Below are 112228 nucleotides of genomic sequence, written 5' to 3' on the forward strand. Positions count from 1 at the left end.
TCGGGGACGCCTCGCGTGTGCTCACGCAGGACGTCCTCAAGCGGCTGGCCGTCCTGGACGCGGACGCCTACGGCGCCTGGTCGTTCATCGACCTCAAGCGCGTCCTGGACGGCACCGGAGCCGAGCCCTACAAGTCGGACGGCCGCATGGTCGTCGGCGCCGAACGCGTCTCACGCGCCCTCACCAACCGCGACACGGAAGGTTCCGCTTCCGCCGCCGAGTGACAGGGAGCCGACCCCCGGCGGGCCAGGGAGGCAGGGAGAACTCCCTGACCCCCTCCCTGGCCCGCCTCCCTGACCCTGACCTGCACAAATGATCGTCAGGGAGGCAGGGAGGCATCCCAGGTCAGATCCCTGAAACCCCCCTCCACAGCCCACCTGCCAGGGGGTGTCCCTGCCTCCCTGGCCCACCACCGGAAGGGATTCCGCATGTACCCCGACCACACCCACCAGCCGCCCGCACAGCGGGCCGTGACCATCCACCAGCCGACCCCCATCGCGCCCGTGGTCGCAGTTCCGGCGCAGCTCGTTCCCGTCCAGCCGGGCACCGTCCCGGCGGTCGCGTCCGTCGTACTGCCCGACGGCCGCGTCGTCACCGGCTACGCCATCGAGCCCGCCAAGCCCGAACCCATCGCGTCCCCGCCGGCCGTCTCCCGGACGGCCGTGAACGTCGCCCTCGGGGGCGTCGGGTTCCTCGCCGTGTGCGGCGGCCTGCTGCTCCTCACCACATTCATCACCGCCCTCACCGCACTGATCACCCAGCTCATCACCCTGGCCGCCGTCATCTTCGGCGGCTGGATCGCCGTACAGATCTTCAGCGCGAGCAGCCACAAAGGCGGGACCACGATCAACATCCGCAAAGCCGTCTTCAAGCGCAACAAGTTCGGGTGAGCTACGCGCTCGGCTCTGGATGCTCGGCCCAGTACTTGTTCAGTGCGGCCCACCAAGTCGGACGCTCCTCGATCAGATGGACCATCGCCGGAGAGGTACACCGCAGAGACAAAGCGAAGTCGCGCCACCCCGCGTAGAACTTGATGTCGGGATTCAGTTCGGTGATCACGATTCCGTAGTCCACCACGTCGGCGAGCATGCCCGCGATAGCGAGAACACGAACCCGCCGATCCTCGTCATCGGGAAGCGAAGCGCCGCCGTAGAAGTGACCGTACAACCACGGCTCCGCAGCAAAGAAACTCTCGATGTGGTGCAGCCGTTCCATCCCGTTGTACATCGCGGATACACCGGCCACGACGTTGTTGATCGACGTCTGCCGCGTCAATTCCCGTGTCTGCCAACTCGACACGAGCAATGACGCAACCACACCGATCGATGCGATCACCCCAAAGATCTCGCCCACCAGACCCCCCGAAAAATTACCGGTGCTCTACCCCCACGAGTGATCCATTAACGGTGTGCCTCTGGCGCGCCGCTCCACGCGGAAGCCCTGGTACTACTCCAACCACTTCCGCACCTAACTACGCCAAGGGCGGCCCCCGTCTCGGCAAAAGTCCGGGGCCGCCCTTGTCCAGCCAGCATCCATCTCAGGAACTGGAGACATTCAGCATGACCGACCACACCAGTATTCCGCGAGTGCCCGACGGCACCGAGCGGGTGACCATGGTCCGCACCGAACCCCGCCCCGACGGCAGCACCGTCCTGGTCCTGCTCACCCCCGGACCGCCGATGGTCCTGATCGAACACCGCATGCGCCTCGACAAGTACCTCACCCGCGCCCTGCTGCACACCCTCGCCCGCGACCTGGACGGCATCCCGGACCCCGGACCCACCCCCGAGACCGCCGCCCTGTGGCTCGCGTTGGACACCGGCGACCGGGAAGCGTTCGAAGCCGCCATGGACAGCTACAGCACTCGCATCCTCAGCCTGTGGACGGATGGGGGTGCAGCCGAATGACGCGCCCTCGCCCCTTCCGGGTCCTGGACGCCTACTCCTGCATCGGCGGCGGCACCGAGGGCTACCGCCGAGCGTTCGGCCCCGACTGCCACATCACCGGCGTCGACATCGAAGCCCAACCCGACTACCGGGGCGACGACTTCCACCAGGGCGACGCCATCACCTTCATCCTCGCCCACGGCCACGAGTTCGACTTCATCCACGGCTCGCCGCCCTGTCAGGGCGAGGGCGCCCCGACCAAGGGCACCAATGCCGCCCGCAACAAGGCGATCGGCCGCACCTACCCCCGACTCATCGCACCCACCCGCGCCGCCCTGGACGCCACGGGACGGCCGTACGTGATGGAGAACGTGGCCGGCTCCGAGGTCCGCAAGGACATCCGGCTGTGCGGGGAACAGTTCGGACTCGGGGTGCTCATGCACCGCTACTTCGAACTCGGAGCCTGGACGGCCGCGCAGCCTGCCCATCCCAAGCACCGTGGCTACGTGCGCGGTTGGCGCCACGGCGAGTACCGCGAGGGCCCCTACGTCGCCGCCTACGGCGAGGGCGGCGGCAAAGCCACCGTGGACGAGATCCGCACCGCCAAGGGCATCGACTGGTCCACCGACCACCTCCGCCTGAGGGAAGCCCTCCCGCCCGCCTACACCGAATGGATCGGTACCGCGTTCCTCGCCACCGCCGCGCTGGACGGGAGGGCCGCCGCGTGAGCACCCACCTGCACACCGCCCTCGCCCTGGCCGCGCGCGGTGTGCCGCCGCTGCCCCTGCGGGCGGGGAAAGTGCCGTTCGGGAACTGCCCGGCATGCGCGAAGAACGCGTGCGGCGGACGGCAGAACATGAAAACCCCAGGCCCCTGCCACTGCCCCGCACCCTGTCACGCGTGGGCCGCCGCGACCACCGACCCGACCGTCATCAACTCCCCCCAATGGGCCACCGCATGGCGGCAAGCTGCCGCAGTCGGCTACCACCCCGGCGGCGCCGGCCTCACCGTCGTCGACCTGGACAACACGGCGGCCGTCGCATGGGCCCGTACGACCCTGCCCGCAACCCGCACAGTGCGGACGACACGGGGTGAGCACTGGCTCTACCAAGGCGCCATGCCGTCGTCGAACGCAGTCCGGCCGTGCGTCGACATCAAGTCGATTGCTCAGTACGCCCGTTGGCTCGGTCCCGGGACCGGCCGTATGGCCGTTCTCCCGGCGGCCGTGCGCGCGCTGCTGGTGAAGGAAGATGCCACCCCCGCCCCGGGGGAGGTGGTCTCTTCTCTTCCCTCCCGCGCCACGTGGGGCCGGTCGGTGGCCACCGGGTGCCGCCACACCGAGCGCTACGTCCGCACCGGCCTGGAACGCGGCCTCGCCCTCGTACGGGCCCGTACCGAATCCGGTGCCGGATCACAGGCGTTCGGCGTCGCACGGTTCCTCGCCGCGCAGCACACCGCCTGTCCCGGACCGTGCGGACTCGCGGCGATCGGCGAAGAGATCGTGACCGCCGCCGTGTTGGTGGGTGTTCCGGAGACCTACGCCCGCCGCGCGGTCGCCAACGGCCTGGAGACGGCTGCGGAGCACGCGGCATGAACAAAGCACCCCGAACCCCCACCAACACCCCTCAGGGCGCCGTACAGGGCCTGTCACGGCCGTCCGTGGGCGCACCGGAGGGCGTCGCCGTAGGCGTCCCCATTGCCGTTCTCTCGAACGTGCCGCGTGGCGACGGCCGTTACCCGATCGCGTGGCTGCACATCTGCACGCCGCACCGCGCGACACCGACCGCCACCTCCACATGCGAGTGCGGCCGGAACCGCCGGGCATTCGGCGGCGCCCGCGTGCTCGCCCTGATCGACGACCACACCACCCACCGCGACCACTGCCCGCTCCGCACCACCCTGGAAGGGAGGCAAGCGGCATGAGCGACCACCCCGCCCCCGAGACCGAGGAACTGCCCGCGCCGTCCCACCCCATGGCCGTTGCCCGCCGTGTGCTGCCCGACTGGCAGACCGAGGGCGGACAGCTCGTCTACCGGCGCTGGCGCGCTTCCTGGATGCGCTGGAACGGCACCTGCTGGCGCGAGATCGACGAAGCCCAGGTACGCAAGGCCATGTACGAGCGGCTGGAGTACGCCGTCTTCCGCGTGCCCGCCAAGGACGGCGAGACCGAGGAACGCGACTGGGCACCGACCAAACAGAAGATCAGCAACCTGTTGGACGCCCTCGGCTCCATCACCCTCCTGCCGACCGACACCGACGCGCCCGCCTGGATCGACGACGCCGGCGGCACGAGCGAGCCGAACGAGGGGCCGATCGTGGCGTGTGAAAACGGTCTGCTCAGGATCCGCGACCGAGCCCTGCTGCCGCACACCCCGGGCTTTTTCAACATCGTGTCCGTCCCGTTCGCCTACGACCCCACCGCGACGGCCCCGGAATGGGAACACTTCCTGTCCGAGGTCTGGCCCGACGACCCCGCCTCCATCACCGCACTACAGGAGTGGTTCGGCTACGTCCTGTCCGGCCGCACCGACCTACAGAAGATCCTGCTCATCGTCGGCCCGTCCCGATCAGGCAAAGGCACCATCGCGCGGGTGCTGAAAGCCCTGGTCGGCAAGGAGAACCTTGCCGGACCGACCCTGGCCGGGCTGAGCACGAACTTCGGTCTGGCCACGCTGATCGGCAAGTCACTGGCGATCATCTCCGACGCCCGCCTGTCCGGCAACGACAGCAGCCAGGTGGTAGAACGCCTGCTGACCATCTCGGGTGAGGACACCCTCGACGTCGACCGCAAGTTCCGCGTGCAGTGGACCGGCAAACTGCCCTCCCGGCTGATGATCCTGTCCAACGAACTGCCACACTTCGGCGACTCCTCCGGGGTCATCGCCAACCGGTTCGTCCTGCTCAACACGCGTCTGTCGTGGCTGGGCAGGGAAGACCCCACGCTCACCGACCGCCTGTTGGCCGAGATGCCAGGCATCTTCAACTGGGCACTGGAAGGGCTCGCCCGCCTCCAGCGCACCCGCCGGATCACGGAACCCGCCTCCAGCCGCGACGCGGTCACCACCATGCGCGACACCGCCTCACCCACCAGCGCGTTCGTCCGTGAACGCTGCACCACCGGCCCCACATCCACCGTGCCCGTAGACGCACTGTGGAACGTCTGGCGCGAGTGGGCCGAAGACAACGGCGTACGCCACGGCACGAAACAGATCTTCGGCCGCAACCTGCTCTCGGTGATCCCGCAACTCGCCCTCACACGCCCCCGAGAGGGTGACACCCGGGTCCGCACCTACACCGGAATCACTGTGCGCACCTCCCCGGACGCACCCGAGTAGGGCAGCGCTGACATTCCGCCGGGTCGCGGACCAACGCGGACCACCCTGCCTGACCTGCGCGTTCACCAGCCCTGGAAACGCGACCATCGCGGACCACGCTCCCACCGGTGGTCCGCGATGGTCCGCACACCAGGCACTACAAAACCGCAGGTCAACAGGGGTGGTCCGCGATGGTCCGCGACCCACGACATTGTGCCGCCAACCACACCCCGCCCCGCCCTCTCCTCGCCCCAAGGAGATTCCTGAATGAGCACCCCCACCCGCCGGCGCCGCGCGCCGAAAGACGAACTGCTGCCCCTGAGTGACGTCCTGGTGGAACTCGGCATCAGCCGCCCGACCTGGTACCGGTGGCGTGATCGCGGTTTCGGGCCGGAAGCGCGCCGTACGCAGTCAGGCCGCATATGTGTGCGCCGAAGTGCCCTGGACGCATTCAAAGACGAAATGGAAATTGCGTGACCGAGTGGAGCTACACCGTCAAGATCTGGGCCATCCGGAAGCGCGACTACCGAAAGCCCTACCAACTCCGCTGGTTCGTGGGCACGAGTTCCCACTCGGAATCGTTCCTCACGTCTGGCCTTGCGAAAAGCCGAGAAGCCCAACTCATCACCGCAGCCAACGCAGGTGAGCCGTTCGACATGGAAAGCGGGCTCCCCAAGTCGCTGGTCGTCAAGGAACGGGACATCTCCTGGTACGAGCACGCCCGCAACTACATCGAGATGAAGTGGGACGACGCCCCGGGCTCCACACGGCGGACCCTGGCCGAAGCCATGGCGACCGTGACACCCGCACTGGTCAAGGACACCAAGGGCATGCCCGACGCGCAAGCCGTCCGTACCGCCCTCTATAGCTGGGCATTCAACAAGAACCGCTGGGAGAAGGAGACACCGGCTGACGTGGCCCAAGTGCTGGACTGGTTCGAGCGCAAGTCGTTGCCCACGTCCGCGCTCGCCGAACGCCTGCTCGTACGGGCCACCCTGAAAGCCCTGTCCAAGAAGCTGGACGGCAAAACGGCAGCACCCGGAACGATCCAGCGGAAGCGCGCCATCTTCTACAACTCCCTTGAATACGCGGTGGACGCCGAACTCCTCACCGAGAACCCCCTCACCCGTATCAAGTGGAAAGCCCCGGAGCAGGTGGGAGAGGAGGTGGACCCCGCCTGTGTACCGAATCCGGGGCAGGCCTCGAAACTCTTGGCCGCCGTACGGGAACAGAGTCCCCGTGGGCGGCGCCTGGTGGGGTTCTTCGGCTGCATGTACTACGCGGCTGCGCGCCCGGCGGAAGTCATCGGGCTACGCCTCTCCGACTGCGATCTGCCGCGCCGTGGGTGGGGCATGCTCCGGCTCAGGGAGACGCGCCCCCGATCGGGCTCAGCGTGGACGGACAGCGGCGAGCCACACGAGCGGCGGGGACTGAAGCACCGGCCGCGAAAGGCGGTGCGGCCGGTCCCGATCCCGCCCGAACTGGTGGCCATGCTGCGCTGGCACGCCACGGCCTACGGCACCGCTCCCGATGGCCGGCTGTTCCAGACGCAGCGCGGTGGACTGATCCAGGACACCGGTTACGGCGAAGTCTGGGCAGAGGCTCGGTCGCGGGCCCTGACTCCTGCCGAGTACGACTCGACATTGGCCAAGCGTCCTTATGATCTTCGCCACACGGCGGTGTCCACGTGGCTCAGCTCCGGGGTGGAACCGCAGCTCGTGGCCAAGCGCGCCGGCCACAGCGTCGCCGTGCTGCTCCGCGTGTACGCCAAGTTCCTCAGCGACGGAGATGACGCCGCGAACGCCAAGATCTCCGAACGCTTGGGGCGCCATGGCTGAGGGACCCACGGCCGCCGTCCGCGCCCCGTCCGCGAAATCCGAGAGAGAACGTTCGAACACGAGACAGAGCGAGACAGTGCACTGATCTCACGGGCGCATGACAAAGGGCCCGTGACCTGCGATGAAAGCAGGTCACGGGCCCTTTGTTTAACCTGTGGCGGCGCCAGGGTTCGAACCTGGGTAGGCTGAGCCGGCAGATTTACAGTCTGCTCCCTTTGGCCGCTCGGGCACACCGCCAGGGTTTGCTGCCCTTTCGAACCGCTTTTCGGCGGTGCTCCTTGGCAACGACGTAAACGATACCCGATGGGTAGGGGTGCTTCGCCACCCGATTGAGCGGCGCTCGGGGTGGAGGGGGTGGCTACCCTTATGCGGATGCGGCCCGGGACGTACGCCGGGCTCGGCTGCTGTCCCCACGCATGCCGATACGCACCCCACGGATTCCGACAAGCACCCCATACAAGGAGCCACAGGACATGGCCGACTCCAGTTTCGACATCGTCTCGAAGGTCGAGCGGCAGGAGGTCGACAACGCCCTCAACCAGACCGCCAAGGAGATCTCCCAGCGCTACGACTTCAAGGGCGTGGGCGCCTCGATCGCGTGGTCCGGCGAGAAGATCCTCATGGAGGCGAACTCCGAGGAACGGGTCAAGGCGGTCCTCGATGTGTTCGAGACCAAGCTGATCAAGCGCGGCATCTCGCTGAAGTGCCTGGACGCGGGTGAGCCCCAGCTCTCCGGCAAGGAGTACAAGCTCTTCTCCTCGATCGAGGAAGGCATCTCCCAGGAGAACGCCAAGAAGGTCGCGAAGATCATCCGCGACGAGGGCCCGAAGGGCGTGAAGGCCCAGGTCCAGGGGGAAGAGCTGCGCGTCAGTTCGAAGAACCGCGACGACCTTCAGGCCATCATCGCCCTCCTCAAGGGCAAGGACTTCGACTTCGCGCTGCAGTTCGTGAACTACCGGTAGTCCACGAGGGGGCGAAGAGGGGTGGGCGCCCTGCGGCGCTCACCCCTCCCTTCTGCCTGCTGCGGACTGCGGCCGCGGACCAGGTACGCCCTCAGTCGCGCGAGTTGCCGAACAGAATGCGGTACGCGATCAGCAGCACCAGTGCGCCGCCGATCGCCGCCGCCCACGTGGTGCCGTCGTAGAACTGTTTACTGATGGGGTGGTCGAGAAAGCGCGCGGAGATCCAGCCACCGAGGAACGCGCCCGCGACGCCGATGACCGTCGTGCCGATGAAACCGCCCGGGTCGCGCCCCGGCAGCAGGAACTTGGCGATGGCCCCGGCCAACAGCCCCAGGATGATCCAGCCGATGATGCTCATGTCCTGAACCTGCCCCTCTGTGCTGTGCTCGAACTGTCCCGGCGCTGTGACTTGCGACTTTGCCGATCTCGTCGTGTCTGTGCGCTCGGGTTGGTGCGTTGTTCGCGTTGTGTCGCTGTATTCGACGTCAACGCGGTGCCTGGTGGTTGCACCGGTCAGTAGGGTGCGGCGCATGACACAGCCCGGCGCGGTATCGCCCCCTGAACTGCGCCGCACCCTTGGCGTCGGGGACGCCGTGATCATTGGGCTCGGTTCGATGGTCGGGGCCGGTGTCTTCGCGGCCCTGGGACCCGCGGCACGCGCGGCCGGGTCCGGGCTGCTGCTCGGGCTCGCCACGGCGGCCGTGGTCGCCTACTGCAACGCCATGTCGTCCGCCCGGCTGGCCGCCCTCTATCCCGCCTCCGGCGGCACCTACGTGTACGGGCGTGAGCGGCTCGGCGCGTTCTGGGGCTATCTCGCGGGCTGGTCGTTCGTCGTCGGGAAAACGGCCTCCTGTGCGGCGATGGCGCTCACCGTGGGCACGTACGTCTGGCCGGATCAGGCGCACGTGGTGGCGGTCGTGGCCGTGGTGGTGCTGACCGCGGTGAACTACGGCGGTGTCCAGAAGACCGCCTGGCTGACGCGGGCGATCGTGGCGGTGGTCCTCGCTGTCCTCGCTTCCGTGGTGGTGGTGAGCATGACCTCAGATGCCGCCGATGCCGGCCGGCTGGAGGTCGGGGCATCCGGGGGTGTGGGCGGAGTGCTTCAGGCGGCCGGGCTGCTGTTCTTCGCGTTCGCCGGGTACGCCCGGATCGCGACTCTCGGCGAAGAGGTACGGGATCCCGCGCGCACCATCCCGCGTGCGATCCCGACGGCACTGGGCATCGCGCTGGTGGTGTACGCGGCGGTGTCGGTGGCTGTCCTTGCCGTGCTGGGGTCGGGCGGGCTCGGGCACGCGACCGCCCCACTGGCCGACGCGGTACGGGCGGCGGGCGTGCCGGGGCTGGTGCCTGTCGTCCGGGCCGGTGCCGCCGTGGCCGCGCTCGGCTCGCTGCTCGCCCTGATCCTGGGCGTCTCACGGACGACGCTGGCCATGGCCCGTGACCGTCATCTGCCCGGCGCCCTGGCCGCCGTGCATCCGCGCTTCCAGGTACCGCACCGGGCCGAGTCGGCCGTGGGCGCGGTGGTCGCGGTGCTGGCCGCGACGGTGGACGTACGGGGCGCTATCGGGTTCTCCTCCTTCGGGGTTCTGGCTTACTACGCGGTGGCCAACGCCTCCGCCTGGACACTGAGTTCGGCTCCGGCGTCACGAGTGGTGCCGGTGGTGGGGTTCCTCGGCTGTGTGACGCTGGCGTTCGCGCTTCCGGGAGTGTCGGTGGTCGTGGGCGCGGGTGTGCTGGGCCTGGGGGCGGTCGCGTACGGCGTACGACGCTGGTGGTCGGCTTCGCGGGCGTCGGCCGGACCTCACCCCTGACAGAAATCGCGTCGGCTAGGGGGCCTGGACCGGCGGCGTCGCTGTCGCCGTGTGTGTGCGGAATTCGGGCCAGAGCTCCAGGTCCTTGGCTTCGCTGGACTCCTCGTACCAGCCCGAGCCGTCGAGCCAGGTGGCCAGCCACTCCGCGAGGCCCGGGGCGTCGGTGTACCACGCGTGGTCGGCGTCGTCGGCGTTCGGCTCGAAGAGCAGGACGGCGCCTTCCGGTGCACGGCAGTCCACGCACGCGTACATCCCGCAGCCCCAGTGGGATATCGGCAGGATGCCCTCGGGCCAGAACCAGCCCGGGTCCTTGCGGGCTTCAGCGCGGTTGGCGAGGTATTGGGCGACGACGGGTGGCTCACCGGCGGACGAACTGTCGAGCAGGGGCAACAGGCCGTAGGACGGGCCGAATCCGCCGTCTCCTATCCGGAGGTAGAGCTCGGCGAGGAGCGGCGGCAGAGGGAAGCCGAGGGCGGTCTCGGCGCGGTCGAGCGTGGCCGCGTCCACGGGTGCGGGCAGTGAAGGCCAGCCCCACGGCCGGGTGTTGCGCGCCGCGAAGGCCACCCGTGTCAGCAACTGCTCGATCTCGGTCATGGATTCATCATGCAGGCCGCCACTGACAATCGCGGCGGCCTGTGGACAACCGGCGGGCGGCGCGCTACCAGCGCGAGCTGAACGGCTGGTCCGTCGGCACGATTTCGCGGCCCAGCGGCAGCAGCGAGACGGGGATGAGCTTGAAGTTGGCGATGCCGAACGGGATGCCGATGATCGTGATGCAGAGCAGCACGCCGGTGACGACGTGGGCCAGGGCGAGCCACCAGCCCGCGAGGACCAGCCACAGGACGTTGCCGATGCAGGAGGGAGCGCCCGCGTCGCGCCGCTCGACCGTGGTACGGCCGAAGGGCCACAGGGCGTACGCACCGATCCGGAAGGCCGCAATACCAAACGGAATTCCGATAATCGTGATGCAAAGCAGCGCACCGGCCGCCAGATATGCGAGGAACAGCCAGAAGCCGCTCAGGACGAGCCAAATGACGTTGAGGATTGTCTTCACTGGTGGCGACCTGCCATCTTTTCGAGCCGGGCAATGCGCTCCGCCATCGGCGGGTGCGTAGAGAACATCTTGGAGAGTCCCTGGCCTGGGCGGAAGGGGTTCGCGATCATCATGTGGCTCGCGGTCTCGATACGTCGCTCGGGGGGCAGCGGGAGCTGCTTCGTGCCCGCTTCCAGTTTGCGCAGGGCGCTCGCGAGGGCCAGTGGGTCGCCGGTGAGCTGGGCGCCCGACGCGTCGGCCTCGTACTCCCTGGAGCGGCTGATGGCGAGCTGGATGACAGTGGCCGCGAGCGGGCCCAGGATCATGATCATCAACATCCCGAGAATGCCGGGCCCGTCGTCGTCGTTCGAGCGGCCGATCGGGATCAGCCAGGCGAAGTTGACCAGGAACATGATCACGGAGGCCAGGGCGCCGGCGACCGACGAGATGAGGATGTCTCGGTTGTAGACATGGCTCAGCTCATGGCCGATGACGCCACGCAGCTCGCGCTCGTCCAGGATGCGCAGGATGCCTTCGGTACAGCACACCGCCGCGTTGCGCGGGTTGCGGCCCGTGGCGAACGCGTTCGGCGCTTCTGTGGGCGAGATGTACAGGCGCGGCATGGGCTGGCGGGACTGGGTGGAGAGGTCGCGGACCATGCGGTACAGGGCCGGAGCCTCGAATTCGCTCACCGGGCGGGCGCGCATCGCGCGTAGAGCCAGTTTGTCGCTGTTCCAGTACGCGTACGCGTTGGTGCCGATCGCGACGAAGAGTGCGATCACCAGGCCTGTACGGCCGAAGATGCTGCCGAAGCCGATGATGAGTGCGGACAGTCCCCCGAGGAGCAGGGCTGTCCTGAGCCCGTTGTGCCGGCGGTGCACGGTACGCCCTCCTAGTGGTGCGGCAGGGGAACCCTGATGTCAGGTCCAGTGGACCCTTCCGTACTGGTCAACGCCAGGCGGGGATTCGCAGTTCCCTTGCGCGCTCGGAGGCGCGCGTGAGCCGTCCGGGTGAGGTCCACGCGCGCGTGCGGGCGTCGGTGGTCAGAAGAGGCCGGTGCCGGCGAAGCGCAGTACCAGCTGGGGTGCGCCGGAGAGGGCGATGCCGAGGACGGCGGTCAGGGCGATCGCGGCCGTGAGGGGGGCCGGGGCACGGTGGCGTTCCTCGGCATTCTCGGGAGTGCGGAAGAGCAGGGCCGTCCACTGGAGGTAGTAGAAGAGGGCGATCACGACGTTGACGGCCATGATCACGGCCAGCCAGCCGAGTCCGGCGTCGACGGCCGCGGAGAAGACGGTGACCTTCGCGAAGAGGCCGATGATGCCTGGCGGCAGTCCGGCGAGGCACAGCAGGAAGAAGCCCAGGACGAGCGCTGCCAGGGGGCGGGTGGCGTACAGGCCCCGGTAGTCGCTGACGCGGTTCAGGGGCTTCGTACGGGCCACCAGGGCCGCCACCGCGAAGGCGCCCAGGTTCACGGCGGCGTACATGAGGGCGTACGCGACGGTGGAGCCGATCGACTTCTGGGCGTCGTCGGAGTACGCGGCGGCGGCGATCGGTACCAGGAGGTAGCCGGCCTGGCCGACGGAGGACCAGGCGAGCAGGCGTACCGCGCTGTACGCGCGCGTGGTCTGCTGGCGCAGGGCGCCGACGTTGCCGACGGTCATGGTGAGCGCGGCCAGGGCTGCCAGTGCAGGGCCCCAGACGTTGGCGTACGACGGGAAGGCGACGACGGTGACGAGGATCAGGCCGGAGAAGCCGACGGCCTTGCCGACGACCGACAGATAGGCGGCGATCGGCAGGGGCGCCCCCACGTAGGTGTCGGGTACCCAGAAGTGGAAGGGCACGGCGGCCGTCTTGAAGGCGAAGCCGATGAGGGTGAGGACGACGCCTGCCTGGGCGAGGGTGTGGAGCTGTGGGTCGACGTGCTGGATCCGGTCGGCGATCTCGGTGAGGTAGAGGGTGCCCGTGGACGCGTACACGAAGCTGATGCCCATGAGGCTGACCGCGGTCGCCGTCACGGAGGACAGGAAGAACTTCAGGGCCGCTTCGGAGGACTTCCGGTCGCCGTGCCGGATCCCGACAAGGGCGAAGGCGGGCAGGGAGGCGACCTCCAGGGCGACGATCAGGGTCGCGAGGTCGCGGGAGGCGGGCAGCATGGCCGCTCCGGCGGCGGAGGACAGCAGCAGGAACCAGTACTCCCCTTCGGGGAGTCCTCGGTCGGCGTCCTTGAGGGCGGTGACCGAGAGGAGGGCGGCGAGCAGCGCGCCGCCGAGCACCAGGAACTGGATGACGAGGGTGAAGCGGTCGGCCGTGTAGCTGCAGACGTCCGTGCTGCCGGTGAGGCAGAAGGTGGAGCGGTCGCCGTCCAGGAGGGGCAGCAGGAGAAGGGCCGACGCGGTGAGGCCGGCGACCGAGATCCAGCCGAGGACAGCCTTCTTGTTGTCGCCGATGAACAGGTCGGCGACCAGCACGGCGAGCCCCACGAGGGCCGCGACGGTGGGCGGCGCGATGGCGAGCCAGTCGACGGACTGGACGACGGACTGAGCCGCGAACTGGACCGGGGAGCTCATCGGGGGCCTCCTGAGAGGAGCTGCTGCACGGCCGGGTCGGTCAGGCCGAGGAGGGCCTTCGGCCAGAGTCCGGCGACGACGGTGAGGGCGACGAGCGGGCTCCAGGCCGCGAGTTCGTACGTCTGTACGTCGGCGAGCTGGGGGGCGTCCGGCTGCGGGGCGGCGCCCATGCAGACGCGGCGTACGACGATGAGCATGTACGCGGCGGTGAGCAGGGTGCCGAGGGCGGCGATCGCCGTGTAGGTGAGGAAGGCGGGGCGACTGAGGTCGTCGGCGGGGTCGAACGCGCCGAACAGGGCCAGCATCTCGCCCCAGAACCCGGCGAGGCCGGGCAGTCCGAGCGAGGCGACGGCGGCGAAGGCCACGAGGCCGCCGAGGCGCGGGGCCCGGCCGTAGAGGGCGGCGCCGGTGCGGTCGGCGAGGGTGTCGAGGTCGGTGGTGCCCGTGCGGTCCTTCAGCGCTCCGACCAGGAAGAAGAGGAGGCCGGTGATGAGGCCGTGGGCGATGTTGGCGAAGAGCGCGCCGTTCACGCCGGTCGGGGTCATGGTCGAGATGCCGAGCAGGACGAAGCCCATGTGGCCGACCGAGGAGTAGGCGATGAGCCGCTTGAGGTCGCCCTTCGCACCCCGCCGGGCAAGGGCCAGGCAGGCCAGGGAACCGTAGATGATCCCGACGACGGCGAACGCGGCGAGGTAGGGCGCGAACGCCCGGAATCCGTCGGGTGTGACCGGCAGCAGGATGCGCACGAACCCGTACGTGCCCATCTTGAGCAGGACGCCCGCCAGCAGGACCGAACCGACGGTCGGGGCGGCGGTGTGGGCGTCCGGCAGCCAGCTGTGCAGCGGCCACATCGGCGTCTTGACCGCGAGCCCGATCCCGATCGCCAAAGCGGCGGTGACCTGCACGGATGTGCTCAGTCCTGAGCCGTTGTCAGTGGTGAGTGCCATGATGTCGAACGTGCCCGCTTTGATCCCGATCTGGAGCAGGCCCAGCAGCATGACCACGGATCCGAGCAGGGTGAAGAGGATGAACTTCCAGGCGGCACGAGTCCGTTGCTCACCGCCCCAGCGGGCGATGAGGAAGTACATCGGGATGAGCACCATCTCGAACGCGAGGAAGAACAGCAGCAGGTCGAGGACGGCGAAGGTCGCGAGGGTGCCGGACTCCAGGACGAGGAGGAGTGCGACGAAGGCCTTCGGGGAGGGGCCGGCGGGCAGCTTGAAGCAGGAGTAGAGCGCGCAGAGAAAGGTCAGGAGCGCGCTCAGGACCAGAAGGGGGAGGGAAATGCCGTCGACGCCGAGGTGGATCCGCACGTCGAGTGCGGGGATCCAGCTGATGTCGGTCGTGGCCTGCATCTTCGACGGATGGTCGTGGTCGAAGCCGAGCGCCAGGGCGATCGCGGCGATGAGCACCGCGCCGGTGACGGTCACGCCGTGCCGCAGCACGGCCTGCTCGGGCGACTTCCCCTTCAGCCCGGGCGGGGCCGGCAGAAGAGCGGCGACGGCGCCGATCAGCGGGCCCACGACGAGGAATGCCAGAAGGAACTGCATCACTGACTCGTTGATATCGATCACGCCTGCTCACGCTCCCGTGGCGACGAGGAGGACGGCGACCACCAGGACGACGGTGCCGGCGAGCAGCGCGCTCACATAGGTCTGGACGTTGCCGGTCTGGGCGCGTCGTACGGCGGTACCCAGCAGGTGGGGCACAGCGCTCGCACCGCGTACGTAGGTGTCGACGACCTCTCGGTCGAGGAAGCGGACGAGGGTGGCGGCGGCCTGGACCGGGCGGACGAACAGCACCGTGTACAGGGCGTCCAGGTTGAAGCCGACGGCCGCGTGGCGGTGCAGCGGGCCGAGCAGAAGTCGTCCGGGGTCCGCCGGGTCGGGTGCGGTGGCCATGTCTCCGTAGGCGAGGGTGTGGGTGGCGATGGCCTCGGCCTCTACGGAACCGCCGTCCGCGTCCGGGTGGGCCGCGACCGCGCCCAGGGGGACGCGGGCCGCCAGGGCGGTGATCTGGCGCCAGGCTCCATAGGTGACGAGGCCGCCGACGAGGGCCATTCCGGTGCCGAGGACGGAGGTGGTGAGTGTCGGGGTCAGGTCGTGGCCGTCGAACCAGTCGGGCAGCCTGCCGTAGGCGAGCCCGCCGAGGGCGAGGGAGGGGATCGCGAGCACCCAGAGCACCGCGGTCATCGCGACGGGCTGTCTGCCGTGGTCGGGGGCCTCGACGCCTCGGCCGCGGAAGGCGAGCAGCCACAGGCGGGTCGCGTAGGCGGCGGTGAGCAGGGCCGAGACCAGACCGGCGACGAGGACGATCCAGCCGACGGCACCGGGGATGCCCTCGGCATGGCCGGTGGTGGCGTGTTCGGCGGCGCCGAGGACGGACTCCTTGGAGAAGAAGCCGCTGAAGGGCGGGATCGCGGCGAGTGCGAGGAGCGCCACGGTCATCGTCCAGTAGGCGTCGGGGATGCGGGCGCGCAGGTTGCCCATGCGGGACATGGCGGCCAGCGAGTTGGTGCCGGAGGCGTGGATGATCACGCCCGCCGCGAGGAAGAGCAGCGCCTTGAAGGCGCCGTGGGTGAGGAGGTGGAAGACGGCGGCACCGCGGTCGCCGACGGCGAGGGCACCGGTCATGTAGCCGAGCTGGCCGATCGTCGAGTAGGCGAGGACGCGCTTGATGTCGTCCTGGGCGAGGGCGGCGAGGGCGGAGCCGGCCATCGTGACGGCGGCCATGACGGCGAGGACGACCAATGCGGCCGAGGAGGCCGCGAAGACCGGGAGGAGCCTGGCGATGAAGTAGACACCGGCGGCGACCATCGTCGCGGCGTGGATCAGCGCGGAGACGGGAGTGGGGCCCGCCATCGCGTCGGGGAGCCAGGTGTGCAGCGGGAACTGCGCCGACTTGCCCGCCACGCCGGCCAGGAGCAGCAGGGCGACCAGTGTCGGGTGGTCGAGTCCGCCGCTCGCAACGGTGCCGAGGATCTTCGTGATCCGGAAGGACCCGGCGTCGGTGGCGAGCGCGAACAGGCCGATCAGGAAGGGGACATCACCGAGTTTGGTGACGAGGAAGGCCTTGAGGGAGGCGGCGCGGGCTTCCGGGGTCTCCCAGTAGTGGCCGACCAGGAAGTAGGAGCAGATGCCCATGATCTCCCAGCCGACCAGCAGCATCATCAGGTCGCCGGAGTAGACGACGAGCAGCATCGCGGAGGTGAAGAGGGAGACGAGAGCGGCGTACGAGGGGTAGCGCGGGTCGTCGCGCAGATAGGCCGTCGAGTAGATCTGCACGCAGGTCGCGACCAGGGTGACCAGCACGGCGACGAGGGCGGCGAAGCCGTCGATGTGCAGGGCGAGTTCGACGGGGACCGAGCCGGTGGGTGTGAGCTCGGTGGCGGCGTCGACGGCCCGGTCGCCACCCTGGCGTACGGCGACGACCACGGCGAGGGCGAGCGCCGTGAGCGGCGGCAGTACGGCGAGGGGGCGTACGAAGCCGGGGGCCGTGCGGCCCAGGAGCAGGCCGGCGGCGGCGCCCAGGAACGGGAGGAGGGGGACGAGGACGGCGAGGGTGGTCGTGGTCACGCGGTGGCCTCAGCCTTCTCGTCTTCCGTGGCGTCCGTGACGGTGCCTTCGTCGGGGCCGTGCGGCTCGGCGGTGTCGCGGAGTTTGTCGATGTCCGCGGTGCCGCGGTTGCGGTGGACGGCGAGGACGATCGCCAGGCCGATGCCGATCTCGGCGGCGGCGATGGCGATGGTGAACAGGGTGAGGGCCTGGCCGGAGTGCGGGGTCTCGCGGGTGGTCCTGCTGAGCCAGACGTCGAAGGCGACGAGGTTGAGGTTGACGGCGTTGAGCATCAGCTCGACGGACATCAGGACCAGGATCGCGTTGCGGCGGGCGAGGACGCCGTAGATGCCGGTGCAGAAGAGGAGGGCGGAGAGTACGGCGGGATAGGCGAGGTGCATCAGAGGGCACCTTCCTGATCGGCCGGGCTGGTTCGCTCGATCGGGTGATTCCGGGAATCCAGGACAGAGGGGGAACTACCGGTCGCGGCTCGGGAGTTCAGAGGGGGAGAGCTCGACTCCGCCTTCGTCTTGCGGGACAGGACGATCGCCCCGACCAGGGCCGCGAGGAGAAGGACGGAGAGTGCCTCGAAGGGGAGGACCCAGTTCTGGAAGAGGCTCGCGCCGGTGACGGCGGTGGAGCCCGCGGCGGCGCCGTCCAGGTCGATCCAGGTCGCGCGGAAGGCGTCGACGACGACCCAGACCAGGGCGGCGGCGGAGGCGAGGGCCACGCCGAGGGCAGGCCACCGGTTGCCGGAGTCGGCGTCCGGGGAGCGGCCGATGGGGGCCCTGGTGAGCATCAGGCCGAAGAGGAGGAGGACGACGACGGAACCGACGTAGATGAGGACCTGTACCCAGGCGATGAACTCGGCCGTGAGGAGGAGGTATTCGACGGCGAGGCCGCCGAGGGTCAGCACCAGCCACAGGGCGGCGTGCACCAGTTGCCGGGTGGTGACGGTGACGAGCGCGGCGCCGAAGGTGACGAGGCCGACGAGGAGGAAGGCGATCTCGACGCCGGTCGGGGAGAGGAAGCCGTGGGTTGCGGCAGCGAGGGTCACGACGTGCCCTCCTGCGGCTCGGTGGGCACGGTGGGCTCGTTCGGCTCGGCCTGGGTGGCCTGCGCGGTGGCCAGCTTCTCCGCCGTTTTGCGGGCGGTGGCGATTTCCTTCGGTTCCTCGGCGGCGGGGTCGAGGGCGGGCGGGGCCGGAACCGTCCACATCCACTCGCGGAGCTTGTCGCGTTCGTGGGTGAGTTCGTGGATGTCGGTCTCGGCGTACTCGAACTCCGGGGACCAGAAGAGCGCGTCGAAGGGGCACACCTCGATGCAGATACCGCAGTACATGCAGAGGGAGAAGTCGATGGCGAAGCGGTCGAGGACGTTGCGGCTGCGCTCGCGGCCACCGGGGGCGGCGGCCGGAACCGTCTCCTTGTGGGAGTCGATGTAGATGCACCAGTCCGGGCACTCACGGGCGCACAGCATGCAGACCGTGCAGTTCTCCTCGAAGAGGCCGATGACTCCGCGGGTGCGGGGTGGGAGGTCGGGCTGGGCGTCCGGGTACTGCGCGGTGACGGTCTTCTTCGTCATCGTGCGGAGGGTGACGGCCAGGCCCTTGGCCAGGCCGATGCCGGGGATGCGGGACCTGGCGGGCGGGAGAGGCTCAGCCACGGTCACGAGATCACCACCTTCACGATGCCGGTGAGGGCGATCTGGGCGAGGGAGAGGGGGACGAGGAGGGTCCAGGCGAGCTTCTGGAGCTGGTCCTCGCGCAGCCGGGGGTAGGTGACGCGCAGCCAGATCACGACGAAGGCCAGCACCGCCGACTTCAGGAGGGTCCAGACCCAGCCCAGGCCGTCGGCGGCCCAGGGGCCGTGCCAGCCACCCAGGAAGAGGACGGTGGTCAGACCGCACAGGACGACGATCCCGGCGTACTCGGCGAGGAGGAAGAGGGCGAAGCGGAGGCCGGTGTACTCGGTGTAGGCGCCGAAGATGATCTCCGAGTCGGCCACCGGCATGTCGAAGGGGGGCCGTTGGAGTTCGGCGAGGCCGGCCACGAAGAAGACGATCGCGCCGACGAGCTGCCAGGGCAGCCACCACCACTCGAAGGCGTCGAGGATGCCGGGGAGCGACACCGTTCCCGCCGCCATGGCGACCGAGGCGGCGGTGAGGAGCATCGGGAGTTCGTAGGCGAGGAGTTGGGCGGCGGTGCGCAGGCCGCCCAGGAGGGAGAACTTGTTGGCCGACGCCCAGCCGGCCATGAGCGAGCCGAGGACGCCGACGCCCATGACGGCGAGGACGAAGAAGATGCCCGCGTCGACGACCTCGCCGACGGCGCCCTCGCCCGGGCCGATCGGGATGGCGAGGAGGACGATGAGGTACGGGAGGAGGGCCACCGCGGGGGCGAGCTGGAAGATACGGCGGTCGGCTCCGGCCGGGACGATGTCTTCCTTCTGCGCGAACTTCACGCCGTCCGCGACGAGTTGGGCCCAGCCGTGGAAGCCGCCGGCGTACATCGGGCCGAGGCGGCCCTGCATATGGGCCATCACCTTGTGCTCGGCCTGACCGACGATCAGAGGAAAGGTGAGGAAGACGACGAAGACGATCAGGAGTCGCAGGGCGACGTCGAGCGCGTCGTTCACTGCGAGCCTCCTGGCAGGTTGTCGGGCGCGGGGTTGTCGGGGGTGGTGTCCTCAGGGGCGGGGGGATCGGTCGGCTCAGGGGTCTTCGGGGTGGGTTCGTCGAAGGCCGGGCGGGCGTGGTGCCAGGGGGCGTCCGCCGTGGGTGGTGGCTCGGAGGGCTCGGTCGCCGGTGTCTGCGGCTGCTGCTGGGATGCCGAGCCCTGGCTCGCGCTGCGCGCTCGGCGGGGTGCGGCCGTCGGGGTCGGCGGGGTCGACGCGGCCTCCGTGGGGGTGCCCTCCGGTGCCGGGGTCTCGCTTGCCGGGGTCTCGCTTGCCGGAGGCTGGCTTGCCGAGCCGTCCGATGCCGTGCGGGTGCGGCGTACCGGGCGGTCGGCGGTGGTCGCGCGGCCGGCGGTGGCGCGGGCCGGGCGGGACGGGGCCGGGGGCAACTGGCCCTTCAGCGGGCCCCATTCGTTGGGGTCGGGGACGCCGGGCGGGAGCATCTGGCGGCGCTTGGGGCCACCGTGCTCCGACTCCCCCGGTTCCTTCGCGCCCGGCCAGGCCTTGGCGACCCGGGCCGCCAGCACGAAGTCCTTGCGGAGGGGGTGGCCCTCGAAGGTCTCCGGGAGGAGGAGGTGGTCCAGTCCCGGGTGGCCCTCGAAACGTACGCCGAACATCTCGTGCGTCTCGCGCTCGTGCCAGGCGGCGCCCGCGTAGACGTTCACCAGGGAGGGCAGTACGGCGGACTCGTGCGGGACCGTCGTCCGTACGAGGAGGCGGCGGACCGGGGAGAGGGCGACCACGTGGGCGGCGACTCGGAAGCCCGTGCCCGGTTCGTCGACCGCGCTGAGCCAGTCGAAGTAGGCGCACGAGAGTCGGTCGCGTGCTGTCTCCAGGGCCGCGGTCCAGGACGCCGGGGGTACGTCGACGGTCAGGACGTCGTACGACTCCTCGGCCGTGGCCTCCGTACCGAAGAGGTCCTCGGTGGGGGCGGGCAGCCAGCCGGTTGCCGCCGTCATGTTGCCTCTCCCGGGGTCGGCGGCTGTACCAGGGGGCTCTGGAGCGCGGCCGTCGAGGGGCGCGTCGCCGGTCCGGACGCGTACCGCTCGCCCAGGGACTCCCGGGCGATCTTCTCCTGGAGCTTGAGGATGCCCTGGAGCAGCGCCTCGGGCCGGGGCGGGCAGCCGGGGACGTAGACATCGACCGGGATGATCTGGTCGACGCCCTTCGTCACGGAGTAGGAGTCCCAGTACGGGCCGCCGCAGTTGCTGCACGCGCCGAAGGAGATGACGTACTTCGGCTCGGGCATCTGTTCGTACAGGCGCCGTACCGCCGGGGCCATCTTGTCCGTGACCGTGCCCGAGACCACCATCAGGTCGGCCTGGCGGGGCCCCGGGGCGAAGGGGATCACGCCGAGGCGGATGAAGTCGTGGCGGGCCATGGACGCGGCGATGAACTCGATCGCGCAGCAGGCGAGGCCGAAGTTGAAGACCCAGAGCGAGTAGCGGCGGCCCCAGTTCAGGACCACCTTCATCGGCTCGGGGGCCAGGCGGGCGAGGGCGCCCAGCCGCTTGGGCTCCGGCAGCAGTACGGGCACGGGCAATGGCGCAGGTGATGGCACGGGTACAGGCGCCGGCGAGTTCGCTTCTGGCGTCACGTCCACGTCAGGACGCCCTTCTTGTATGCGTAGAGCAGGCCCACGGCCAGGAAGCCGAGGAAGACGAACATCTCGACGAGGGTGGCCGCGCCGTAGCCGGGAGCCGCGAAGACGGTCGCCCAGGGGAACAGGAAGATCGAGTCGACGGCGAAGATTACGTAGAGGAAGGCGTAGACGTAGTAGCGGACCTGGGTGTGGGCCCAGCCCTCGCCGACGGGGTCGACACCGCACTCGTACGTCAGGAGCTTCTCGGGGGTCGGGACCACGGGGCGCAGCAGGCGCCCGGCCCCGAAGGCGACCGCGACGAAGAGCACGCCGACGGCGACGAGCAGTCCGACGACGGAGTAGGACTGGAAGTACTCCGACGCTGCGATGTGTTCCGTCGTGGCTACGGCGGTCGGTACCGGCACGTCCGTCCCTCGCTCCCTGGCCTCGTGACATCTCGCCCCTGGCGTTCGGCGATCTGTACGGACGGGAGTCTAGGGCCTGCTAAAGAGACAGTAAGCAGCCCGTCACACATGGCCATGTCCGGCTGGTGTGCAAGTGGTGTGCAAGGTGGGGTTTTCCCCCGGGTCGCCGGGCGGTCCGCCTCATGGCGCCGAGGCGCGGCGACGGGCAGGCTGGCGGGCATGACCGCACGTATCACCGCCACCAGCGCGGAAACCGAGGGCGACCTACTGCCCCCTGTCCGTTTCGCTCTCGATCCGCACACCTGGAAGGAGATCGCCCACCTTCTGGCCAACCTGCCGATGGCGCTGTTCGGTTTCGTGTACGTGGTGACCGTGGTGAGTGTGGGTTCCTTCCTCACGCTCACGGTCGTCGGTCTTCCGATGCTCGCCGCGGGGCTGATGGGCGCGCGCCTGTTGGGCCGGTTCGAGCGGGCGCGGGCCAGGGCGCTGCTCGGATTGCGGGTGGACGAGCCGAGTCCGCTGCCGCTGGGGGGCGGGCGGGGCGCCCGTGGTCAGGAGCTCGGGTTCTTCGGGCGGTTGATGCTGGCGCTGAAGGATCCGGTCGGCTGGCGCACCATGCTGTACGACTTCATCAGGCTGCCCTGGGGAATCCTCACGTTCACCCTCGTGCTGGTGTCGCTCTTCGTGCTGTGGCCGGTGCTGCCGTTCCTGGCACGGGGGCTCACGAACGTGGACCGGGTGATGGTGCGCGGGCTGCTGTCGCCCTCCGACGAGCTGGAACGCCGCATCTCCGAACTGGAGTCCGACCGGGGGGTCGTGGTCGACACGGCCGCCGCCGATCTGCGGCGCATCGAGCGCGATCTGCACGACGGGGCGCAGGCCCGGCTGGTGAACCTCGCGATGGGGCTCGGGCTGGCCAAGGAGAAGATCCTGGAGGGCCAGGCCGACGAACACGTGGCGGCGATGGTCGAGGAGGCGCACGGCGAGGTGAAGCTCGCGCTTCAGGAGCTGCGTGACCTTGCGCGCGGGATCCATCCGGCCGTGCTGACCGACCGCGGGCTGGACGCGGCGCTGTCCTCGGTGGCCTCGCGGTGCACCGTGCCGGTGAAGGTGAGCGCCGACCTGCCGGCCAGGCCTGCCGCCGCCATCGAGGGCATCGCCTACTTCACGGTCTCCGAGCTGCTCCAGAACATCAGCAAGCACAGCGGGGCGCGGAACGCCTCCGTCGACGTCTGGCGCACCGACGACCGGCTGCTGATCCAGGTCTGGGACGACGGGCGCGGCGGTGCGCGGCTCGACGGCGGTACGGGGATGGTGGGGCTCGCGGACCGGCTGGGCGCGGTGGACGGGCTGTTCGTCATCGACTCGCCCGAGGGCGGCCCCACCACGGTCACGGCCGAGCTGCCCTGGCGGGAACGGGTCGAGGCGTAGGTGTCGGGGCGTAGGTAGGGAAAACCCCCGGGGGAAGACGCCTACGTGCTCCATGGTCCGTGGCGCCCGGTGCGAGCAGGCTGATGACAGGCGAGCAGGACACCTGCGAGCAGCCAGACATACATACAGCTGGCCGGCCGGCTGAACTGACTGGCCGATGAGTCGACCTAGCAGAACGGACTGGACCGATGGCCATGGAGTACGGGCAGGGGTACGGGCGGCAGGGCGGCCCCGGGGCCGGATTCCACGGCACGGCCGACGGGGGCACCGGGGAGCGGCGGCATCGGTTGCCGGCCGTGTTGCGGGCGCCCGTCGAGGCGCGCAGTTGGCGGGAGTTCGGGTATGTGCTGTTGAGCCTGCCGGTCAGCGTGCTGGTGTTCTCGTACGCCGTCACCCTGGCCTTCACCGGCTCGCTTCTCCTCATCACCTTCCTCGGGATCCCGGTGCTGGCCGTGGGCCTGGCGGGGTGCCTGGGGTTCGGTGTGCTGGAGCGGAAGATGGCGCGCGGACTGCTCGGGCTCGACGTGGCCGAACCGGAGCCGGTGCGGGGACGGAAGCCCGGAGTGGCGGCCTGGATGGGGGCCGTGCTCAAGAGCGGGACCTCGTGGCGGCATCTGCTGTACTCGGTGCTGCATATGCCGTGGGCGGTGTTCTCGTTCGTGATCTCGGTGACCTTCTGGGTGTACGGGTGGGCGCTGTTCACGTATCCGGTGTGGTTCTGGCTCTTCCCGATGCACGGCGGACAGGACGGCCTCCAGCTGTACGGCGACGAGACCCACAGCATCTATCTCGACAACCCGTTCGAGATCACGGTGACCGCGCTGGTCGGGCTGTTGTTCACCATGGCAACACCCTGGATCGTGCGGGCACTGACCCTCGTGGACCGGTTGATGGTGCAGGGGCTGCTCAGCCCGTCGCGGCTGGCGACGCGGGTCGTCGAGCTGGAGTCCGACCGGGGGGTCGTCGTCGACACCGCCGCCGCTGATCTGCGGCGTATCGAGCGGGATCTGCACGACGGGGCGCAGGCGCGGCTGGTGGCGCTGGCCATGGATCTGGGGCTCGCGAAGGAGAAGCTCACGGAGGATCCGCAGGCGGCGGCGCGCATGGTGGGCGAGGCGCACGGTGAGGTGAAGACGGCGTTGCAGGAGCTGCGGGATCTTGCGCGCGGGATCCATCCGGCGGTGCTGACGGACCGGGGGCTGGACGCGGCACTGTCCGCGGTTGCCTCGCGGTGTGTGGTGCCGGTGCGGGTGGATGTGGATCTGGTGGAGCGGCCGGCCGCCGCGATCGAGGGGATCGCGTACTTCACCGTGTCGGAGCTGCTGCAGAACATCAGCAAGCACGCGCGGGCGACGGGGGCGTCGGTGGATGTGTGGCAGGTGGAGAACCGGTTGATGCTGCAGGTGGTGGATGACGGGGTGGGGGGTGCGGATGCCTCCGGCGGGTCCGGGTTGGCGGGGTTGGCGGGGCGGCTCGACGCGGTGGACGGGATTCTGCTGGTGGATTCGCCGGTGGGTGGGCCCACCCGGGTGACCGCGGAGTTGCCCTGGCGGGGGTGAGGCGAGAGCGGGGGCGGGTGGTGGGGCGGGTTTGTTTCGCCCCACCACCCGCCCTTACCCGTCCCGCTCCTGGAGGCTGGCTGGTGCCGGGCTGGACGGATGTGCCCGGGGGTGGGAAAATCCGTCGACAACAACCCCTTCCTCGTCCGAATACTGGGATGCTGGAGCCTGGTGTTCGGACAGGGTGGGGAGCCGGGAATCGTGAAGGACAGGGTACGGGTGGTCATCGCCGAGGATTCAGTGCTGCTGAGAGAGGGCCTGACCCGGTTGCTGACCGACCGTGGGCATGATGTCGTCGCCGGTGTGGGTGACGGGGTCGCGCTGATCAAGACCATTACCGATCTCGCCGCGCAGGACGAGCTTCCGGACGTGGTCGTCGCGGATGTGCGGATGCCGCCCACGCATACCGACGAAGGGGTCCGGGCCGCCGTACAGCTGCGGAAATCGCATCCGGGACTGGGTGTGCTCGTGCTGTCGCAGTACGTCGAGGAGCGGTACGCGACCGAGCTGCTCGCCGGGTCCAGCCGGGGCGTCGGGTATCTGCTGAAGGACCGGGTCGCCGAGGTGCGGGAGTTCGTGGACGCGGTGGTGCGGGTGGCCCAGGGGGGTACCGCGCTCGATCCCGAGGTCGTGGCCCAACTGCTGGGCCGCAGCCGTAAGCAGGACGTGCTCGCCGGGCTCACTCCCCGGGAGCGCGAGGTGCTGGGGCTCATGGCGGAGGGCCGGACGAATTCGGCCATCGCACGTCAACTCGTCGTGAGTGACGGTGCCGTCGAGAAGCACGTCAGCAACATATTCCTGAAGCTGGGGCTCTCCCCCAGCGACGGCGATCACCGGCGTGTACTGGCCGTTCTGACCTACCTCAACACCTGACCACTTGACATCTGACACGCTGTCAGTACCGCGGGGCAGGAAATCGTGACAAGTCCGGGCGCCGTACCGTCTCAAAATGGCGTCCACCATGCGATCGGTCCCGGGAAGGCCACCCTTACCGACGTACTGTTGATCCTGGGAGGGTCCGCGGGAGGACCGGTCCCAGGCCGCCGCCTCGAAGGAGGTCCAGTTCAGTGACCAGCCAGGTCAGCAGTCCAGCGGAGAGTTCAGCGGAGAAGGCCGGCTCGGACGTCGGAGCCGTCGGAGCCGTCGTGGGAGAGCAGCGCAATCCGGCGGGCGTGAAGGACGTACGCCGCCTCGATCGGGTGATTATTCGGTTCGCGGGGGACTCCGGGGACGGTATGCAGCTCACGGGGGATCGCTTCACCTCCGAGACGGCGTCGTTCGGGAACGATCTGTCGACTCTGCCGAACTTCCCCGCCGAGATCCGGGCACCCGCAGGCACCCTGCCGGGCGTTTCCTCGTTCCAGCTGCATTTCGCCGACCACGACATCCTCACGCCCGGGGACGCGCCCAGTGTGCTCGTCGCGATGAATCCGGCCGCGCTGAAGGCGAACATCGCCGATGTGCCGCGCGGCGCGGAGATCATCGTCGACACGGACGAGTTCACCAAGCGGGCCATGCAGAAAGTGGGGTACGCGGCCTCGCCGTTGGAGGACGGCTCGCTGGACGGGTACAGCCTGCATCCGGTGCCGTTGACCACCCTGACGGTCGAGGCGCTGAAGGAGTTCGCGCTCTCCCGCAAGGAGGCCGAGCGCAGCAAGAACATGTTCGCGCTGGGCCTGTTGAGCTGGATGTACCACCGGCCGACCGAGGGCACCGAGAGGTTCCTGGCCACGAAGTTCGCCAGGAAGCCCGAGATCGCCGCCGCCAACCTGGCCGCGTTCAGGGCGGGTTGGAACTTCGGGGAGACGACCGAGGACTTCGCCGTCTCGTATGAGGTCGCGCCGGCCTCCACCGCGTTCCCCACCGGTACCTACCGGAACATCTCGGGGAACCTGGCCCTGTCGTACGGGCTCATCGCGGCCGGTCAACAGGCCGATCTGCCGCTGTACCTGGGCTCGTACCCGATCACGCCGGCCTCGGACATCCTGCACGAGCTGTCCAGGCACAAGAACTTCGGGGTGCGGACCTTCCAGGCCGAGGACGAGATCGCGGGTATCGGGGCCGCGTTGGGCGCCGCCTTCGGCGGGTCGCTGGGCGTCACCACCACCTCGGGGCCGGGTGTGGCGCTGAAGTCCGAGACGATCGGGCTGGCGGTGTCGATGGAACTGCCGTTGCTGGTCATCGACATCCAGCGCGGCGGGCCCTCCACCGGGCTGCCCACCAAGACCGAGCAGGCGGATCTGCTTCAGGCCATGTTCGGCCGCAACGGCGAGGCCCCGGTCCCGATCGTGGCCCCGTGCACACCCGCCGACTGTTTCGACGCCGCCATCGAAGCCGCCCGTATCGCCCTGACCTACCGCACCCCGGTGTTCCTGCTGTCCGACGGCTACCTCGCCAACGGCTCCGAACCGTGGCGCATCCCCGACGTCGATGAACTCCCGGATCTGCGGGTGCAGTTCGCCCAGGGACCCAACCACACCCTCGACGACGGCACCGAGGTCTTCTGGCCCTACAAGCGGGACCCGCAGACCCTGGCCCGCCCCTGGGCCATCCCCGGCACCCCCGGGCTCGAACACCGCATCGGTGGCATCGAGAAGCAGGACGGCACGGGCAACATCTCCTACGACCCCGCCAACCACGACCTGATGGTCCGTACCCGTCAGGCCAAGATCGACGGCATCGACGTACCGGATCTGATCGTCGACGAGCCGTCCGGCGAGGCCAACACCCTGGTGCTGGGCTGGGGTTCCACCTACGGGCCGATCACCGCGGCCGTGCGCCGGCTGCGGGCGGCGGGCGAGTCCATCGCCCAGGCCCACCTGCGCCACCTCAATCCGTTCCCGAAAAATCTCGGCGAGGTGCTGCGGCGCTACGACCGTGTCGTGATCCCCGAGATGAACCTCGGCCAGCTCGCCACGCTGATCCGGGCGAAGTACCTGGTGGACGCCCACTCCTACAACCAGGTCAACGGTATGCCGTTCAAGGCCGAACAGCTCGCCACGGCTCTCAAGGAGGCCATCGATGGCTGAGACGTCCACGGAAGGCGCCCCTGCCGGCTCGATCGAGGCACTGACTCTGGTGCCCAAGGCCGAGGCCAGGCAGTCCATGAAGGACTTCAAGTCCGACCAGGAAGTGCGCTGGTGCCCCGGCTGCGGGGACTACGCCGTCCTCGCCGCCGTACAGAGCTTCATGCCCGAACTCGGGCTGGCGAAGGAGAACATCGTCTTCGTGTCCGGGATCGGGTGCTCCTCCCGCTTCCCCTACTACATGAACACCTACGGGATGCACTCCATCCACGGCCGCGCCCCCGCCATCGCCACCGGGCTCGCCTCCAGCCGCCGCGACCTGTCCGTCTGGGTGGTCACCGGCGACGGCGACGCGCTCTCCATCGGCGGCAACCATCTGATCCACGCCCTGCGCCGCAACGTCAACCTCAAGATCCTGCTCTTCAACAACCGGATCTACGGGCTGACCAAGGGCCAGTACTCGCCGACGAGCGAGGTCGGCAAGATCACCAAGTCGACGCCGATGGGGTCGCTGGACGCGCCCTTCAACCCGGTGTCGCTGGCGATCGGCGCGGAGGCCTCCTTCGTCGCCCGGACCGTCGACTCCGACCGCAAGCACCTCACCGGCGTGCTGCGCGAGGCCGCCGCCCACCCCGGTACGGCGCTCGTCGAGATCTACCAGAACTGCAACATCTTCAACGACGGCGCCTTCGAGGTCCTCAAGGACAGGCAGCAGGCCGAGGAGGCGGTGATCCGGCTGGAGCACGGGCAGCCGATCCGGTTCGGAGCCGACGGCGCCAAGGGTGTCGTGCGGGACCGGGCGACCGGCGACCTGAAGGTGGTCGCCGTCACCGCCGACAACGAGGGCGAGGTGCTCGTGCACGACGCGCACTCCACGTCCCCGACCACCGCGTTCGCACTCTCCCGGCTCGCCGACCCCGACACCCTGCACCACACACCCATCGGCGTCTTCCGCTCCGTCGACCGGCCCGTCTACGACACGCAGATGGCCGACCAACTCGACACCGCGATCGTCCAGAACGGCAAGGGCGACCTCGGCGCGCTGCTCGCCGGCGGCGACACCTGGACCGTCGTCGGATAAACGGACCGGACAAACGGTACGAGTGGCTACTGGGCCCGGGTCGTTCTTTCGGCCCGGGCCTCGTCGTAGGTCCGGCGGGCCTGCTCCACGTCCGGCATGCGCTCCGCCGTCCAGACGGCCAGGGCCTTGACCTGGGCGGCGGCCTCACGACCGAGGTCGGTGAGCGAGTAGTCGACGCGGGGCGGGATGACCGGCTTCGCGTCCCGGTGGACCAGGCCGTCGCGCTCCAGCGTCTGGAGGGTCTGTGTCAGCATCTTCTCGCTGACCCTGCCGATGGCCCGGCGCAGCTCGCTGAAGCGGTACGGGCGCTCCAGCAGCTCCATGAGGACGAGCACACCCCAGCGACTGGTGACGTGCTCCAGCACCAGGCGGTACGGACACATGCCCTCGGCGTCGGCCTTCTCGTACTTGCCCGCACCCTGCTTGCCCATGGCTTCGGCCTCGCCGCCTGCTGCCGTACTCACTGCTCCACTCGCTTCCACGCTTACTTCCATGTAAGTACCTTACTTGAAAGTGGGTACTTTCCTGAAGTTAGCGCTTCTCCTAGGGTTAGTGCCAGCCCGCACCCCACAAGGAGATACACCATGAGCATCGTCGTCACCGGAGCCACCGGCCACCTCGGTCGTCACGTAGTCGAGCAGCTGCTGGAGAAGGTTCCGGCCGACCAGATCACCGCCGTCGTGCGCGACGCGGGCAAGGCCTCCGGCTTCGCGGCTCGCGGCGTGAAGATCGCGGTCGCCAACTACAACGAGCCGGAGACCTTCGACGGTGTCATAGCCGCCGGTGACAAGGTGCTGCTCATCTCCGGCAACGAGTTCGACAAGGGCCGCGTCGGCCAGCACAAGATCGTCCTCGACGCCGCCAAGGCCGCAGGCGCCGCACTGCTCGCGTACACCAGCGCCCCGGGCACCCTGACGGCCGCGCTCGCCGACGACCACAAGGGCACCGAGGCGGCGATCCTCGAGTCCGGCGTCCCGTACTCGCTGCTGCGCAACGGCTGGTACAACGAGAACTACACCGAGCAGCTCGCCGTCGCCCTCGAGCACGGCGTCACCCAGGCCGCCGGCGAGGGCCGGGTCGCCTCCGCCGCGCGCGCCGACTACGCCGCCGCCGCTGTCGCGGTGCTGACCGGCGAGGGCCACGAGAACTCGACGTACGAGCTGAGCGGCGACACCAACTGGAGCTTCGCCGAGTACGCCGCCGAGGTGTCCGAGCAGTCCGGCAAGGACGTCGCCTACAACGCCGTCTCCGCCGAGGTCCTGACCGGCATTCTGGTCGGCGTCGGCCTGCCCGAGGCCTTCGCCGCGATCCTCGCGGGCGTGGACGTGTCCATCGAGCAGGGCCAGCTGGCCGGCACCCCGGGCGACCTGTCCCGCCTGACCGGCCGCCCGACCACGCCGATCGCCGAGTCGATCGCCGCCGCGCTCAAGGCCTGACCCCTCACACACCCATACCCCTCAGGGGCGCGTACTCCCCCGTGGCGCCCCTGAGGATGCCCGCCCCCGACTGTCATGACCGTATGCCGATACGAACATGACAGCCGGGGGCGCTCGGCGTTACCGTCGTGGACGCACGTCCATATGGTCATGTGCTGGTACGAGGGGAGACGCCGGTGGCCGGCAAGCCGACGAGCGAGCAGCGCACAGGTCTGCTGAACGGCTTCGCGGCATACGGGATGTGGGGCATCGTCCCGCTCTTCTGGCCGCTGCTGAAGCCCTCCGGGGCCGTGGAGATCCTGGCCCACCGGATGGTGTGGTCCCTCGCCGTCGTCGGCGTCGCCCTGCTGGTGCTGCGCCGTTGGGCCTGGGCGGGTGAGCTGCTGCGGCAACCGCGCCGGCTGGCACTGATCACGGTCGCCGCGGCGTTCATCACCGTCAACTGGGGCGTCTACATCTGGGCCGTGAACACCGGGCACGTGGTCGAGGCCTCGCTCGGCTACTTCATCAACCCGCTCGTCACCATCGCCATGGGCGTGCTCCTACTGAAGGAACGGCTGCGGCCGGTGCAGTGGACGGCGGTCGGCGTCTGCCTGGCCGCCGTACTCGTCCTGACGATCGGATACGGCCGGCCGCCCTGGATCTCCCTCTGTCTGGCCTTCTCCTTCGCCACGTACGGCCTGGTGAAGAAGAAGGTCAACATGGGCGGGGTGGAGTCGCTGGCCGCCGAGACCGCGGTCCTGTTCCTGCCCGCGCTGGCGTATCTGCTGTGGCTGGGCGGCCGGGGCGAGGCGACCTTCGGCGCGCACGGCGCCGGGCACGCGGCCCTGCTCGCGGCGACCGGCGTCGTGACCGCGCTCCCGCTGGTCTGCTTCGGTGCGGCGGCGATACGGGTGCCGCTGTCGACGCTGGGCCTGCTCCAGTACCTGGCCCCCGTCTTCCAGTTCCTCCTGGGCATCTTCTACTTCCACGAGGCCATGCCTCCGGAGCGCTGGGCCGGGTTCGCGCTGGTGTGGCTGGCCCTGGTCCTGCTGACGTGGGACGCCCTGCGGGCGGCCCGGCGGGGAGCGCGGGCGCTCAGGACGACGGCCGACCCCGGACCCGTCCCCGACCCCGTCCTCGTTCCGCCGGTGGTGGAGGCCACGCAGGACGTACGCCACTGACAGCGGTGTCGGCGAGCCGTCGATGCTCCTGTTGCTGTCAGTGCCGCACGCTATAAGTGGTCCCCATGACACAGACACCACCCGCACACGACTCCTCCAACCCCGCCCCCGGCCCCACCCCCGTGCACTGGAAGCTGGTCATCGACTGCGCGGATCCGCACGCGCAGGCCGACTTCTGGGCCGCCGCGCTCGCGTACACGGTCGAGGACCACAGCACGCTGGTCGAACGCCTGCTGGGCCTCGGCGCCGTACCGGCCGAGCTGACCGTCGAGTCGCACGGGCGCCGCGCCTGGCGGGACCTGGCCGCCGTACGGCATCCCGGTGACCCGTACCAGGAGGAGAGCGGGACCGGGCTCGGGCGGCGGCTGCTCTTCCAGCGCGTGGCGGAACCGAAGACGGGCAAGAACCGGCTCCACCTCGATCTGCACCCGGGGCCGGACCGGCGCGCGGCCGAGGTCGAGCGGCTGACGGGGCTGGGGGCGAGTGTGCTGCGGGAAGTACGGGAGGCGGGCGGGGAGTGGGTGGTGATGACCGACCCCGAGGGGAACGAATACTGCGTGCACTAGCCACTTGTCGCACACACAAACATTAGTCATGTCCATGTTCATCCGGTATGCGAACTCCCTGTCCAGATAGCGCTCTTGACGAACCGTTAGCCAGAGCTTCACCATCCAGGCACCTATCCACTGTGGAATCCCTGTGATTCCCAAAGGAATTCGGAGCCCCCCACATGAAGCTCTCGGTTCCCGGACGCGCCGCAGCCACCGCTGTGGCCGTCACCGTGCTCGCCTCCACCGCGCTCCTCACCACGGGCACGGCAGTCGGCGCGGCCCCTGCCCGCGACTCCGCGCCGACCGTCACGCTCGCCGCCGCACCCGACCTGCCCCTGGCCAACGTCAAGGCGCATCTGACCCAGTTGCAGTCCATAGCCACCGCCAACGGCGGCAACCGGGCGCACGGCAGAACCGGCTACCGCGCCTCGCTCGACTACGTGAAGGCCAAGCTGGACGCGGCCGGATTCACCACGACCATCCAGCAGTTCACCGCGTCCAGCCGTACCGGCTACAACCTGATCGCCGACTGGCCCGGCGGCGACACCAACCAGGTGATCATGGCGGGTTCGCACCTCGACAGCGTGACCGCAGGCGCCGGCATCAACGACAACGGCAGTGGCTCGGCCGCCGTCCTGGAGATCGCGCTCGCCGTCTCGCGCGCCCAGTACCAGCCCACAAAGCATCTGAGATTCGGCTGGTGGGGAGCGGAGGAACTGGGCATGGTCGGGTCCAAGTACTACGTCAACAACCTCTCCTCCGCGAACCGTTCGCGCGTCAAGGGCTATCTGAACTTCGACATGATCGGCTCGCCGAACCCCGGCTACTTCGTCTACGACGACGACCCGACCATCGAGCAGACCTTCAAGGACTACTACGCGGGCATCGGCGTGGCGACCGAGATCGAGACCGAGGGCGACGGCCGCTCCGACCACGCGCCCTTCAAGAACGTGGGCATACCCGTCGGCGGTCTGTTCAGCGGCGCCGACTACATCAAGACGGCGGCGCAGGCGACCAAGTGGGGCGGCACGTCGGGCCTGGCGTTCGACCGCTGCTACCACTCGTCCTGCGACACCACGGCCAACATCAACGACACCGCCCTCGACCGCAACAGCGACGCGGCCGCGTACGCCGTGTGGAAGCTGTCGGAGTAACCGCGCGCGCACCTGATATTGGGGGCGGTCAACCGGTCTACATGCGGGCCGAGTTGGCCGTCCCCGCCGTCTGCCGCGATGGGACACAGGAGAATGCGGCATGACGGATCCCCTGATTTCGGAAATCGCCGCCGCCGTCCGGGCGCGGGAGGTGACGGCCGTCGACGTCGTCACGGCCGCGCTCGCGCGGATCGCCGTCGTGGAGCCGGAGTTGTGCGCGTTCGCGGAGGTGTGGGGTGAGGCGGCGGTACGGCGGGCGCGCGAGGTCGACGTACGGGTCGCCGCGGGTGAGCGGTTGCCGCTCGCGGGCGTTCCGTTCGCGGTGAAGGGGCGGTACGGGGAGCGGGCGGCGGACGCGGTACGGCTGACCGCCGCCGGGTGTGTGCCGCTGGGCGCCACGTCCGTACCCGCGCCCGGGGCTGGAACTCCCTGGCAGACATGGGGACTTGGCGCCGGTGGACGAACGGTCAACCCGTGGCGGGCGGACCGGGTGCCGGGCGGTTCGTCGGCCGGGGCCGCGGCGGCGGTGGCGGCAGGCCTGGTGCCGCTGGCGACCGGCGCCGACGGGGCCGGGTCCGTCCGTGTCCCGGCCGCCTGGTGCGGGGTGTTCGGCCTCAAGTCGACGAACGGGCGCCTGCCGCATCCCGACCGGACGCGACTGAGCGCGGCCGGTGCGGTCGCCCGGCGGGCTGCGGACCTGCGCGCGTACTGGCGGTGCGTGGCCGGAGTCGACCGGCGGGCGGTGGATGCGGCGGGCGACATGACCGACGTCGGCGACCAGGAGTACTCGCGGCGCCCCCTCACTGCCGTCTGGTCCGACTCCCTCGGTTTCGCCCGCACCGATCCCGGGCCCGCGCTCGTCGCGCACGGCGCCGCGCTGCGGCTCGACGGTGCCGGGGTCGTACGGCTGCTACCGCCGGGCGATACTCCCGTGCGCCTCGACGACCCGGGGCCGGCCTGGCTGGCGCTGCGGGCGCCGGGCGCTGATACGGGTGGCCGCGCAGTCGGCGACACCGCGGCGGCGTACCGGCTGCGCGCGGTCAACGACCGGCGGCTGGCGGAGCTGTTCAGCCGGGCCGACCTGCTCCTGACCCCCACCACCCCGAATCCGCCGCACGGGCACGAGGGCCCTGGCGACCGGTACTCGACCGCACTCACCTGGGCGTTCAACCTCAGCGGGCACCCGGCGGCGAGCATCCCCGCAGGCTTCGGCCCGGACGGCTGCCCGGTCGGGCTCCAGGTGGTGGCCCGGCACGGCGAGGAGGAGGTGCTGCTCCGGGTCATGGCGGAGGCGGAGGAACGGGCAGGGCTGCGGGCACCCCGGGCCCGGTAGCGGGGCGGTCAGGGTGAGGGTGGCCAGGGGTGGACAGAGGTGGCCAGACATCAATGCGCGCGCATATACTGCGCGCGCATACAATAGCCGTGCGCGCGCACTCCCTGTGCGCGCACCCACCGTACGCCGACCACACCGGGGGCCGATCATGAGCCGAAGCTTTCTCTTCCTGCTGGGCAGCAGCCGCAGCGACGGCAACACCGAGGCGCTCGCCCGCAGGGCCGCCGAACAACTGCCCGCCGATGTCGAGCAGCGCTGGCTGAGTCTCACCGAGCACCCGCTGCCCGACTTCGAGGACCTGCGCCACGACGCGGACCACGTCCGTCCCACCGGGGACAACGCGGCTCTCCTGCTCGACGCCACGCTCGCGGCCACGGACATCGTGATCGCCTCGCCGCTGTACTGGTACTCGGTGTCCGCCTCCGTGAAGCGCTACCTCGACCACTGGTCGGGCTGGCTGCGCACGCCCGGCCTGGACTTCAAGGACACCCTCGCCGGGCGCACCCTGTGGGGCGTCACCGTCCTCGCGGCCCCGGAGCAGACGTTCGCCGACCCGCTGGTCGGTACGCTCAGCAACTCGGCCGCCTACATGGAGATGCGGTTCGGCGGGGTACTGCTCGGCAACGGGAGCAAGCCCGGTGACGTACTGAACGACACCGACGCGCTCACCCGCGCGAAGACGTTCTTCGGCGCGGACCCGGGGTTCAGGCCGTGATGTCCTTCGTCGTGAAGCGGGCCCAGGCCGCCGCGCCGAACACCGCCGCGTACAGGGCCTGGATGCCGAGGTTCTTCACCAGGTCGTCCCAGTAGACCGGTTCGCGCATCAGGTCGGCGAAGGACAGCCAGTAGTGGGAGAAGAAGTACGGCTGGAGCACGTGCAGTTGGGGGATCTGGTCGAGGATCTGGACGGTGATGAGCAGCCCGACGGTCGTCGCCATCGCCGCGATGCCACTGCTCGTCAGGGTGGAGATGAACAGGCCGAGCGCCGCCACGCCGATCAGTGACCCGGCGACGACCAGCGCGATGAGCAGCGCCCGCCCGAGGCCCTCCGTGAAGCTGATGCTCGTACCGGAGATCGTCATCAGGTCGCCGAGCGGGAAGAGGAACGCGCCGACAGTGAGCGCCGATATCGCCACCACCAGCGTCGCCACCAGGCAGAACGTCAGCGTGGTCGCGTACTTGGTGAGGAGCAGGCGGGTGCGGCCGGCCGGGGCGACCAGCAGATAGCGGAGCGTGCCCGCGCTCGACTCGCCGGCGATCGCGTCGCCCGCGATGACGCCGATGGCCATCGGGAGGAAGAAGGGGAGGGTCGCGGCCAGCGCCGTGAACACCAGGAACAGACCGTTGTTGCTGATCTGCGAGATGAACGCGGGGCCGCCTCCGGCGGGGCCGGCCGAGGAACCGTCGCCTGTCTCGATCTTGACCGCTATGCCGACGAGGATCGGTACCGCCGCCAGTACGCCGAGCAGGGCGAGGGTGCGCCAGCGACGGAACGTGGTGAGAAGTTCGTTGCGGAAGAGAGTGCCGAGGAAGGTCGTTCGGTGGCTGACGCTTGGTTGTGGCTTGTCGCGCAGTTCCCCGCGCCCCTTGGGGGCGCTCGTCTCAGCCCGCGACATCGAAGCCCTCTCCCGTCAGCGCCACGAACGCGTCCTCCAGGGAGGCCCGTTCGACGCCGAAGCCCCGGACGCGCACTCCCGCGTCGACCAACGCGGCGTTCAGATCGGCCAGTTCACGGTCGCCTTCCGGCACCTCACCGGTCACCCGGTCCCGGTCCTCGGTCACGACCACGTCGCCTACGCCCTGTTCCTTGAGCACGCGGGCCGCGTCCGCCGCGTCGGGCGTCGTCACGACCAGCCTGCCGCGGGCTCCGGCGGCCAACTCGGCGACCGGGCCCTGGGTGATCAGCCGTCCCTGCGCCATCACGGCCGCGTGCGAACAGACCTGTTCGATCTCGTCGAGAAGGTGGGAGGAAAGGAAGACAGTCGTGCCGTCCAATGCCAACTCCCGGACCAGGGAACGGATTTCGCGCATCCCCTGTGGATCGAGCCCGTTGGTCGGCTCGTCGAGGACGAGCAGTCGGCGGGGCTGGAGCAGCGCCGCCGCGAGGCCGAGCCGTTGTTTCATGCCCAGCGAGTACGCCTTCGCCTTCTTGCCTGCGGCGGCCGTCAGGCCCACCCGGTCCAGCGCCGTCGCGACGCGTGTACGCCGGGTGCGTGGATCGGCGGTCGGGTCGGCGGCGTCGTACCGTGCGAGGTTGTCGCGGCCCGAGAGGAACCCGTACAGCGCAGGCCCCTCGATGAGCGCGCCGACGTGGGGCAGGACGGCGCGGGTGGCGCGGGGCATCGGCCGCCCCAGCACCCGCGCCGTGCCCGACGTCGGATCGATCAGGCCCATCAGCATGCGGATGGTCGTCGTCTTGCCGGAGCCGTTGGGCCCGAGGAAACCGAAGACGCTGCCCGCCGGGACGGTGAGGTCGAGACCGTCGACGGCGAGCTGTCCCCCGCGGTAGCGCTTGGTGAGGGCGCGGGTGACGATGACCGCGTCGTCGTCATCCCGGTCCACCTTCTGCGGCTCCGTGGCGGACGGTTCCTCCATGGGCTCCTTCAATCGTCATGCGTGTACGACGGTTCCCGTACGGGAGTCACTCGGCCGCGTTGGCCGCCTTGACCAGTGCGTCCTTCGTGACGGCGCCGACGTAGAGCTTGCCGTCGTCCGTCATCAGGGCGTTGATCAGGCGGGTCTTGTAGACCGTGCCGGAGCCGAAGTCGCCCGAGACCTTGTCACCGAAGGAGTCCAGGAACCCGCCGAACGCACCGGCCTCGGACGAGCTGTCGGCCGACGGCAGACCGCCGCCCTCGGTCCCCGAGTCGAACACGGCGATGGAGTTCCAGCCCTCGCCGATGACCTTGCCGCCATCGCCTTCGAGCCCGTCCGGCGCACCCTCGTGGCCTTCGAACCCCTTGAGGTCCTCATCCAGCTTCTTGTCGAGCTTCCCGTCGAACTTCCTGTCGAAGTCCGCCCCGCCCTTGGCAACATCGTGCGGGACCTCCGCCGCGCCCTCCTCGGTGACCTTCGTCCCCTTGGGCGGGGTGAAGTCGAAGGTCGAGGCGGCGGGCTTGCCGAAGTCGACGTCGACGAAGCCGGCGTCCACGACGGCGGCACCGCCGCTCGCCGGGGTGAGCGTGAACTTCAGGGGCGTCCCGGTCTTCGAGTCGACAGCGATACTGATCGCCCCGACCGTGGACCCGGCCGCCTTCGGCTTGATGACCAGCTTGTACGCGTCACGGCCGGCGACCTGAGCGGTGCCGTCGACGGTCACGGAGGTCGTGTCGTCGACCGCCTTCAGTGCCTCCTCGGCGAGCTGGCCGGGCGTGGCGGTCGTGTCGTCGCCGGGCAGGATCCGGTCCTTGCCCTTGCTCTTGTCCTTGCCGCTCTCGGAGGCGGGGGCCGTCGCGTGGTAGGCCTCGTTCGACGCGCTGTCGTACGCCCACACCTCGTCGCCGTTGTGGATGACGCTGTACTCGGCGGCCTTCTCCAGCAACGACAGCTTCTGCTTGTCGGGGCCGTCGACGGCGACCCGCACCGTGTGCGTGCCGGTGGCCAGCTCCAGGAGCTTGGCGCTCGGATCGGCGGCCGACCCCGAGCCGTCGGAGCCCCCGCCGAGTCCGCCGGACAGGAGTCCGCTCTCCAGACCGCCGAGGTCGGGCAGCCCCAGATCCGTACTGATCTTCACCGTGCCGGACAGTTGCTGTACGTCCGACGCCGCGATCTTCTCGATGAGTTCCTTCGCGCTGATCTTCGGCAGATCGGGGTCACCGGAGCCGGCGAACGCCGGTACCAGCCCGATCGTCGCGACCGTCAGACCGATCACCACGGCCGGGGCGGCGTACCGCGCGGCCTTGCGGCGCCGGGACGGCACGTCCTCGGCCTCGATCTCGGCCTCGATCCGGTTCCCGGCCTTGGCCTCTTCGTACGGTGCCATGTGTGCCTTACCTCCGTCGTCGGCGGCGGCTGTCCGTCCCACACTGTCCACCCCGAGCCGCCATTCTCACCCGAACCGGTGAGGAGTGGTGGTTTCCATCTCACCAAATCGGCGAGGGGGAATCGTCAGACCTTGGGCTCAACTCCGTGTACTGCTACGGGATGACATGAGGAGCCGAAACCTCCCCTGACCCGTAGGGGTCACCGCATCCAGCGCCGGTCGGCACCATCCAGCCCGTCCGGGGTCCCCCCTCTGGGGGAGGGCTGGGCGAGGGCGACCCCATCACCCGGCCCGATGCACCACCGCATCGCACATCTCCCGCAACGCGGCCTTCGCATCGCACTCCACCAACGGCGCCAGCGCGGCCCGCGCCTCCTCCGCATACCGCACCGTGTCCCGCCGAGCCTGCTCCAACGCCGGATGCGCCCGCAGCCGAGCCAACGCCTCCGCGTGCCGGGCGTCGTCACTCAGGTCGGAGTCCAGCAGCTCGCACAACGCGACATCCTCGGCCAGCCCCAGCCGGGCCACCCGCTCCCGCAGCCGCAGCACGGGCATCGTGGGAATGCCCTCCCGCAGATCGGTCCCCGGCGTCTTCCCCGACTCGTGCGAGTCGGACGCGATGTCCAGCACGTCGTCGGCGAGCTGGAAGGCGACCCCGAGGCGCTCCCCGTACTGGGTGAGCACGTCCACGACACTGTCGTCGGCCCCGGACATCATCGCCCCGAACCGGCAGGCCACGGCCACCAGCGACCCGGTCTTCCCGCCCAGCACGTCCAGATAGTGCTCGACGGGATCCCGCCCGTCCGTCGGCCCGGCCGTCTCCAGGATCTGCCCGGTCACCAGCCGCTCGAACGCCTCCGCCTGTACCCGGACCGCCTCGGGCCCGAGGTCGGCAAGGATGTGCGAGGCGCGCGCGAACAGGAAGTCCCCGGTGAGGACCGCGACGGAGTTGCCCCAGCGCGTGTTGGCGCTGGGCACCCCGCGCCGCACCTCGGCCTCGTCCATGACGTCGTCGTGATACAGCGTCGCGAGGTGGGTCAGCTCCACCACCACCGCGGACGGCACGATCCCCGGCGCGTGCCGGTCCCCGAACTGCGCCGCGAGCATCACGAGCAGTGGCCGGAACCGCTTCCCGCCGGCTCGTACGAGATGCTGCGCGGCCTCCGTGATGAAGGGGACCTCGCTCTTGGTGGCTTCGAGCAACCCTTCCTCGACAGCCGCCAATCCGGCCTGGACATCGGCTTCGAGAGCCTGGTCCCGCACGCTCAGCCCGAACGGCCCGACGACGGTCACGAGGGATCTCCTGTCTGCTGGTGTCTACTGGCGGTCACACGGTGTGTCGATAGATCGCTGCCATCACTCAAGTCAGCGTATCCGGTCATGTTTCGATCACCGCGAGCGCCCGCCCGTCCAGGCCAGGCGGTATCGGATCACGACCGGAATGTTTTTGATCAGTCCAAAGCATGGACATTTATAAACATCCCGCATCCGGCGAGTGAGCCCACACGCGCATACATCACCTCATCCCCGCCCTTCGCCGCGGCCGTCACCGAGACAACGTCGCGCATCGCGCAAGAGGTTCCATTCTCACAACGGACATGAACATCCATTAATCCCTAAAAACCGCAAAATGCCTGCTCATGCAACTCGCATCACGACTACCCCCACTCCGTGATTCGAGTCACGCCCACAAACAACCCCCCATCACCCTCACTCCACAAACTCCCCATTCACAAAAGGCAAGTTGCCCTCCACCCACTCTTCACCGCCTGACCGTTTTATCCCTAATAGGCGCCCCAAATGGGCAAGTCCTGCATTTCCGCCCCTTGTTCCATCCGTGTGCTCTCGCATACGTTTCGCGCCACGCCGGGCGGACCGCCGAATCCTGCCACCGCCCGCAGAGCAGACGACCCACCCACCCACACATGACTCACGCAGGCAGGAGCGGGGGACCCAGGTAAGCCGCCGGTCCGGACATTCACGCCGGAGCGGCTAGGGGTGAAGCCGTGCGCCGACAGCGCGCCCGGCCGGGCATCTCCCGCCCGAACCCGACAGCTCACCTCGCAGGCGCCGGAGAGGACCCACCATGCCCGTACGAGGCCGGCACCACCGCGCGAGAACCCCTCGCCGCCCGCTCGCGCTCACACGCACACTCGCCATCACCACAACGGCCGCCGCAGCCCTGGCCATCCCCTTCCTGACCGCGACGACGGCATCAGCCGCAACGTCGGCGACGTCATCGACGACGACGTACTACGCGAACAACCTGGACGGCTGGATCCGCGAATCGCTCGACATCATGGCGCAGAACGGAATCCCCGGAACGTACGACGGCATCTACCGCAACGTCATCCGCGAGTCGTCGGGCAACCCGTACGCCATCAACAACTGGGACTCGAACGCGGCAGCCGGCACCCCCTCCAAGGGCCTCCTCCAGGTCATCGACCCGACCTTCGCCGCGTACCACGTCGCCGGCACCGCGTACGACCCCTACGACCCGATCGCGAACATCACCGCGGCCTGCAACTACGCGGCGGCGCGGTACGGGTCGATAGACAACGTGTTCGGGGCCTACTAGGCGGACCCGGGTCGCGGTACACAGCCCGGGTCGGTAAGCGGCCCGGGTCTCCTACCGGCCCGGCCCGCCCCCGAACAGCCGCTCCAGCACCACCGCGAGCCCGTCGTCCTCGTTCGAGAGGGTGACCTCGTCCGCCACGGCCCTGAGTTCGGGATGGGCGTTGGCCATGGCGACCCCGTGGGCAGCCCAGTCGAACATCGGGATGTCGTTGGGCATGTCGCCGAAGGCGATGGTGGCGGACGCGGTCAGCCCGAGATACTCGGCGGCCAGCGCGAGCCCCGTCGCCTTGGTGATGCCGCATGGCTGGAGTTCGACGGTGCCCGGCCCCGACATGGTGACCGTCGCGAGGGAACCGACCGCTCCGCGCGCCGCCGACGCCAACTCGTCGTCGGACAGCGACGGATGGCGCAGCAGCACCTTGCTGATGGGTGCGGTCCACAGATCGTCCCGGTGCGGCACCCGTACGGCGGGCAGCGTCGGGTGTGGCATCAGGTACCCGGGTTCGATGAGCGTGAGCCCGTCGACACCGTCCTGGTCGACGGCGGCGTACACCTGCCCGACCTCGGCCTCGATCTTTCCGAGCGCGGTCTCCGCCAGCTCCTGGTCCAGGGTCACCGACCACAGCAGACGGTCCGCGCCGGCGTCGTACACCTGCGCCCCCTGCCCGCACACCGCGAGCCCCCCGGCGCCGAGGTCGTCGAGCAGCGGCCGGACTCTCGGAGCCGGCCGTCCGGTCACGACCAGATGACGGGCGCCCGCGGCCGTGGCACGCGCGAGCGCGGCCCGCGACCGGTCGGAGAGCGTGTCGTCGGCACGCAGGAGCGTTCCGTCCAGGTCCGTGGCGATCAGTGCGTATGCGGTGGGAGCGGCCATGATCCAGAGAATACGGATCGTTCGACCCATCGGTCTCCGTCCGAACCGGACGACGTTCGGTCTCCCGGCAGCAACAGCCCCGGCGCCTGCCCCGGTTCCGGCCGCAGGCACTGGCACAGGACGACACGAGCAGCCCGACGACGCGATGCGGCGAACCCCTGGTTCACAAGATCGAGCGCGGTACGCGTTGACCGACCAGGCAGACCAGGCAGACCAGAACCGTGCCCCGCCTCCGCCCCACCCGCGCCCTACCCGTGCGCCGCCGCCAGATGCCCCGCCAGCCGCGGTGACGCGAACTCCGTACCGCACACGAACCGCATCACCGGCCCGTACGAAGCGGCCGCCGGCAACCCCGTGAAGTACAACCCGGGTACGGAGGACACATACCCGGTACCGAGCCTCGGCGTCCCCCGGCTCACCGCCAGCTCCGTACGCAGCTCATGCCCGAGGAAGTCCATCGCGGCGATGTCGACGCGGTAGCCGGTCGCGGCTATGACATGGTCGGCCGACAACTCCCTCGTACGGCCGTCGAGTTCCCGCACGGTCACCACCGGTCGCTCGCCGACGAAGCCCACTCCGCTCCCCGAACCGTTCGCCTCCGTCACGCCGTTGGCGCCCTTCGCCCCCTTCACGCCCTGCGCCTCGGCCGCCCTCTGGTCCGCCGTGTCCCCCGCAGCCCCCGTGACCCCCGCCCGGACTATCCGCGCGACCTCACTCACCTGCACCTTCCCCTCGAACCGGTCGCGCAGCCACCACGCCCCGAGCGGTCCGAGGACCCGGCGGACCAAGTGGTGGCGGGCCCTGGCCGGGAGGTAGCGGTAGGGGTGCGGGTAGTAGGTGAGGGCCCAGAGCGACCACGCGTTGCCGAACGGCGACTCGGGCCGCAGCCTCGGTTGCTGCCACGGGGGCGCACCGAAGGCGACGCGACCACTCCCCCGCGACACCACCCGCACCTGCGCCCCCGCCTCCGCCGCCAGCGCCGCCGTCTCCAGCGCGGACTGGCCCGCGCCCACGACGATCAGCTCACGGCCCGCGAACCGGCCCAGGTCGTGGTGCTGCGAACTGTGGGACACCGGTCCCGTGGGCGAGGGCCCGTCCGGCGCGGCGTCGGCCAGTTCCGGGGGCAGATACGCGAGCCCGGACAGCCCCGTCGCCACCACGACCGCCCGCGCGGTGAACAACTCGCCCGAGTCCAGCTTGAGTTCGAAGCCACCACCACTGCCGTGACCGCTCGCGCCATAGCTGCCGGTGCCCTTGTGCCGTCGGTCGACGGACACCACCCGCACCCGCTCCAGCTCGGGCACCAGCCGCTGCTGGAACCACTCGCCGTACGCGATGAAGGTCTCCACCGGGATGATGTCCTCGTCCGTGACCAGCCGGGGCACCCCCGCCGCGTCGCAGTAGTCCGCCAGGGTGTGACCATGCTGCGGGGCATCGATGCTGGAGGCCGCCGGTGTCGACTTCAGCAGCATCCCGGCGGGCATGTGGTCCCGCCAGCTGACCATGGGCTCGCCGAACACTCTCACCGGGATGCCCCGCGCCCGCAGATGCGCGGCGGTGGACAGACCGAACGGTCCCGCGCCGATAACCGCTACCGGATGATTCACGAAGTCCCTCCCCAGGACGCTGCTTCGCCACTTCGTGCTGCTCTGTTGTTTCCCTGTCGTCAGCCACCGCCACGACGGCTGGTCCGCCACAGCTGGTACAGATGCTTCGCGCCCGGCCGCACGAAGCGGACGAGCATCGTGAGGAACGGCAGCGGGTCGTCACCCGCGAGCCAGGCCAGTTCCGTCCCGCTCGCCCGGGTCGGCGCGTGCGGCGTCGTATAGCCGCTGCGCCGGTAGGCGAGGAGGGCCGGCAGGTCGATGTTCTCCACGATGTACCGGTGCCCTGCGCGCTGTTCCCCCTCCGGAACGGTGCGCCCGGTCAGATCGAGATGCATGGCCCGGACGACGTCCACCCCCGACTCGCTCTCGAAGAGCCGGAACTGGGCGCCCATCCGTGGGTTGAAGTCGAGGAGCTTGTACTGTCCGTCGCGCCGGTCGAAGCGCAGGTCGAGGTCGATGATTCCGGTGAAGCCGATCTGTTTGATGAAACGCGCGGCGAGGTCCGCGAGTTCCGGATTGTCGACGACGTACGCATTTGCCGTCATTCCTGCGTGCGGCGGCCAGGAACGGACCTTCACGCCCGTGAACAACGCGCGCGGGTTCGAGTCCGCGTCGAAGTAGGCGTGCACGATCCAGTCCTCGGCCTCCTCCCGGGGCAGGTACTCCTGAAGGATCACGCCGGGACGCTCACCCCAGTCGCGCGCCAGGGACAGCAGCGCCTCCCGGCTCCCAATGCGCGTGGTGCCGTTGACGGCGGGCCGCGCTCGCCGCACGAACGCCTCCCGGTTCTTGGCCACCACCGGGAACCGTGCCGTCCGCGCGAACCGCTCGATGTCGTCGTACGACTGCGGAAAGGAGGCGGCCGGAGTCGGTATCCCGTGCTCCACGCACAACTCGTGCAGCCCCTGTTTGCTGGCGAGCCGACGCGGCAGTCCCGCTTCCACACGCGGGAAGACAAAGGCGTCGCCGAGTTCCTTCTGCCGCTCGGCGATCAGTACGGCCGCCTCCTCGTCCGTGGGAACGAGGACAGCGGGGCGCCCGATCCGCTTCCCGACCCGCAGCAACCCCTCGACGAGCCGCTCCGGTTCCTCGGTCCCGGTGGTCGGCCAGACGAACGCGCGCCGCAGATAGCGCGACGAGGCCGCGGGCGTGTAACGGTCCTCGGTGATCGCGTACATCGGAACGCCCAGCCGCCCCAGGCTGCGAATCGCCCCGACGCCTCCGTGGTGCAGCGGATAATCACCGAACTTCACGATCAGCGCCGGCACGGCTTGGTCGGCCGAAAACGGCACACTGCTGTTCCTGGCCACGGGTCCCCCCACGTGTCCCCCCTACGGACCGGCCCCACCCCGTCCATGTCCCCCAAAGGACGCTAAGCCGGAATCACAGACTCCGGACAAGGCTTATCCGGACATTACGAACTCTTTAGACACTGGGAACACTGCCCTGAGCCCACAACTCACCCGTAACCTGTGGCGCGACCACATGGCCACACGAGAGCGAGGCAGCACCCCATGCCCCCCTTCGATGTCCCCGAGGGCGACCCCTTCGGCCCGCACAACCTCCCCTACGGTGTGTTCTCCCCGGCCGGCTCCACGGAGCGCCGGGTCGGCGTCCGTCTCGGCGACCACGTCCTGGACGCGGGCGCCGCAGCCGCCGCACTCGGCTCGCCCTACGTCTCGGTACTGGCCCGCCCGACCCTCAACCCCCTTCTCGCCGCAGGCCGCACGACCTGGTCCGACATCCGCCGCGCCCTCACGGCCTGGGTAACCGTCCCGTCCCACCAGGACACCGTCGCCCCGCTCCTGCACCCTCTCTCCTCGGTGACGCTGCACCTTCCCTTCGAGGTCGCGGACTACGTCGACTTCTACGCCTCCGAGAACCACGCCCGGAACGTCGGACAGATCTTCCGCCCCGACGCCGCGGACTCGCTGACCCCCAACTGGAAGCACCTGCCGATCGGTTACCACGGCCGCTCGGGCACGGTCGTGGTCTCCGGCACGGAGGTCGTACGTCCGTCAGGCCAGCGCAAGGCCCCCACCGACCCGGCCCCGCTCTTCGGCCCGTCGGTCCGCCTGGACATCGAGGCGGAGGTCGGCTTCGTGGTGGGCACACCGTCGTCCATGGGCAGCCCCGTGGCCCTGTCCGCGTTCCGGGACCACGTCTTCGGCCTCTGCCTCCTGAACGACTGGTCCGCCCGCGACATCCAGGCCTGGGAGTACGTCCCGCTCGGCCCGTTCCTCGGCAAGTCCTTCGCCACGTCCGTCTCGGCGTGGATCACACCGCTGGACGCCCTGGAGGATGCCCGCATCGCCCCGCCCGCCCGCACCCACCCGCTGCTTCCCTACCTCGACGACGCCGAGGAGGAGTCCGGCGGCTACGACCTCCGTATCTCCGTCGCCGTGAACGGCCACACCATCTCCGAGCCCCCCTTCTCCACCATGTACTGGACGGCCGCGCAACAACTCGCCCACATGACCGTCAACGGTGCGTCCCTGCGCACCGGCGACCTCTACGGCTCAGGGACGGTCAGCGGCCCCACCGAACGAGAACGCGGCTCCCTCCTCGAACTCACCTGGAACGGCACCGCCCCCCTCGACCTCCCCACCGGCAAGCGCACCTTCCTGGAGGACGACGACGAGGTCACCCTGACCGCCTGGGCCCCGGGTCCGAACGGCACCCGTGTAGGCCTGGGCGAGGTGACGGGCCGAATCGCTCCGGCAAGCTGAGCGAAGCGCCGGGGAGCAGCAGGGAGCAGCCGGCGGGGCGGGCGATCCGGCGCCGGGAGAGAGAAACGGACACGCCTCCAGCCCCGCCCCGGGCGCTCCCGATATCCGGCCCCCTCCACCCCCTCCACCCGCTACATCCAGTCCTCCGGCTCGGGCTCCATCTCCATCTCGGGCCAGTCGTCCGGCCCCGTCCGGTCCGGTCCCGGCCCGGATTTCGCGCCCTCGCCGGCGCTGCCCGTGGAGCCGGTAACGAGCCCCGCTCCGGACACCGGCGCCCCGCCCAGCGCCGCGAGCGCCTTCAGCACTCCCTCCCCGTACGTGGCGAGCTTCTTCTCGCCCACCCCGCTGATTCCGCCCAGCTCGGCGACCGACTCGGGCCAGACGCCGACGATCTCCCTGAGCGTGGCGTCGTGGAAGATGACATACGCCGGGACTCCCTGCTCACGGGCCTGTTCACCACGCCAGGTCCGCAGTGCCTCGAACGCCGGCTGCAGCTCCGTGGGCAACTCGGCCGCCGCTGCCGCTGCCTTCGCCTTCCCCTCGCCCCGGCCGCCGCCACCGGCCGACTTCGCGGTCGCCGCCTTCTTCGGTTCCTTCCGCATCGGCACGTCGCGCTCGCGCCGCAGCACCGACCCGCTCTCCTCGGTCAGCACCAGCGTCCCGTACTCCCCCTCGACCGCGAGGAGCCCCTGCGCCAGCATCTGCCGTACGACCCCGCGCCATTCGCCTTCGGCCAGTTCCTCGCCGATGCCGAACACGGAGAGCTGGTCGTGGTCGAACTGGATCACCTTGGCGGTCCGCCGGCCCAGCAGAATGTCCACGATCTGCACCGCGCCGAACTTCTGCCGCCGCTCGCGCTCCAGCCGCCACACCGTCGACAGCACCTTCTGCGCCGCGACCGTGCCGTCCCATGTCTCCGGCGGCACCAGGCATGTGTCGCAGTTGCCGCAACCGCCCGGCTCCGGGTCCTGTCCGAAGTAGGCGAGCAGCTGACTGCGTCGGCACTGCACCGTCTCGCACAGTGCCAGCATCGCGTCCAGGTGCGCGGCGGACCGCCGCCGGTGCGCCTCGTCGCCGTCCCCGCCCTGGATCAGTTTCCGTTGCTGTATGACGTCGTTCAGTCCGTACGCCATCCAGGCCGTGGACGGCAGTCCGTCGCGCCCCGCGCGGCCCGTCTCCTGGTAGTAGCCCTCGACGGACTTGGGCAGGTCGTAGTGGGCGACGAACCGGACGTCGGGTTTGTCGATGCCCATCCCGAAGGCGATGGTCGCCACGACGACGAGGCCGTCCTCCCGCAGGAAGCGCGACTGGTGCGCCGCACGCGTGCCCGCGTCCAGTCCCGCGTGGTACGGCACCGCCCGCACACCGTTGGCGGACAGGAACTCCGCCGTGCGCTCCACCGAGTTGCGCGAGAGGCAGTAGACGATGCCGGCGTCGCCCGCGTGCTCCTCTTTCAGGAAGGACAGCAGCTGCTTCTTGGGGTCGGCCTTGGGGACGATCCGGTACTGGATGTTGGGCCGGTCGAAGCTCGCCACGAAGTGGCGGGCGTCCGGCATGCCCAGCCGCTGGGTGATCTCCTTGTGCGTCGCGTGCGTGGCCGTCGCCGTGAGAGCGATCCGCGGGACGTCCGGCCAGCGCTCGCCCAGCAGCGACAGCGCCAGGTAGTCGGGCCGGAAGTCGTGCCCCCACTGCGAGACACAGTGCGCCTCGTCGATGGCGAAAACAGCGATCTTCCCGCGGGAGAGCAGGTCCAGGGACGACTCCAGACGCAGCCGCTCCGGAGCCAGGTACAGGAGGTCCAGCTCACCGGCCAGGAACTCGGCCTCCACGACCCGCCGCTCGTCGAAGTCCTGCGTGGAGTTCATGAACCCGGCCCGCACACCGAGCGCCCGCAGTGCGTCCACCTGGTCCTGCATCAGCGCGATGAGCGGCGAGACGACGATCCCCGTACCCGGTCTGACCAGGGACGGAATCTGGTAGCAGAGCGACTTGCCGCCACCGGTCGGCATCAGGACGACGGCGTCGCCGCCCGCCACCACATGCTCGATGACGGCTGCCTGCTCGCCGCGGAAGGAGTCGTACCCGAAGACCCGGTGCAGCGTGGCCAGCGCCTCGCTGCCCTCCGCCCCGACCGCTCCCGGACCCTCGCCGGCTTCCGTCATCACACCCGACCCGCCCATCACGCTCATCGCGCTCATCGTCGTGTCCCCCGTACGTCGCGCCTCGACCACTGCGTCCACCATAGGGGCCCGCACCGACAGCCCCGGAGTTATCCACAGGCAGCCCTGTCACACCTCCGGCCCGTGGCACCGGACCTCTCGCCCGGGCCGGTGTGTTCAGCCCGATGGGCCCCTCCGCGTGGCGCCCCCGAAGGCCCCGGGACATGCTGCTCGGGCGGGACCGGGGGAGGCCCGCCCAACGGACCGGCGCCCCGCGTGCGCCTCTCGGACCGGCGCCCTCCCGCGCCCTCTCCCGCTCAAGGAGTGCCCACATGCCCCGCCGCCAGCTCAAGGTCGCCGTCGCCCTCGCCACGGCCGCCGCATCCCTCTCCCTGGCCGTCGCCCCCGCGCACTCCGCGCCGGTCGACCCCGCTGACCCCACGGTCTGGACCGAGCTGGCAAAGACGCTCGAAGGCACCGCGAAGTACCAGTACGCCCCGTCCGCCGTGACGGACGGCTACAAGCCCGCCTTCTGCGCAACCCACCCGACGCTCGGCGGGATGGGATTCCACTACATCAACGAGAAGCTCTACGGTTCACTCGATCCAGCGAAGCCGGCCGCTCTGCTGTACGAGGACAGGGCCAACGAGGACTGGATGGACGAGGCGTCCGATGCGAGCTGGGTCGACGACCTCGACGCGCCGGACATGAGCGTTCCGGCTGTCGGCGCCCCGAGCTCCGGCGCCGACTCGCGCAGGCTCGTCGCCGCGGAGTGGATCGTGGTGGACAAGGACCAGAATCTGGCGACCGACGACGACCGTCCCAGCTTGTTCGGCCTCCCCTTCGACGGTCCGATGCTCGGCCACGAGCCCGGCATGCCGATCCACTACGACCTGCACGTCTGGCTCTGGAAGAAGAACCCCAGCGGCATGTTCGCCCGTTGGAACCCCACGGTGACGTGCCCGACGCCGTGAACACACACCGGGCCCCGGCGCGATGCGTGAAACCGGTGCCGCATCAGACAACGTTCGCCCTGTGGAACCGCTGGAAATTTCGTCGGAATAATCTCCCCGACGCCGCCGAGGATGGTCCCTTGATGGCCCCTGATGGGTGCTTGGGCGGACGCGGGGCCGGGGGCTGGATCGGGTTCCTTCCTTGCCTTCTCCGTGGGCTGCAGCAGCGCACTCCAGCCATCGCGATATGCAGCCTGAACTGGCCTTTCATGCCCGACGTTCCTACCATCGGTCGCAGTCGAAAGGGGGGCGGATGCACCGGACCGTACGCACTGTCGAGGACGTTCTCGCGCTCTTGGACGGGCTCTTCGTATCTGAATCCGAGACCGGCCGCTTGGCGACGGGCGACGGCAAGGGCTTCTGGGACCGCTTCTATGCCGACCGGTCAAGGCCGGTCCCGTTCTTCGTGTCCAAGCCGGACGAGAACCTGGCCGCCTACCTGGACCAGGGCCTGATTGCTCCCGGTCGGGCCCTGGACCTGGGGTGCGGGCCGGGCCGCAATGCTCTGTACCTCGCATCGCGCGGCTTCGAGGTGAACGCCGTCGACCTCTCTCCCGTTGCTGTCGCCTGGGGCGAGGACCAGGCTCACGAGGCCGGAGCCGACATCCGCTTCCTGTGCGGTGACGCTTTCGCCCTCCCCGTCACCGAGTTGAACGGCCCGTACGAGCTGGTCGTCGACTCAGGGTGCTTCCATCACCTGTCGCCGCACCGCCGCGTCAGCTACCTGGCCCTCCTCGACCGCGTCCTCGCACCTGGCGGCCATCTCGCACTCACCTGCTTCGCCGCCGGCGAGGCAGGAACGGGGTCGGAAGTCGCCGACGCGGACCTCTACCGTGAACGCGATTTGCAGGGCGGCCTCGCCTACACACCCGAATCGCTGCGCTGGATCTTCTCTGACCTGGAGGAGGTCGAACTGCGTCGCATGCGTGAGGAACCACCTGAGTCAGCACTGTTCGGCGTGACGTTCCTGTGGACGGCCTTGTTCCGTCGGGGTGCGGCCGTGTCAGGCGACATTCGCCCAGTTCACGACCGCACGTAGGCCCTCGTCCTGGGCATGCTTGTTCCGCCAGACATCCGATGTGGTTGATCTGCCAAACGGCCTCAGCGACGTCGGGTGTCGTGGGGGTGGGGGTGGAGCTGAGGCTGGAGGCTGAGTGGGCCACCAGGACAGCATGACGACGCGCGCCGCCCGGACCTGTACCCGGACGGCGCGTCACAACGGGGCGAATGTTGTCTGATACGGCACCAGCTGCTCAGCGCACGAAGACGCCCGCCTGGTTCGCCAGGTCGAGGAAGTACTGCGGCGCCACACCCAGCACCACGGTGACCGCCACCCCCACCCCGATCGCCGTCATGGTCAGCGGCGACGGCACGGCGACGGTGGGGCCGTCCGGCCGGGGCTCGCTGAAGAACATCAGCACGATCACCCGGATGTAGAAGAACGCGGCGATCGCCGACGAGATCACACCGACCACCACCAGCGATCCCGCGCCGCCCTCGGCAGCCGCCTTGAACACGGCGAACTTCCCGGCGAAGCCGGAGGTCAGCGGAATGCCGGCGAAGGCCAGCAGGAACACCGCGAACACGGCGGCCACCAGCGGCGACCGGCGTCCCAGCCCTGCCCACTTGGACAGGTGGGTCGCCTCGCCCCCGGCATCCCGCACCAGGGTGACGACGGCGAACGCCCCGATCGTCACGAACGAGTACGCGGCCAGGTAGAACAGGACGGAGGAGACCCCGTCCGGTGTCATCGCGATGACACCCGCGAGGATGAACCCGGCGTGCGCGATGGACGAGTAGGCCAGCAGTCGCTTGATGTCGGTCTGGGTGATCGCGACGATCGCGCCGCCCAGCATGGTGACGACCGCGACACCCATCATGACCGGCCGCCAGTCCCAGCGCAGGCCCGGCAGCACGACGTACAGCAGCCGCAGCAGCGCGCCGAACGCCGCGACCTTCGTCGCCGCCGCCATGAAGCCCGTCACCGGGGTGGGCGCGCCCTGGTACACGTCCGGCGTCCACATGTGGAACGGCACGGCGCCCACCTTGAAGAGCAGACCCATGACGATCATCGCGGCGCCGATGAGCAGCAGCGCGTCGTTGCCCATGGTGTCGGCGAGTGCCGGGTCGACGCTCTTGACGGTGCCGTCGACGACCTGGGCGATCGTCCCGTACGACACCGAGCCCGCATAGCCGTACAGGAGGGCGATGCCGAACAGGGTGAACGCGGAGGCGAAGGCGCCGAGCAGGAAGTACTTGACCGCGGCCTCCTGCGACATGAGCCGCTTGCGGCGGGCCAGGGCGCACAGCAGGTACAGCGGGAGCGAGAAGACTTCCAGGGCCACGAACAGGGTCAGCAGGTCGTTGGCCGAGGGGAAGACCAGCATGCCGCCGATCGCGAACAGCAGCAGCGGGAACACCTCGGTGGTGGTGAACCCGGCTTTCACCGCGGCCTGTTCGCTGTCGCTGCCCGGCACGGACGCGCCCTGCGCCGCGAACGAGTCGACGCGGTTGCCGTGGGCCTCGGGGTCGAGGCGCCGTTCGGCGAAGGTGAACAGTCCGACGAGTCCCGCGAGCAGGATCGTGCCCTGCAGGAACAGTGCGGGCCCGTCGACGGCGATCGCGCCCATGGCCGCGATGCCGGCCTTGGTGGTGCCGTACCCGCTCGTCGCGAGCCCCACGACCGCGGCGAACGCGGCGACGAGAGCGACGACGGACACGAACAGCTGTACGTAGTAGCGGGATTTGCGAGGCACGAACGCCTCGACGAGGATCCCGATGATCGCCGCACCGATGACGATCAGGGTGGGCGACAACTGCCCGTATTCGATCTTCGGCGCGTCGATCTTGGAAATCGGATCGGCCGCCGTTGTCCACAGGCTGTGGACGGCTGCTGCGCTCACTTGGCCGCCTCCACCTCGGGCTGGGGGTCCTTCTTCTGGACGTCGGACATGGTCTGCTTGACCGCCGGGTTGACGATGTCCGTCAAGGGCTTCGGATAGACACCCAGGAAGATCAGCAGCACGATCAGTGGCGTCACGACCACGAGTTCACGCAGCCTGAGATCCGGCATCTCGGCGACCTCCGCCTTCACCGGGCCCGTCATCGTCCTCTGATAGAGGACGAGGGTGTAGAGCGCGGCGAGGACGATGCCGAAGGTGGCGATGATGCCGACCACCGGATAGCGCGCGAACGTGCCCACCAGGACCAGGAACTCGCTCACGAAGGGCGCGAGGCCCGGGAGCGACAGGGTCGCGAGCCCACCGATCAGGAACGTGCCGGCGAGCACCGGGGCGACCTTCTGGACGCCTCCGTAGTCCGCGATGAGCCGCGAGCCGCGCCGCGAGATCAGGAAGCCGGCCACCAGCATCAACGCGGCCGTCGAGATCCCGTGGTTGACCATGTACAGCGTCGCGCCCGACTGGCCCTGGCTGGTCATCGCGAAGATGCCCAGGACGATGAACCCGAAGTGCGAGATCGACGCATACGCGACCAGCCGCTTGATGTCCCGCTGCCCGACCGCGAGCAGCGCCCCGTAGATGATGCTGATCAGCGCCAGTACGAGGATGACGGGCGTCGCCCACTTCGACGCCTCCGGGAACAGCTGGAGGCAGAAGCGGAGCATCGCGAAGGTGCCCACCTTGTCGACGACCGCCGTGATCAGCACGGCGACCGGCGTGGTGGCCTCCCCCATGGCGTTGGGCAGCCAGGTGTGCAGCGGCCACAGCGGCGCCTTCACCGCGAAGGCGAAGAAGAAGCCCAGGAACAGCCAGCGTTCGGTGTTCGTCGCCATGTGCAGCGAGCCGTTGGCCCGCGCGGCGGCGATCTCCGTGAGCGAGAAGTTCCCGGCCACCACATAGAGGCCGATCACGGCCGCCAGCATGATCAGGCCGCCGACGAGGTTGTAGAGGAGGAACTTCACGGCCGCGTACGAGCGTTGCGTGGACGCCGTTTCCTCGCCGTGCTCGTGGGCACGGTCCCCGAAGCCGCCGATGAGGAAGTACATCGGGATGAGCATGGCTTCGAAGAAGATGTAGAAGAGGAAGACGTCGGTGGCCTCGAAGGAGATGATCACCATCGCCTCGACGGCCAGGATCAGCGCGAAGAAGCCCTGGGTGGGCCGCCAGCGCCCCGCAGCGAAGCTGCTAAGAGATGCGTCCCCGGTCTCCAGGGGGTCGGCGTCGTGCCAGCCGGCCAGGATCACGAACGGGATCAGCAGCGCGGTCAGCGCGATGAGCGCCACGGCGATGCCGTCCACGCCCAGCTCGTACCGCACCCCGAAGTCCTTGATCCAGGCGCGGGATTCGGTGAGCTGATAGCGGTCGCCGCCCGGGTCGAAGCGCACCAGGACGACCGCCGCGAGCACCAGCGTGGCGAGCGAGACGAGCAGCGCCAGCCACTTGGCGGCGGTGCGCCGCGCGGCCGGTACGGCCGCCGTGGCGATCGCCCCGAGGGCCGGGAGCGCCGCCGTCGCTGTCAGGAGGGGAAAGGACATCGGTATCAGACCGCCCTCATCAGCAGGGTCGCGGCGATGAGGATCGCCGCACCCCCGAACATCGAGACCGCGTACGAGCGCGCGTAGCCGTTCTGCAGCTTGCGGAGCCGTCCGGAGAGGCCGCCCATGGAGGCCGCCGTACCGTTGACGACCCCGTCGACCAGGGTGTGGTCGACGTACACCAGGGAGCGCGTGAGGTGCTCTCCGCCGCGGACCAGGACGACGTGGTTGAAGTCGTCCTGGAGCAGGTCGCGCCGGGCGGCCCGGGTGAGCAGCGACCCGCGCGGGGCGACCACCGGAACCGGACGGCGCCCGTACTGGGCGTACGCGGTGCCGACGCCGATGACGAGCACGACCATGGTGGACAGCGTGACCGTGAGGGCGCTGATCGGCGGGTGTCCGTGCGCGTGCTCGGTGACGGGCTCCAGCCAGTTCAGGAAGCGGTCGCCGATGCCGAAGATCCCGCCCGCGAAGACCGACCCGAAGGCCAGCACGATCATGGGGATCGTCATGGACTTCGGGGACTCGTGCGGGTGCGGCTCGTTGCCGTTCTCGTCGGGCTGCCAGCGCTTCTCGCCGAAGAACGTCATCAGCATCACGCGCGTCATGTAGTACGCGGTGATGGCCGCGCCCAACAGGGCCACGCCGCCGAGGATCCAGCCCTCGGTGCCGCCCTTGGCGAACGCCGCCTCGATGATCTTGTCCTTGGAGAAGAAGCCGGACAGACCGGGGAAGCCGATGATGGCGAGGTAGCCGAGGCCGAAGGTCACGAAGGTGACGGGCATGTGCTTGCGCAGGCCGCCGTACTTCCTCATGTCGACCTCGTCGTTCATGCCGTGCATGACCGAGCCGGCGCCGAGGAACAGTCCGGCCTTGAAGAAGCCGTGGGTCACCAGGTGCATGATCGCGAAGACGTAGCCGATGGGGCCGAGGCCGGACGCGAGGATCATGTAGCCGATCTGCGACATGGTCGAGCCGGCCAGCGCCTTCTTGATGTCGTCCTTCGCGCAACCGACGATCGCACCGAAGAGGAGCGTGACGGCGCCGACCACGGTGACCACCAACTGGGCGTCGGGCGCCGCGTTGAAGATCTCCCCGGACCGGACGATCAGGTACACGCCGGCGGTCACCATCGTCGCCGCGTGGATGAGGGCCGAGACCGGGGTCGGGCCCTCCATCGCGTCCCCGAGCCAGGACTGCAGCGGCACCTGGGCGGACTTGCCGCAGGCCGCGAGCAGCAGCATCAGGGCGATGGCGGTGAGCTTGCCCTCACCCGTCTCACCGGTGGCTTCGAGGACCGGCCCGAAGGTGAAGGTCCCGAAGGTGGTGAACATCAGCATGATGGCGATCGACAGGCCCATGTCGCCGACGCGGTTGACCAGGAACGCCTTCTTGGCGGCGGTCGCGGCGCTGGGCTTGTGCTGCCAGAAGCCGATCAGGAGGAACGAGGCGAGGCCGACGCCCTCCCAGCCGACGTACAGCAGAAGGTAGTTGTCGGCGAGGACGAGCAGCAGCATCGCCGCGAGGAACAGGTTCAGGTAGCCGAAGAAGCGGCGGCGCCGCTCGTCGTGCTCCATGTACCCGATCGAGTACACGTGGATCAGCGAGCCGACGCCGGTGATCAGCAGGACGAACGTCATCGACAACTGGTCGAGCTGGAAGGCGACGTCGGCCTGGAAGCCCTCGACGGGGACCCAGCTGAACAGGTGCTGCATCAGGGCGCGGTGCTCGGCGTCCTTGCCCAGCATGTCGGCGAAGAGGACCACGCCGATCACGAAGGAGCAGGCGGCCAGCGCCGTGCCGATCCAGTGGCCGACGGCGTCCAGCCGCCGGCCGCCGCACAGCAGTACGGCCGCTCCGAGCAGAGGCGCCGCAACCAGCAGCGCAATCAGATTCTCAGCGTTCACGGTTCAGCGACCCCTTACAGCTTCATCAGGCTGGCGTCGTCGACCGAGGCCGAGTGGCGGGAACGGAACAGGGACACGATGATCGCGAGCCCGACGACGACCTCCGCGGCGGCGACGACCATCGTGAAGAAGGCGATGACCTGCCCGTCGAGATTGCCGTGCATCCGGGAGAAGGTGACGAACGCGAGGTTGCAGGCGTTGAGCATCAGCTCGACGCACATGAAGACGACGATCGCGTTTCGCCTGATCAGGACGCCGGTGGCGCCGATCGTGAACAACAGGGCGGCGAGATAGAGGTAGTTGACCGGGTTCACTTCGACGCCTCCCCGCTGTCCGAGCGACCGTTCGAGCCGATGTTGGTGCGCTCCAGACGGTCCTCGGCGCGCTGTTCCAGGGCCTTGAGGTCGTTGATGGCCTCGGCGGACACATCACGGATCTGGCCGCGCTGACGCAGCGTCTGCATGACCGACAGTTCGGCCGGGGTGCCGTCGGGCAGCAGGCCCGCGACGTCCACCGCGTTGTGCCGGGCATACACACCGGGAGCGGGCAGCGGTGGCAGGTGCTTGCCCCGCACGCGCTCTTCCGACATCTCGCGCTGGGTCTTGGCACGCTCGGTGCGCTCGCGGTGCGTGAGCACCATGGCGCCGACAGCGGCCGTGATCAGCAGGGCGCCGGTGATCTCGAAGGCGAACACGTACTTCGTGAAGATGAGGGCGGCCAGGCCCTCCACGTTGCCGTTCGCGTTGGCCTGGCCAAGCCCGGCGAACTCCTTGAGCGAGGCGTTTCCGATGCCCGCGACCAGGAGGACGCCGAAGCCGAGCCCGCACAGCAGGGCCAGCCAGCGCTGGCCCTTGATGGTCTCCTTGAGGGAGTCCGCGGCGGTGACACCGACGAGCATGACCACGAAGAGGAACAGCATCATGATCGCGCCGGTGTAGACGACGATCTGGACGACGCCCAGGAAGTAGGCGCCGTTGGCCAGATAGAACACGGCCAGGATGATCATGGTTCCGGCGAGACAGAGCGCGCTGTGCACGGCCCGCCTCATGAAGACGGTGCACAGGGCACCGGCCACGGCGACGCTGCCGAGCACCCAGAACTGGAACGCCTCACCCGTGGAGGTGGAGTAGGCGGCGAGCGCGCTGCTCATGCTTCCACCCCCTCTTCTTCTGGCTTCTCGCCCCTGGAGACGGCTACCTGACGCACCGTGCCGGGCGCTGCCTCGGTGACCAGCCCCCGGTAGTAGTCCTGTTCGTCGGTGCCCGGGAAGATCGAGTGGGGCGATTCGACCATGCCCTCGTCGAGTCCGGCGAGCAGTTGTTCCTTGGTGTAGATGAGGTTGGCGCGGCTGGTGTCGGCCAGCTCGAACTCGTTCGTCATCGTCAACGCGCGCGTGGGGCACGCCTCGATGCACAGCCCGCACAGGATGCAGCGGGCGTAGTTGATCTGGTAGACCGCGCCGTACCGCTCGCCCGGCGAGTAGCGCTCTTCGTCGGTGTTTTCGGCGCCCTCCACATAGATGGCGTCCGCGGGGCAGGCCCAGGCGCACAGTTCGCAGCCGATGCACTTCTCCAGGCCGTCCGGATGGCGGTTGAGCTGGTGCCGTCCGTGGAACCGGGGAGCGGTGGTCTTCTCCTGCTCGGGGTACTGCTCGGTCAGCCGCTTCTTGAACATGGCCTTGAAGGTCACGCCGAAGCCGGCCACGGGGTTCTGGAAGCCGGGCTTCGTCTGCCCGGTCTCCTTTGGCTCCTCAGCCATCGGACGCCTCCTTTCCATCCAGAGATCCGTCACTGTCGCCGGGGGTCCGGGGGTGTCCCCCGGGACTAGCACTGCCGGGCCCACCACTGACAATCAACTCGCGCTCACGGCGCGGGCGCCTGCGGGGCACCGCCGGCGCCTCCTGTCCCGGCAGTGGCGGTACGGGGAATCCGCCCGCCATCGGGTCGAAGGCGACGGGCTCGGCGGCGGCCGTCTGCTCCGCCTTGCCCCGGTCGCGGAAGATGTCGACCACGAAGGAGAGCAGCAGCAGGGCGAGGACACCGCCGCCGACGTAGAGCGCGATGTCGGCGAAGTCGTAGTTCTCGTTGCGCAGGGTCCGTACGGTCGCGACGAGCATCAGCCAGACCAGCGAGACCGGGATGAGGACCTTCCAGCCGAGCTTCATCAACTGGTCGTAGCGCACGCGCGGGAGAGTGCCGCGCAGCCAGATGAAGAAGAACAGCAGCAGCTGCACCTTGATGACGAACCAGAGCATCGGCCACCAGCCGTGGTTGGCGCCCTCCCAGAAGGTGCTGATGGGGTAGGGAGCCCGCCAGCCGCCCAGGAAGAGCGTCACCGACACGGCCGAGACGGTCACCATGTTGACGTACTCGGCGAGCATGAACAGCGCGAACTTGATCGACGAGTACTCGGTGTTGAAGCCACCGACCAGGTCGCCCTCGGACTCCGGCATGTCGAAGGGGGCGCGGTTGGTCTCGCCGATCATCGTCACGATGTAGATGAGGAAGGAGACCGGCAGCAGGACGATGTACCAGCGGTCGTGCTGCTGTTCGACGATGGTCGAGGTCGACATCGATCCGGAGTAGAGGAACACCGAGGCGAAGGCGGCGCCCATGGCGATCTCGTACGAGATCATCTGCGCGCAGGACCGCAGACCGCCCAGCAGGGGGTAGGTGGATCCGGAACTCCAGCCCGCGAGGACGATGCCGTAGATGCCGACCGAGGCGACCGCGAGGATGTAGAGCATCGCGATCGGCAGGTCGGTGAGCTGCATCGTCGTACGGGTGCCGAAGATCGAGACCTCGTTGCCGGCCGGTCCGAACGGGATGACCGCGATCGCCATGAAGGCCGGGATGGCCGCGATGACCGGCGCGAGGATGTACACCACCTTGTCCGCGCGCTTGACGATCAGGTCTTCCTTGAGCATCAGTTTCACGCCGTCGGCGAGCGACTGGAGCATGCCCCAGGGGCCGTGCCGGTTGGGGCCGATGCGCAGCTGCATCCAGGCGACGACCTTGCGTTCCCACACGATGGAGAACAGCACGGTGATCATCAGGAAGGCGAAGCAGAAGACCGCCTTGACGACGACCAGCCACCACGGGTCGGTGCCGAACAGGGAGAGGTCTTCAGCGGCGAGGTACGGGCTCATGCCTCCACCTCCTTGGGTGCGTCGGAGGCGAGGGTCGCCGGGCCGATGCGGACGAGTGCGCCGGGCAGCGCCCCGGTGTCGGAGGCGACGCCGCCTCCGGTGGAGTTCAGCGGCAGCCAGACCACGCGGTCGGGCATCTCGGTGACCCTGAGCGGGAGTTCGACCGTCCCGGTGGCACCGGTCACGGCGAGCAGATCGCCCTCCTTGACACCGGCTTCGGCGGCCGTGGCGGCCGACACACGCGCGTGTGCGGCGTGCCGCGTCCCGGCGAGCGCGTCGTCGCCCTCCTGGAGACGTCCCTGGTCGAGCAGCAGCCGGTGCCCGGCGAGGACCGCTTCCCCGGCGGCCGGACGCGGCAACTGGGCGCCGATCTCCCGCGGGTTGCCGGCCCGGGTCCCGTCCCAGGACCCGAGTCGGTCCAGTTCCAGCCGCGCGGTCCGCAGATCCGGGAGCCCCAGGTGTACGTCCATGGCGTCGGCCAGCATCTGGAGCACCCGGGCGTCGGACGGCGCCAGGCGCCGGGTCATCTGCTCGGGCTTGAGCGCGGCCTCGAAGGGACGGCCCCGGCCCTCCCAGTTGAGGAAGGTGCCCGCCTTCTCGGCGACCGCGGCGACCGGGAGTACGACGTCGGCGTACTCGGTGACCTCGCTGGGCCGCAGCTCCAGCGACACCAGGAAGCCCACCTCACGAAGGGCTTCACGCGCGCGTGGCGGATCGGGCAGGTCGGCGACCTCGACGCCGGCGACCACCAGTGCCTGCAACTCGCCCCCGGCGGCGGCCTCGACGATCTGGCCGGTGTCGCGGCCGAAGCGGTGCGGAAGCTCGGCCACACCCCAGGCGACGGCGACCTCGTCCCGCGCGCGCGGGTCGGTCGCCGGACGGCCGCCCGGCAGCAGCGAGGGCAGCGCGCCGGCCTCGACGGCACCGCGCTCCCCCGCCCGGCGCGGGATCCACACCAGCTGGGCGCCGGTCGTGGAAGCGGCCCGTACGGCGGCGGTGAGCCCGCCCGCCACAGCGGCCAGCCGCTCTCCTACGACGATCACCGCACCCTCGGTGCGCAGCGCCTCGGCGGCGGTCACCCCGCTCTCCTCCAGCCCGAACCCGCTGCCGAGCGCGTCCAGCCACTCGGTCTCGGTGCCGGGGGCGGCGGGCAGCAGCGTGCCGCCGGCCTTCTCCAGACCGCGCGTCGCGTGCGTGGCGAGCGAGAAGACCTTCTGTCCGTGTCCCCGCCAGGCCTTGCGAAGCCTCAGGAAGACGCCGGGCGCCTCCTCCTCGGACTCGAACCCGACCAGCAGGACCGCGGGCGCCTTCTCCAGGGAGGTGTACGTGACACCCGTACCGTCGAGGTCGCGTCCGCGTCCGCCGACCCGGGCGGCCAGGAAGTCGGCCTCCTCGGCGCTGTGCACGCGCGCGCGGAAGTCGATGTCGTTGGTGTCGAGGGCCACGCGCGCGAACTTGCTGTACGCGTAGGCGTCCTCGACGGTGAGCCTGCCGCCGGTGAGAACACCCGTACGACTGCGGGCCGCGAGGAGTCCCTGCGCCGCCGCCTCCAGCGCCTCGGGCCAGGAGGCGGGCTCCAGGACGCCGTCGGCGTTGCGGACGAGGGGCGTCTGGATACGGTCGGGCTTCTGCGCGTACCGGAAGCCGAAGCGTCCCTTGTCGCAGATCCAGTCCTCGTTGACCTCGGGCTCGTTGGCCGCCAGGCGCCGCATGACCTTGCCGCGCCGGTGGTCGGTGCGGGTGGCGCAGCCGCCGGAGCAGTGCTCGCACACCGAGGGCGAGGAGACGAGGTCGAAGGGGCGGGAGCGGAAGCGATACGCCGCCGAGGTCAGCGCGCCGACCGGGCAGATCTGGATCGTGTTCCCGGAGAAGTACGACTCGAAGGGATCGCCCTCACCGGTACCGACCTGCTGGAGCGCGCCGCGCTCGATCAGCTCGATCATCGGGTCGCCCGCGATCTGGTTGGAGAACCGGGTGCAGCGGGCGCACAGCACGCACCGCTCACGGTCGAGCAGCACCTGCGTGGAGATCGGTACGGGCTTCTCGTAGGTCCGCTTCTTGCCCTCGAAGCGGGACTCCGCCTGGCCGTGCGACATGGCCTGGTTCTGCAGGGGGCACTCGCCGCCCTTGTCGCAGACCGGGCAGTCGAGCGGGTGGTTGATGAGGAGCAGCTCCATCACACCGTGCTGGGCCTTTTCGGCCACCGGCGAGGTGAGGTGGGTCTTGACGACCATCCCGTCCGTACAGGTGATCGTGCAGGACGCCATGGGCTTGCGCTGGCCCTCGACCTCGACGATGCACTGGCGGCAGGCGCCGACCGGGTCGAGGAGGGGGTGGTCGCAGAAGCGCGGGATCTCGATGCCGAGCTGTTCGGCGGCGCGGATCACCAGGGTGCCCTTGGGCACGCTGATGTCGATGCCGTCGATCTTCAGCGAGACGAGATCTTCCGGCGGGACCGCCGCGTCGCCCCCTCCGGAGGGAGCGCTCGTGGTCACCGTCATGCGTTCACCTCCGTGCGGTCGGCCCAGGCCGTGGACTTGGCCGGGTCGAAGGGGCAGCCCCGGCCCGTGATGTGGTCCTCGTACTCCTCGCGGAAGTACTTGAGGGAGGAGAAGATCGGCGAGGCGGCGCCGTCGCCGAGGGCGCAGAAGGACTTGCCGTTGATGTTGTCGGCGATGTCGTTCAGCTTGTCGAGGTCGGACATGGCGCCCTTGCCGGCTTCGATGTCGCGCAGCAACTGCACGAGCCAGTACGTTCCTTCACGGCAGGGAGTGCACTTGCCGCAGGACTCGTGGGCGTAGAACTCGGTCCAGCGGGTGACCGCCCGGACGACGCAGGTGGTCTCGTCGAAGCACTGGAGTGCTTTTGTGCCGAGCATGGAACCCGCGGCGCCCACTCCTTCGTAGTCAAGAGGGACGTCGAGGTGCTCGTCGGTGAACATCGGTGTCGAGGAGCCGCCCGGCGTCCAGAACTTCAGCCGGTGGCCGGAGCGCATTCCGCCGCTCATGTCGAGGAGTTGGCGGAGCGTGATGCCGAGCGGGGCCTCGTACTGGCCCGGATTGGTGACATGGCCACTGAGCGAGTAGAGCGTGAAGCCCGGGGACTTCTCGCTTCCCATCGACCGGAACCATTCTTTGCCCTTTTGCAGAATCGCGGGAACCGACGCGATCGACTCGACGTTATTTACAACAGTTGGGCACGCATAGAGCCCTGCGACGGCAGGAAAGGGGGGACGGAGCCGCGGTTGACCCCGGCGGCCTTCGAGCGAGTCGAGCAGTGCGGTCTCTTCACCACAGATGTACGCGCCCGCGCCGGCGTGCACGGTGAGTTCGAGGTCGAGTCCGCTGCCGAGTGCGTCCTTGCCGAGGTAGCCCGCCGCGTAGGCCTCACGTACGGCCTCGTGCAACCGCCGCAGCACTGGCACGACTTCACCGCGCAGATAGATGAACGCATGCGAAGACCTGATGGCATAACACGCGATCACAATGCCCTCGATGAGGCTGTGCGGGTTCGCGAAGAGGAGCGGGATGTCCTTACAGGTTCCCGGCTCCGACTCGTCGGCGTTGACAACTAGATAGTGTGGTTTTCCATCTCCCTGAGGAATGAACTGCCATTTCATTCCCGTAGGGAATCCCGCACCGCCGCGGCCACGCAGACCGGATTCCTTGACGTACGCGATGAGGTCGTCCGGGGTCATCGCGAGGGCCTTGCGGAGTCCCTCGTACCCTTCGTGCCTCCGGTAGACGTCCAGGCTCCAGGACCGCTCCTCGTCCCAGAAGGCCGACAGCACGGGTGCGAGCAGCTTCTCGGGGCTGGTGTCGTTGATCTCGGGTGCCAATGTCATCACTCCCCCTCCTCGGTGACGGGCCCCGCCGGGTGGGAGGGGTCGGAAGCCGCCGTGTCCTGCGGCGCGTCGTGCGAACTGAGGTGCTCGGCGGGCGACGGGTCGTGCGGCGGCGCGGCCTTGGAGGCACCGCCCCTGGGATGCACCACGCGCGCGGGGCTCTCGCCCTTGGCCAGCCGGAGCCCGATCAGCGAGGCGGGGCCGGAGCTGCCGCTCGCCTCGACGGCCCCTTCGCGGGTGTCGGGGAAGCCCGCCAGGATGCGGGCGGTGTCCTTGAACGTGCACAGGGGGGCACCACGCGTGGGTTCGACCTGCACGCCCGCGCGCAGGTCGTCGACGAGACGCTTGGCGCTGGCCGGGGTCTGGTTGTCGAAGAACTCCCAGTTGACCATCACGACGGGTGCGAAGTCGCAGGCCGCGTTGCACTCGATGTGCTCCAGGGTGACCTTGCCGTCCTCGGTGGTGCCGCCGTTGGCGACGCCGAGGTGCTCCTGGAGGGTCTCGAAGATGGCGTCGCCGCCGAGCACCGCGCACAGGGTGTTGGTGCAGACGCCGACCTGATAGTCGCCGGAGGGGCCCCGGCGGTACATGGAGTAGAAGGTGGCGACCGCGGTGACCTCGGCCGTGGTCAGGCCCAGGATGTCAGCGCAGAACCGCATCCCGGTGCGTGTGACGTGGCCCTCCTCCGACTGCACGAGATGCAGCAACGGCAGGAGGGCGGACCGGGAGTCCGGGTAGCGGGCGATGACCTCGCGGGAGTCCGCTTCGAGCCGGGCTCGAACGTCGTCCGGGTAAGCGGGCGCGGGCAGTTGGGGCATGCCCAGGCTGACGCCCTCGGGAGTGGTGGTCACCGGTCGACGCCTCCCATCACGGGGTCGATGGACGCGACGGCGACGATGACGTCGGCGACCTGGCCGCCCTCGCACATCGCCGCCATCGCCTGCAGGTTGGTGAAGGACGGGTCCCGGAAGTGGACCCGGTAGGGGCGGGTGCCTCCGTCGGAGACGGCGTGCACCCCGAGTTCGCCCTTGGGTGACTCGACGGCCGCGTACGCCTGTCCCGGCGGGACGCGGAAACCCTCGGTCACCAGCTTGAAGTGGTGGATCAGGGCCTCCATGGAGGTGCCCATGATGTTCTTGATGTGGTCCAGGGAGTTCCCCAGGCCGTCAGGTCCCAGCGCGAGTTGGGCGGGCCAGGCGATCTTCTTGTCGGTGACCATGACCGGGCCGGGCTCGAGCCGGTCCAGGCACTGCTCGACGATCCGGAGCGACTGACGCATCTCTTCCAGCCGGATCAGGAAGCGGCCGTAGGAGTCGCAGGTGTCGGTGGTGGGGATGTCGAAGTCGAACGTCTCGTAGCCGCAGTACGGCTGGGACTTGCGCAGGTCGTGCGGGAGGCCGGTGGAGCGCAGGACCGGACCGGTGGCACCGAGGGCCATGCAGCCGGCCAGATCGAGGTAACCGACGTCCTGCATACGGGCCTTGAAGATGGGGTTCCCGGTGGCGAGCTTGTCGTACTCGGGAAGGTTCTTCCTCATCTTCTTCACGAACTCGCGGATGTGGTCCACCGCGCCGGGCGGCAGGTCCTGGGCGAGTCCGCCGGGGCGGATGTACGCGTGGTTCATCCGCAGGCCCGTGATGAGCTCGTAGATGTCGAGAATCATTTCACGATCACGGAATCCGTAGATCATGATCGTGGTGGCGCCGAGTTCCATACCGCCGGTGGCGATGCACACGAGGTGCGAGGACAGCCGGTTGAGCTCCATCAGGAGCACGCGGATCAGGGTGGCGCGGTCGGGAACCTGTTCCTCGATGCCGAGGAGCTTCTCGACGGCGAGACAGTAGGCGGTCTCGTTGAAGAAGGACGTCAGGTAGTCCATGCGCGTGACGAAGGTCGTGCCCTGCGTCCACGTGCGGAACTCGAGGTTCTTCTCGATGCCGGTGTGCAGGTAGCCGATGCCGCAGCGGGCCTCGGTGACCGTCTCGCCGTCGATCTCCAGGATGAGGCGGAGCACACCGTGGGTGGACGGGTGCTGCGGGCCCATGTTGACGATGATGCGCTCGTCGTCGGCACGGGCCGCGGACTGGACGACCTCGTCCCAGTCGCCGCCGGTGACCGTGTAGACGGTGCCCTCGGTGGTCTCGCGCGGAGTTGCGTGCTGCGTGCTCATGAGTACGACCTCCGCTGGTCCGGAGCCGGGATCTGGGCGCCCTTGTACTCGACGGGGATGCCGCCGAGGGGATAGTCCTTGCGCTGCGGGTGGCCCGGCCAGTCGTCCGGCATCATGATCCGCGTGAGGGCCGGGTGGCCGTCGAAGACGATCCCGAAGAAGTCGTACGTCTCGCGTTCGTGCCAGTCGTTCGTCGGATAGACGGAGACCAGGGACGGGACGTGCGGGTCGCTGTCCGGGGCGCTGACTTCGAGGCGGATCAGCCTGTTGTGGGTGATCGAGCGCAGGTGGTAGACGGCGTGCAGCTCGCGGCCCTTGTCCTGCGGGTAGTGGACTCCGCTCACGCCCGTGCAGAGTTCGAAGCGCAGGGCGGGGTCGTCGCGCAGGGTCTGGGCGACGCCGAGCAGGTACGCGCGTTCGATGTGGAACGTCAGCTCGTCACGGTCGACGACCGTCTTCTCGATCACGTTCTCGGGGACCAGTCCCTGTTCCTCCAGGGCGCCCTCGAGTTCGTCGGCGACCTCGTCGAACCAGCCGCCGTACGGCCGCGCCGAGGCTCCCGGCAGCCGGACGGAGCGGACCAGTCCGTCGTAACCGGAGGTGTCGCCACCGTTGTTGGCGCCGAACATTCCGCGCTGGACGCGGATCTCCTCACCGCCGTCGCCGCGCTGGCCGGGGAGGTTGGAGGCGGCGAGGTCCTTCTCGGGGTTGACCCCGTTCGTCGCCCCGCCTGCTCCGGTGCCGTTCGCGTCGCTCATCGCAGCAGCCCCTTCATCTCGATCGTGGGGAGTGCCTTGAGCGCGGCCTCCTCCGCCTCGCGGGCCGCCTCCTCGGCGTTCACGCCGAGCTTGGAGCTCTGGATCTTCTGGTGGAGCTTGAGGATCGCGTCGATCAGCATCTCGGGCCGTGGCGGGCAGCCGGGCAGATAGATGTCGACCGGGACGATGTGGTCGACGCCCTGCACGATGGCGTAGTTGTTGAACATGCCGCCCGACGAGGCGCAGACCCCCATGGAGATCACCCACTTGGGGTTGGGCATCTGGTCGTAGACCTGCCGCAGCACCGGCGCCATCTTCTGGCTGACCCGGCCGGCCACGATCATCAGGTCCGCCTGGCGGGGTGAGCCGCGGAAGACCTCCATGCCGAAGCGCGCCAGGTCGTAGCGGCCGGCGCCGGTGGTCATCATCTCGATGGCACAGCAGGCGAGTCCGAACGTGGCGGGGAAGACGGACGCCTTGCGCACCCAGCCCGCGGCCTGCTCGACGGTGGTCAGCAGGAATCCGCTCGGCAGTTTTTCTTCGAGTCCCATGTCTTAGAGGCCCCTCAGTCCCATTCCAGGCCGCCGCGCCGCCATACGTACGCGTACGCCACGAAGACGGTGAGCACGAAGAGCAACATCTCCACGAGCCCGAAAACACCCAGGGCGTCGAAGGTGACGGCCCAGGGGTAGAGGAAGACGATCTCGATGTCGAAGACGATGAAGAGCATCGCCGTCAGGTAGTACTTGATGGGGAATCGCCCACCGCCGGCCGGCGTGGGTGTCGGCTCGATCCCGCATTCATAAGCTTCGAGTTTGGCCCGGTTGTACCGCTTCGGGCCGATGAGCGAAGCCATGATCACGGAGAAGATCGCAAAGCCTGCCCCGAGGGCTCCCAGTACGAGGATGGGCGCATACGCGTTCACCGCTCCTCGCTCCTCTCAGTCGGCACTGACTGTTGGCGATTGCATGGGCCCTCGCCGCCCCGTCCGCCCGCCAACCCCGCCCGTCCAGACGAAGATCGCGAACATGTGAAGCAGGTCACAAGCCCAACTGCCCCGCATCCTATGCCCGACCGTCTGTGATCTGCGACACGGGGTATTACCGAACCTTTGTGATCTCCACCACCTGACGAAGGATCATGAAGACGGATGAGCGGTGATCTTCACACTCGAAGCGTCCACGTGATCACCAGAGGTGACATTTTCTCCGGTCGCCGCAGGTCACAAGGGCGTCTCAATATCAAGAGACTTCTCTTGCATGCAAATTGGAGATGGACGGGGCTGCTTGATAGTGGGGCGCGTTCACACATCGGAGGGAGCCCCACGGCGAATGTGGACGCACTGACGTGCGTGCACGCGTTCACGAGCGACGGCGATCGGCGATTCCCTCGCGGGACGCACCCCGACCGGTGACCGTTCCGTGACCTGCGCCACACCAGTGAGGGCCCGTGAAGATCGGGGGTTGGCCACGGACCGCAACCGATGGTAGGCAGCGGGCAATTGGTGCGTACCGATGAAAGTGCATGATCACAGGCATGATCACCCATGTCCGCAATGCCCGTTACGGCGTCAATAAAGAGTGACAGTCCAGGAATTTGAGGGCTCGATTGAACAACTGTGGCGCACCACACGTTTCTTGAAGGTATGGAGGAGTCGCTGGTACCGCTAGTACCCATGTCCCACACCGCTACCGCTCACATACGAAGCCACCGGAAGCCCCGGCGTGCCGGCACCTCGTCGCTGGCGATACGCGCCGGAGTCGCCGGTGGCGTTCTCAGCACCCTGGCAGTGGCGGGTGCGTCCGGTGCGGCGTACGCCGCCGAGTCCGGGCCGCAGACCATCGAACTGCCCACCCTCACGGCCGACCTGGCCACTCAGATCGCCGAGTCCGCGGACGCCACGCAGCTGGCCGCCGCGAACTACGAGCTCGCTGCCGAGCGTGACGCCGCGGCCGCCAAGGCGGCTCAGGAGGCCAGGAAGGACCTCGCGGAGGCGAAGCAGAAGGCGGAGGCCAAGGAGAAGGCCGAGGCCGCTCGCAAGGCCGCTGCGGAGGCCGCTGTCTCCCGCTCCGCCGAGCGCGCCACGCTGGCCGCCTCCAGCTCCAGCTCCAGCTCCGCCTCGGAGACGACGCAGGTGGCCGCCCCCGCGAGTGGCAGCGTCGCGACCGTCATCGCCTTCCTCAACGCGCAGTTGGGCGACGCCTACGTCATGGGCGCCACCGGCCCCAACGCGTGGGACTGCTCCTCCCTGGTCCAGGCCGCGTTCAAGCAGGTCGGCGTGGATCTTCCCCGGGTCTCGCAGGACCAGTCGATGCAGGGCACCGAGGTCTCCCTGTCGAACCTCGAGGTCGGCGACATCCTGTACTGGGGTGCGAAGGGTTCGGCGTACCACGTGGCGGTGTACGTGGGTAACGGCCAGTACCTGGACGCGGCCAACCCGTCCAAGGGCGTCGTCGTCCAGGATCTCTCCGGGTACCCGGCGTCGGGCGCGGTGCGCGTTCTCTGAGCGAGCAGTTGTAGGGATTCACGTGCGAGGGTCGTTGCCGCTGGTGGGCAGCGACCCTCGACCCTTCTCCCCCCTCCCCCGCCTTTCTGCGCTGTCCAGCCCCTGCGGGGGATGGCTGTGTGAGGCTGAAGCCTCAGTGCTTCCTCGGCACTCAACACAGCAGAAGGGCAGACGAAGATGACGGTGTCCGACATGTCGGACACCTCGTCAACCCGGTGCTGGAGCCGCTCGACGCCGGCGACCGGCGCCTCCTCGACGAGGGCGAGGGGTGCCTGTCCGTGCCGGGGGCCGTGATGGACGTACCCCGCCCGGATCGTGCCGTCGTGCGCGGGCTCGACCAGGACGGGAACGCGCTTGTCGTCGAGGGGACGGGGTACTTCGCCCGGTGTCTGGAGCACGAGACGGACCATGTGAACGGGCGCGTGTATCTGGACCGGCTCTCCAAGCGGGAGCGGAAGGACGCGCTGCGGCAGGTGGCGGACCGTCGCGAGGCGGTGTTCGCGCGACGGGCCGCCAAGCAGGAGGCCCTCACCCCCTGAGAGGCCTTCACCCTCTGAGATGGCCTCGCCCCCTGAGGAGGTCTCCGCCGATCACGCCTTCGGGGCCACCTTGCTCAGGCCGTTGATGATCCGGTCCATCGCGTCGCCGCCCGTCGGGTCGGTGAGGTTGGCCAGCATCTTCAGGGCGAACTTCATCAACAGGGGGTGGGTCAGGCCGCGATCGGCCGCGATCTTCATGATCTTCGGGTTGCCGATGAGCTTCACGAAGGCGCGGCCGAGCGTGTAGTAGCCGCCGTAGGTGTCCTTGAGCACGCGCGGGTAACGCTGGAGTGCGATCTCCCGCTGGGCCGGTGTGGCCCGCGCGTGGGCCTGGACGATGACGTCGGCGGCGATCTGGCCGGATTCCATGGCGTAGGCGATGCCCTCGCCGTTGAAGGGGTTCACCATGCCGCCGGCGTCTCCGACGAGCAGCAGGCCCTTCGTGTAGTGGGGCTGCCGGTTGAAGGCCATGGGGAGGGCGGCGCCGCGGATCGGGCCGGTCATGTTGTCGGGGGTGTAGCCCCACTCCTCCGGCATCGACGCACACCAGGCCTTCAGCACCTCGCGCCAGTCCAGTTCCTTGAAGGAGTCCGAGGTGTTGAGCACCCCGAGACCGACGTTCGAGGTGCCGTCGCCCATGCCGAAGATCCAGCCGTAGCCGGGGAGCAGGCGGTCCTCGGACCCTCGCCGGTCCCAGAGTTCCAGCCAGGACTCCAGGTAGTCGTCCTCGTGGCGCGGAGAGGTGAAGTACGTACGGACCGCGACGCCCATCGGGCGGTCCTCGCGGCGGTGCAGGCCCATCGCCAGGGACAGGCGGGTGGAGTTGCCGTCGGCGGCGACCACCAGCGGGGCGTGGAAGGTGACCTCGCGCTTGTCCTCACCGAGTTTCGCGTGCACGCCGGTGATGCGGCCGGTGCGGTCGTCGGTGATCGGGGCGCCGACGTTGCAGCGTTCGTACAGTCGCGCGCCCGCCTTCTGGGCCTGGCGGGCGAGCTGTTCGTCGAAGTCGTCGCGCTTGCGGACGAGGCCGTAGTCGGGGAAGGAGGCGAGTTCCGGCCAGTCGAGCTGGAGGCGGACGCCGCCGCCGATGATGCGGAGGCCCTTGTTCCGCAGCCAGCCGGCCTCCTCGGAGATGTCGATGCCCATCGCGACGAGCTGCTTGGTCGCCCGGGGCGTGAGGCCGTCGCCGCAGACCTTTTCGCGCGGGAAGCTGGTCTTCTCCAGCAGCAGTACGTCGAGTCCGGCCTTCGCCAGGTAGTAGGCCGTGGTGGAACCGGCTGGCCCGGCCCCGACGACAATCACATCGGCGGTGTTTTCGGAGAGGGGCTCGGTCACGACGGGTTCTCCCCAAGACTCTCAAATCTGCGTGCCGACAGGCACTGGACATGGGCAGTCTATTCAGCAGTACTGATCACCCGGCTGAAGGGCTGCCCCGTGAACCGAGCGCTCCCCGCAGTACGCCTCCGTGTTCCCACCGACGAGGACGCCTTCGCCTGGCACCGGGTCTTCGACGACCCCGATGTCATGGAGTTCCACGGGGGCAGGTCGGCGGAACTGTCCGTCTACGAGGAACTCACCGCCCGCCAACGCCGGCACGACGCCGAGTACGGGTTCTGCCTGTGGACCATGCTCGACGAGTCGGACCAGGTCATCGGCTTCACGGGCGCCCAACCGTGGCCGCAGGACTGGGGCCCCAAGGGGGAGATCGAGATCGGCTGGCGGCTCGGACGGGCTTACTGGGGCCAGGGGTACGCCACCGCGGCGGCCGGGCTGACGCTGGACAGAGTGCGCTCTGCGGGCGTCTCCAGCGTGGTCGCGATGGTCGTCTCCCGCAACGAGCGGTCCATCGCGGTCACCCGGCGGCTTGGCATGCGGCTCACCGACGTCTTCACGACGCCGACGCTGGAGCAGGAGGGGCACTGCTACCGGCTTGATCTGTAGCCGACTTGATCGGTAACCAGGTTGATCGGTAACCAGGTTGATCTGCGGCCACAGTCAATTACAGACGGTAGTAATTCGGCGCAGAAAAACACTTAGCGCTTCCGGGCGGTACGTGGCCGGGGTTACCCTGCCCGTACCGCTGGGGGTGACGTCTGTGCACAGAACACCCAACACACCCGATGTGCGCGTACCGAAACTCGTCGGCCTGATGGCCATGGACGCGCGCGAGAGGGCCAGGGCACACGGGGTGCTTCTCGCCGCGCCCGACCGGCCCGAGTTCCAGCTCACCGTCGTCGACCACGTCGTACGGCAGTATCCGCCGCCCGGCGTCGCGATACCGCGCGGTGCAGTCGTCACCGTGTGGTTCGACTTCGGGGAGGGAGACGGCGGCGGGGGCGCGGGGGTACGCGAGCCACGGGTGCCGAAGCCGCCCAGGGGCGGGCTGGAGCGCGAACTGGACCGGCCCGGGGACGCGTTCGAGGTGATCAGATGACCGGCAGGGAACAGGCGATCAGGGAGAGGACCGGCGACGGCTACGGCTGCTTGAAGCCTCGGTGCAGGGCCACGACGCCGCCCGTGAGGTTGCGCCAGGCCGTCTTCGACCAACCCGCCTCGCGCAGCAGTTCGGCCAGGGCCGGCTGGTCGGGCCAGGCGCGGATGGACTCGGCGAGGTAGACGTACGCGTCGGGGTTCGAGGACACCGCGCGGGCGACCGGGGGCAGGGCGCGCATCAGGTACTCCGTGTACACCGTGCGGAAGGGCGCCCAGGTCGGGTGCGAGAACTCGCAGATCACGACCCGTCCGCCGGGGCGCGTGACCCGGTACAGCTCGCGCAGCGCCGCGCCCGTGTCCTGGACGTTGCGCAGCCCGAAGGAGATCGTCACCGCGTCGAAGGTGTCGTCCTTGAAGGGCAGCTTGGTGGCGTCGCCCGCCGTGAAGGGCAGCCAGGGGTGGTTCCGCTTGCCGACCCTGAGCATGCCGAGGGAGAAGTCGCAGGGGACGACGTACGCGCCCGTGCGGGCGAAGGGGAGGGAGGACGTGGCCGTACCGGCGGCCAGGTCGAGGATCTTCTGCGCCGGGCGGGCGTCGACCGCCTTCGCGACCTCCTTGCGCCACACGCGGTCCTGGCCGAGCGACAGCACGTCGTTCGTGAGGTCGTACCGTTCCGCCACGTCGTCGAACATCGAGGCGACTTCGTGCGGCTGCTTGTTCAGGGATGCGCGGGTCACGTGCCCATTGTGGCAGTACGTACGTCACGGCCTCCCGGCGGCACGGGTGCGGGCCGGGCGTACCTGAAGCGCCCGGCCCTCGCCACACCAGTCTGTCGGCCGCCTACGGCAGCAGTTTCGGCTTCTTCTTGGCGGCGACGTCCTCCACCCAGCCGCACAGCAGGATGAACACGGCGATCAGGATCCAGCCGATGCCGAACATGAACCACTGGCTGTCCAGCGGCAGGTACTTCTCGAAGGCCGGGACGTTCCAGAACTGGTCGATCAGCGGGACGGCCAGGATCAGCGCGATCTCGTGCCAGAGGTAGAGCGTGACGGCGCGCGCGTTGAAGATCGTCACGATCCGGTCGAGCCGCTTGTGGCGGGTGAGCCCAGCGAAGTCGATCTCGAAGTGCGCCTTCGCGTACATCAGCAGCGTCACGAAGCCCGCCGACCAGAACGCCTGCGCGAGCGGGATGTCGTCGAGGTCGTAGGAGCCCGTCTCGGCCTGGTGGGTGAAGGCGTACCAGCCGCCGAAGCCGATGGCGGCCAGGGAGAGGAGGACCACCAGCGCCGGCTTGAGGCGCTGCAGGACGCCCTCGCGGTGCGCGAAGCCGAGGACCCAGCAGAAGAGGAAGGTGGCCAGGTCGGTGAGGCCGTTGCCGAAGCGGTTGTCCGGGGGCTCCCAGAGGTAGTGGAGCACCACGATCGGGGCCAGGGAGAGGAGCAGGACGGCCACGGGAGCGAGGCGGAACGTCCGCAGCAGGAGCGGCGAGAGCAGGACGAACCAGAGGTACGTACGCAGGTACCAGAGGATCTCCCAGGCCTGCATGCCCCAGGCGTTGCCCGGCGGGTCGCCGAGCGGTACCACCCAGAAGACGATCTGCCAGCCCGGCATCCAGTCGTGGACCATCATCGCGACGATCACGAAGAAGCCCCAGAACCAGAAGGGGGGCAGGAGCCGGCGGACCCGGCTCTTGATCACCATGAGCGCGGGGCGTTCCAGGGACTTCGCCATCAGCGTGCCGGCGAGGGCGAACATGATCCCCATGGAGGGGAACACCATGCCGGCCCAGGCCCACCCGAAGGTGTGGTACGTGACGACCCGGACCAGGGCGACGGCCCGGAGGGTGTCGAAGTAGCGGTCGCGACCCGCCGGTTTCTTCGCCTTCGGCGCGGCTTCGGGCTCGGACTCGGACTCGGGCGTGATCTCCGGCTCGGACTCCGGAAGAGCCGTCTCCGGAAGAACCGTCTCCTTGGTGTCGTTGACGTCGGGCGTCACGTACCCCTGTTCGCCATAGCCGACTTGCCCGTAGTCGACCTGGCCGTAGTCGACCTGACCGTGATCGACATGGCCGTAATCGACGTACTGCTGGGGGTACGGCTCCTGCGGGTACGGCTGTTGGGTGGGATACGGCTGTTGCCCGTGCTCGTATCCATAGCCGTATCCGTAGCCGTAGTTGTTGCCGTAGGCATGGTTCTGGCCGTAGCCCTGCTGATCCGTCCCCCAGCTCATCAGTTCGCCCCCGCCGGGGTGCCGACCTCGCCCGTGCGCTTCAGTTTCTGCCAGCGCAGGCGACCGCCGGTGAGGGCGGTGATGCAGGAGTGGATGAGGACGAGGTACATCATCTGGCGGTACGCCAGTTGCTGCAGCGGCATCATCAGCAGGTAGCGGTACTTCTCACGGTCCAGGCGGAACGCGTAGGCGGCGCAGACGAGTTGGATGCCCAGCACCGCGAGCCATGCCAGCAGGGCCGCCTGGAAGTCGATGAAGATCATCGAGTAGGCCGTGAAGACGTCGATCAGCGGGGCGAAGACCGGCGTGATGATCTGGAAGATGACCACCAACGGCATGCCCACGCGGCCGAAGCGGCCCGAAGGACCCTTGTCCGTCAGGGACTTGCGGTGCTTCCAGAGGGCCTGCATGGTGCCGTACGACCAGCGGTAGCGCTGCGACCACAGCTGCTTGAGCGAGGCGGGCGCCTCCGTCCAGGCCCTGGCGTGCTCCTGGTAGACGACCCGCCAGCCCGCGCGGTGCATCGCGATGGTGATGTCGGTGTCCTCGGCGAGCGTGTCCTCGCTCATGCCGCCGACCTCCAGGACCGCGTCGCGACGGAACGCGCCGATCGCGCCGGGGATGGTGGGCATGCAGCGCAGCAGGTCGTACATGCGGCGGTCGAGGTTGAAGCCCATCACGTACTCGATGTGCTGCCAGGCGCCGATGATCGTGTTGCGGTTGCCGACCTTGGCGTTGCCCGCGACCGCGCCGACCTCGGGGTCGGCGAAGGGCTGCACGAGCTGGTGGACTGCGTCCGGTTCGAAGACGGTGTCGCCGTCCATCATCACGACGATGTCGTAACTGGCGCTGCGTACACCGTTGTTGAGAGCGGCCGGCTTGCCCGCGTTCTCCTGGCGGATGACCCGGACGTTCGTCATGCCGAAGGAGAGGGCCGCGTCGCGTGCGATCTGGGACGTGTTGTCGTCCGAGCCGTCGTCGACGACGATGATCTCGATCGGGTGGGTGCTCTTCGCCAGCGACTCAAGGGTGTTGGCGATGCATTCCTTCTCGTTGTACGCGGGCACGATCACGGTCACCGGCCTGGTGACCGTCGGTCCCCAGCTGAACTTGCCGCCCTTGCCGCGTTTCCGGTTGCGTTGCCGGTAGTGGCGGCGGGCGAGGATCAGCATCATCCCGAACCGGCCCATGACGGCGAATCCGACGACCGCGAGTCCGGTCGCCAGCCCCGGTACGGCCCATTCGGCGACCGCCACGGCCCCGATGAGGGCCTTGCCCTCGTAGAGGGTCGCGCCGGTGGCGGTGCGGTGGGCTGCCTGGAGGAGGCTCGACGTTCCCGCGCCTCCCTGGCCGTTGCCCGCCTGCCCGTTGCCGAGCTGGCCGTTGCCCTGCTGCCCGTTGCCCGGCTGGCCGGTCGGCGCGCCTCCGGGCTGCTGGCCCGCGGCGGCACCCGCACCCGTACCCGCGCCTGTCCCCGCACCCGTACCCGTCGTACCCGTACCGGTGGCCGTCTGCCGCGCGCTCGACGCCTGCTGCTGGATCGCGCCGCTGATGGTGGTGAAGGTGTAGCCCGCCGCCTTCATCTTCTTGATGTACGTCGGCAGCGCCTTTATCGTCTGCGAGCGCTCGCCGCCCGCGTCGTGGAAGAGCACCGAGGCGCCCTTGCCGTCCTCCGGCGTGGCCCACTTGATGATGTTCGAGACGCCGGGCCGCTTCCAGTCGTCGCTGTCGGTGTCGACGAAGACGCTGGTGTAGCCCTCCTCGCCGAGCTTCTTGTAGACGGGCCAGCTGTAGTTGTCGATGGCGTCCGCCTCCGACGAGTACGGCGCCCGGAACAGCGTCGTCGTGATGCCGGCCGCGCCCGCCAGCGCGAGCTGCGTCTGCTGCATCTCGCGGTTGACGCGGGCGTCGCTCTGGTAGGAGAGGTCGACGTGCGTGAAGGTGTGGATGCCGATCTCGTTGCCCTGTTCGACCGCCGTCTCCACGATGTCCGGGTAGCGCGACACCATCGAGCCGACCACGAAGAACGTGCCGGGGACGTCGTACTCCTCAAGGATCTTCAGGACCTGGGGCGTCCAGGTGGGGTTCGGACCGTCGTCGAAGGTGAGCGCGATGGTCTTCTCCGGCACGGACTGGGTCACGGCCTGCCCGTTGCGGAAGCTGAGGATCGGCCCGCCGTCGATGACCTTGTCGGGTACGTCGTTCGAGCTGGCCCCGGTGCGTACGCGCTGGTCGCCGCCGACCTCCGCGCGCAGATAGCCGTCGAGCAGCATCACGCTGGTCAGCGCGAGCAGAAGCAGCATGGCGAGGATGACTCGCGGCTTCTGCAGCGCCGCGGCCTTGCCGGCGGCCCGCTGCACCTTCGAGGGAGCGCGCCTGCGGCCGCGCGAGGTGCGCGAGGTGGTCGTCGTAGTCATGGGTGGCTGCGTTCCCGTCAGTTGGCGTCCGCGGAGGCGGACGCGGTGGCGGTCGCGGTCGGTGCCGAAGCGGGCGGCTCGCCCGTGGCAACGCCCGCCGGCGGGATGCCGGTGGGCAGGGCGGGCGGGGTGGCGGCTCCGGTGGGAGCGCCCGACGGGGCCGCTCCGAAGCCGCCCTGCGGCTGCTGGTTGCTGCCCGGCCCCTGGTTGCCGCCGCGGGCCCCGCCGCCGAAAGGCAGCAGCGAGGACGGAGTGAGCGACGTGCCCCAGCCCATGAAGGCCATGCCGAGCACGACGGCATACCCAACACAGGCGACACCGAGGAAGGTGCCGAACCGGCGCAGCAGTCTCGCCCGGCGGCCGGAGGTGTCGACGAACACGGGACCGTCCGCGGCCCCGTTGGACCCGTCGGACCCCTTGCCGCTCTTACGGCGACGGCCGCGGCCGGCGGCACGGTTTTCGATGTCAGACTCGGAATGCATTCCCCGGACATTAGGAGGGCTTTATGTGACCGAAACTCTGGTTCTCATGTGAGACGCCCATGAGAAACTCCTTAACCTGTGCATCTTCTGAGAGTTTCCCCGGAAGCCTGCGCAACCCGCCCCGAATACAAAGGGGCTGATTGTCCCGCTTGTTTGCCCCATTCACGCCCTTCGCGGTGCGCTGTCCATGAGCACGCTGTGAGTTCACTGTCCTCATGAAGGACAGTCTCGTGTGAGACCTTTCCATCTCGGATCCACCCCGGATCCACTACAGAACTGTTACGGAACCAGTTCGGAACCACACTCCGTTTCCGTCCCGACACGGATATCACGCGAATATCACTCAGACATCACCAACAAATAACTGAGATAGAAATCACGAGAGCGGGTGCATGCGCGATGAGGCGTTTCCTTGGGTCGGCCGCCGGATTCACATGTCTGGTGGCACTGACCTGCGCCGGGTGCTCATCCGGCTCGGACAGCGACACGGACAGCGGCTCCGACGCCGCGTCCGCGACCCCTTCCGAACAGGCCCGGTCGAGCGCCTCGCCCTCGGCGAGCACCGCCTCGACCACCGAGTACGCCCCGTACGTCAGCGCCACCGACGCGAACGACAACGACAGCGCGGGCTCACCGACGGCGTACAACCTGGCGTTCGTGATCTCGGACGGTACGACCTGTACGCCGAAGTGGAACGGTACGACGGCTATCGGCGACTCGGCCGTCAAGTCCCGCATAGCGAAGCTCGCGGCGACCGGCGGCTCGGTCCGGGTGTCCTTCGGCGGCGCCTCCGGCAAGGAGCTGGCCGAGGTCTGCGACAGTGCGTCCGCGCTGGCCAAGGCCTACGGCGCGGCCCTGGACGCCGCCGGTTCGACGCAGGCCGACTTCGACGTCGAGGGCGACACGCTCACCGACTCCGCCTCCGTCGAGCTGCGTTCGAAGGCGATCGCCCTGCTGCAGAAGGACCGCACCGACCTGAGCGTCTCCTTCACTCTGCCCGTGATGCCGAGCGGCCTCGACGACGACAGCGTGGCCCTGCTCGACTCGGCCAACAACAACTCCGTGCAGGTGTCCACCGTCAACATCATGACGATGAACTACAGCAGCGACTACAAGGACGACATGGGTCAGTACGCGCTCACGTCAGCCGCGGCGACCCATGATCAACTCGCCGACATCTTCGGGCTGTCGGAGGAGGGCGCGTGGCAGGGGATGGCGTTGACGTCGATGATCGGTGTGAATGACGTCGACAACGAGACGTTCTCTTTGGCGGACGCGGCGGAAGTGCGGGCGTTCGCGGAGGAGAAGGGGGTTGCCTGGGTGTCCATGTGGTCGACGTTCCGGGATCAGGAGTGTGAGGAGGGGGTTGCGGCGTCTGATGATGCGGCGACCAATTGCAGTGGGGTTTCTCAGGATGCGGGGGCTTTTGGGGTGGCGTTTTCGGGGTGAGTGGGGTTGAGGGGGATTAAGAGGGGTTGTTTGTCGGGTGCGGGGCGGTGGGGGCTTGTCGCGCCCACGCGGCGGAGCCGCACAATGTCACGGCCCCACGCCCTCAACCGCTCACCGGCGTCTGTGGATCAGGCGTCCTGCGCAGACCGTTGCCAGGCACTGCCCGCCCTCGTCGAACACCGCCAGGTCGGCTCGCTCCCCCTCCACGATCGCCGGAGTCCGTGTCCGCGTCAGTACGACGACCTCGTTGCGTTCGGCGGCTGACCGGAGGTCGGGTGAGGTGGCGTACTCCTCCAGTACCGCCACCGCGCCTCCCTTCAGCACGGCGTGCACGCGTTCTCGCGGGCTCGGGGCGTCCGGGAGTGGGCCCTCGTGGACGAGTCCGGGGCCCAGGACACCGGGCCAGCGCCGCACCCGTGCTCCCGGGAACCGCTCCGCCACCTCGGTCAGCGGGCCCACGGCGGCGACCCGGTTGCCGTCGACCGCGACGGCGCCGTCCGTCAACGGGTCCGCGTCCCAGCCGATCCGGAGTTCATCGGCGGCATGAATCGTCAGCACAGGAAGGCCAGTTGGTAGGTTGACGGGTTGACGGGTTGATCAGTTGCTGGCGAGGAGCTTCAGCTCGGGGTGGGCCGTGCCGCCCTCGATCGCGGTGGACGAGATGTGGGACATGACGCGCTCGTCGACCGGGTCGTTCGCCGGGTCGTCGTGGACGACGATGTGCTCGTACGTCGTGGTCCGCTGGGCGGGGACGCGGCCCGCCCTGCGGATCAGGTCGATGATCTCCATACGGTTGGAGCGGTGCTTGGCGCCCGCGGCGGAGACGACGTTCTCCTCCAGCATGATCGAGCCGAGGTCGTCCGCGCCGTAGTGCAGGGACAGTTGGCCGGCCTCCTTGCCCGTGGTGAGCCACGAGCCCTGGATGTGGGCGATGTTGTCCATGAAGAGACGCGCGATGGCGATCATGCGCAGGTACTCGAAGATCGTGGCGTGCGTACGGCCCTTGAGGTGGTTGTTCTCGGGCTGGTAGGTGTACGGGATGAAGGCGCGGAAGCCGCCCGTCCGGTCCTGTACGTCACGGATCATCCGCAGGTGCTCGATGCGCTCGGCGTTGGTCTCGCCGGTGCCCATGAGCATGGTGGACGTCGATTCGACGCCCAGCCCGTGCGCGGTCTCCATGATCTCCAGCCAGCGTTCGCCGGACTCCTTGAGGGGCGCGATGGCCTTGCGGGGGCGCTCGGGAAGGAGTTCGGCGCCGGCGCCGGCGAAGGAGTCGAGACCGGCCTCGTGGATACGGGTGATCGCCTCCTCGACGGACACCTTCGAGATCCGGGCCATGTGCTCGACCTCGCTCGCCCCCAGGCTGTGGATGACGAGCTGCGGGAACTCGGCCTTGATCGCGGCGAAGTGCTTCTCGTAGTACTCGACGCCGTAGTCCGGGTGGTGGCCGCCCTGGAACATGATCTGCGTACCGCCGAGTTCGACGGTCTCCGCGCAGCGGCGCAGGATGTCGTCGAGGTCGCGGGTCCAGCCCTTGGCCGTGTCCTTGGGGGCGGCGTAGAAGGCGCAGAACTTGCACGCCGTGACGCACACGTTCGTGTAGTTGATGTTGCGCTCGATGATGTACGTCGCGATGTGCTCCGTACCCGCGTAACGACGGCGGCGTACGGCGTCGGCGGCCGAGCCGAGGGCGTGCAGCGGGGCGTCCCGGTAGAGGTGGAGCGCCTCTTCGGGGGTGATCCGTCCGCCCGCGGCGGCACGGTCGAGGACAGCTGTGACATCAAACGACATATGGTCGGCGTTCTCGGTCACCGGGCGTCCTTTCGGAAGGCGTGGGGCGGACCGTTCCAGCGTACGTCAGTGCCCTGCCGCGCCTCACGTCAGCGTCCCGCCCCGCCTGACGTCAGGCCGCGTACGCCCCGATCAGCAGCCCGACGAACGCGCCCGCGATCAGGAACGGCCCGAACGGGATGGACGTACGGCGACCGGCGCGCCGTGCGATGACGAGCGCGAGCCCGTACAGGCCGCCGAACAGGAATCCGGCGAAGGTGCCGAGCACGACGGTCCCCCAGCCGTACCAGCCCAGGACCGCCCCGAGCCCGAGGGCGAGTTTCACGTCGCCGAAGCCCATGCCGTTGGGGCTGATGAGGAACAGCACGAAGTACGCGCCCCCGAGCAGCAGGGTGCCGAGGAGGGAGGTGAGCCAGTCCCCCGCGTGTTCGGGCAGCAGCGCGGCCCCACCCAGCAGGACGAGGGCGGCGGCGGCCAGCGGGAGGGTCAGCGGGTCGGGCAGCCGCTGCACCCGGAAGTCCACGACCGCGAGCAGCACCCCGACGGGCGCGAGCAGCAGCCAGGCCCCGAGCTCGGGCCGGGTACCGGTCGCGGCGGCGAGCGCGGCGCAGACGAGCGCGGTGGCGAGGGCGAGGAAGGGGGTGCTGGGGCCGTACGACGCGCTCCCGTCGGACGGCTGACTTCCATCGGACGGCTGACTTCCGTCGGACGAGGGGCCGGCCGCGTTCGCGGCGAGGTGCCCGGCGTCCCCGGCCGACTGGCCTGCCGTACCGGCGCAGGACGCGCAGCGCGCCCGACCCAGCCAGCCGCCCGACCGACCGCCCAGGGGGTGGCCCTGGGGGCAGCTGTCCCGCCAGGTCTCCTCGGGCGGGACGGAGAACCTGTAGGCGGCGCGGGGTACGAGTGTCCCGGCCGCCGCGCCCCACAGCGCGGCGACCACGACGAGCAGTTGGTCGATGCTCATCCCACGGCCGCTGCGCCGTCGCGCCACGTCGGCAGCAGTTCGTCGAGGAGCGCCTCGGTGCGCGGCGGCAGGCCGCGTGCGCCGCTGCGGCGGATCAGATCGGCGGCGACCTGCTGGAGCTTGTCCATGTCACCGGTGGAGTGCGTGGCGCGCAGGAGTTCGTGCCACAGCCGCTCGTCGCCGGGGGCGGAGTTGAGGGCGGCGTCGAGCGCCTCGATGGCCCTTTCCGCACGGTTCTTCACGAGGTGGAACTCGGCGAGCGCGAGCCCGATGTCCGCGACCAGCAGCGGGAGTTGGGCGTCGATGATCTCGTGCGTGAGCCAGCCGTAGCGGCCCTCGGGACGGTCTGCGAGCAGTGGCCCGCGCACCAGCACGAGCGCGTCGGTGAGGAGCCGGCCGCGTACGACCCGGCTGTCGACGCCCTTGCCCTGCGTGGCCTCGTGATAGAGGGAACGCAGAACGTCGAGGTCGGACACGACCGACTTGGCGAGCGTGAGCCGCCCGTTGGCGTCGGTGGCGAGACGAGGGGTGCCGTCGGGGTCGGTGCCGAGCCAGACACGCAGCCGTTCGAGGAGCGCCTCGCGTACGTCGTCGGTGACACCGCGCGGCCAGAGCGCGGAGGCCAGTACACGCGGGTGCACACCTTCGCGGTGCAGCAACAGCAGTGCGAGCGCCTCGTGTTGGAGCGGGCTGCGCTCCCCGTCCGGGGTGTCGAGGCCGATGATCTCGTACGGGCCCACGAGCCGGGCGTACACCGCCGGCCGACCCTGCTCGCTGATGTCGACGAGGAAGGGGGGTGTGGTCGCCGGTCCGTCCGGCGCGTGCTCGGGGTCGGCGCCGACGAACAGCTCGACGATCGCCCGCTGTTGGGGTACGGGCAGTAGCTGGGCGTCGAGTTCGAGCCCGAGGAGGGGCGCGAGGAGCTTGCCCTCGCCGGTGATCTCCAGCTCCCAGGCGGCGCCGGGCAGATCACCGCTGTCGGTGCCGACGAGGTATCCGATGCCCAACCGGCTTGCGTCAGCGGCGAGTTCGGCCAGCTTGACGGCGTCGTCGGCGGACGGTTCGGCGGCGAGGAGAACGAGGTGCGGGGCCCAACGGGTGTGCTGGGCGGGCCCGGTACGGCCGGTGAGGACCGAGTCGTGACCGGCCGCGCCGAGCGCACCGCGCCGCTGCCTGGTCTCGGCCTCCATCGTCTCGACGAGGGCCTCGATGTCGTCGAGGTGGCGCAGCCGGTTGGGGGCGAGGGCCGTGAGGTCCTGGCCGAACCCGACGAGGGTGATGGTCATGCGGTCCGACCACCCGTTGGTGGCCAACTCGGCGGCGACGGAGGCGAATACGGCGGCCCGGTCGGACTCGCTCCCGCTCAGCGAGACGATGCCCGGCACCGACTCCAGGTTGAGCAGCAGGCGCGAGTCGTCCATGGTGCCGAGGCTGACGAGCCCCGGGTAGGGAGCGGCGGTGTCGACGTCCTCGTACCGCTCGGCGTCGGTCCGGGACAGCAGCCAGAACGTCTGGTCCTGCCCGAGCTGCCACGGGGCCGGGGGCTTCCCGGCTGGCTGGGCGAGCTGGAGGTGCAGGTCGCCGTTGCTGAGCCAGGCGGCGTAGACGGTGGGAAGCGGGCGGGACTCTCCGGCGAGGGAAGCGGCGAGGCCGCGCAGCGAACGGTCGAGCAGGCGTACGCCTTCGGGGTCGGCGCCGATGAGGAGCGCGTCCTGGGCGTCGGCGGCGGCACCGGTCGGCGTGGGCGGCTCCATACCGCGCCGCCCGCCGACCGCACCGAGCGCCGACTGCCACAGGGCCTGCCGGCGCCGACGGCCGAGGGCGCCGAGAAGACCGGCGGCGAGGAGGGGAGCGCCGACGAGGGCTTCGGGGAGACCGAAGGAGAAGCCTGCGCCGGATTCGGCGGAGGTCGCGGTCGCGGCTTCGGCGTGCTGCTCCTGCTGTACGGCGGGGGTGGCCTGGGAGCCGGTTGCGGCGCGTCGGTCGGCGAGGCTGATGCGGGTGGTGTTGGTGTCGAGGGAGGCGGTGCCGCCCTGCCGGCCGCCGCCTGCTCGCCCCGAGTGGTCGCCGGTCTGCGCGTACTGGTTGATCTGCTGCGCGACCTGCGGGGTGACGGTGGAACCGGCGTCGGGAGCGGCAGTAGCAGTACTTGTGCCGGTGCCGGTGCCGGTGCTGGGCATCTCGACGAGGTCGCCGCCGCGGGCGTCGCCGGGCATCTCCATGATCCAGCCGGGGCGGATCAGACTGGCCTCGGAGAGCCGCGAACCGTCCGGCTGCACACGGTCCTTGTTGAGCTGGTAGATCTCGCCGTACCGGCGCCCGTCGCCGAGGTGGCGCTGCGCTATCTCCCACAGGGAGTCGTGATGACGGCCCTCGGGAGGCTGGATCCGGTAGTACTTCGTGTCACCGGCCTTGACCGACGGCCCCCCGACCTCCGCGTGACTGGCGGCATCGGCGGCCTGCTGGCCGAGCGCGGCGGCGGTACTGGCCGCCTGCTCCTGCTGCTGCGCGAACATCCCGCTCAGCGAACCGCCGGGCGTGGCCTGGGCGGAGGCGACCGTGCCCTGCTGGTTCCCCTCCATGCTGTGCCCGAGCTGCGAGAGCCCCGGCGTGAGGGAGGCCGCCGTGGCACCCACGAGCAGCAGCGCGGCGACGAGCTGCCGCGCGAGCAGCTGACTCGGCCCGGCCCCGGGCACCCGCCCCGGCATCCCGACCCCGGACAGCGCCGCCTTCACCTCGACGAGCACGCACGCGGTGAACTGGGCCCAGGCGATCCACACGATGACGCCGAGAACGCCGGTGAACGTCTTGACCGTGATCTCTTCCTGCAGCCAGTCCAGGGACGGCGACCCGTCCGGGAACGGCCAGCCGACAAACACGGCGAGCGCGTAGGGCACCGCGACGAGCAGGACGGCGAGGGCGACGAACGCGAGGAACGCCTTGACGAAGTCCCCAAAACTGCGCCGCCGCCTCGGCAGCGGCTGCGGTGTCCGGTTCCTGGGCCCCGACGAGTCTCCTGACGAGCTTCCCGTCCGGCTTGAAGTGCTGCGTCGCGGCATGGCGGGTGTCCTGGATTCGTGTCGTGTGGGGAGGGAGAGAGATATGGGGGTGCGCTGAGCCTATCGGGAACCTATTCCGGGTGTAGGGGGCGGTGGCGCCCAGTCCGAATCGGCGCGGACACCCAGGGCCGCCGCCGCCCCGTACACAGCCGTCCGACGACCGGATCAGGTTCGGTCGGTCCGGCCATCGGCAAACAGGTCCTTCGGATCGTTCACTTCATAGGCGCGGTCACGCCAGACTCGGAGTTGGCACAGATCCGTGCAGGCGCGCACCCTCTGCCGGACGAGTTCCGGTACCTCGATCCCTCGCCAGTAGAAGAGGCGCAGGATCACTCTCTGCGCGAGGCTCGCCTGGAATCCCTCCTCGAAGCCCTCGCTGAATGCCAGCTCAGCGGCCTCCAGCCATGCTCGGCGCGCCGATTCGTGCCAGATGTGCGGAGGCAGCTTCCACGGCGTCCGGTCGCCCGCGAGGCTCCCGGCGGGCTCGCCAGGGTCGATCGTCATCAGATCACTCCCGATGTGCTTCGCCCGGATCCCTTTGGAGGATCCGATGCAGCGCCTCGTGCGACGAGCCGACCATCAGCTCCCCTGCCTGTCCGACGTGATCAACGCGCTACGCCGCGACGAGGTCACCCCATACGTATTTGCCCTTGATGCCGCTCCTGCTCAGCGGCTGCCAGCCCCAGAGGTCGGCGCAGGAGCTGACCAGGGCCAGGCCGCGCCCTTCCTCCATGTGCGTGAGTTGCGTCAACGCTTCTGCGGAGAGCGGTGGTTGGGGTGGTTGGGGGTCGGCGTCCCAGGCTCCGACGCGCAGTACGCCGGCCCGCATCCGTAGGCGTAGGGCGACGGGGCCTTTGGTGTGGCGTACGGCGTTGGAGATCAGCTCGGTGGCGAGGAGTTCGGCGATGTCGGTGAGGCGGATCAGTCCGTGCAGGGTGAGGACGAGGCGGACGGTACGGCGGCAGACCGTGACGGCGCGGAGGTCGTGGGGGATGTGGAGGACGTACTCCCAGGGTTCGGGCTCGGCGGGGTCGGTTCCCTCGATTTCGGGCATGCGTTAACTCCGTTGATGGGGAGGGGAGTTGGCTGGCCGCTGGGGAGCGTCGGCGGTGGCATGCCGCAACCGTCGTGGCAGGACGGGGCGGTGCGCTTCCGAGGGTCCGGTGATTCCGCAGCGTGTGCGTCGCATCACCGAAGGTACGGCATGAATTTATTCCACTGCAACCTGTTGGCGTACTCTGACACCCGAACGTGGCGTGACTTCAAGGTTGTTGAGAACGGGAGAACATGTGCCGCCGAGGAGCCATCCCACCGCGCGACAAGTGCGCCTGGGGACAGAACTGCGCAAGCTGCGCGAGGCCTCAGGACTGAAGGCCCGCGAGGTGGCAGCGTTCCTCAACTCGACCTCGACCCAGATGAGTCAGGTCGAGGCAGGCATCGCGGGCGTCAGCAAGGAACGCATCCACCGCCTGGCCGCCCACTACGGTTGTACGAACGGGGCATTGATCGAATCGTTGGCGACGATGGCCGTCGACCGCACACAGGGCTGGTGGGACGAGTACCGGGCAGTCCTGCCCCCGGTGAATCTGGACCTGGCCGAGGCAGAGCACCACGCGACGCACCTGCGTGAAGTCCTCGTCACCTACGTACCCGGACTCCTACAGACCCCGGACTACGCCCGAGCCCTCTTCGGATACATGCGCCCGGAACTGCCCGAGAGCGAGCTGACGCCCCGAGTGGAATTCCGCATGGGGCGCCGTACTGTCATCGAGGGCGCCAACCCCATCCCGTATGACGCGATCATCCATGAGTTCGCCCTGCGCACCCGTGTGGCCGACCGTCAGGTGTCCCGGGCTCAACTCCGGCAGATCCTGGACCGGATCGAGCAGGGACATGTGACCGTGCGCGTCATCCCTACCGACCAGGACGGCTTCGGAGGTGCCGGAGCCTCGATGATGTATATGGACGGTCCGGTACCCCAACTCGACACCGGGCTGCGCGAAGGTGCCACTGACACGGTGTTCATCGACGCGGAACCCCAACTGAGGACGCTCCGAACACTTTTCCGTAAGGTGGAGGAGGCGACGCTGGACCCCACGGCGTCCAGGGACTTCATCCACCGCCTGTCGAAGGAACTGTGAGGCGCACCCGATGACTCAGGCCCTGAACTGGCGGAAGTCCACCTTCTCCGGTGGCGCGGAGGGCAACGCCTGCGTGGAGATAGCGAACCAGCGCAGCCGAGTCGCCGTCCGCGACTCCAAGGACCCGGCCCACGGCTCACTCACCTTCCCGTCCCGAGCCTTCAGTACGTTCATCAAGACGCTCAAGGCCGACACTTCACACACGGCCTTCTGAGCTCGCGCCGCGGCGTTGCCTCACCCTCTCCTCGGCTTGCGGGGCTTGGCCCAGTTGCCGTGTGGTCGGCTTCGTTCCTGGGCCAGGATCGCCGTGTCAAACTCGGCTTTGCCCGTCACCGCGCGTGGTTCGGGGTCGAGTACGGCCTCGGTCGATCGCCACGGGACAGCCGAGGCCCAGCCGATGAGGGGCAAGGTCTCGTTGCAGTGGGGGGCGAACCGCGCGGTGACGAGGACCGGCATCTGATGGTTCAGGCCTCGCACGTGTTCGACGAACGCCTCGGGTAGTAGGACGTGGTGCGTCTCCACGTAGTGCGGGAAGTCCAGGCGCCAGAGCCAGGTGCCGTCGGTGACCGGCGATGAGCAGCCCAAGGAGTGGCGGTGCGCATCCCCGGTGAGGGCGTCGTGGCCCCCTTCCATGACGTCGATGAGGATATGGCCGGCGTCCAGATAGGCCACCAACTCCGCCTCGTCGGGCTCTCCAGCGGGCTGGACGGCGTCTCGGAGCGATCCGTTCGGCCGGTCAGGACGGTCGTCGAGTTCGTCATAGAAGCCCAGCAATCCCAGCACTGCATCTCCTTTCGACGACGGGCATCCCCGCCCTGCCGACATCAGTGGGCGCGGCCACCGTTGATCACCGGTGCGCGAAGGCAGCGGCAAGCAGCTCTTCCAGTGCATGGTCGTACATCTGGAAGGCTGCTTTTCCGCTCTCCGGCACATCCGCTTCAGGACAGAGGATGCCCGGCAGATGGGCGACTCGCCACATCCTGAAGACGTCCACCGGGGAGCTCCCGCCCGTCGCATCCGCCAAGTCCGCTGCGACGCCGAGGATTTCGACAACCCTGGCCGCCCCCTGCCGGGCTTCCGTTCCGACCGCGACGGCTGCTGTGATCAAGGCCTGCAAGAAGTACGCCAGTTGCAGGTCCGCTGCCATGCGGCACATACGTCGCACCACAGCAGGTGCTCCAAGTTTTTCAAGAGGCTGCGGAACTCCTGTGATCCCCGCGGACCACAGGAGCAAGAATTCCGCGGGCACCTCATGGTCACGGAACCGGCCCAGTTCGTCGACGATCGCCATGGCCGCGTCGCTGAATCGGCAGACCGATCGGATGCCGGCGAGCAGGCGCTCCACGTCGCCTTGTCTGCGCGCCAGAAAGTCGCCCACCGATACATCGGCAAGCTCCCAAGTGCCGGTGGAGTTCACCGCGCCGACCTCCACCACACCTCCGAGCGGCCCGAACACCGCGCGGGCAAGCCTTGCTTCAGAACAGCTCGGCACAGTCTCCCCAATGGAATCCGTAGCTTTCCCTCTCCTTGTCGAAGACAGCCCGTAACCCGCGATCGTGCAGATCGAATTCCTGCCGGAGCCAGCCATCCATGGCCAGTGCCGCGACTTCCGACCGAAAATGGGCGAGCGGGAAATCAAACGAGACGACTCGAACGAGCACTCCTTGAGGATGCCCGGCAACCAGGCCGGGCGCATGCACTGCCAGGCCGAAGGAGAGCCAGGCCGCGTCCCGCCAGTTGATGCCCTGGGGCAGCGCCAGGCGCACCTGTCGATCAACCTGCAGGAAGAATTCCTCACCGGGGCCAGGAGAAGCGCACTCCGCCGTCAGATCGGCGGCGAGGCCGCCAAAGGGGCTCCGGAAACGGTACTTGAAGGTGCTGCTCATGCTGTCTCGATCCTGGATTCTTCAACAGGCCGATGAGGGCAGACGCCAAACACCCCCACAGCCAACGCCCTCGCCCTCTCAGGGGCGGCGTTCGGGCAGTGCCCGCCAGGCATCCTCAGCCGCGTAGGCAGCGGTCAGCCACCGTGTGCACGCGTGAACCCAAAAGGAACGGTCGTTCGATGTGAAGCAGCTGCTATTCGGCGAACCGGAACGTCGAAGTGACCGCGTCGAAGATGTCGAAGAACGACTCCGCCAGATCCAGCACCTGGCTGCTCCCCGCCACCAGCGCCACCTTGCCCTCCTGGCCCGGCACCGGGATGAACGTCTGCATCAGCACAGCCCGGATGGTGCGGCCGAGTTCGTCGCCCGGTACGGCGATGTCCTCGACGCCGTACGTACGCGCCGCCGGGCCGACACCGGGGATGTCGACGGTCGTGACCTTGCGCCAGGAGTCGCCCTCCTTCTTCGCCTCCTTGACCGCCAACTGGGCGGCGATGACCGCCGGGTCGGTGGAGAGCGGCTCGCCGTCCGCCGTACGGCCGCCGACCATCGAGACCGTCACCGAGCCGGTGATCGGGGTGTCGCCGCCGAAGCTCTCCGCCATGCAACCGCAGTACAGCGCGCCCGACTTCCACGCGTCCGCCGCCGCCTTCCGCAGGAACGCGGTGTACGTGTCGCGGTACGGGGCCAACTCCGTTCGCTGTCGCACCCGTTCGTCGACCATGCGCCGGATGGAGTCGTCGCGTGACTCGGGGCGCACGTCGAACTCCCACCACGACTCGGGCACCTTGATCCGGAACCCACCTCGCTCGACCGTCTGCGCTTCGCTGTAGCGGGCCATGTCCTTGACTCCACCCCGTTCACTCGATCTCCCGTGCCGGCATCGTTCCGTTGTACGGTGCCGGTCAGACGTCGGTCAGACTACGAGGCGCTCCTGGGGGACTGACACATGGGCAAGGGCAAGTCCGACCTCACGCTCCCGCTGAGCGAACTCGAGGACTACGGCAGTCGGCTGCGTTCCATCAAGACCCGGCTGAACCACACCAAGAAGCTCTTCGAGTCCTACAAGGACGACATCGGCGACGGCAGCGTGAACAACGCGTTGGAGGACTTCGAGTCCAACTGGGAGGACGGCCGCGAGGACATCACCCAGCAGCTCGACGCCCTCGCCGACATGTCCGACGCCGTCGTACGCGAGTTCAAGAAGCTGGACGACGAACTCGCCAAGCAGGTCAACGAGAAGATGACGACCAAGGACACCCGGGGTGGTGGCGGCAAGGGCAACAGCGGCGGCGCCCAGTAAGGAGCTGGACGAGTAGTGGGAAGCGGGACAAGTGAGCTGAGGGACACGCCCCCTCACCCCACCTCGTTCTCCGCCACCGCCTCGCCCCGTACCGTCACGTCCCCACCGTAGAACAGCCCCGTGAACACCGGCGAGTACGTCAACTGCACCTCGACCTGCACCTCGTTGGCGTTCGCCGCGACGCAGTGGGTCGCGCCCGTGTCCGCGACGGACATGCCCATCTCCTGGGCGAAGGCCTTCACCCGCGCGTCGCAGTTCTGGAAGTTGATCGGGGCGCCGCCCGCCGCGTTGCGGTAGAGGGCGTCGAGGTCGATGTCCTGGGCGGCGTAACGCGCCGCCTGTTCCGCGATGTCCGCCGCCCGTTCCCGCTTCGAGATGGACATGCCGCCGTCGATCACGAAGGCGGAGAGGGAGAGGAAGAGGACAGCGAAGATGATCACCGCACCTGCGCCCGAGCCCCGGTCGTCGAGGCGGGCCCACCGATGCTCGGACCAGTCGCGTACGGACCAGTCCCGTACGGCAGAGGGCACCCTCGGTCTCAGCGTCACACCGTCCTCCGGAACGGGTCCAGCGGTGAGCTGAAGCTCGCCGTCAGCGTCGTCGGAATGTCCAGGCCGAGCATCGCCAGGCCCCGCACCTCGCAGCTCACCTCGACCGAGAAGATGGTGTCGGGCTCGAAGCCCGCGCTGGTCTGGGTCACGGTGACCGGGCCCGAGCAGATGTCCGTGAGGTCGGCCTCGGCCGCCTTCCTGGCCTCCGACATCGCCGTCACGTGGTCCTTCTGGATCGACCCGGCCCGGGCCGCGTCCCGTGCCGCCCCGTCAAGTGCCCCACGCCCGTCGACCAGTTGCCCGAAGGCCACCAGCACCAGGATGAACATCATCATCACCGGGGCGAGGATCACCACCTCGATGGTGGACAGGCCGCGGTCGCCCAGTTCACGCCGGTCCCGCAAGCGCCGCAGGGAAGAGAAGTGACCCATCAGTTCCCCACATCCCGCACGAACCGCTCCACCGGGCCCACCGACTGTGCGTGCACCGTGAAGTCGAACCCCGGAATCACCGTGGGAACCCGTGCCGTGATCTCCACGCCCACCGTGTTCTGCTCCGGCTGGAGCATCGTCACGTTCGGCGACAGCACCAGGTTCGGGCCCAGTTGCTGGATGTAGCTGTCCACCACGTCCTGCGCCTCGCCCCGCCACGCGCCCGGCTGGTCGTTCGCCATGGCACGGGCCTTGCGGGCGCCGGCCTGGGCCGCCGCCTGGGCGACATGGTCCGCGAAGAAGTACAGCGCGAACTGCACGGTCGCGAAGATCATGAAGAAGAGTACGGGCGTCAGCAGCACGAACTCGATCGCGGTCATGCCGGAGTCGCCCCGGGTGGAGGCGGCCTCAACCCGACGGCGTAGCCATACCGCGGCTCTGCTCTTCCGGCGGTTCCCGGACGTCGACGTGGTCATGGATTACTTCTTGCAGGTACTGCTCTGTGTCGCGCCCGCGATGCAGTCCTTGACGTTGTTCGCACCCGTCTCCAGCGCCGCGTTGATGATCGCGGCCACCACACCGACGATCGCCACGACGACCGCGGAGATGATGACCCACTCGACCGCGGACGCGCCGCGGTCCAGTTCGCCGGAACGGGCGCGCTGCACCCGGCCCTGCAGGAAGGTGACCAGGAAGTCCATTGCCGGGATCCCGGTGCTGAAGTTCCGTCCGTTCATGGTGAGTTGTCCTCTCGAATTCAAGCAGTAGGGAATGAACGTCAGACCTGGAACACGCGCATGGCCGCGGGGAAGATCAGGAACACCAGGAACCCGGCGCACAACAGCAGCTGCGCCACGAGCATCGACTGCGATTTCTCACCCGCGCTGCCCTCGATCTCCGCCAGCTCCCGGTGCCGCATCGTCTCGGCGCGTGAGGCGAGCGAGTCACGCACCTTCGCGCCGTCGTCCGCGACCAACGCCAACGAGGTCGAAAGGTCCTTGAGTTCCTCGACGCCCAGTTCCTCGCCCAGCGCACCGAGCGCCTGCCACTGGCTGGTGCCGGTGATACGGGCGTCGTTGAGCGCGTTGCGGATGCGCTGTGTCGCCCAGCCGTCGGAGATGTCGGCCGCCGCCATCAGCGCCTCGGGCAGACCCCGGCCGCCGGCCAGGCTCATCGACACCAGGTCGAGATACGCCCCGATCACCCGGCGCAGGTCACGCCGTTTGTCGGCCGCGTCCCGCCGTACCTCCAGGTCGGGCAGGAAGAAGAAGACCAGCGCGAAGAGCAGCGCCATCCAGACCGGGATGGCCGGGCTCCTGCCGATGCCGAGCGTCCAGACGATGACGAAGAGGAACGGGCCGAAGAACAGTCCGGCCGCCCCCAGCAGCACCTTCGTCGCGAGGAAGTTCTCCCAACTCCGGTCCAGGACGGCCAGGTCGGCCCGCAGCGAGCGCTGCTCCCAGCCCTGCTGGAAGTAGAAGTCCGAGACGCGGACGCCCACTTGGGCCCGGAACGAACCGATCCGTCCGGCGTCCTGGGTGCGATGGGCCGACTCGTACGCCGTTCCCCGCGCCCGCATCGCGTCTACGCGCGCGACCTGCGAGACCGCACTCCGCTTCGACGGCATCAACGCCCGTACGAGGACGTAGATGCCGAGGCCCAGAACGGCGCCGACCAGCACCGGCATGGTCAGGTCGTTCATCGACGTACCCCCTCTTCAGCACCAGGACCAGGCCCAGCCCCGTACGGCGGCTGTCCTTGAGCGCCTTGCCCGCCTTGCGCGCCTTTGGCCGACGTGCCGGGTGGCCGCACGAACCGCACGGACGTGTCGTCCCGTACCAGGAAGCGTTCTGGTGTCTCGATGCTCGACAGCTTGCGCAGCCACCAGAAGCCGAGCGCGAACAGGCCGCAGACACCGGCGAGCACGACCTGTCCGATCGGCGTTCCGTACGGCTCGACGAACTCGCGGTTGAAGATGGCGAGTCCGAGGACGAATCCGACCGACACCACCACAACGATCTGTACGGACCGACGAGTTGACGACCGCTGCGCCATGACCCGGTTCCGCATGTCGACCTCCTCGCGCGCCGACTTCGCCAGCGCGCCCAGGACTTGACGCAGCCCCGGGCCGCGCAGCCGCGAGTTGAGGATGAGCGCCGCGACGATGATGTCGGCGGACGCGTCGTCGATCTCGTCCGCGAGCTGCTGGAGCGCGTCGGGGAGCGGGGTACGGGAGCGGAGCCGGTCGACCATCGCGTCCAGGTGCGGACGCAGTACCGGTGCCGCCGCGCGCGCCGACGCCGGGATCGCCTGCTCCAGACCGACCGCGCCCGCGATCGTGTCACGCAGCGACTCCGTCCAGGAGGCGAGAGCCTCCACGCGCCGCATTCCGGCCCGTTCCTCCGCCGCGCCGCCGAAGAGGCGGTCCCAGAAGAAGACGAGGACGCCGGCCGCGATCCCGGCCACCGCCCAGCGGGTGAGCAACAGCACGGCGAGTCCGACGAGGGCGGCGAGCGAGCCTCGCTGCCCCGCGAACCGGATGAGTTCGTTGGCGCGCTCGGTGGCCTTCTGCTTCTCGTGCTCCGGCTTGACCGGCAGCCCGCGGATCGCGACCGCGAGCAGCGCGAGCCCGCCGCCGACGGCGACGCCGGCCCCGAGCGAGTACAGGACCTCGATGGAGAACAGTCCGCCCATGGAGCCGAGCGGGCCGACGGCCGCCGAGTACGTGTCCCCGTACGCCGAGATATCACTGGTTGTCGTCATGATCATGGTCACCCCCAGTTCCCGCCGGGCAACCGGTACCCGTGCGCGACCAGATCGTCGAGGCAGGAGAGGGGCGCGTGCGGCACGACGCGGCCGTCCGGGGTCTCGGCGAAGACCTCGCTGGACAGCACGCGGCCGTCCACGCCGTTGACCTCACGGACCGACGTCACCATGCGCTGGAGCCGGCCGCCCGTATGGAAGTTGTTGCGCCGCTGGATGAAGACGACGAAGTTCACCGCGCCCGCGACCAACATCTGGCTGGCCTCGATGGGCAGCCGCTCCTTCGCCTGGAGCGCGTACGTGGAAATACGGTTGAAGACCTCGTGCGAGCTGTTCGCGTGGATCGTGGAGAGCGAACCGTCGTTGCCCTGCGACATCGCGTTGAGCATCGTCACGATCTCGTCGCCGAGCACCTCACCGACGATGACGCGCGAGGGGTTCATACGCAGCGACCGCCGCACCAGCTCGGCCATCGAAATCATGCCCAGGCCCTCGGAGTTGGGCAGCCGCTCCTCGAACGCCACGACGTTGGGGTGGAGTTCGGGGAACTGGTCGAGGCCCAGCTCCAGCGCACGCTCGACGGTGATGAGGCGCTCGTGCGGCGGGATCTCGTTGGCGAGGGCCCGAAGCAGCGTCGTCTTACCGGCGTTGGTGGCGCCCGCGATCATGATGTTCTTCCGGGCGCGCACGGCGCAGGCCATGAAGTGCGCGACCTCCGGGGCCACGGTCCCGTTCCCGACCAGGTCGGAGATGAAGACCTTGCCCATGCGCGCACGACGGATGGAGAGCGCGGGACGCCGGGTCACATCCATCACGGCGGACAGTCGCGACCCGTCCGGCAGCCGCAGGTCGAGCTGCGGGTTGGCGGAGTCGAAGGGGCGGGAGGAGAGCCCGGAGTAGGCGCCGAGCACCTGGATCAGCTCGATGAGCTCCTCGTCGGACTCCGCCACCGGGTCACCGGCGACCTCGCGCCCGTCGGAGTAGCCGACGAAGACCTGGTCGTACCCGTTGATGTCGATGTTCTCGACGTCGGCGTTGTCGAGCAGCGGCTGCAGCCGCCCGACGCCGAACAGCGCGGCGTGCACGGCAGCCGCGTACTGCTCCTCGGTCTCCGCGTCCAGCGGCGTACGCCCGGCGTTGATCTCGGTCCGGGCGTGGTCCTCAAGGATCTGGGCGATGACGGCCCGCGCGTACTGCCGCTCGTCCTCGGGGGACATCGGTGTGACGTTGGAGGCCTGGTCGAGCCGACGCTGCTCGGAGATCCGGTCACCGGCTTCCTGCCGGAACCGCTTGACCAGCGAGTGGTCGACAGCGGTCATCGGCCGGCTCCGGCATGGCCGGGCTGCCCACCGGCGTGACCGGGCTGCTGACCGGGCCGGCCATGCATCGGAGGCTGCTGCCCCAGACCCTGGCCCTGCACCTGGCTGGGTACGGTCCATGCGGCGCCGTACTGCTGGTACAGGTCCGAAGTCACCTTGCGGGCCGACCGGATGAGCATCGACTTGTCGAGCCGCCCGCGCTTGCGCCCGGCCAACTGCTCGGCTCCGGCCGGGTCTTCGGCGAGCGTGCCGACGACGCGTGCACCCGTCTGCGCGTGTACGAGCATGTCGTTGACCTGGTTGACCAGCTTGCCCGAGTTGTTGGGATCGGCGATGAGGACGACCCCGATGAGCGGCGTGGCGAGACTGGCGGCGCCGCGCGGACCGCCGTGCAGCTTGGTGGAGAGAGCGGCGGCACGGTCGCGAACCCGGGCAATGGCCTCGGGCTCGGTACGCGAGATGAGCAGCACGAGGGCGGCATGCGGGAACAGCTCGACGACAGGGGTGTCCCCGCTGATGCGTCCGCAGTCGGCGATGACGTCGGCGGGCGCGTTCGGGGAGTCACCGAGCTGCGCGAAGGCGCTGCCGAGGGTGGGCCAGAGCCCGGCGAGCCCGGCGGCCTGTTCGGCGATGCCGAGCCCGACGAGCACTTCGAGCCCGCCGCTCAACGGCTGTACGTGGTCCCAGAGTTGATCGGGAACAAGCCCGCGCCGGGCGGTCGCGGCGATGGACAGCATGCCGGTGTTGGGGTTGAGCATCCCGCCGTGCGCGGCGGCACTGCGGTAGACGAGGTCACCGCCGGCCGGGTCGGTCTCGGCGAGCAGCGCCCGCCGGGGCCAGACCGCCGCGAGCGCGACGGCCGCGGTGGTCACGCCGGGTGAACCCTTGTCGGCGGCGAGAACGATGAGCGCCATGGTTCCGGTGCCGCCTTCAGCTACTGGGGATGAGCACGAGAGCCACTTGACCGGCGGCAGCGGCCTGCGCCAGCTCGGCGGCCTTGGTGCTGTCGACGGTGAGCGTGACGGGCAGGTTGGTGCTGGTCACCGCGTCACTGTCATTGGTTCCCTGCAGGAAACTGACCTTCGCCTTGTCCACGATCAGGCTGGTGCCGGCGCCGGACGAGGAGGAGCCGCTGGAACCGGTGCTGGAGCCGGTGCCGGTGGTGCCGCCGACGCGGTAGGCGGCGACGAGGTCCCCCTGCTTGAGGTTGTTCGGGTACTGACCCGCCTTGAGGGAGAGTCCGACGGTGGCCTGCCCGGCGCCGAGGCCGGTCTCGCCGGTGAACATCTGCCCGACCGGGACGACTCCCGCAGGGATCGCGCTGACGGCCTTCAGCTTCATCAGAGCGTCCAACTGCTCCCACGGGATGTAGTCGATGCTGTCGTCGTCCGCGACCAGGACCGACGCCGTGTTCGCCTTGCTGACGGACCCCCCGGCCGGGATGGGTGCGGTCACCTTGACGACCTCGATCCGGTCCCCCGCCCGCAGCACGAGCATCGTCGCGCCCAGCGCACCGACCAGGATCAGCAGCACCGCAAGGGCGGCAAGAGCCGGTTTGCGCTCGCGGGGCGGCGTCGGGAGCCGCTCACCGGACATCGGCTGAGCGGGCACCGAGGAACGGCCGCCGCCCGCACCCGTACGCTCCTGGATCTTCACGCAACAGCTCCCCGTACACCCAAGAAAATTCTGCCAATTAAAGTGCCAAATAGGACACTTCACCCGCGATACGCGTGATGTGCGCGATACGCCCTTGCTGGACGTACCGCCCGATCCGGCCAATTAGCCAGCGCTGGAGTGAGTGTCAAGCCATGGCACCGTATCAGCCGCACATAAGCCCCTCAAGGCGCGTTCTGGATCGTGAACGACCCGGGGCACAACGTTATTCACGTGCAACTTCAGCCGTACGGTTCCCCGTTGGACAAAGCGATGCGGATACGACATCTGCTGTGCACGCGCGAATCCGTTGCCGACCCGACACCTGCAGGCCGGACGACCCGCGCCACCGCCCCGCCCTTCACCACGGGTCTGCCATGAGGCCTGCACGATTCGCTCACGCGATGAGGGACGGACAGGGACGGACGGGGACGGACCGATTACGTCGTACGAGGGACGTCCGTCACTGACGTGTGCCCTCCCGCAGCGCTCCCTCGAAGAGCTCCAGGACCTCGTCCAGGCTCATCTCACGCCGCTCATGCGCTACCGACCGCACACCCGACTGTTCTTCCGACACAATCCAGCCGCCGTCCCACTCCACCCGCCAGACCTTGCCCAAACGGTTCTCGAACTCCACGAATCCGCCTGCGGAGTTGGCCAGCTCGGGAATCTCCTGACGGACGATCCGCGGGTACGTCAGTGCGCGCCCGGGGTTGTTGCTTCCGCCACCGGTACGGGGATTGTCGAAGCTCATCTTCACGAACGGCACCGGCTCGCGCCCGATTTCGGCAGGGTGGAGCATTTTCGTGTACCTGGCCTCCGCTTCGGCGAGGGTCTCGCCCCCGGAGAACTCGCAGGCATACGCGGGAAAGACGACGTACGTCACCGCCGTGAGGTCGGGGTTCTGCGCCTTGTGATGTCCGTGGACCTCAGGGACGGCTGCCGCGACGGCGTCGAACTCGAATCCGGGCACCCGCAGGCCCTCCACGAAGCCGAGGAAACTCCCCGCCTCCGTCAGCTCCCGCTCGTGGGCGCGGGCGAAGGACAGCACCTCACGGGCGAGGCCCTCGTCGTGCCTGCCACGCTGGTTGGTCTGGAGGAGCCGCTTTCCGTCGTCGGTCAGAGCTCCCGCGAAGTGCAGTACCGGGTTGAGACTCCACCGCCATGCCCCGTCCAGGCCGTCAAGGGGGGCGACATTGCGGAAACCGGCGATGGTGGCCTGTAGATCCATGGTTCCTTCCAGGTGTGCTTCGGGGGCTCCGAGGTCAGGGGGAGGTCACGAGCACGAGTAGTTCGGGCCTGTGTCCTGGCTGTATCTGGCGTCCATCATGGCTCCGCCGCGCGAGTTCTTGCTCTTCTCCATGGCCTCCATGTTGTCCGGATCGTTGTAGAAGTCGTTGCGGGTCGGCCGGCCGGTGAGTCTGCCCTCCCGGTTCCAGTGGTCCACCACCGCTTCACGGTGCTCGTAGGTGACCGTCTCGTGGAACGGTTTGGAACCGGGGTTCGCCGGGTCCCAGATGATGTCACCGTTGCCGTCGAACCACGTCAGCTGATCCCGCGGAATCTTGTTCTTGGCGGAGTCCAGTGGCCGCTCGCCCTGGTCGACTCCTTCGAGCGTCCAGTTCTTGGCCATCTCGTCATGGGTCGACTCGCGATACCCGGACGGGTATTCGGACTTCCGGTTGTGCGCCGTCTCGGGAGCGTCGGGGTCGCGCGCGTACTGGCCGTTGCCCGTGTCGCGGTGCAGGCCGAGCGGGTCGATCCAGCGGTACGGGTTGGGCACGTACGCGGTGTCGTTGGAGGCGGGGGCGAGGCCGAGCGGGTCAGGGGTCGCGTAGTGGCCGGTCTCGGGGTCGTAGTAGCGGTGGTGGTTGTAGTGCCAGCCGGTCTCGGCATCGGCGTACTGGCCGGGAAAGCGCAGGGGGCAGTCGACCGTGCCCTCGGTACGACCGCTCGATGCGCTCGCCGTGTCCTGCCTCGGCAGCGGGAGCCCCCACAGAGTGGTGCGCCGCTGCCAGGCGAGCTCCCCTTCCTCGGATATGAGCTCGGCCGGCGCTCCGGAGAGGTCGGTCACCACGGCGTGGAAGCGCGTACCGAAGTCCGGATCTGCCGCACCACCCGGGCTACCCGCGTCACTGGGGCCACCGGGACCACCGGGGCCACCAGGGGCTCGATCGATCTGTGTCAGGGGCAGATGGGTCCCGGGCGCGTAGTCCCAGGTGGTGCTGTGTCCGCCGGGCGTGATCTGTTCCGCGAGGCGTTGGCCGTCCCAGGTGAAGCGGATTTCCTCGGCGACCGAGCCGTCGTCGGACACGCGCCGCTTCGCGACACGGCGGCCCGTGGGATCGTAGAGGTAGCGCCAGCGGGCTCCGCCCGGCGTGACGGTGCCGACGAGCTGGCTCAAGCTGTTCCAGGCGTAAGTCCGCACCCGCTTCTGGCCGTTGAGCAGCCGCCGTACCGACCGGACGACGCGGCCCTCCGCGTCCCGCTCGTACCGGGTCCGGCCGCAGCGTCGGACGAGCGTCCCGGTGAACTCCCGGTGCGTGTCGTCCCCGGACGTGGCCGGTGTCACGGCGCTGCTGAGGTTGCCGACGCCGTCGTAGGCGTACGACTCGGTCCAGTCGCGGGCGTGTACGGCGGTGACCCGGCCGGCCGGGTCGAGGTCGAACCGGCGTGTGCCGGTGGTGAGTTCGTCCAGCTCGGCAAGGTGGCCGTCAGCTCGGTAGGCGTACGTGCGGTGCTGGAGCAGGGTCTCGGCGCCCTCCGGGTGCCGGGCGAGCGTCTGCGCGGTGAGCCGGCCGGCCTCGTCCCACGACTGGCCGAGAGTCACTCCGTGTCCCAGCTCCCGGGCGATCTCGCGGCCTGCCGCGTCGAAGTCGAAGCCCAGCATGCGGCCTGCGGATTCCAGGCCCACCGGACGCCCGGCCGCGTCGTACGACCAGGTCGACACGGTGCCGGACGGCGTACGTCGCTCGACGCGGCGGCCGAGCGCGTCGTACCGGTACGTCGTGGTACTGCCGTTGACGCTCTCGGCGAGCAGTCGGCCCACCGTGTCGTACGTGCGCTGCAGCCGCACCTCCGGGCCGGTCTGCTCGACCAGGTGGCCCCTGGAGTCGTAGCGCAGCGAGGTGGTGTCGCCGTCGTGCCGGACCGACGTGGTGCGGCTCAGGGTGTCCCTGCCGAACGAGACGGTTTCGCCGGCTCCGTTGGTAAGGGACATCAGGGCGCCCATGGCGTTGACGTCGTAGGTGAGCGTGCGGCCGTTGAAGTCGGTTTCCGCGACGACCCGGTTCGCCTCGTCGTAGACGTATTCCCAGGTGGCCCCTTGCGGGTTGGTCACCCGGGTGAGGTTCAGCTCGGTGTCGTAGTCGAAGGCGTAGCGGGCACCGTCCGGGCGGGTGCGGACCGCGGCGAGGTTGAAGTGGGTGGGCGTGTACGCGCTGGTGTTGCCCGCGGGGTCGGTGTAGGTCACCAGATTGCCCGCGGCGTCCCAGTCGAACCGCTCCGCCGGCTCGTCGCCGGACACACGCCATGCCAGCCTGCCCTCGACCGTCCAGCCGAACCGCGTCGCGAGCCCGAGCGCGTCCGTGACGGAGGTGATCCGGCCGAAGGCGTCGTGCTCCAGGGTGGTGGTGCTGCCGAGGGGGTTGGCCAGCCGCACCGGCAGGCCCACGCCGTCACAGGCCGCGTCGCGCCGGTGCCCGAGGGCGTCCGTGACGGCGGTCAGGAAGCCCGCGTCATCGTATGTGTAGTGGGTCTCGGCGCCGGTGGGGTTGCGGGTGGCGATCCGGTTGCCGCGTTCGTCGTAGGTGTGGCGCCAGGCCACACCGTCCTCGCCGGCCTCGTCACCGGCTTCGTCCAGCACCACGACCGGCCGGTGGAACTCGTTGAAGACGGCCGAGGTGACGGATCCGTCGGGCCGCGTCACACGCGTCAGGTTGCCCGCGTCGTCGTACTCGTAGCGGAACGTGTGGTCCAGCGCGTCGGTCCGCGCCACGAGCCGGTCGGTGTCGTCCCACTCGTTGTGGACGGACTCGCCCCGCGCGTTCGTGGTCGAGACGAGCTGGCGGCGCTCGTTGTGGCGGTAACTGGTGGTGCGGGAGAGCGAGTCCGTGTAGTGGGTGGCCTGCGCCTGGGCGTCGTACTCGATGGTGCAGTCGAGGACACCGTCCGCGCCCTCGCCTCGGATGACGCGATCATGGTCGTCGTAGGTGAAGCGGTACCAGGAACCGATCCGGTCGGTCCATGAGCCGATTCGGCCCGCCAGGTCGTAGGTGAAGGTGTACGGCAGCCCGGAGGAGTCGTGCAGTTCCGTCAGATCGCCGGCCTCGTCATAGCCGTAGCGCAGGATCGTGGTGCCGTCGGGCCCGTCCGCCGGATTGCGCAGCCGCAGCCGGACGATACGGCCCTCCGCCGTGTCGACATGCACGTGGTAACCGCCGGAGTGGCGTACGGCCACGGGGGTGCCGTCGGATGTGCGGTCGAAGTGGACGCGGTTGCCGTTGCGATCGGATATCGCGGCCAGCGGCAGAGTGAACGCCGGGCCACGCCCGGCGTTGTCCGACGACGGGGCGAAATGCCGCGTGATCCCGGTCCCGGGGTCGGTGACCCGCAGCGCCCCCGGCTGGTCCGCGTCCCACGCCAGGGGCCACCGGGGCCCTGCTTCGGGCAGCACCGGTCGGTCCGGTCCTGGGACGGGATAGCAGAGGATCATGCCGTCCTCGGTGGCGAACAACGCCCCGTCGTCGTCGAGTTCGAGGCGCTCGTCGAAGGTCGACGCCCAGGACTCGCCGAACCAGGAGCCCCAGTGATAGGTCGACAGGTGGGTACGACGGAGGATGACGGGCAGCACACCGGGCAGGCCCACATCGGTCTGCTCGATCAGCATCTCGCCGGAGACCATGTCGATGGGATCGCCGTTCTTGCACCGCCCCTTGGCCGATTTGCTCTTGGCGACGGCGTCGTCGGCACCCTTGCGCAGGCCCTTGCCGAGGCCTTTGACCATGCCCTTGAGGCCCAACTTTCCGACCGTCTTCAGGCCCTTGGCGAGGCCACCGAGCGTCGTGAGCCCCTTCATGCCCGGGATGCAGTCCAGCGCGGCGAAGCCCACATCCCACAGGGACGCCTGTCCCTTGGAATACTTGTAGAGGGTGTCCGCGAGCACGACCAGGGCCGCGATCAGCACGATCACACCCAGAATCGGCCCCCCGATAATCATCGCGACGACCCCGACGACAGCGACGACGATCTTGCACACGGCGACGATGGTGTCCCAGTTGTCGACGAACCAGTCCCCGACGTCCTCCCACCAACTCCGGTTCTGGATACCGGCATCCGACGCCTCGTCGATCCTCCGCTTCGCCTCACCCGCCGCGTCCTCACGCATCCTGCGCGCGTCCTCAGCCATCTTCTTCGCCACATCCAACGCCGACTGCGCACCGTCCACGTCCGACTGGGCGCTGCTCTGGGCCGACTTGGCATGCTGGGCGTCCCGCGTGGCAGCCCGGACCTTCGCCTCGTCCGGCTTCTCGGCGGTCTTACTGCCGGTCGGATCGTCCTTGTACTTGTCGGACTCCTTCGTGGCCCGCGTCATCCACGAATCAGCGGAGGACAGACGGGACTTGGCCGACGACAGATCCGCCTGCGCCGCCCGCCCCTTCGCCAACGCCCTGTCCGCCAGCGCCTGCGCCCGCTCCAACTTCGGCCAGTAGTCCACCAGCGCGTCACCGCACAGGTCGTACGACTTCTTCAGCTTCTTCAGATTCTTCGGCACGTCCGAGAACTCGTCCTGGAACACCTCAGCGGTCTTGCCCGCCCACTCCAGCGTCTCGTTCTCCGACGCCATCCCCTTGATCAACCGCAACCCGTCCGCGACATCATCCGCGAAGTCATGCAACGTACGAGCCAGTTGACGCACACGGTCCGGATCACCCGGGGTCGGATCCTTGTCCAGGTCCAGCACGTGCCAGTCCGCCGGCCGGTACCCCACCATCCCGCAACCCCCGTCACGCCAACACCCTCACCAACAGCCGTACACACGCGCGAACTTACTGCGCTCGGGCGTTCGACGGGAAGGGCGGAAGGAGTGAGGGGTTCACGGGGAACACCACAGCATTGATCGTGCGGTTCGACTGTCACCGGTGCGAACCGCAGTGAAGGAGGCGGGTCCAAGTCCCTGTACGGTTCGCTCCCTTGAGACCGAACCCGAGCGCGAAACCGGAGCTCATCGCCCATGGACTGGTACCCCGACCGCGACGAGGATCTCCTGCTGCGCACCGCGGCCACGTTCGCGACGGGCATGGCCTCCCCGGTCTCGGGGCTGCGCTGGTTCCGGGACCCGGAACGCAACGACATCCAGGACGAGTTGCCGGGTTGGCCCCCAGCCCCGGTGCACGCCCCGCGCCCGGCAGGTGACCGCGCGGCCAGGGGTGTCGGCCGCGCCTTCCTGGTCGGGATCCCCTTGATCGGCAACATCGTCGCGAACCTCGGTGGCGCCTCCGGCTCGCCCTTCGGCGACGTTCCCGTACGGGGCGGAGCAAAGAACCCGGAGGAACCGCAGAACGAGGTCCACGACTTCCCGGTCATGTGGGCCGCCCCGGACACACTCGCCCGTACCGTCCCCTGGCAACTGGACCGAACCCGCCGCCCGAAGGGTTACGTCACCGACCTCGTCCTCACCGACCGCCGACTGCTCTTCCTGGGCACCCGCCACGGCACGGGCGCGCTGGAACAGGCGGATGTACTGGCCGAGTTCGCCCGGAAGGCCATCGCCGGAGCCCGTCGTATGCCGTACTGCGAGACCGGCACGGACGTACGCCTGACCTTCACCGACGAGTCCTGGGTACGCCTGTCCATCGGACACCGGAACAACGCCGAACGCTTCTGCGCCCTCCTGCCCCTCCCCTCCGAGAACAGCAACTCCTGACACCACAGGGCCGGTTGACAGCCGATCCGCCCCGCGCGACGGTGGGAACTTCGCCGTGCCCGGAGTACCCGAAGTACCAGGAGCACCCGGAGGTTCGCCCATGGCTCAGCCCGCAACCTCGCACCCCGCCGACGCTGCCAACACCGCCGCCGGCCTCGTAGACCGCATACGGGCGCTGCAACCGCTCATCCGCGAGCACGCGCCGCGCACGGAGCAGGAGCGGCGGGTGACGCCCGAGGTGGTCGCGGCCCTGACGGACGCCGGCGTCTACCGCATGAACGTCCCCCGCCGGTACGGCGGTTACCAGTCCCCCCTGCACACCCAGGTCGACGCCCTGTCCGAGATCGCCGCCGCCTGCGGCTCGGCCGGCTTCATGGCTCTGATCCAGGCCGGCTGCGCCTACATCGCGGCGCTCTTCCCGGACGAGGCCCAGGACGAGATCTTCGCCTCCCCCGACGTACGGGTCGGCGGCACCCTCATCCCCGACGCCACGGCCGTCGCGCAACCCGACGGCAGCTATGTCGTCAACGGCACCTCGGCCTTCGCCACCGGCTGCCGGGACGCCGACTGGCACCTGCTGACGGTCCGCGTCGAGCCCGCTGCCGGGACATCCGACAGCCCGCCCGGACCTCCCGGCCCACCCGAACTCCTCTGGGCCGCCGTCCCGATGACCGACCTGGAGATCCTCGACGACTGGTACGTGTCAGGGTTGGCAGGCAGCGGCAGCAACAGCGTGGTTGCCCGGGACGTCATGGTCCCCGCCCACCGCGTCCTACCCGTGGGACCCCTGCTCGACGGCACGATCGCGTCGAAGACCAATGCCGCCGACCCGTTCTACGGCATGCCGGTACTGCTCCTCTTCTGCGCCTGGACGCCCCCGAACGCCCTCGGCCTGGCCCGCTCGGCGCTGACGGAGTTCACGGAGCGCATCCACCACCGGGGCATCACGTACACCTTCCACGAACGCCAGAACGAGGCGACGGTCACCCACCTCCAGGCGGCCGAGGCGGCGATGAAGATCACCTGCGCCGAGCTGCTGACCACCGACTTCGTCACGACGATCGAGTCAAGGGCGGCGACCCGCACCCCGTACACCTCAGCGGAACGAGCCAGGATCAGGGCCCAGAGCGGCTACACGACCCGCCTCTGCAAAGAGGCCATAGACCTGATCGCCTCCGCCTCCGGCGCATCCTCCCTGCACCGCGAGGTCCCCATCCAACGAACGGTCCGAGACATCCACGCCCTGAGCCTCCACTCGTTCGTCAACCCGACGACCAACCTGGAGCTGTACGGACGGGTGCTGTCGGGACTGGACGCGGGGACGCCGTTCCTTTAACGGATGCCAAGTCCTACCAGCCCCTTACCGAGGACGGTCGCTTCGGCCGACGCTGAGGACGTCGACGGTGACCGTCTTGTCCCGCACTTCATACATGACTCGGTAGAAACCGAGCAGCAGCCGGTGGATGTCGCTGGTGCCGAGGCGGGAGGAGTTGGTGGGATTCGGGTTGTCCGCAAGGTCATACACCGCAGCAGTGATGAGCATCGCCGCGTCCTCATGCCTCTCGTTGAGAGCGGCAAGCTGGTCGATGGCAGCGTCCGACCAGACGATCTCGTAGGTCACCGCTTCCGCGTCCCGTCAGCGTTCAGGCCGAAGCGCGCGGCCACATCCGCATGGGACACCCAGCGTGTGGCGCCGGCCTTGCTCTCCTCCGCGGCAGCAAGATCACGCTGATCCTCGAGTTGCTGGAAGTAGTCGAGCAGCTCTATCGGGATCACAGCCGCGACGGGAGTGCCGTGATCTGTGATCTCCACAGTTCTACCGCCGTGCCGCACTTCATTGACGACCTTGCCCAGGTTGTTCCGGGCATCCGTGAGCGTGTAAGAGGCGTCCATACAGCAAATCCTACACTTTGTAGGCTACCGGTGATCTGAACGCGAAGAGATGCGGTGAGCAGAGGCGGTCTCGATGCGCCAATCGGGTCACCGATACATCGACGCGGCTCGGCTCCGGCCAGCCATAATGCTCACAGGAGGTGAGCTGCCATGACTGTCATGAGCGATCTGATCGAGCGAGGCGGTATCCCCGAGGGATACAAGGTCGAGATCTTCGACGGAAGGGTGATCATGACCCCGCAGAGCCCGGAGCAGGACTGGACCGTGTCTGACGTCAAGGACGCGGTCAAAGCCGCAGGCATCGCGCGGGAGCGCGTCTTCGGCGACGTCCTGGTCACCTTCCCGGGCGAGAACGACGCGGCGCCGGACCTGACGATCGTCGACTTCGACGCCGAGCGCCGGAAGAACAGCTACTCGTGCATCGACGTACTCGCAGTCGTCGAAGTCCCGTCCGAGCCGGAGGACGAGAAGGACTACGTCCGGAACGTACAGAAGTACGGACGGTTCGGCATCGACTTCTACATGATCGCCGACCCGTTCAAGAAGACGGTCACGCTGCTGTCGGAGCCGCACGCCTCCGGATACGGGCGAGCTGTCGAGACCCCGTACGGGGAACCGGTCAGTTTCACTCTGGCCACCGGAGAACGTGTGAAGGTCGACACCAGCACTTTCCCGACACGGGAAGCGTGACGGGACAGCCGGTCGGACCGGGTCTCTGACGTGCCGGGTGCCCTAACGGCCCCGTAACTGCCGCGAAGGCAGCCAAAACATCGCGTCCCCTGATACCGCCCCCGTCCGGGGACACCGGGCGCATCGAATTTGCACCAATAGATTCACAAACACCCGCGCCCTGAAGGCAGTCCAGCCTGGCACGACCACAGGCCCCCCAGATACCGTCAGAAGTCTCAGCTGTATCGACATCTCACGGGGAGCCCACCTTGAAGCGCCGTTCTTTGCCCGTTGCTGCCGCGCTCACCGCGACCGCAGCCCTGCTGCTGACGGCCTGCGGCAGCGGAGACGACAAGTCCAGCTCCAACGACAAGATCGCCGGCGCAGAACAGAGCACGGCGACACCGACGAAGTCGGCGGAACCTTCGGCGTCAGCGGCGGAGACCAACCCGGACGGCGTGGATGTGTCCCTGCCCAAGGACATGAACCTGGTCTTCGACTGGACCAAGCCGACGAACAAGAACGAGGCGGCGGCGATGGACGACGCCGCCAACTTCCTCCGCGCCATCTACCGGGGCGTCGACAAGCGCACGGCCAAGGACGCGGCCTTGGCCACCTACGCCACCGGCGGGGGGCTGCACTACGGGGAAGTACAGATCAACGAATGGATCAAGGGTGGCTGGACCGCCACCGGCACCCGCCGCCACTACCAGGCGACAACTCGGTCCGCCGCGAACGGCAACTCGGTGGAGGTGGCGTTCTGTTCAGATGCCAGCAAGTTCTACGGCAAAGAGGTCAAAACAGGGAAAGTCCTGAAGACCGAGCCCAGCCTCAAGGACTTCGGCTACTACAAGATCATCATGGTTAAGTTCCCCACGGGCACGGGCCTGTGGCAGGCATCCAAGGTATTCGTCGAGACGGGGGCGGAGAAGTGCCGGTGAACGCATCACGACGTAGGGTCCTCGCCACCAGCACTGCTGCTCTGACCCTCGCGATCAGCGCTGTCGTTCTCACGGCCCCCGCCTCTATGGCAGAACCGGTGGATTACGGCCAGGGCGGCGACGCGAAGGAAGAGGGCGGCAGCGACAGCACAGGCATCTACGCCGCCGCCAAGATCCAGTACTCCGGTTCCGTCGCCGCGGGCGGCAGCACCGGCAACGTGACGTCGGCCGACGTCAACTGGACGCCCCCAGCCTGCTGGTACGCCCCCTACCTCGGCGCCAAGGACTTCAAGGCGAAGATGTCCAAGAGCATCGAGGAGTCGTTGAACACGCCCGGCATGGGCGGCACCGCAGGCGCGGCAATCAGCGAGGTGCAGCGCCACTACGAGGACGACTACGGCTGGACCGACACCCCCGGCTACAAGGACTACAACGTCGACAAGGACGGCGACGGGATGTTCTGGGCCGGTGTCGAGAACCCCAACGAGCCGGATGCTCTCAAGCGGATGTCCTGCACCGACCTCCCCTTCTGGGTCGACAACGGCGAAGCCCCGCCGCCCCAGTACGAACAGGCCATCAGCCCGGAGATACTCGCCGGCCTCGCCTACCAGCACATGCAGCTTCCCGGCACCAAGGTCACCCTCGCGCCCGCCGCCAACACCAAGGTGAACCTGCCGACTTGGGCCTGGCTCGACGGAGCCGTCTTCGGCGAGGTCCAGGCGACGGCGGCCCTCAACGTCCCCGGCTTCAACATCCAGGCCACGACCACCGCCAAGCCGGTGTCCCTCAAGCTGGAGCCGGGCACCGAGGACGCCGAGACCTACCCGGCCTCCGGCGAGTGCGTCATCAACGCCGACGGCTCCATCGGCGAGCCCTACGCCACGGGCAAGTCCAGTCAGAGTCCGCCGTGCGGGATCAAGTACCTCCGCTCCTCGGGCGACGGCACCTACAACCTCAGGGCGACCATCACCTGGGACATCGCCTGGACCGGCACCGGCGGCGCGGGCGGCGACCTGCCCAACGGCACGTTCGGCAGCGAACAGGCAATCACCGTCCAGGAGATCCAGGCCGTCAATCGCTGATTTCAGTGCGCCAGACCGAACTTAAACGGGGGACCTTTATGGCCGACAGAACCAGAGCTGACCTTGACCTGATCAGGGACTGCTCAGATTCCTTGTACAGGATCCATCGCGAGTTCAAGGACAACGGCAACCCTGCCGACGACTATGACAAAGCACTCGGGAGCGACAAGCTCCGCGACGTCTTCGACGAGTTCTCCGATACCTGGAAGAAGACTCGCAAGAAAATGATGGAGGACATCGAAAATCTGGCAAAGTACACCAAGACCGCCGCCGATACGTACGACACCGTCGACGGGGAACTCGCCAAGGCCCTTCGGGACTCCCGCAAGCAAGCCAAGGGGAAGAAATGAGTTCGCGTCCGCGGGACTGGGAACCGCTGCACGACGGAGACCCCATACCCGGTGATCCCTACGAAGTCGCGCGGCTCGGCAAGCAGTTGCGCAAGATGGCCGACGAGATCGACAAGCAGGCCGAAAACATCAAGGCACTCGCGTCGGTCGAGAGCTGGGACAGCGATGCCGGCCGGGCGTTCCACGAGATAGCCGACGGCACGTCAGGGCGGTTGAAGCGTTCCTTCGAGCGTTACGACGAGGCGGCCAAGGCCCTCGGGACCAAGGTCGTCGACGGAGGCGGCGAATCCTCCGAGTACGCGAGTGAACTCAACCGAGCACAGCAGGTCGCGGACAAGGCTCTGCAGAAGTACCGGGACGCGGAGACCGACCTCAAGGGTGCCACCGGTGATCTCAAACAGTACGAAGGCACGCTTCCGAGCCGTGACGACGTCACGGACCGCACTCGGCTTGCGAAGAAGCGCGACGCCTCGATGGATGTCATTCGCGACTGTCACAGCGAAATCGGGCGAGCGAAAATCATTCGCGATGATGCCGCGAGCGCTGCCGCGAAACACATCAAGAACATCGTCCACCACGACGGCGTCCACGACCCCGGCGGAATCATGAATTTCATGGCGGACTGGGCAGACAGACTTTCCAACCTGTCGGCTATTTTCTCTATTCTGGCCGTGATCTGCATGTTTGTTCCTCCTCTCCAGGCGCTGGCACCGATCTTCGCGCTCTTGGCCGTCGCCACCAGTGCCCTCGCACTTGCCGGGCACGCCTACGACATGACGGCGCGCGGCGGAAAATTCAGTGCGTCCAAGCTCTTCTTCGACACGCTGGGGGTCATGCCAGGACTCGGCGCGCTGAAGGGTTTCCGGGCCATCAAGGGGCTCAAGGGGTTGTCCAAGCTGCGGGGAATCGGCTTCAGTGGCGGTGCGGCGCTCGAAGGCGTGGGCTTCAAATTCTTCAACGGGATCGCCGTCACCGCGGTGAACAAGATCCTGGTCAAGGCTGGAAAATCACCCATCGCGGGAGAGAAGATCACTGCGGGCATCAAGACCGGCAGCTTCGTCAGCGCCATGGTGAAGGTCTTCTCCGGGCACAACGGAAAGGCAACCGGCGACCCTGGTGACCTGCCGAAGGCGACCCCGAGCCCGTCTCCTCAGCCGGCTCCCACGCCTCCGTCTGCGCCGTTCCACACCGCCCTGGCCCAGTAGTACCCGATCCGTCACAAAGGAGCGCGTCACAGATGTCGGACGAAGACCGCGAGCCCGGCCCCGGTGAGTACCGAGCTCGGGGCAGCATCATCAGGAAAATGGTTCCGGGCGAGGTACTGGCTTCAGTACCTGCCGCGCGGGAGGTGGCCGAGGCGGAGGGTCGTCGGCTTCACTTCGATTTCCTCGACGACGAAGCCGTACTGAAGCTGCTTCGCCTCCGTTTTCTCGACGAGGCCAGGCTGCACAGCGCCGGAATGAAGTTGGGTGTTCCGTCCGCACTGGCCCTTGTCGGACTTTTCCTCTACTGGGGCGGCTATGTCCAGTACTGGGAATCGTCGAAGTCTCAGACGCTCTACTACGCGGCGGCCGGGGGCGTGGTCGCCCTTATCGTCCTTCTCTACGTCATCACCCTGACCCGGCACTGGGGAAGCCACCCTCGCCAGAAGGTCCGGGCCCGGGCGGCTGCCTACCGGAAGTTCGCCCATGCCGCCGCCGGTGGCGGCGCCGACCTTCCGGGTTTCTACCCGCACTACGGCCCGTATCCTTTCGCCGCCAATTTCCACGCCGACGCCGAGGATCTCGAACTGCCCAGCGAGGCAGATACCCGATGAGCACAGTCACGCCGGAGAGCGCGGTCACCGCCGTCGTGGACGGTGAGGCCGTCCACGTCCGCTGGATCATGCCCGAGGGCTTCTTCGAGCTACCCATGGACGTGGAGTCGGTCGATGAACTCGCCGACGAGCTAATCGAGTTGGCGAAGCAGGTGATGCCCAAGGGCACACCCGACATGCAGTACCAGTGGGCCACCCTGTGCGCCGGTAACTACGACGCCTTCATCGAAGGGGGCGTGCAGTACTCCGGCTTCGTCGTCACAGAGGTCGAGGGAACCCGCTGCACAGCCACGGTGCATATATCCATCACCGACATCGCGGAGGAGGCCCGGTTCGACCCGGTCCGCGCCACTGCAGGTGCTTTGAGCGAGCTTGGTCAGGGCGAGGTGGCCGAGATCAGCCTGCCCTGCGGCCCGGCCGTGTCGTGCATCGGCGCCCGGCAAGTGACCATCGACGCGTCCCTCGCACCGTCAGGTCAAGCGGAGCCCTTCTGGACGTCGTTCATCCAGGTGCACGTGCCGCTGCCCAACGGCACGGTCGTCGTGCTGGAGATGGTGACGCCGTCCCAGGAAGGCTGGGATGTCTTCTCGTCCATGTTCGCGGGCGTCCTCAAGAGCCTGAGCATTTTCGACGACCAGGGCAATCTCCTGGGACCTTCACGTGACTGAGCCGATACACCCGGAAGCACCCGAGGACTACCAACTCCTCGTGCCCCGCGACTGGTTCCGAATCGACCTCACGCTCGACCGCTGGCGTGCCCAACTCAAAATGTTCGTCGACCAGCAGGCCACTCGCCGGCCGATGCCCGCCGAAGCAAAGCAGGAACTCTGGACAACCCTGCGCAACACGGCGGAGAGCGGTGTCGCGCAGGGGGCCCTGGAACTCTTCCTGCGTACCGAATCCGCTGGCGGCGTGGCCACCCCTGCCACACTACTGATCTCCCTGTTGCCGATGCGGGGGCCCTTGAACGCACCACCGAAGGAGCTCGCCGAGGCACTTTCGGCTCGCCGGGAAACCGTCGCAGACGTGTCCGTGGTACCTCTTCCCGCCGGAGAAACGGTTCGTGTCGCCACAACAACGACACTGGATCTCTACGTCCAGATGCCAGGGGAGGCTGGGTATCTACTTCTCGCCTTCACCGTTCCGCTGAGTGGGATCGGTAGCCCTCTTGGTGAGCTGTGCGAGGCAATCTCTGGCTCCCTGCGGTGGGTGTGAAGGGACAACCCGAGGGCCCGAGAGCCTCACTCGTATCAGGCAGGTCGCGGTCAGGCAGCTGTACGTGAACTGTCGGCCTTGAGCACCTCGACGAACGCCGTGAAGGCTCCGAGGCGGAAGGTGAGTGTGACGTCGGCCGGGGCTTTTGAGTCGCGTATGGCCACCCGGGTGGGCAGGGGGGCTATCTCCACACAGTTGTTGCCGTCGGCGCCGCCGGAGTAAGACGACTTCTGCCAGTTGTCGGGAGTGGTCACTGCGCGCCTCACAGTTCCTTCGCCAGCCTGCGGATGAAGTCACGCGAACGTGCGGGCTCGAGTGACACCGCCTCCACCTTACGGAAGAGCGTTCGAAAGGCGCCGAGTTGGGCCGTGGAGTCGATGAAGGCCGTTCCGTGGGCGGTGTCACGAAGCGCAGTATCCAATTTGGGTACGACGCCACCCGCGTACGTCATGGTGCTCCAGGCTCCGCCGAAGTCGTCCAGGTCAAAGGGGACGACGCGCACGGTGATGTGGTCCGCTTCCGAGAGCTCAAGGATGCTGGTGAGCTGGGCTCGCGAGGCGGCGCGGTCGCTGACCCTGATACGCAGAGCGGCCTCATGGATCACGGCTTCGTACGGGATGGCGGTTGGACCCGTGATGATCGCTTTGCGCTCCATGCGATGGCTGACGCGCAACGCGAGATCGCTGTCGAGGAGTTCGGGGACACGGTACGAGAAGACACCGCGAGCGTAGTCCTCCGTCTGAAAGAGGCCGGGGACGTGCAGGAACTCGATGTCGAAACGGTACGTCGCGTGGTGTTCCAGCTCGGCGATGTCCAGAAATGAAACCGGCAGCAGTCCCTGATACCTCTCCCACCAACCACGTGTCCGGTCAGTCGCCATCTCCACCAGCGCCTCCGTCAACTCCTCGTCCGTGCAGACGTAGTTGGCGGCAAGGCGGCGAACGGTGTCCTCGCTCATGCCCACGACCCCGGACTCGATCTGACTCAACCGCGCCGAGTCCGTTCCCAGGGCTGCAGCGGCCTCGCGCCCCTTGAGCCCCGCGGCTTCGCGCAGTTTCTGCAGCTCAGCGCCGAGGCGCATCTGACGCGCGGTGGGTTGCCGCCTCCTTGCCATGGGGGCTCTCCTCGTTTCAACGGCCCTGGACGGTGACTTCGTTCGAGGGCAGATTACGACAACGAGTTGCGCGAGACCAATTTTGGTCTCTACTGTCGGTGACGCAACGCACACACCGCGGAACCCGGGACCTCCGGAAGCGCACCGCTCCGTCCTGCCACGACGGCTGCGGCATGCCACCACCCGGCAACCGTCAACCTCTCCCCAACTCCCCTCCCCACCAACGGAGTTAACGCATGCCCGAAATCGAGGGAACTGACCCCTCCGAGCCCGAACCCTGGGAGTACGTCCTCCACATCCCCCACGACCTCCGCGCCGTCACCGTCTGCCGCCGCACCGTCCGACTCATCCTCACGATGCACGGCCTGATCCGCCTCACCGACATCGCCGAACTCCTCGCCACCGAGCTGGTCAGCAACGCCGTACGCCACACCAAAGGCCCCGTCGCCCTACGCCTACGGATGCGGGACGGTTTCCTGCGCGTCGGAGCCTGGGACGCCGACCCCGAACCACCCCAACCACCCCTCTCCGCAGAAGCGTTGACGCAACTCACGTATCTGGAGGAAGGGCGAGGCCTGGCCCTGGTCAGTTCCTGCGCCGATCTGTGGGGCTGGCAGCCGCTGAGCAGAAGCGGCATCAAGGGCAAGTACGTATGGGGTG

General features: G+C 68.7%; 111 protein-coding genes, 1 tRNA gene, 2 pseudogenes and 1 riboswitch (1 of these 115 cut by a window edge). Of the genes and pseudogenes, 45 read left to right on the forward strand and 69 right to left on the reverse strand.

Annotated features, from left to right (window positions below; genetic code table 11):
• Together G3I71_RS09400 and G3I71_RS09405 are read left to right on the forward strand one after the other, a co-directional pair.
• A pseudogene (locus G3I71_RS09400) lies at nt 1–224 on the forward strand (ATP-binding protein); the annotation flags it as partial.
• 204 nt (nt 225–428) lie between these two features.
• Complete coding sequence (locus G3I71_RS09405) at nt 429–890, forward strand: hypothetical protein (RefSeq protein WP_164313505.1); 462 nt, start codon at nt 429–431, stop codon at nt 888–890.
• Between the two features lies 1 nt (nt 891).
• On the opposite strand, the gene G3I71_RS09410 is transcribed toward G3I71_RS09405, so the two are convergent.
• The gene (locus G3I71_RS09410; protein WP_164313506.1) at nt 892–1353 is read right to left on the reverse strand and encodes a hypothetical protein; all 462 of its coding nucleotides are present in this window, start codon (nt 1351–1353) and stop codon (nt 892–894) included.
• A 206-nt stretch (nt 1354–1559) separates the two neighbouring features.
• Here G3I71_RS09410 and G3I71_RS09415 point away from each other — a divergent pair, with 206 nt between their 5' ends.
• The 7 genes from G3I71_RS09415 to G3I71_RS09445 all read left to right on the forward strand — a co-directional run bounded on the left by G3I71_RS09415 (nt 1560) and on the right by G3I71_RS09445 (nt 7038).
• On the forward strand, nt 1560–1907 hold the full coding sequence (locus G3I71_RS09415) for a hypothetical protein (RefSeq protein ID WP_203729808.1): 348 nt from the start codon (nt 1560–1562) through the stop codon (nt 1905–1907).
• On the forward strand, nt 1904–2614 hold the full coding sequence (locus G3I71_RS09420; protein ID WP_164313507.1) for a DNA methylase: 711 nt from the start codon (nt 1904–1906) through the stop codon (nt 2612–2614). The genes G3I71_RS09415 and G3I71_RS09420 overlap by 4 nt, the downstream gene beginning before the upstream one ends.
• The gene (locus tag G3I71_RS09425) at nt 2611–3480 is read left to right on the forward strand and encodes a bifunctional DNA primase/polymerase (RefSeq protein WP_164313509.1); all 870 of its coding nucleotides are present in this window, start codon (nt 2611–2613) and stop codon (nt 3478–3480) included. The genes G3I71_RS09420 and G3I71_RS09425 overlap by 4 nt, the downstream gene beginning before the upstream one ends.
• Nucleotides 3477–3809, forward strand: a complete 333-nt coding sequence (locus tag G3I71_RS50265; RefSeq protein WP_203729959.1) for a hypothetical protein — start codon at nt 3477–3479, stop codon at nt 3807–3809. Before G3I71_RS09425 ends, G3I71_RS50265 begins: the two co-directional genes overlap by 4 nt.
• The gene (locus G3I71_RS09435; protein ID WP_239149045.1) at nt 3806–5221 is read left to right on the forward strand and encodes a phage/plasmid primase, P4 family; all 1416 of its coding nucleotides are present in this window, start codon (nt 3806–3808) and stop codon (nt 5219–5221) included. The genes G3I71_RS50265 and G3I71_RS09435 overlap by 4 nt, the downstream gene beginning before the upstream one ends.
• A 246-nt stretch (nt 5222–5467) precedes the next feature.
• The gene (locus G3I71_RS09440; protein ID WP_239149046.1) at nt 5468–5677 is read left to right on the forward strand and encodes an AlpA family transcriptional regulator; all 210 of its coding nucleotides are present in this window, start codon (nt 5468–5470) and stop codon (nt 5675–5677) included.
• The gene (locus tag G3I71_RS09445; protein WP_343242895.1) at nt 5674–7038 is read left to right on the forward strand and encodes a tyrosine-type recombinase/integrase; all 1365 of its coding nucleotides are present in this window, start codon (nt 5674–5676) and stop codon (nt 7036–7038) included. The genes G3I71_RS09440 and G3I71_RS09445 overlap by 4 nt, the downstream gene beginning before the upstream one ends.
• A 155-nt stretch (nt 7039–7193) precedes the next feature.
• Here the strand turns inward: G3I71_RS09445 and G3I71_RS09450 are convergent.
• Nucleotides 7194–7275, reverse strand: a tRNA-Tyr gene (locus G3I71_RS09450).
• Between the two features lie 236 nt (nt 7276–7511).
• Here G3I71_RS09450 and G3I71_RS09455 point away from each other — a divergent pair.
• The gene (locus tag G3I71_RS09455) at nt 7512–8000 is read left to right on the forward strand and encodes a YajQ family cyclic di-GMP-binding protein (RefSeq protein ID WP_164313511.1); all 489 of its coding nucleotides are present in this window, start codon (nt 7512–7514) and stop codon (nt 7998–8000) included.
• A 91-nt stretch (nt 8001–8091) separates the two neighbouring features.
• Here the strand turns inward: G3I71_RS09455 and G3I71_RS09460 are convergent, their stop codons facing one another.
• Nucleotides 8092–8358: a GlsB/YeaQ/YmgE family stress response membrane protein gene (locus G3I71_RS09460; RefSeq protein ID WP_164313512.1), complete on the reverse strand. Its 267-nt coding sequence runs from the start codon at nt 8356–8358 to the stop codon at nt 8092–8094.
• A gap of 172 nt (nt 8359–8530) precedes the next feature.
• On the opposite strand from G3I71_RS09460, the gene G3I71_RS09465 reads away from it, so the two are divergent.
• Complete coding sequence (locus tag G3I71_RS09465) at nt 8531–9811, forward strand: APC family permease (protein WP_164313514.1); 1281 nt, start codon at nt 8531–8533, stop codon at nt 9809–9811.
• Between the two features lie 15 nt (nt 9812–9826).
• Here the strand turns inward: G3I71_RS09465 and G3I71_RS09470 are convergent, their stop codons facing one another.
• The 13 genes from G3I71_RS09470 to G3I71_RS09530 all read right to left on the reverse strand — a co-directional run bounded on the left by G3I71_RS09470 (nt 9827) and on the right by G3I71_RS09530 (nt 21647).
• Entirely contained in the window at nt 9827–10405 is a 579-nt protein-coding gene (locus G3I71_RS09470; RefSeq protein WP_164313515.1) for an SMI1/KNR4 family protein, read from the reverse strand.
• Nucleotides 10406–10469: 64 nt separating this feature from the next.
• Entirely contained in the window at nt 10470–10865 is a 396-nt protein-coding gene (locus G3I71_RS09475) for a YccF domain-containing protein (RefSeq protein WP_164313516.1), read from the reverse strand.
• Nucleotides 10862–11725, reverse strand: a complete 864-nt coding sequence (htpX, locus tag G3I71_RS09480) for a zinc metalloprotease HtpX (RefSeq protein ID WP_164313518.1) — start codon at nt 11723–11725, stop codon at nt 10862–10864. Before htpX ends, G3I71_RS09475 begins: the two co-directional genes overlap by 4 nt.
• A gap of 162 nt (nt 11726–11887) precedes the next feature.
• Entirely contained in the window at nt 11888–13411 is a 1524-nt protein-coding gene (locus G3I71_RS09485) for an NADH-quinone oxidoreductase subunit N (RefSeq protein ID WP_164313519.1), read from the reverse strand.
• The gene (locus G3I71_RS09490) at nt 13408–14985 is read right to left on the reverse strand and encodes an NADH-quinone oxidoreductase subunit M (RefSeq protein ID WP_164313520.1); all 1578 of its coding nucleotides are present in this window, start codon (nt 14983–14985) and stop codon (nt 13408–13410) included. Before G3I71_RS09490 ends, G3I71_RS09485 begins: the two co-directional genes overlap by 4 nt.
• A 6-nt stretch (nt 14986–14991) precedes the next feature.
• Nucleotides 14992–16986 (reverse strand): NADH-quinone oxidoreductase subunit L, encoded by a 1995-nt coding sequence (locus tag G3I71_RS09495; protein ID WP_164313521.1) that lies wholly within the window; start codon nt 16984–16986, stop codon nt 14992–14994.
• A complete protein-coding gene (nuoK, locus tag G3I71_RS09500) occupies nt 16983–17366 on the reverse strand; it encodes an NADH-quinone oxidoreductase subunit NuoK (protein ID WP_164313523.1) in 384 nt (127 codons plus the stop codon). The genes G3I71_RS09495 and nuoK (G3I71_RS09500) overlap by 4 nt, the downstream gene beginning before the upstream one ends.
• Nucleotides 17366–18022 carry an NADH-quinone oxidoreductase subunit J gene (locus G3I71_RS09505; RefSeq protein ID WP_164313524.1) on the reverse strand — a complete coding sequence of 219 codons (657 nt, stop codon included), beginning with the start codon at nt 18020–18022 and terminating at the stop codon, nt 17366–17368. The genes nuoK (G3I71_RS09500) and G3I71_RS09505 overlap by 1 nt, the downstream gene beginning before the upstream one ends.
• Nucleotides 18019–18549, reverse strand: coding sequence for a 4Fe-4S binding protein (locus G3I71_RS09510; RefSeq protein ID WP_164313750.1), 531 nt, complete (start codon nt 18547–18549; stop codon nt 18019–18021). Before G3I71_RS09510 ends, G3I71_RS09505 begins: the two co-directional genes overlap by 4 nt.
• An 83-nt stretch (nt 18550–18632) precedes the next feature.
• Complete coding sequence (locus tag G3I71_RS09515) at nt 18633–19601, reverse strand: complex I subunit 1 family protein (protein WP_164313525.1); 969 nt, start codon at nt 19599–19601, stop codon at nt 18633–18635.
• The gene (locus G3I71_RS09520) at nt 19598–20599 is read right to left on the reverse strand and encodes an NADH-quinone oxidoreductase subunit C (protein ID WP_164313526.1); all 1002 of its coding nucleotides are present in this window, start codon (nt 20597–20599) and stop codon (nt 19598–19600) included. Before G3I71_RS09520 ends, G3I71_RS09515 begins: the two co-directional genes overlap by 4 nt.
• On the reverse strand, nt 20596–21201 hold the full coding sequence (locus tag G3I71_RS09525) for an NADH-quinone oxidoreductase subunit B family protein (RefSeq protein ID WP_343242896.1): 606 nt from the start codon (nt 21199–21201) through the stop codon (nt 20596–20598). Before G3I71_RS09525 ends, G3I71_RS09520 begins: the two co-directional genes overlap by 4 nt.
• A 32-nt stretch (nt 21202–21233) precedes the next feature.
• A complete protein-coding gene (locus G3I71_RS09530; protein ID WP_164313528.1) occupies nt 21234–21647 on the reverse strand; it encodes an NADH-quinone oxidoreductase subunit A in 414 nt (137 codons plus the stop codon).
• Between the two features lie 219 nt (nt 21648–21866).
• On the opposite strand from G3I71_RS09530, the gene G3I71_RS09535 reads away from it, so the two are divergent.
• The 5 genes from G3I71_RS09535 to G3I71_RS09555 all read left to right on the forward strand — a co-directional run bounded on the left by G3I71_RS09535 (nt 21867) and on the right by G3I71_RS09555 (nt 28744).
• A complete protein-coding gene (locus G3I71_RS09535; protein WP_164313529.1) occupies nt 21867–23078 on the forward strand; it encodes a sensor histidine kinase in 1212 nt (403 codons plus the stop codon).
• 188 nt (nt 23079–23266) lie between these two features.
• Nucleotides 23267–24637 (forward strand): sensor histidine kinase, encoded by a 1371-nt coding sequence (locus tag G3I71_RS09540; RefSeq protein ID WP_164313530.1) that lies wholly within the window; start codon nt 23267–23269, stop codon nt 24635–24637.
• A gap of 201 nt (nt 24638–24838) precedes the next feature.
• Nucleotides 24839–25510 carry a response regulator transcription factor gene (locus G3I71_RS09545; RefSeq protein ID WP_164313531.1) on the forward strand — a complete coding sequence of 224 codons (672 nt, stop codon included), beginning with the start codon at nt 24839–24841 and terminating at the stop codon, nt 25508–25510.
• A 194-nt stretch (nt 25511–25704) separates the two neighbouring features.
• Nucleotides 25705–27666, forward strand: coding sequence for a 2-oxoacid:acceptor oxidoreductase subunit alpha (locus tag G3I71_RS09550; protein WP_164313532.1), 1962 nt, complete (start codon nt 25705–25707; stop codon nt 27664–27666).
• Nucleotides 27659–28744, forward strand: a complete 1086-nt coding sequence (locus G3I71_RS09555) for a 2-oxoacid:ferredoxin oxidoreductase subunit beta (protein WP_164313533.1) — start codon at nt 27659–27661, stop codon at nt 28742–28744. The genes G3I71_RS09550 and G3I71_RS09555 overlap by 8 nt, the downstream gene beginning before the upstream one ends.
• Nucleotides 28745–28770: 26 nt before the next feature.
• Here the strand turns inward: G3I71_RS09555 and G3I71_RS09560 are convergent, their stop codons facing one another.
• On the reverse strand, nt 28771–29175 hold the full coding sequence (locus G3I71_RS09560) for a helix-turn-helix domain-containing protein (RefSeq protein WP_164313751.1): 405 nt from the start codon (nt 29173–29175) through the stop codon (nt 28771–28773).
• A gap of 153 nt (nt 29176–29328) precedes the next feature.
• Here G3I71_RS09560 and G3I71_RS09565 point away from each other — a divergent pair, with 153 nt between their 5' ends.
• The 6 genes from G3I71_RS09565 to G3I71_RS09590 all read left to right on the forward strand — a co-directional run bounded on the left by G3I71_RS09565 (nt 29329) and on the right by G3I71_RS09590 (nt 35096).
• Nucleotides 29329–30180: an NAD(P)H-binding protein gene (locus G3I71_RS09565; RefSeq protein ID WP_164313534.1), complete on the forward strand. Its 852-nt coding sequence runs from the start codon at nt 29329–29331 to the stop codon at nt 30178–30180.
• Nucleotides 30181–30356: 176 nt separating this feature from the next.
• Nucleotides 30357–31343, forward strand: a complete 987-nt coding sequence (gene rarD / locus G3I71_RS09570) for an EamA family transporter RarD (protein WP_164313535.1) — start codon at nt 30357–30359, stop codon at nt 31341–31343.
• Between the two features lie 65 nt (nt 31344–31408).
• Nucleotides 31409–31909 (forward strand): VOC family protein, encoded by a 501-nt coding sequence (locus G3I71_RS09575; RefSeq protein ID WP_164313536.1) that lies wholly within the window; start codon nt 31409–31411, stop codon nt 31907–31909.
• A gap of 164 nt (nt 31910–32073) precedes the next feature.
• Nucleotides 32074–33048 carry a M28 family metallopeptidase gene (locus G3I71_RS09580; RefSeq protein ID WP_164313537.1) on the forward strand — a complete coding sequence of 325 codons (975 nt, stop codon included), beginning with the start codon at nt 32074–32076 and terminating at the stop codon, nt 33046–33048.
• 100 nt (nt 33049–33148) lie between these two features.
• Nucleotides 33149–34381 (forward strand): amidase, encoded by a 1233-nt coding sequence (locus G3I71_RS09585; RefSeq protein ID WP_164313538.1) that lies wholly within the window; start codon nt 33149–33151, stop codon nt 34379–34381.
• A gap of 148 nt (nt 34382–34529) precedes the next feature.
• Nucleotides 34530–35096 carry a flavodoxin family protein gene (locus G3I71_RS09590; protein WP_164313539.1) on the forward strand — a complete coding sequence of 189 codons (567 nt, stop codon included), beginning with the start codon at nt 34530–34532 and terminating at the stop codon, nt 35094–35096.
• Here G3I71_RS09590 and G3I71_RS09595 read toward each other — a convergent pair.
• From G3I71_RS09595 to G3I71_RS09610, 4 genes are all read right to left on the reverse strand, one after another.
• The gene (locus tag G3I71_RS09595; protein ID WP_164313540.1) at nt 35086–35997 is read right to left on the reverse strand and encodes an ABC transporter permease; all 912 of its coding nucleotides are present in this window, start codon (nt 35995–35997) and stop codon (nt 35086–35088) included. The two genes, G3I71_RS09590 and G3I71_RS09595, sit on opposite strands and share 11 nt — an antisense overlap.
• On the reverse strand, nt 35984–36976 hold the full coding sequence (locus G3I71_RS09600; protein ID WP_164313541.1) for an ABC transporter ATP-binding protein: 993 nt from the start codon (nt 36974–36976) through the stop codon (nt 35984–35986). Before G3I71_RS09600 ends, G3I71_RS09595 begins: the two co-directional genes overlap by 14 nt.
• 46 nt (nt 36977–37022) lie before the next feature.
• Nucleotides 37023–38363: an outer membrane lipoprotein carrier protein LolA gene (locus G3I71_RS09605; protein WP_164313542.1), complete on the reverse strand. Its 1341-nt coding sequence runs from the start codon at nt 38361–38363 to the stop codon at nt 37023–37025.
• A 282-nt stretch (nt 38364–38645) separates the two neighbouring features.
• Nucleotides 38646–39656 carry a polyprenyl synthetase family protein gene (locus G3I71_RS09610; RefSeq protein ID WP_164313543.1) on the reverse strand — a complete coding sequence of 337 codons (1011 nt, stop codon included), beginning with the start codon at nt 39654–39656 and terminating at the stop codon, nt 38646–38648.
• Nucleotides 39657–40279: 623 nt separating this feature from the next.
• Nucleotides 40280–40446: riboswitch (cyclic di-AMP (ydaO/yuaA leader) on the forward strand.
• A gap of 3 nt (nt 40447–40449) precedes the next feature.
• Here G3I71_RS09610 and G3I71_RS09615 point away from each other — a divergent pair.
• Nucleotides 40450–40941 carry a transglycosylase SLT domain-containing protein gene (locus G3I71_RS09615; protein ID WP_164313544.1) on the forward strand — a complete coding sequence of 164 codons (492 nt, stop codon included), beginning with the start codon at nt 40450–40452 and terminating at the stop codon, nt 40939–40941.
• Between the two features lie 51 nt (nt 40942–40992).
• On the opposite strand, the gene G3I71_RS09620 is transcribed toward G3I71_RS09615, so the two are convergent.
• The 3 genes from G3I71_RS09620 to G3I71_RS09630 all read right to left on the reverse strand — a co-directional run bounded on the left by G3I71_RS09620 (nt 40993) and on the right by G3I71_RS09630 (nt 44713).
• Nucleotides 40993–41814 (reverse strand): HAD family hydrolase, encoded by an 822-nt coding sequence (locus G3I71_RS09620; protein ID WP_164313545.1) that lies wholly within the window; start codon nt 41812–41814, stop codon nt 40993–40995.
• A gap of 248 nt (nt 41815–42062) precedes the next feature.
• The gene (locus G3I71_RS09625) at nt 42063–43421 is read right to left on the reverse strand and encodes an FAD-dependent oxidoreductase (RefSeq protein ID WP_164313546.1); all 1359 of its coding nucleotides are present in this window, start codon (nt 43419–43421) and stop codon (nt 42063–42065) included.
• A gap of 59 nt (nt 43422–43480) precedes the next feature.
• Nucleotides 43481–44713: an ATP-grasp domain-containing protein gene (locus G3I71_RS09630; protein WP_164313547.1), complete on the reverse strand. Its 1233-nt coding sequence runs from the start codon at nt 44711–44713 to the stop codon at nt 43481–43483.
• 222 nt (nt 44714–44935) lie between these two features.
• Here G3I71_RS09630 and fahA point away from each other — a divergent pair, with 222 nt between their 5' ends.
• Nucleotides 44936–46150, forward strand: a complete 1215-nt coding sequence (fahA, locus tag G3I71_RS09635; RefSeq protein WP_164313548.1) for a fumarylacetoacetase — start codon at nt 44936–44938, stop codon at nt 46148–46150.
• 131 nt (nt 46151–46281) lie between these two features.
• On the opposite strand, the gene recQ is transcribed toward fahA, so the two are convergent.
• On the reverse strand, nt 46282–48330 hold the full coding sequence (gene recQ, locus G3I71_RS09640; RefSeq protein WP_164313752.1) for a DNA helicase RecQ: 2049 nt from the start codon (nt 48328–48330) through the stop codon (nt 46282–46284).
• Nucleotides 48331–48641: 311 nt separating this feature from the next.
• On the opposite strand from recQ, the gene G3I71_RS09645 reads away from it, so the two are divergent.
• Nucleotides 48642–49283 (forward strand): hypothetical protein, encoded by a 642-nt coding sequence (locus tag G3I71_RS09645; protein ID WP_164313549.1) that lies wholly within the window; start codon nt 48642–48644, stop codon nt 49281–49283.
• A 292-nt stretch (nt 49284–49575) separates the two neighbouring features.
• A complete protein-coding gene (locus G3I71_RS09650) occupies nt 49576–50361 on the forward strand; it encodes a class I SAM-dependent methyltransferase (protein ID WP_164313550.1) in 786 nt (261 codons plus the stop codon).
• Between the two features lie 214 nt (nt 50362–50575).
• Here G3I71_RS09650 and nuoN read toward each other — a convergent pair whose 3' ends face one another.
• From nuoN to G3I71_RS09720, 14 genes are read right to left on the reverse strand one after another with little or no spacing between them, the layout of a single operon-like run.
• The gene (gene nuoN / locus G3I71_RS09655) at nt 50576–52225 is read right to left on the reverse strand and encodes an NADH-quinone oxidoreductase subunit NuoN (RefSeq protein ID WP_164313551.1); all 1650 of its coding nucleotides are present in this window, start codon (nt 52223–52225) and stop codon (nt 50576–50578) included.
• Nucleotides 52222–53817 (reverse strand): NADH-quinone oxidoreductase subunit M, encoded by a 1596-nt coding sequence (locus G3I71_RS09660; RefSeq protein WP_164313552.1) that lies wholly within the window; start codon nt 53815–53817, stop codon nt 52222–52224. The genes nuoN and G3I71_RS09660 overlap by 4 nt, the downstream gene beginning before the upstream one ends.
• Before the next feature lie 5 nt (nt 53818–53822).
• Nucleotides 53823–55724 (reverse strand): NADH-quinone oxidoreductase subunit L, encoded by a 1902-nt coding sequence (nuoL, locus tag G3I71_RS09665; protein ID WP_164313553.1) that lies wholly within the window; start codon nt 55722–55724, stop codon nt 53823–53825.
• A gap of 14 nt (nt 55725–55738) precedes the next feature.
• Nucleotides 55739–56038 carry an NADH-quinone oxidoreductase subunit NuoK gene (gene nuoK, locus G3I71_RS09670; RefSeq protein WP_006382214.1) on the reverse strand — a complete coding sequence of 100 codons (300 nt, stop codon included), beginning with the start codon at nt 56036–56038 and terminating at the stop codon, nt 55739–55741.
• Nucleotides 56035–56874, reverse strand: coding sequence for an NADH-quinone oxidoreductase subunit J (locus tag G3I71_RS09675; protein ID WP_164313554.1), 840 nt, complete (start codon nt 56872–56874; stop codon nt 56035–56037). Before G3I71_RS09675 ends, nuoK (G3I71_RS09670) begins: the two co-directional genes overlap by 4 nt.
• Nucleotides 56871–57482, reverse strand: coding sequence for an NADH-quinone oxidoreductase subunit NuoI (gene nuoI, locus G3I71_RS09680; protein WP_164313555.1), 612 nt, complete (start codon nt 57480–57482; stop codon nt 56871–56873). The genes G3I71_RS09675 and nuoI overlap by 4 nt, the downstream gene beginning before the upstream one ends.
• Nucleotides 57475–58872, reverse strand: a complete 1398-nt coding sequence (nuoH, locus tag G3I71_RS09685; protein WP_164313556.1) for an NADH-quinone oxidoreductase subunit NuoH — start codon at nt 58870–58872, stop codon at nt 57475–57477. Before nuoH ends, nuoI begins: the two co-directional genes overlap by 8 nt.
• The gene (locus G3I71_RS09690) at nt 58869–61373 is read right to left on the reverse strand and encodes an NADH-quinone oxidoreductase subunit G (RefSeq protein ID WP_164313557.1); all 2505 of its coding nucleotides are present in this window, start codon (nt 61371–61373) and stop codon (nt 58869–58871) included. The genes nuoH and G3I71_RS09690 overlap by 4 nt, the downstream gene beginning before the upstream one ends.
• The gene (gene nuoF, locus G3I71_RS09695) at nt 61370–62719 is read right to left on the reverse strand and encodes an NADH-quinone oxidoreductase subunit NuoF (RefSeq protein WP_343242897.1); all 1350 of its coding nucleotides are present in this window, start codon (nt 62717–62719) and stop codon (nt 61370–61372) included. The genes G3I71_RS09690 and nuoF overlap by 4 nt, the downstream gene beginning before the upstream one ends.
• Nucleotides 62716–63534, reverse strand: a complete 819-nt coding sequence (nuoE, locus tag G3I71_RS09700) for an NADH-quinone oxidoreductase subunit NuoE (protein ID WP_164313753.1) — start codon at nt 63532–63534, stop codon at nt 62716–62718. The genes nuoF and nuoE overlap by 4 nt, the downstream gene beginning before the upstream one ends.
• A gap of 29 nt (nt 63535–63563) precedes the next feature.
• Nucleotides 63564–64886, reverse strand: a complete 1323-nt coding sequence (locus G3I71_RS09705) for an NADH-quinone oxidoreductase subunit D (protein ID WP_164313559.1) — start codon at nt 64884–64886, stop codon at nt 63564–63566.
• Nucleotides 64883–65644 (reverse strand): NADH-quinone oxidoreductase subunit C, encoded by a 762-nt coding sequence (locus G3I71_RS09710; protein WP_164313560.1) that lies wholly within the window; start codon nt 65642–65644, stop codon nt 64883–64885. The genes G3I71_RS09705 and G3I71_RS09710 overlap by 4 nt, the downstream gene beginning before the upstream one ends.
• Nucleotides 65641–66195 carry an NADH-quinone oxidoreductase subunit B family protein gene (locus G3I71_RS09715; RefSeq protein ID WP_006382209.1) on the reverse strand — a complete coding sequence of 185 codons (555 nt, stop codon included), beginning with the start codon at nt 66193–66195 and terminating at the stop codon, nt 65641–65643. The genes G3I71_RS09710 and G3I71_RS09715 overlap by 4 nt, the downstream gene beginning before the upstream one ends.
• 14 nt (nt 66196–66209) lie before the next feature.
• Nucleotides 66210–66569 (reverse strand): NADH-quinone oxidoreductase subunit A, encoded by a 360-nt coding sequence (locus G3I71_RS09720; RefSeq protein WP_005476348.1) that lies wholly within the window; start codon nt 66567–66569, stop codon nt 66210–66212.
• Nucleotides 66570–67289: 720 nt separating this feature from the next.
• On the opposite strand from G3I71_RS09720, the gene G3I71_RS09725 reads away from it, so the two are divergent.
• On the forward strand, nt 67290–68150 hold the full coding sequence (locus G3I71_RS09725) for a C40 family peptidase (protein WP_164313561.1): 861 nt from the start codon (nt 67290–67292) through the stop codon (nt 68148–68150).
• Between the two features lie 173 nt (nt 68151–68323).
• Nucleotides 68324–68689: pseudogene (locus G3I71_RS09730) on the forward strand (peptide deformylase); the annotation flags it as partial.
• 51 nt (nt 68690–68740) lie between these two features.
• Here the strand turns inward: G3I71_RS09730 and G3I71_RS09735 are convergent.
• Nucleotides 68741–70024 (reverse strand): geranylgeranyl reductase family protein, encoded by a 1284-nt coding sequence (locus G3I71_RS09735; protein ID WP_164313562.1) that lies wholly within the window; start codon nt 70022–70024, stop codon nt 68741–68743.
• 99 nt (nt 70025–70123) lie between these two features.
• Between G3I71_RS09735 and G3I71_RS09740 the strand changes: the two genes are divergently transcribed.
• Nucleotides 70124–70630, forward strand: a complete 507-nt coding sequence (locus G3I71_RS09740) for a GNAT family N-acetyltransferase (protein WP_164313563.1) — start codon at nt 70124–70126, stop codon at nt 70628–70630.
• 154 nt (nt 70631–70784) lie between these two features.
• Nucleotides 70785–71123: a PASTA domain-containing protein gene (locus G3I71_RS09745; protein ID WP_164313564.1), complete on the forward strand. Its 339-nt coding sequence runs from the start codon at nt 70785–70787 to the stop codon at nt 71121–71123.
• A gap of 40 nt (nt 71124–71163) precedes the next feature.
• Here the strand turns inward: G3I71_RS09745 and G3I71_RS09750 are convergent, their stop codons facing one another.
• From G3I71_RS09750 to G3I71_RS09765, 4 genes are all read right to left on the reverse strand, one after another.
• Nucleotides 71164–71859, reverse strand: coding sequence for a demethylmenaquinone methyltransferase (locus tag G3I71_RS09750; RefSeq protein ID WP_164313565.1), 696 nt, complete (start codon nt 71857–71859; stop codon nt 71164–71166).
• Between the two features lie 103 nt (nt 71860–71962).
• Complete coding sequence (locus G3I71_RS09755; protein ID WP_164313566.1) at nt 71963–73354, reverse strand: acyltransferase; 1392 nt, start codon at nt 73352–73354, stop codon at nt 71963–71965.
• A complete protein-coding gene (locus G3I71_RS09760; protein WP_164313567.1) occupies nt 73354–75771 on the reverse strand; it encodes a bifunctional polysaccharide deacetylase/glycosyltransferase family 2 protein in 2418 nt (805 codons plus the stop codon). The genes G3I71_RS09755 and G3I71_RS09760 overlap by 1 nt, the downstream gene beginning before the upstream one ends.
• A 17-nt stretch (nt 75772–75788) precedes the next feature.
• Nucleotides 75789–76253 carry a hypothetical protein gene (locus G3I71_RS09765; protein ID WP_164313568.1) on the reverse strand — a complete coding sequence of 155 codons (465 nt, stop codon included), beginning with the start codon at nt 76251–76253 and terminating at the stop codon, nt 75789–75791.
• Nucleotides 76254–76652: 399 nt separating this feature from the next.
• Between G3I71_RS09765 and G3I71_RS09770 the strand changes: the two genes are divergently transcribed.
• Nucleotides 76653–77702 carry a chitinase gene (locus tag G3I71_RS09770; protein WP_164313569.1) on the forward strand — a complete coding sequence of 350 codons (1050 nt, stop codon included), beginning with the start codon at nt 76653–76655 and terminating at the stop codon, nt 77700–77702.
• A 111-nt stretch (nt 77703–77813) separates the two neighbouring features.
• Here the strand turns inward: G3I71_RS09770 and G3I71_RS09775 are convergent, their stop codons facing one another.
• The 6 genes from G3I71_RS09775 to G3I71_RS09800 form a co-directional block, all read right to left on the reverse strand.
• Nucleotides 77814–78260 carry a hypothetical protein gene (locus tag G3I71_RS09775; protein ID WP_164313570.1) on the reverse strand — a complete coding sequence of 149 codons (447 nt, stop codon included), beginning with the start codon at nt 78258–78260 and terminating at the stop codon, nt 77814–77816.
• Between the two features lie 39 nt (nt 78261–78299).
• The gene (gene mqnC / locus G3I71_RS09780; RefSeq protein WP_164313754.1) at nt 78300–79493 is read right to left on the reverse strand and encodes a cyclic dehypoxanthinyl futalosine synthase; all 1194 of its coding nucleotides are present in this window, start codon (nt 79491–79493) and stop codon (nt 78300–78302) included.
• 112 nt (nt 79494–79605) lie between these two features.
• Nucleotides 79606–80457 (reverse strand): A24 family peptidase, encoded by an 852-nt coding sequence (locus tag G3I71_RS09785; protein ID WP_164313571.1) that lies wholly within the window; start codon nt 80455–80457, stop codon nt 79606–79608.
• Nucleotides 80454–83516, reverse strand: coding sequence for a BTAD domain-containing putative transcriptional regulator (locus G3I71_RS09790; protein WP_164313572.1), 3063 nt, complete (start codon nt 83514–83516; stop codon nt 80454–80456). Before G3I71_RS09790 ends, G3I71_RS09785 begins: the two co-directional genes overlap by 4 nt.
• 165 nt (nt 83517–83681) lie before the next feature.
• The gene (locus G3I71_RS09795) at nt 83682–84020 is read right to left on the reverse strand and encodes a hypothetical protein (protein ID WP_164313573.1); all 339 of its coding nucleotides are present in this window, start codon (nt 84018–84020) and stop codon (nt 83682–83684) included.
• Between the two features lie 109 nt (nt 84021–84129).
• Nucleotides 84130–84570 (reverse strand): ATP-binding protein, encoded by a 441-nt coding sequence (locus tag G3I71_RS09800; protein ID WP_164313574.1) that lies wholly within the window; start codon nt 84568–84570, stop codon nt 84130–84132.
• Between the two features lie 235 nt (nt 84571–84805).
• Between G3I71_RS09800 and G3I71_RS09805 the strand changes: the two genes are divergently transcribed.
• Complete coding sequence (locus tag G3I71_RS09805; protein WP_164313575.1) at nt 84806–85657, forward strand: helix-turn-helix transcriptional regulator; 852 nt, start codon at nt 84806–84808, stop codon at nt 85655–85657.
• 10 nt (nt 85658–85667) lie between these two features.
• On the forward strand, nt 85668–85871 hold the full coding sequence (locus G3I71_RS09810; protein ID WP_164313576.1) for a DUF397 domain-containing protein: 204 nt from the start codon (nt 85668–85670) through the stop codon (nt 85869–85871).
• Between the two features lie 20 nt (nt 85872–85891).
• On the opposite strand, the gene G3I71_RS09815 is transcribed toward G3I71_RS09810, so the two are convergent.
• From G3I71_RS09815 to G3I71_RS09830, 4 genes are all read right to left on the reverse strand, one after another.
• Nucleotides 85892–86440 (reverse strand): hypothetical protein, encoded by a 549-nt coding sequence (locus G3I71_RS09815; RefSeq protein ID WP_164313577.1) that lies wholly within the window; start codon nt 86438–86440, stop codon nt 85892–85894.
• 64 nt (nt 86441–86504) lie between these two features.
• Complete coding sequence (locus G3I71_RS09820) at nt 86505–87092, reverse strand: hypothetical protein (RefSeq protein WP_164313578.1); 588 nt, start codon at nt 87090–87092, stop codon at nt 86505–86507.
• Nucleotides 87093–87132: 40 nt separating this feature from the next.
• Nucleotides 87133–87543: a hypothetical protein gene (locus G3I71_RS09825; RefSeq protein ID WP_164313579.1), complete on the reverse strand. Its 411-nt coding sequence runs from the start codon at nt 87541–87543 to the stop codon at nt 87133–87135.
• A gap of 193 nt (nt 87544–87736) precedes the next feature.
• Nucleotides 87737–88384, reverse strand: a complete 648-nt coding sequence (locus tag G3I71_RS09830; RefSeq protein WP_164313580.1) for a hypothetical protein — start codon at nt 88382–88384, stop codon at nt 87737–87739.
• A gap of 108 nt (nt 88385–88492) precedes the next feature.
• Between G3I71_RS09830 and G3I71_RS09835 the strand changes: the two genes are divergently transcribed.
• Nucleotides 88493–88846 carry a hypothetical protein gene (locus G3I71_RS09835; protein WP_164313581.1) on the forward strand — a complete coding sequence of 118 codons (354 nt, stop codon included), beginning with the start codon at nt 88493–88495 and terminating at the stop codon, nt 88844–88846.
• A gap of 53 nt (nt 88847–88899) precedes the next feature.
• On the opposite strand, the gene G3I71_RS09840 is transcribed toward G3I71_RS09835, so the two are convergent.
• The 11 genes from G3I71_RS09840 to G3I71_RS09890 form a co-directional block, all read right to left on the reverse strand.
• Nucleotides 88900–89376, reverse strand: a complete 477-nt coding sequence (locus G3I71_RS09840) for a pilus assembly protein TadG-related protein (protein ID WP_164313755.1) — start codon at nt 89374–89376, stop codon at nt 88900–88902.
• 14 nt (nt 89377–89390) lie between these two features.
• Complete coding sequence (locus tag G3I71_RS09845; RefSeq protein WP_164313582.1) at nt 89391–89828, reverse strand: TadE/TadG family type IV pilus assembly protein; 438 nt, start codon at nt 89826–89828, stop codon at nt 89391–89393.
• Complete coding sequence (locus G3I71_RS09850; protein ID WP_164313583.1) at nt 89828–90304, reverse strand: TadE family protein; 477 nt, start codon at nt 90302–90304, stop codon at nt 89828–89830. Before G3I71_RS09850 ends, G3I71_RS09845 begins: the two co-directional genes overlap by 1 nt.
• Nucleotides 90305–90307: 3 nt before the next feature.
• Complete coding sequence (locus G3I71_RS09855; protein ID WP_164313584.1) at nt 90308–90565, reverse strand: hypothetical protein; 258 nt, start codon at nt 90563–90565, stop codon at nt 90308–90310.
• Between the two features lie 41 nt (nt 90566–90606).
• Nucleotides 90607–91530: a type II secretion system F family protein gene (locus G3I71_RS09860; RefSeq protein ID WP_164313585.1), complete on the reverse strand. Its 924-nt coding sequence runs from the start codon at nt 91528–91530 to the stop codon at nt 90607–90609.
• Nucleotides 91527–92597 (reverse strand): type II secretion system F family protein, encoded by a 1071-nt coding sequence (locus tag G3I71_RS09865; protein ID WP_164313586.1) that lies wholly within the window; start codon nt 92595–92597, stop codon nt 91527–91529. Before G3I71_RS09865 ends, G3I71_RS09860 begins: the two co-directional genes overlap by 4 nt.
• Nucleotides 92598–92599: 2 nt before the next feature.
• Nucleotides 92600–93910: a CpaF family protein gene (locus tag G3I71_RS09870; protein WP_164313587.1), complete on the reverse strand. Its 1311-nt coding sequence runs from the start codon at nt 93908–93910 to the stop codon at nt 92600–92602.
• Nucleotides 93907–94824, reverse strand: a complete 918-nt coding sequence (locus tag G3I71_RS09875) for a hypothetical protein (protein ID WP_164313588.1) — start codon at nt 94822–94824, stop codon at nt 93907–93909. Before G3I71_RS09875 ends, G3I71_RS09870 begins: the two co-directional genes overlap by 4 nt.
• Nucleotides 94825–94840: 16 nt before the next feature.
• On the reverse strand, nt 94841–95566 hold the full coding sequence (locus tag G3I71_RS09880) for a hypothetical protein (protein WP_164313589.1): 726 nt from the start codon (nt 95564–95566) through the stop codon (nt 94841–94843).
• A gap of 460 nt (nt 95567–96026) precedes the next feature.
• The gene (locus G3I71_RS09885) at nt 96027–96794 is read right to left on the reverse strand and encodes a hypothetical protein (protein WP_164313590.1); all 768 of its coding nucleotides are present in this window, start codon (nt 96792–96794) and stop codon (nt 96027–96029) included.
• Between the two features lie 45 nt (nt 96795–96839).
• Nucleotides 96840–101555 carry a DUF6531 domain-containing protein gene (locus tag G3I71_RS09890; RefSeq protein WP_164313591.1) on the reverse strand — a complete coding sequence of 1572 codons (4716 nt, stop codon included), beginning with the start codon at nt 101553–101555 and terminating at the stop codon, nt 96840–96842.
• Nucleotides 101556–101795: 240 nt separating this feature from the next.
• On the opposite strand from G3I71_RS09890, the gene G3I71_RS09895 reads away from it, so the two are divergent.
• Together G3I71_RS09895 and G3I71_RS09900 are read left to right on the forward strand one after the other, a co-directional pair.
• Nucleotides 101796–102488, forward strand: coding sequence for a hypothetical protein (locus G3I71_RS09895; RefSeq protein WP_164313502.1), 693 nt, complete (start codon nt 101796–101798; stop codon nt 102486–102488).
• Between the two features lie 100 nt (nt 102489–102588).
• Nucleotides 102589–103824 carry an acyl-CoA dehydrogenase family protein gene (locus G3I71_RS09900; protein WP_164313592.1) on the forward strand — a complete coding sequence of 412 codons (1236 nt, stop codon included), beginning with the start codon at nt 102589–102591 and terminating at the stop codon, nt 103822–103824.
• A gap of 24 nt (nt 103825–103848) precedes the next feature.
• On the opposite strand, the gene G3I71_RS09905 is transcribed toward G3I71_RS09900, so the two are convergent.
• Nucleotides 103849–104109 carry a type II toxin-antitoxin system RelE/ParE family toxin gene (locus G3I71_RS09905; RefSeq protein WP_164313593.1) on the reverse strand — a complete coding sequence of 87 codons (261 nt, stop codon included), beginning with the start codon at nt 104107–104109 and terminating at the stop codon, nt 103849–103851.
• Nucleotides 104106–104381 carry a type II toxin-antitoxin system Phd/YefM family antitoxin gene (locus G3I71_RS09910; protein ID WP_164313594.1) on the reverse strand — a complete coding sequence of 92 codons (276 nt, stop codon included), beginning with the start codon at nt 104379–104381 and terminating at the stop codon, nt 104106–104108. Before G3I71_RS09910 ends, G3I71_RS09905 begins: the two co-directional genes overlap by 4 nt.
• A gap of 150 nt (nt 104382–104531) precedes the next feature.
• Between G3I71_RS09910 and G3I71_RS09915 the strand changes: the two genes are divergently transcribed.
• The 8 genes from G3I71_RS09915 (at nt 104532) to G3I71_RS09950 (ending at nt 110454) form a co-directional block, all read left to right on the forward strand.
• Nucleotides 104532–105071: a Uma2 family endonuclease gene (locus G3I71_RS09915; RefSeq protein WP_164313595.1), complete on the forward strand. Its 540-nt coding sequence runs from the start codon at nt 104532–104534 to the stop codon at nt 105069–105071.
• Nucleotides 105072–105319: 248 nt separating this feature from the next.
• On the forward strand, nt 105320–105991 hold the full coding sequence (locus tag G3I71_RS09920) for a hypothetical protein (RefSeq protein ID WP_164313596.1): 672 nt from the start codon (nt 105320–105322) through the stop codon (nt 105989–105991).
• Nucleotides 105992–106077: 86 nt separating this feature from the next.
• On the forward strand, nt 106078–107073 hold the full coding sequence (locus G3I71_RS09925; protein ID WP_239149061.1) for a hypothetical protein: 996 nt from the start codon (nt 106078–106080) through the stop codon (nt 107071–107073).
• A 38-nt stretch (nt 107074–107111) separates the two neighbouring features.
• Nucleotides 107112–107423 carry a hypothetical protein gene (locus G3I71_RS09930; RefSeq protein WP_164313598.1) on the forward strand — a complete coding sequence of 104 codons (312 nt, stop codon included), beginning with the start codon at nt 107112–107114 and terminating at the stop codon, nt 107421–107423.
• The gene (locus G3I71_RS09935) at nt 107420–108628 is read left to right on the forward strand and encodes a putative T7SS-secreted protein (RefSeq protein ID WP_164313599.1); all 1209 of its coding nucleotides are present in this window, start codon (nt 107420–107422) and stop codon (nt 108626–108628) included. Before G3I71_RS09930 ends, G3I71_RS09935 begins: the two co-directional genes overlap by 4 nt.
• 32 nt (nt 108629–108660) lie before the next feature.
• The gene (locus G3I71_RS09940) at nt 108661–109239 is read left to right on the forward strand and encodes a hypothetical protein (protein WP_164313600.1); all 579 of its coding nucleotides are present in this window, start codon (nt 108661–108663) and stop codon (nt 109237–109239) included.
• The gene (locus G3I71_RS09945) at nt 109236–109907 is read left to right on the forward strand and encodes a hypothetical protein (RefSeq protein WP_164313601.1); all 672 of its coding nucleotides are present in this window, start codon (nt 109236–109238) and stop codon (nt 109905–109907) included. Before G3I71_RS09940 ends, G3I71_RS09945 begins: the two co-directional genes overlap by 4 nt.
• Nucleotides 109900–110454, forward strand: coding sequence for a hypothetical protein (locus tag G3I71_RS09950; protein WP_164313602.1), 555 nt, complete (start codon nt 109900–109902; stop codon nt 110452–110454). Before G3I71_RS09945 ends, G3I71_RS09950 begins: the two co-directional genes overlap by 8 nt.
• 50 nt (nt 110455–110504) lie before the next feature.
• Here the strand turns inward: G3I71_RS09950 and G3I71_RS09955 are convergent, their stop codons facing one another.
• Both G3I71_RS09955 and G3I71_RS09960 read right to left on the reverse strand, forming a co-directional pair.
• A complete protein-coding gene (locus G3I71_RS09955; protein WP_164313603.1) occupies nt 110505–110708 on the reverse strand; it encodes a DUF397 domain-containing protein in 204 nt (67 codons plus the stop codon).
• Nucleotides 110709–110716: 8 nt separating this feature from the next.
• Nucleotides 110717–111568 (reverse strand): helix-turn-helix transcriptional regulator, encoded by an 852-nt coding sequence (locus tag G3I71_RS09960; protein WP_164313604.1) that lies wholly within the window; start codon nt 111566–111568, stop codon nt 110717–110719.
• A gap of 236 nt (nt 111569–111804) precedes the next feature.
• On the opposite strand from G3I71_RS09960, the gene G3I71_RS09965 reads away from it, so the two are divergent.
• A protein-coding gene (locus G3I71_RS09965; RefSeq protein ID WP_164313605.1) for an ATP-binding protein crosses the window boundary here: on the forward strand, nt 111805–112228 show its 5' portion. Its footprint extends 17 nt past the window's final position; the window shows 424 of its 441 coding nt (coding positions 1–424); the start codon lies at nt 111805–111807; its stop codon lies off the right edge, out of view.

Origin of the sequence: Streptomyces sp. SID12501, from assembly GCF_010550245.1 — a bacterium.
Classification (GTDB): domain Bacteria; phylum Actinomycetota; class Actinomycetes; order Streptomycetales; family Streptomycetaceae; genus Streptomyces.

Bases quoted from the DNA above. Each gene is read 5' to 3' on its own strand.
- G3I71_RS09405 (WP_164313505.1), top strand. From the start codon at position 429: ATGTACCCCGACCACACCCACCAGCCGCCCGCACAGCGGGCCGTGACC.
- G3I71_RS09415 (WP_203729808.1), top strand. From the start codon at position 1,560: ATGACCGACCACACCAGTATTCCGCGAGTGCCCGACGGCACCGAGCGG.
- G3I71_RS09420 (WP_164313507.1), top strand. From the start codon at position 1,904: ATGACGCGCCCTCGCCCCTTCCGGGTCCTGGACGCCTACTCCTGCATC.
- G3I71_RS50265 (WP_203729959.1), top strand. From the start codon at position 3,477: ATGAACAAAGCACCCCGAACCCCCACCAACACCCCTCAGGGCGCCGTA.
- G3I71_RS09435 (WP_239149045.1), top strand. From the start codon at position 3,806: ATGAGCGACCACCCCGCCCCCGAGACCGAGGAACTGCCCGCGCCGTCC.
- G3I71_RS09440 (WP_239149046.1), top strand. From the start codon at position 5,468: ATGAGCACCCCCACCCGCCGGCGCCGCGCGCCGAAAGACGAACTGCTG.
- G3I71_RS09455 (WP_164313511.1), top strand. From the start codon at position 7,512: ATGGCCGACTCCAGTTTCGACATCGTCTCGAAGGTCGAGCGGCAGGAG.
- G3I71_RS09460 (WP_164313512.1), bottom strand. From the start codon at position 8,358: ATGAGCATCATCGGCTGGATCATCCTGGGGCTGTTGGCCGGGGCCATC.
- G3I71_RS09465 (WP_164313514.1), top strand. From the start codon at position 8,531: ATGACACAGCCCGGCGCGGTATCGCCCCCTGAACTGCGCCGCACCCTT.
- G3I71_RS09470 (WP_164313515.1), bottom strand. From the start codon at position 10,405: ATGACCGAGATCGAGCAGTTGCTGACACGGGTGGCCTTCGCGGCGCGC.
- G3I71_RS09485 (WP_164313519.1), bottom strand. From the start codon at position 13,411: ATGAGCTCCCCGGTCCAGTTCGCGGCTCAGTCCGTCGTCCAGTCCGTC.
- nuoK (WP_164313523.1), bottom strand. From the start codon at position 17,366: ATGCACCTCGCCTATCCCGCCGTACTCTCCGCCCTCCTCTTCTGCACC.
- G3I71_RS09510 (WP_164313750.1), bottom strand. From the start codon at position 18,549: ATGACGAAGAAGACCGTCACCGCGCAGTACCCGGACGCCCAGCCCGAC.
- G3I71_RS09520 (WP_164313526.1), bottom strand. From the start codon at position 20,599: ATGACGGCGGCAACCGGCTGGCTGCCCGCCCCCACCGAGGACCTCTTC.
- G3I71_RS09535 (WP_164313529.1), top strand. From the start codon at position 21,867: ATGACCGCACGTATCACCGCCACCAGCGCGGAAACCGAGGGCGACCTA.
- G3I71_RS09540 (WP_164313530.1), top strand. From the start codon at position 23,267: ATGGCCATGGAGTACGGGCAGGGGTACGGGCGGCAGGGCGGCCCCGGG.
- G3I71_RS09555 (WP_164313533.1), top strand. From the start codon at position 27,659: ATGGCTGAGACGTCCACGGAAGGCGCCCCTGCCGGCTCGATCGAGGCA.
- G3I71_RS09560 (WP_164313751.1), bottom strand. From the start codon at position 29,175: ATGGGCAAGCAGGGTGCGGGCAAGTACGAGAAGGCCGACGCCGAGGGC.
- G3I71_RS09565 (WP_164313534.1), top strand. From the start codon at position 29,329: ATGAGCATCGTCGTCACCGGAGCCACCGGCCACCTCGGTCGTCACGTA.
- G3I71_RS09575 (WP_164313536.1), top strand. From the start codon at position 31,409: ATGACACAGACACCACCCGCACACGACTCCTCCAACCCCGCCCCCGGC.
- G3I71_RS09580 (WP_164313537.1), top strand. From the start codon at position 32,074: ATGAAGCTCTCGGTTCCCGGACGCGCCGCAGCCACCGCTGTGGCCGTC.
- G3I71_RS09585 (WP_164313538.1), top strand. From the start codon at position 33,149: ATGACGGATCCCCTGATTTCGGAAATCGCCGCCGCCGTCCGGGCGCGG.
- G3I71_RS09590 (WP_164313539.1), top strand. From the start codon at position 34,530: ATGAGCCGAAGCTTTCTCTTCCTGCTGGGCAGCAGCCGCAGCGACGGC.
- G3I71_RS09595 (WP_164313540.1), bottom strand. From the start codon at position 35,997: ATGTCGCGGGCTGAGACGAGCGCCCCCAAGGGGCGCGGGGAACTGCGC.
- G3I71_RS09600 (WP_164313541.1), bottom strand. From the start codon at position 36,976: ATGGAGGAACCGTCCGCCACGGAGCCGCAGAAGGTGGACCGGGATGAC.
- G3I71_RS09605 (WP_164313542.1), bottom strand. From the start codon at position 38,363: ATGGCACCGTACGAAGAGGCCAAGGCCGGGAACCGGATCGAGGCCGAG.
- G3I71_RS09615 (WP_164313544.1), top strand. From the start codon at position 40,450: ATGCCCGTACGAGGCCGGCACCACCGCGCGAGAACCCCTCGCCGCCCG.
- G3I71_RS09620 (WP_164313545.1), bottom strand. From the start codon at position 41,814: ATGGCCGCTCCCACCGCATACGCACTGATCGCCACGGACCTGGACGGA.
- fahA (WP_164313548.1), top strand. From the start codon at position 44,936: ATGCCCCCCTTCGATGTCCCCGAGGGCGACCCCTTCGGCCCGCACAAC.
- recQ (WP_164313752.1), bottom strand. From the start codon at position 48,330: ATGGGCGGGTCGGGTGTGATGACGGAAGCCGGCGAGGGTCCGGGAGCG.
- G3I71_RS09645 (WP_164313549.1), top strand. From the start codon at position 48,642: ATGCCCCGCCGCCAGCTCAAGGTCGCCGTCGCCCTCGCCACGGCCGCC.
- G3I71_RS09650 (WP_164313550.1), top strand. From the start codon at position 49,576: ATGCACCGGACCGTACGCACTGTCGAGGACGTTCTCGCGCTCTTGGAC.
- G3I71_RS09660 (WP_164313552.1), bottom strand. From the start codon at position 53,817: ATGTCCTTTCCCCTCCTGACAGCGACGGCGGCGCTCCCGGCCCTCGGG.
- G3I71_RS09675 (WP_164313554.1), bottom strand. From the start codon at position 56,874: ATGAGCAGCGCGCTCGCCGCCTACTCCACCTCCACGGGTGAGGCGTTC.
- nuoI (WP_164313555.1), bottom strand. From the start codon at position 57,482: ATGGCTGAGGAGCCAAAGGAGACCGGGCAGACGAAGCCCGGCTTCCAG.
- nuoH (WP_164313556.1), bottom strand. From the start codon at position 58,872: ATGAGCCCGTACCTCGCCGCTGAAGACCTCTCCCTGTTCGGCACCGAC.
- G3I71_RS09690 (WP_164313557.1), bottom strand. From the start codon at position 61,373: ATGACGGTGACCACGAGCGCTCCCTCCGGAGGGGGCGACGCGGCGGTC.
- nuoE (WP_164313753.1), bottom strand. From the start codon at position 63,534: ATGCCCCAACTGCCCGCGCCCGCTTACCCGGACGACGTTCGAGCCCGG.
- G3I71_RS09705 (WP_164313559.1), bottom strand. From the start codon at position 64,886: ATGAGCACGCAGCACGCAACTCCGCGCGAGACCACCGAGGGCACCGTC.
- G3I71_RS09710 (WP_164313560.1), bottom strand. From the start codon at position 65,644: ATGAGCGACGCGAACGGCACCGGAGCAGGCGGGGCGACGAACGGGGTC.
- G3I71_RS09715 (WP_006382209.1), bottom strand. From the start codon at position 66,195: ATGGGACTCGAAGAAAAACTGCCGAGCGGATTCCTGCTGACCACCGTC.
- G3I71_RS09725 (WP_164313561.1), top strand. From the start codon at position 67,290: ATGGAGGAGTCGCTGGTACCGCTAGTACCCATGTCCCACACCGCTACC.
- G3I71_RS09755 (WP_164313566.1), bottom strand. From the start codon at position 73,354: ATGAGCTGGGGGACGGATCAGCAGGGCTACGGCCAGAACCATGCCTAC.
- G3I71_RS09760 (WP_164313567.1), bottom strand. From the start codon at position 75,771: ATGACTACGACGACCACCTCGCGCACCTCGCGCGGCCGCAGGCGCGCT.
- G3I71_RS09765 (WP_164313568.1), bottom strand. From the start codon at position 76,253: ATGCATTCCGAGTCTGACATCGAAAACCGTGCCGCCGGCCGCGGCCGT.
- G3I71_RS09770 (WP_164313569.1), top strand. From the start codon at position 76,653: ATGAGGCGTTTCCTTGGGTCGGCCGCCGGATTCACATGTCTGGTGGCA.
- mqnC (WP_164313754.1), bottom strand. From the start codon at position 79,493: ATGTCGTTTGATGTCACAGCTGTCCTCGACCGTGCCGCCGCGGGCGGA.
- G3I71_RS09785 (WP_164313571.1), bottom strand. From the start codon at position 80,457: ATGAGCATCGACCAACTGCTCGTCGTGGTCGCCGCGCTGTGGGGCGCG.
- G3I71_RS09790 (WP_164313572.1), bottom strand. From the start codon at position 83,516: ATGCCGCGACGCAGCACTTCAAGCCGGACGGGAAGCTCGTCAGGAGAC.
- G3I71_RS09795 (WP_164313573.1), bottom strand. From the start codon at position 84,020: ATGACGATCGACCCTGGCGAGCCCGCCGGGAGCCTCGCGGGCGACCGG.
- G3I71_RS09800 (WP_164313574.1), bottom strand. From the start codon at position 84,570: ATGCCCGAAATCGAGGGAACCGACCCCGCCGAGCCCGAACCCTGGGAG.
- G3I71_RS09810 (WP_164313576.1), top strand. From the start codon at position 85,668: ATGACTCAGGCCCTGAACTGGCGGAAGTCCACCTTCTCCGGTGGCGCG.
- G3I71_RS09825 (WP_164313579.1), bottom strand. From the start codon at position 87,543: ATGAGCAGCACCTTCAAGTACCGTTTCCGGAGCCCCTTTGGCGGCCTC.
- G3I71_RS09830 (WP_164313580.1), bottom strand. From the start codon at position 88,384: ATGGCCCGCTACAGCGAAGCGCAGACGGTCGAGCGAGGTGGGTTCCGG.
- G3I71_RS09835 (WP_164313581.1), top strand. From the start codon at position 88,493: ATGGGCAAGGGCAAGTCCGACCTCACGCTCCCGCTGAGCGAACTCGAG.
- G3I71_RS09845 (WP_164313582.1), bottom strand. From the start codon at position 89,828: ATGGGTCACTTCTCTTCCCTGCGGCGCTTGCGGGACCGGCGTGAACTG.
- G3I71_RS09850 (WP_164313583.1), bottom strand. From the start codon at position 90,304: ATGACCACGTCGACGTCCGGGAACCGCCGGAAGAGCAGAGCCGCGGTA.
- G3I71_RS09855 (WP_164313584.1), bottom strand. From the start codon at position 90,565: ATGAACGGACGGAACTTCAGCACCGGGATCCCGGCAATGGACTTCCTG.
- G3I71_RS09860 (WP_164313585.1), bottom strand. From the start codon at position 91,530: ATGAACGACCTGACCATGCCGGTGCTGGTCGGCGCCGTTCTGGGCCTC.
- G3I71_RS09865 (WP_164313586.1), bottom strand. From the start codon at position 92,597: ATGATCATGACGACAACCAGTGATATCTCGGCGTACGGGGACACGTAC.
- G3I71_RS09870 (WP_164313587.1), bottom strand. From the start codon at position 93,910: ATGACCGCTGTCGACCACTCGCTGGTCAAGCGGTTCCGGCAGGAAGCC.
- G3I71_RS09875 (WP_164313588.1), bottom strand. From the start codon at position 94,824: ATGGCGCTCATCGTTCTCGCCGCCGACAAGGGTTCACCCGGCGTGACC.
- G3I71_RS09885 (WP_164313590.1), bottom strand. From the start codon at position 96,794: ATGGATCTACAGGCCACCATCGCCGGTTTCCGCAATGTCGCCCCCCTT.
- G3I71_RS09890 (WP_164313591.1), bottom strand. From the start codon at position 101,555: ATGGTGGGGTACCGGCCGGCGGACTGGCACGTGCTGGACCTGGACAAG.
- G3I71_RS09895 (WP_164313502.1), top strand. From the start codon at position 101,796: ATGGACTGGTACCCCGACCGCGACGAGGATCTCCTGCTGCGCACCGCG.
- G3I71_RS09900 (WP_164313592.1), top strand. From the start codon at position 102,589: ATGGCTCAGCCCGCAACCTCGCACCCCGCCGACGCTGCCAACACCGCC.
- G3I71_RS09910 (WP_164313594.1), bottom strand. From the start codon at position 104,381: ATGGACGCCTCTTACACGCTCACGGATGCCCGGAACAACCTGGGCAAG.
- G3I71_RS09915 (WP_164313595.1), top strand. From the start codon at position 104,532: ATGACTGTCATGAGCGATCTGATCGAGCGAGGCGGTATCCCCGAGGGA.
- G3I71_RS09925 (WP_239149061.1), top strand. From the start codon at position 106,078: ATGGCAGAACCGGTGGATTACGGCCAGGGCGGCGACGCGAAGGAAGAG.
- G3I71_RS09930 (WP_164313598.1), top strand. From the start codon at position 107,112: ATGGCCGACAGAACCAGAGCTGACCTTGACCTGATCAGGGACTGCTCA.
- G3I71_RS09935 (WP_164313599.1), top strand. From the start codon at position 107,420: ATGAGTTCGCGTCCGCGGGACTGGGAACCGCTGCACGACGGAGACCCC.
- G3I71_RS09940 (WP_164313600.1), top strand. From the start codon at position 108,661: ATGTCGGACGAAGACCGCGAGCCCGGCCCCGGTGAGTACCGAGCTCGG.
- G3I71_RS09945 (WP_164313601.1), top strand. From the start codon at position 109,236: ATGAGCACAGTCACGCCGGAGAGCGCGGTCACCGCCGTCGTGGACGGT.
- G3I71_RS09960 (WP_164313604.1), bottom strand. From the start codon at position 111,568: ATGGCAAGGAGGCGGCAACCCACCGCGCGTCAGATGCGCCTCGGCGCT.